Annotated in this window: 88 protein-coding genes, 1 tRNA gene and 2 rRNA genes (1 of these 91 running past the window's edge); 25 read left to right on the top strand and 66 right to left on the bottom strand. The window is 69.5% G+C overall.

Annotated elements, in window-relative coordinates; genetic code table 11:
* The 3 genes in view from AAF430_00455 to AAF430_00445 are tightly spaced (at most 56 nt apart) and all read left to right on the top strand, a layout consistent with a single transcriptional unit that may run on beyond the window.
* Positions 1-590, top strand: partial view of a Bax inhibitor-1 family protein gene (locus tag AAF430_00455; protein ID MEM7408687.1) — the 3' portion only. 118 nt of this gene lie to the left of the window's left edge; only the last 590 of its 708 coding nucleotides appear in the window; its start codon lies off the left edge, out of view; the stop codon is at positions 588-590.
* A gap of 56 nt (positions 591-646) precedes the next feature.
* A complete protein-coding gene (locus tag AAF430_00450) occupies positions 647-2,590 on the top strand; it encodes an acetoacetate--CoA ligase (protein MEM7408686.1) in 1,944 nt (647 codons plus the stop codon).
* Between the two features lie 6 nt (positions 2,591-2,596).
* Entirely contained in the window at positions 2,597-3,097 is a 501-nt protein-coding gene (locus AAF430_00445; GenBank protein MEM7408685.1) for a GNAT family N-acetyltransferase, read from the top strand.
* A gap of 36 nt (positions 3,098-3,133) precedes the next feature.
* On the opposite strand, the gene AAF430_00440 is transcribed toward AAF430_00445, so the two are convergent.
* The 8 genes from AAF430_00440 to AAF430_00405 form a co-directional block, all read right to left on the bottom strand.
* A complete protein-coding gene (locus AAF430_00440; GenBank protein ID MEM7408684.1) occupies positions 3,134-4,303 on the bottom strand; it encodes a hypothetical protein in 1,170 nt (389 codons plus the stop codon).
* A gap of 265 nt (positions 4,304-4,568) precedes the next feature.
* The gene (locus tag AAF430_00435; GenBank protein MEM7408683.1) at positions 4,569-5,042 is read right to left on the bottom strand and encodes a MaoC family dehydratase; all 474 of its coding nucleotides are present in this window, start codon (positions 5,040-5,042) and stop codon (positions 4,569-4,571) included.
* Positions 5,035-5,889 carry a CoA ester lyase gene (locus tag AAF430_00430; protein ID MEM7408682.1) on the bottom strand — a complete coding sequence of 285 codons (855 nt, stop codon included), beginning with the start codon at positions 5,887-5,889 and terminating at the stop codon, positions 5,035-5,037. Before AAF430_00430 ends, AAF430_00435 begins: the two co-directional genes overlap by 8 nt.
* 5 nt (positions 5,890-5,894) lie before the next feature.
* Positions 5,895-7,049, bottom strand: coding sequence for an acyl-CoA dehydrogenase family protein (locus AAF430_00425; protein MEM7408681.1), 1,155 nt, complete (start codon positions 7,047-7,049; stop codon positions 5,895-5,897).
* Between the two features lie 29 nt (positions 7,050-7,078).
* Entirely contained in the window at positions 7,079-8,980 is a 1,902-nt protein-coding gene (locus AAF430_00420; GenBank protein ID MEM7408680.1) for a biotin carboxylase N-terminal domain-containing protein, read from the bottom strand.
* 2 nt (positions 8,981-8,982) lie between these two features.
* Complete coding sequence (locus AAF430_00415) at positions 8,983-10,605, bottom strand: carboxyl transferase domain-containing protein (protein MEM7408679.1); 1,623 nt, start codon at positions 10,603-10,605, stop codon at positions 8,983-8,985.
* Positions 10,602-11,231: a TetR/AcrR family transcriptional regulator gene (locus tag AAF430_00410; GenBank protein MEM7408678.1), complete on the bottom strand. Its 630-nt coding sequence runs from the start codon at positions 11,229-11,231 to the stop codon at positions 10,602-10,604. The genes AAF430_00415 and AAF430_00410 overlap by 4 nt, the downstream gene beginning before the upstream one ends.
* 79 nt (positions 11,232-11,310) lie before the next feature.
* The gene (locus tag AAF430_00405; protein ID MEM7408677.1) at positions 11,311-12,825 is read right to left on the bottom strand and encodes an AMP-binding protein; all 1,515 of its coding nucleotides are present in this window, start codon (positions 12,823-12,825) and stop codon (positions 11,311-11,313) included.
* 72 nt (positions 12,826-12,897) lie between these two features.
* On the opposite strand from AAF430_00405, the gene AAF430_00400 reads away from it, so the two are divergent.
* Positions 12,898-13,113 (top strand): oxidoreductase-like domain-containing protein, encoded by a 216-nt coding sequence (locus AAF430_00400; GenBank protein MEM7408676.1) that lies wholly within the window; start codon positions 12,898-12,900, stop codon positions 13,111-13,113.
* 29 nt (positions 13,114-13,142) lie between these two features.
* Entirely contained in the window at positions 13,143-13,910 is a 768-nt protein-coding gene (locus AAF430_00395) for a ThuA domain-containing protein (GenBank protein ID MEM7408675.1), read from the top strand.
* A gap of 12 nt (positions 13,911-13,922) precedes the next feature.
* Here the strand turns inward: AAF430_00395 and AAF430_00390 are convergent, their stop codons facing one another.
* From AAF430_00390 to AAF430_00375, 4 genes are read right to left on the bottom strand one after another with little or no spacing between them, the layout of a single operon-like run.
* Complete coding sequence (locus AAF430_00390; protein MEM7408674.1) at positions 13,923-15,290, bottom strand: aromatic ring-hydroxylating dioxygenase subunit alpha; 1,368 nt, start codon at positions 15,288-15,290, stop codon at positions 13,923-13,925.
* A gap of 7 nt (positions 15,291-15,297) precedes the next feature.
* A complete protein-coding gene (locus AAF430_00385) occupies positions 15,298-16,329 on the bottom strand; it encodes an SDR family oxidoreductase (GenBank protein MEM7408673.1) in 1,032 nt (343 codons plus the stop codon).
* On the bottom strand, positions 16,326-17,000 hold the full coding sequence (locus AAF430_00380) for a helix-turn-helix domain-containing protein (GenBank protein ID MEM7408672.1): 675 nt from the start codon (positions 16,998-17,000) through the stop codon (positions 16,326-16,328). Before AAF430_00380 ends, AAF430_00385 begins: the two co-directional genes overlap by 4 nt.
* Before the next feature lie 60 nt (positions 17,001-17,060).
* Positions 17,061-18,026 (bottom strand): helix-turn-helix domain-containing protein, encoded by a 966-nt coding sequence (locus AAF430_00375; GenBank protein MEM7408671.1) that lies wholly within the window; start codon positions 18,024-18,026, stop codon positions 17,061-17,063.
* A gap of 95 nt (positions 18,027-18,121) precedes the next feature.
* On the opposite strand from AAF430_00375, the gene AAF430_00370 reads away from it, so the two are divergent.
* Positions 18,122-18,940, top strand: coding sequence for a dienelactone hydrolase family protein (locus tag AAF430_00370; protein MEM7408670.1), 819 nt, complete (start codon positions 18,122-18,124; stop codon positions 18,938-18,940).
* A 19-nt stretch (positions 18,941-18,959) separates the two neighbouring features.
* Here the strand turns inward: AAF430_00370 and AAF430_00365 are convergent, their stop codons facing one another.
* Complete coding sequence (locus AAF430_00365) at positions 18,960-20,000, bottom strand: TIGR03032 family protein (protein ID MEM7408669.1); 1,041 nt, start codon at positions 19,998-20,000, stop codon at positions 18,960-18,962.
* A 113-nt stretch (positions 20,001-20,113) separates the two neighbouring features.
* Between AAF430_00365 and AAF430_00360 the strand changes: the two genes are divergently transcribed.
* The 3 genes from AAF430_00360 (at position 20,114) to AAF430_00350 (ending at position 27,466) form a co-directional block, all read left to right on the top strand.
* Positions 20,114-23,026 (top strand): VCBS repeat-containing protein, encoded by a 2,913-nt coding sequence (locus tag AAF430_00360; protein ID MEM7408668.1) that lies wholly within the window; start codon positions 20,114-20,116, stop codon positions 23,024-23,026.
* A gap of 80 nt (positions 23,027-23,106) precedes the next feature.
* The gene (locus AAF430_00355; GenBank protein MEM7408667.1) at positions 23,107-24,597 is read left to right on the top strand and encodes a choice-of-anchor tandem repeat NxxGxxAF-containing protein; all 1,491 of its coding nucleotides are present in this window, start codon (positions 23,107-23,109) and stop codon (positions 24,595-24,597) included.
* Positions 24,598-24,772: 175 nt separating this feature from the next.
* A complete protein-coding gene (locus tag AAF430_00350; protein MEM7408666.1) occupies positions 24,773-27,466 on the top strand; it encodes a VCBS repeat-containing protein in 2,694 nt (897 codons plus the stop codon).
* Here AAF430_00350 and AAF430_00345 read toward each other — a convergent pair.
* The 6 genes from AAF430_00345 to AAF430_00320 all read right to left on the bottom strand — a co-directional run bounded on the left by AAF430_00345 (position 27,463) and on the right by AAF430_00320 (position 35,337).
* Complete coding sequence (locus tag AAF430_00345) at positions 27,463-29,112, bottom strand: ABC transporter ATP-binding protein (GenBank protein MEM7408665.1); 1,650 nt, start codon at positions 29,110-29,112, stop codon at positions 27,463-27,465. The genes AAF430_00350 and AAF430_00345 overlap by 4 nt on opposite strands.
* A 29-nt stretch (positions 29,113-29,141) precedes the next feature.
* Entirely contained in the window at positions 29,142-30,380 is a 1,239-nt protein-coding gene (locus AAF430_00340) for a porin (GenBank protein MEM7408664.1), read from the bottom strand.
* Positions 30,380-31,183, bottom strand: a complete 804-nt coding sequence (locus AAF430_00335; protein MEM7408663.1) for an alpha/beta hydrolase — start codon at positions 31,181-31,183, stop codon at positions 30,380-30,382. Before AAF430_00335 ends, AAF430_00340 begins: the two co-directional genes overlap by 1 nt.
* Positions 31,180-32,277 (bottom strand): DUF1611 domain-containing protein, encoded by a 1,098-nt coding sequence (locus AAF430_00330; protein MEM7408662.1) that lies wholly within the window; start codon positions 32,275-32,277, stop codon positions 31,180-31,182. Before AAF430_00330 ends, AAF430_00335 begins: the two co-directional genes overlap by 4 nt.
* A 273-nt stretch (positions 32,278-32,550) precedes the next feature.
* Positions 32,551-34,110, bottom strand: a complete 1,560-nt coding sequence (locus tag AAF430_00325) for a sodium:solute symporter family protein (GenBank protein ID MEM7408661.1) — start codon at positions 34,108-34,110, stop codon at positions 32,551-32,553.
* 66 nt (positions 34,111-34,176) lie between these two features.
* Positions 34,177-35,337 carry an amidohydrolase family protein gene (locus tag AAF430_00320; protein ID MEM7408660.1) on the bottom strand — a complete coding sequence of 387 codons (1,161 nt, stop codon included), beginning with the start codon at positions 35,335-35,337 and terminating at the stop codon, positions 34,177-34,179.
* A 360-nt stretch (positions 35,338-35,697) separates the two neighbouring features.
* On the opposite strand from AAF430_00320, the gene AAF430_00315 reads away from it, so the two are divergent.
* On the top strand, positions 35,698-35,943 hold the full coding sequence (locus AAF430_00315; GenBank protein MEM7408659.1) for a PEP-CTERM sorting domain-containing protein: 246 nt from the start codon (positions 35,698-35,700) through the stop codon (positions 35,941-35,943).
* 74 nt (positions 35,944-36,017) lie between these two features.
* On the opposite strand, the gene AAF430_00310 is transcribed toward AAF430_00315, so the two are convergent.
* The 5 genes from AAF430_00310 to AAF430_00290 all read right to left on the bottom strand — a co-directional run bounded on the left by AAF430_00310 (position 36,018) and on the right by AAF430_00290 (position 41,305).
* The gene (locus AAF430_00310) at positions 36,018-38,279 is read right to left on the bottom strand and encodes a VCBS repeat-containing protein (protein ID MEM7408658.1); all 2,262 of its coding nucleotides are present in this window, start codon (positions 38,277-38,279) and stop codon (positions 36,018-36,020) included.
* Positions 38,280-38,439: 160 nt separating this feature from the next.
* A tRNA-Gly gene (locus AAF430_00305) sits at positions 38,440-38,515 on the bottom strand.
* Between the two features lie 129 nt (positions 38,516-38,644).
* Positions 38,645-39,955, bottom strand: coding sequence for a nucleotide sugar dehydrogenase (locus AAF430_00300; protein MEM7408657.1), 1,311 nt, complete (start codon positions 39,953-39,955; stop codon positions 38,645-38,647).
* Positions 39,952-40,734 carry a CDP-diacylglycerol--glycerol-3-phosphate 3-phosphatidyltransferase gene (gene pgsA, locus AAF430_00295; GenBank protein MEM7408656.1) on the bottom strand — a complete coding sequence of 261 codons (783 nt, stop codon included), beginning with the start codon at positions 40,732-40,734 and terminating at the stop codon, positions 39,952-39,954. Before pgsA ends, AAF430_00300 begins: the two co-directional genes overlap by 4 nt.
* Complete coding sequence (locus AAF430_00290) at positions 40,715-41,305, bottom strand: lytic transglycosylase domain-containing protein (protein ID MEM7408655.1); 591 nt, start codon at positions 41,303-41,305, stop codon at positions 40,715-40,717. The genes pgsA and AAF430_00290 overlap by 20 nt, the downstream gene beginning before the upstream one ends.
* Before the next feature lie 125 nt (positions 41,306-41,430).
* Here AAF430_00290 and nadB point away from each other — a divergent pair, with 125 nt between their 5' ends.
* The gene (nadB, locus tag AAF430_00285) at positions 41,431-43,053 is read left to right on the top strand and encodes an L-aspartate oxidase (GenBank protein ID MEM7408654.1); all 1,623 of its coding nucleotides are present in this window, start codon (positions 41,431-41,433) and stop codon (positions 43,051-43,053) included.
* A gap of 10 nt (positions 43,054-43,063) precedes the next feature.
* Here nadB and AAF430_00280 read toward each other — a convergent pair whose 3' ends face one another.
* From AAF430_00280 to AAF430_00250, 7 genes are all read right to left on the bottom strand, one after another.
* Positions 43,064-43,852: a glucose 1-dehydrogenase gene (locus tag AAF430_00280; GenBank protein MEM7408653.1), complete on the bottom strand. Its 789-nt coding sequence runs from the start codon at positions 43,850-43,852 to the stop codon at positions 43,064-43,066.
* A 36-nt stretch (positions 43,853-43,888) separates the two neighbouring features.
* Positions 43,889-44,980: a DUF4388 domain-containing protein gene (locus tag AAF430_00275; protein ID MEM7408652.1), complete on the bottom strand. Its 1,092-nt coding sequence runs from the start codon at positions 44,978-44,980 to the stop codon at positions 43,889-43,891.
* Between the two features lie 263 nt (positions 44,981-45,243).
* Positions 45,244-46,626, bottom strand: a complete 1,383-nt coding sequence (locus tag AAF430_00270) for a glutamine synthetase family protein (GenBank protein ID MEM7408651.1) — start codon at positions 46,624-46,626, stop codon at positions 45,244-45,246.
* Positions 46,619-48,082 carry an amidophosphoribosyltransferase gene (purF, locus tag AAF430_00265; GenBank protein ID MEM7408650.1) on the bottom strand — a complete coding sequence of 488 codons (1,464 nt, stop codon included), beginning with the start codon at positions 48,080-48,082 and terminating at the stop codon, positions 46,619-46,621. The genes AAF430_00270 and purF overlap by 8 nt, the downstream gene beginning before the upstream one ends.
* A 46-nt stretch (positions 48,083-48,128) precedes the next feature.
* Complete coding sequence (purL, locus tag AAF430_00260; protein MEM7408649.1) at positions 48,129-50,399, bottom strand: phosphoribosylformylglycinamidine synthase subunit PurL; 2,271 nt, start codon at positions 50,397-50,399, stop codon at positions 48,129-48,131.
* Entirely contained in the window at positions 50,396-51,094 is a 699-nt protein-coding gene (gene purQ, locus AAF430_00255) for a phosphoribosylformylglycinamidine synthase subunit PurQ (protein ID MEM7408648.1), read from the bottom strand. Before purQ ends, purL begins: the two co-directional genes overlap by 4 nt.
* A 142-nt stretch (positions 51,095-51,236) precedes the next feature.
* The gene (locus AAF430_00250) at positions 51,237-52,883 is read right to left on the bottom strand and encodes a hypothetical protein (GenBank protein ID MEM7408647.1); all 1,647 of its coding nucleotides are present in this window, start codon (positions 52,881-52,883) and stop codon (positions 51,237-51,239) included.
* A gap of 178 nt (positions 52,884-53,061) precedes the next feature.
* Between AAF430_00250 and AAF430_00245 the strand changes: the two genes are divergently transcribed.
* On the top strand, positions 53,062-54,027 hold the full coding sequence (locus AAF430_00245; GenBank protein ID MEM7408646.1) for a phosphoribosylaminoimidazolesuccinocarboxamide synthase: 966 nt from the start codon (positions 53,062-53,064) through the stop codon (positions 54,025-54,027).
* On the opposite strand, the gene AAF430_00240 is transcribed toward AAF430_00245, so the two are convergent.
* The 18 genes from AAF430_00240 to AAF430_00155 form a co-directional block, all read right to left on the bottom strand.
* Complete coding sequence (locus tag AAF430_00240; protein MEM7408645.1) at positions 54,024-54,719, bottom strand: PEP-CTERM sorting domain-containing protein; 696 nt, start codon at positions 54,717-54,719, stop codon at positions 54,024-54,026. The two genes, AAF430_00245 and AAF430_00240, sit on opposite strands and share 4 nt — an antisense overlap.
* A gap of 309 nt (positions 54,720-55,028) precedes the next feature.
* Positions 55,029-55,469 (bottom strand): abscisic acid-deficient protein Aba4 family protein, encoded by a 441-nt coding sequence (locus AAF430_00235; GenBank protein MEM7408644.1) that lies wholly within the window; start codon positions 55,467-55,469, stop codon positions 55,029-55,031.
* 8 nt (positions 55,470-55,477) lie between these two features.
* The gene (gene purS, locus AAF430_00230; protein MEM7408643.1) at positions 55,478-55,723 is read right to left on the bottom strand and encodes a phosphoribosylformylglycinamidine synthase subunit PurS; all 246 of its coding nucleotides are present in this window, start codon (positions 55,721-55,723) and stop codon (positions 55,478-55,480) included.
* Positions 55,720-57,042: an adenylosuccinate lyase gene (purB, locus tag AAF430_00225; GenBank protein ID MEM7408642.1), complete on the bottom strand. Its 1,323-nt coding sequence runs from the start codon at positions 57,040-57,042 to the stop codon at positions 55,720-55,722. Before purB ends, purS begins: the two co-directional genes overlap by 4 nt.
* Before the next feature lie 4 nt (positions 57,043-57,046).
* The gene (locus AAF430_00220; GenBank protein MEM7408641.1) at positions 57,047-58,021 is read right to left on the bottom strand and encodes a CDP-archaeol synthase; all 975 of its coding nucleotides are present in this window, start codon (positions 58,019-58,021) and stop codon (positions 57,047-57,049) included.
* A complete protein-coding gene (gene dut / locus AAF430_00215) occupies positions 58,018-58,500 on the bottom strand; it encodes a dUTP diphosphatase (protein ID MEM7408640.1) in 483 nt (160 codons plus the stop codon). Before dut ends, AAF430_00220 begins: the two co-directional genes overlap by 4 nt.
* Before the next feature lie 144 nt (positions 58,501-58,644).
* Positions 58,645-60,837: a polyribonucleotide nucleotidyltransferase gene (gene pnp, locus AAF430_00210; GenBank protein ID MEM7408639.1), complete on the bottom strand. Its 2,193-nt coding sequence runs from the start codon at positions 60,835-60,837 to the stop codon at positions 58,645-58,647.
* Between the two features lie 323 nt (positions 60,838-61,160).
* A complete protein-coding gene (rpsO, locus tag AAF430_00205) occupies positions 61,161-61,427 on the bottom strand; it encodes a 30S ribosomal protein S15 (GenBank protein ID MEM7408638.1) in 267 nt (88 codons plus the stop codon).
* A gap of 199 nt (positions 61,428-61,626) precedes the next feature.
* Positions 61,627-62,565 carry a tRNA pseudouridine(55) synthase TruB gene (truB, locus tag AAF430_00200; protein MEM7408637.1) on the bottom strand — a complete coding sequence of 313 codons (939 nt, stop codon included), beginning with the start codon at positions 62,563-62,565 and terminating at the stop codon, positions 61,627-61,629.
* Positions 62,549-63,052, bottom strand: a complete 504-nt coding sequence (rbfA, locus tag AAF430_00195; GenBank protein MEM7408636.1) for a 30S ribosome-binding factor RbfA — start codon at positions 63,050-63,052, stop codon at positions 62,549-62,551. The genes truB and rbfA overlap by 17 nt, the downstream gene beginning before the upstream one ends.
* Positions 63,053-63,400: a DUF503 domain-containing protein gene (locus AAF430_00190; protein ID MEM7408635.1), complete on the bottom strand. Its 348-nt coding sequence runs from the start codon at positions 63,398-63,400 to the stop codon at positions 63,053-63,055.
* Positions 63,397-65,886 carry a translation initiation factor IF-2 gene (infB, locus tag AAF430_00185; GenBank protein ID MEM7408634.1) on the bottom strand — a complete coding sequence of 830 codons (2,490 nt, stop codon included), beginning with the start codon at positions 65,884-65,886 and terminating at the stop codon, positions 63,397-63,399. The genes AAF430_00190 and infB overlap by 4 nt, the downstream gene beginning before the upstream one ends.
* A gap of 38 nt (positions 65,887-65,924) precedes the next feature.
* A complete protein-coding gene (gene nusA / locus AAF430_00180) occupies positions 65,925-67,247 on the bottom strand; it encodes a transcription termination factor NusA (GenBank protein ID MEM7408633.1) in 1,323 nt (440 codons plus the stop codon).
* A 31-nt stretch (positions 67,248-67,278) separates the two neighbouring features.
* Complete coding sequence (locus tag AAF430_00175; GenBank protein ID MEM7408632.1) at positions 67,279-67,818, bottom strand: ribosome maturation factor RimP; 540 nt, start codon at positions 67,816-67,818, stop codon at positions 67,279-67,281.
* Between the two features lie 339 nt (positions 67,819-68,157).
* Positions 68,158-69,081, bottom strand: a complete 924-nt coding sequence (locus AAF430_00170; protein ID MEM7408631.1) for a dihydroorotate dehydrogenase — start codon at positions 69,079-69,081, stop codon at positions 68,158-68,160.
* Complete coding sequence (locus AAF430_00165; GenBank protein MEM7408630.1) at positions 69,078-69,890, bottom strand: dihydroorotate dehydrogenase electron transfer subunit; 813 nt, start codon at positions 69,888-69,890, stop codon at positions 69,078-69,080. The genes AAF430_00170 and AAF430_00165 overlap by 4 nt, the downstream gene beginning before the upstream one ends.
* Positions 69,883-71,235 carry a sigma-54 dependent transcriptional regulator gene (locus AAF430_00160; GenBank protein ID MEM7408629.1) on the bottom strand — a complete coding sequence of 451 codons (1,353 nt, stop codon included), beginning with the start codon at positions 71,233-71,235 and terminating at the stop codon, positions 69,883-69,885. The genes AAF430_00165 and AAF430_00160 overlap by 8 nt, the downstream gene beginning before the upstream one ends.
* Positions 71,232-73,550 (bottom strand): ATP-binding protein, encoded by a 2,319-nt coding sequence (locus AAF430_00155; protein ID MEM7408628.1) that lies wholly within the window; start codon positions 73,548-73,550, stop codon positions 71,232-71,234. The genes AAF430_00160 and AAF430_00155 overlap by 4 nt, the downstream gene beginning before the upstream one ends.
* A 181-nt stretch (positions 73,551-73,731) precedes the next feature.
* Between AAF430_00155 and AAF430_00150 the strand changes: the two genes are divergently transcribed.
* Together AAF430_00150 and AAF430_00145 are read left to right on the top strand one after the other, a co-directional pair.
* On the top strand, positions 73,732-80,913 hold the full coding sequence (locus AAF430_00150) for a tetratricopeptide repeat protein (GenBank protein ID MEM7408627.1): 7,182 nt from the start codon (positions 73,732-73,734) through the stop codon (positions 80,911-80,913).
* Positions 80,910-81,296 carry a PilZ domain-containing protein gene (locus AAF430_00145; GenBank protein ID MEM7408626.1) on the top strand — a complete coding sequence of 129 codons (387 nt, stop codon included), beginning with the start codon at positions 80,910-80,912 and terminating at the stop codon, positions 81,294-81,296. The genes AAF430_00150 and AAF430_00145 overlap by 4 nt, the downstream gene beginning before the upstream one ends.
* Here AAF430_00145 and lpxC read toward each other — a convergent pair.
* The 5 genes from lpxC to ruvC all read right to left on the bottom strand — a co-directional run bounded on the left by lpxC (position 81,276) and on the right by ruvC (position 87,289).
* Positions 81,276-82,184 (bottom strand): UDP-3-O-acyl-N-acetylglucosamine deacetylase, encoded by a 909-nt coding sequence (gene lpxC / locus AAF430_00140; GenBank protein ID MEM7408625.1) that lies wholly within the window; start codon positions 82,182-82,184, stop codon positions 81,276-81,278. The two genes, AAF430_00145 and lpxC, sit on opposite strands and share 21 nt — an antisense overlap.
* A gap of 237 nt (positions 82,185-82,421) precedes the next feature.
* The gene (locus AAF430_00135; protein ID MEM7408624.1) at positions 82,422-84,977 is read right to left on the bottom strand and encodes a protein kinase; all 2,556 of its coding nucleotides are present in this window, start codon (positions 84,975-84,977) and stop codon (positions 82,422-82,424) included.
* A gap of 112 nt (positions 84,978-85,089) precedes the next feature.
* Positions 85,090-86,142, bottom strand: coding sequence for a Holliday junction branch migration DNA helicase RuvB (ruvB, locus tag AAF430_00130; GenBank protein ID MEM7408623.1), 1,053 nt, complete (start codon positions 86,140-86,142; stop codon positions 85,090-85,092).
* A complete protein-coding gene (ruvA, locus tag AAF430_00125; protein ID MEM7408622.1) occupies positions 86,139-86,750 on the bottom strand; it encodes a Holliday junction branch migration protein RuvA in 612 nt (203 codons plus the stop codon). Before ruvA ends, ruvB begins: the two co-directional genes overlap by 4 nt.
* Complete coding sequence (ruvC, locus tag AAF430_00120; GenBank protein ID MEM7408621.1) at positions 86,747-87,289, bottom strand: crossover junction endodeoxyribonuclease RuvC; 543 nt, start codon at positions 87,287-87,289, stop codon at positions 86,747-86,749. Before ruvC ends, ruvA begins: the two co-directional genes overlap by 4 nt.
* Positions 87,290-87,568: 279 nt before the next feature.
* On the opposite strand from ruvC, the gene AAF430_00115 reads away from it, so the two are divergent.
* Both AAF430_00115 and AAF430_00110 read left to right on the top strand, forming a co-directional pair.
* Complete coding sequence (locus AAF430_00115; GenBank protein MEM7408620.1) at positions 87,569-87,838, top strand: hypothetical protein; 270 nt, start codon at positions 87,569-87,571, stop codon at positions 87,836-87,838.
* 51 nt (positions 87,839-87,889) lie between these two features.
* Positions 87,890-88,228: a PEP-CTERM sorting domain-containing protein gene (locus AAF430_00110; GenBank protein ID MEM7408619.1), complete on the top strand. Its 339-nt coding sequence runs from the start codon at positions 87,890-87,892 to the stop codon at positions 88,226-88,228.
* Positions 88,229-88,465: 237 nt separating this feature from the next.
* Here the strand turns inward: AAF430_00110 and AAF430_00105 are convergent, their stop codons facing one another.
* Positions 88,466-89,215 carry a YebC/PmpR family DNA-binding transcriptional regulator gene (locus tag AAF430_00105; GenBank protein MEM7408618.1) on the bottom strand — a complete coding sequence of 250 codons (750 nt, stop codon included), beginning with the start codon at positions 89,213-89,215 and terminating at the stop codon, positions 88,466-88,468.
* A 164-nt stretch (positions 89,216-89,379) separates the two neighbouring features.
* Here AAF430_00105 and AAF430_00100 point away from each other — a divergent pair, with 164 nt between their 5' ends.
* The 5 genes from AAF430_00100 to AAF430_00080 all read left to right on the top strand — a co-directional run bounded on the left by AAF430_00100 (position 89,380) and on the right by AAF430_00080 (position 96,127).
* Positions 89,380-91,698, top strand: a complete 2,319-nt coding sequence (locus AAF430_00100; GenBank protein ID MEM7408617.1) for an Hsp70 family protein — start codon at positions 89,380-89,382, stop codon at positions 91,696-91,698.
* 6 nt (positions 91,699-91,704) lie between these two features.
* Positions 91,705-92,214: a DnaJ domain-containing protein gene (locus AAF430_00095; protein MEM7408616.1), complete on the top strand. Its 510-nt coding sequence runs from the start codon at positions 91,705-91,707 to the stop codon at positions 92,212-92,214.
* A gap of 71 nt (positions 92,215-92,285) precedes the next feature.
* Complete coding sequence (locus tag AAF430_00090; protein ID MEM7408615.1) at positions 92,286-94,409, top strand: multiheme c-type cytochrome; 2,124 nt, start codon at positions 92,286-92,288, stop codon at positions 94,407-94,409.
* Entirely contained in the window at positions 94,409-95,248 is an 840-nt protein-coding gene (locus AAF430_00085; protein MEM7408614.1) for a uracil-DNA glycosylase family protein, read from the top strand. Before AAF430_00090 ends, AAF430_00085 begins: the two co-directional genes overlap by 1 nt.
* A gap of 33 nt (positions 95,249-95,281) precedes the next feature.
* Positions 95,282-96,127 carry a shikimate dehydrogenase gene (locus AAF430_00080; GenBank protein ID MEM7408613.1) on the top strand — a complete coding sequence of 282 codons (846 nt, stop codon included), beginning with the start codon at positions 95,282-95,284 and terminating at the stop codon, positions 96,125-96,127.
* A gap of 24 nt (positions 96,128-96,151) precedes the next feature.
* Here the strand turns inward: AAF430_00080 and AAF430_00075 are convergent, their stop codons facing one another.
* From AAF430_00075 to rplX, 3 genes are all read right to left on the bottom strand, one after another.
* Entirely contained in the window at positions 96,152-96,484 is a 333-nt protein-coding gene (locus AAF430_00075; protein ID MEM7408612.1) for a 4Fe-4S binding protein, read from the bottom strand.
* Between the two features lie 154 nt (positions 96,485-96,638).
* Entirely contained in the window at positions 96,639-96,809 is a 171-nt protein-coding gene (rpmG, locus tag AAF430_00070; GenBank protein MEM7408611.1) for a 50S ribosomal protein L33, read from the bottom strand.
* 14 nt (positions 96,810-96,823) lie between these two features.
* Complete coding sequence (rplX, locus tag AAF430_00065) at positions 96,824-97,150, bottom strand: 50S ribosomal protein L24 (protein MEM7408610.1); 327 nt, start codon at positions 97,148-97,150, stop codon at positions 96,824-96,826.
* Between the two features lie 224 nt (positions 97,151-97,374).
* Here rplX and AAF430_00060 point away from each other — a divergent pair, with 224 nt between their 5' ends.
* The gene (locus AAF430_00060; GenBank protein ID MEM7408609.1) at positions 97,375-98,865 is read left to right on the top strand and encodes a PQQ-dependent sugar dehydrogenase; all 1,491 of its coding nucleotides are present in this window, start codon (positions 97,375-97,377) and stop codon (positions 98,863-98,865) included.
* Between the two features lie 360 nt (positions 98,866-99,225).
* The gene (locus tag AAF430_00055) at positions 99,226-105,396 is read left to right on the top strand and encodes a C25 family cysteine peptidase (GenBank protein MEM7408608.1); all 6,171 of its coding nucleotides are present in this window, start codon (positions 99,226-99,228) and stop codon (positions 105,394-105,396) included.
* 28 nt (positions 105,397-105,424) lie between these two features.
* On the opposite strand, the gene AAF430_00050 is transcribed toward AAF430_00055, so the two are convergent.
* From AAF430_00050 to AAF430_00035, 4 genes are all read right to left on the bottom strand, one after another.
* Complete coding sequence (locus tag AAF430_00050) at positions 105,425-106,102, bottom strand: phosphoribosylanthranilate isomerase (protein ID MEM7408607.1); 678 nt, start codon at positions 106,100-106,102, stop codon at positions 105,425-105,427.
* Positions 106,103-106,114: 12 nt separating this feature from the next.
* Entirely contained in the window at positions 106,115-106,486 is a 372-nt protein-coding gene (locus AAF430_00045) for a nuclear transport factor 2 family protein (GenBank protein MEM7408606.1), read from the bottom strand.
* A gap of 314 nt (positions 106,487-106,800) precedes the next feature.
* Entirely contained in the window at positions 106,801-107,826 is a 1,026-nt protein-coding gene (locus tag AAF430_00040) for an AraC family transcriptional regulator (protein MEM7408605.1), read from the bottom strand.
* A 117-nt stretch (positions 107,827-107,943) separates the two neighbouring features.
* Positions 107,944-109,782 carry a hypothetical protein gene (locus tag AAF430_00035; protein MEM7408604.1) on the bottom strand — a complete coding sequence of 613 codons (1,839 nt, stop codon included), beginning with the start codon at positions 109,780-109,782 and terminating at the stop codon, positions 107,944-107,946.
* Positions 109,783-110,031: 249 nt separating this feature from the next.
* Between AAF430_00035 and AAF430_00030 the strand changes: the two genes are divergently transcribed.
* Positions 110,032-111,048 (top strand): hypothetical protein, encoded by a 1,017-nt coding sequence (locus tag AAF430_00030; GenBank protein MEM7408603.1) that lies wholly within the window; start codon positions 110,032-110,034, stop codon positions 111,046-111,048.
* Here AAF430_00030 and AAF430_00025 read toward each other — a convergent pair.
* A complete protein-coding gene (locus AAF430_00025) occupies positions 111,045-112,493 on the bottom strand; it encodes an MFS transporter (protein ID MEM7408602.1) in 1,449 nt (482 codons plus the stop codon). The genes AAF430_00030 and AAF430_00025 overlap by 4 nt on opposite strands.
* Positions 112,490-113,806: a DUF1214 domain-containing protein gene (locus AAF430_00020; protein MEM7408601.1), complete on the bottom strand. Its 1,317-nt coding sequence runs from the start codon at positions 113,804-113,806 to the stop codon at positions 112,490-112,492. Before AAF430_00020 ends, AAF430_00025 begins: the two co-directional genes overlap by 4 nt.
* A gap of 132 nt (positions 113,807-113,938) precedes the next feature.
* Here AAF430_00020 and AAF430_00015 point away from each other — a divergent pair, with 132 nt between their 5' ends.
* A complete protein-coding gene (locus AAF430_00015) occupies positions 113,939-114,676 on the top strand; it encodes a glycosyltransferase (GenBank protein ID MEM7408600.1) in 738 nt (245 codons plus the stop codon).
* Between the two features lie 60 nt (positions 114,677-114,736).
* Here the strand turns inward: AAF430_00015 and rrf are convergent.
* Together rrf and AAF430_00005 are read right to left on the bottom strand one after the other, a co-directional pair.
* Positions 114,737-114,852 (bottom strand): 5S ribosomal RNA (rrf, locus tag AAF430_00010).
* Between the two features lie 128 nt (positions 114,853-114,980).
* Positions 114,981-115,343 (bottom strand): 23S ribosomal RNA (locus tag AAF430_00005); the annotation flags it as partial.

Here is a 115,343-nt window from a genome sequence, read left to right as displayed (position 1 = left end):
TCGGCCTCGAGGCGGCACTCTTCGCGTCGGGTCTGGGCGAACCCCTGGCCCAGGTGATGCTCCAGGGGAGCTGGCTCATCGTCCTCGGCGCCTTCATCGTCGTCGGCTGGATCGCCTCGCGCGTCGCCCACACGGTCGAGTCGCTGTCGATGCAGTACGTGGCCCTGGCCGGCTACGTCGTCGCCGAGGTGTTGATCTTCGTCCCGATGATCTACCTCGCCGAGACGATGGCGCCCGGCGCCCTCGAGGCGGCGGGAATCGCCACGATCGTCGGCTTCTCGGCGCTCACCGCCATCGCCTTCGTCACCCGCAAGGACTTCTCCTTCATGAAAGGGTTCCTGATGTGGGCCGGCGTTGGCGCCCTCGCGCTGATCGTCGTGAACGTCGCTTTCGGCATGGCACTCGGCCCGCTCTTCGCGGTGGGCATGGTGCTTCTCGCCGGCGCGTCGATCCTCTACGACACCTCGAACGTGATCCATCACTACGAAGAAGACCGCTACGTCGCGGCCTCGCTCGAGCTCTTCGCCTCGGTGGCGCTGATGTTCTGGTACGTGCTGCGGATCGCGATCGTGCTGATGGCCGAGGACTGATCCGGACACAGGTCGCGCAGGCCGGGGAAACCCGGCCCGCGTGATAGAGTCGCGCCATGGCCGAACCGCTGTGGCAACCGAGCGCCGAGCGCCAAGAGGCCTCGGCGCTCGCGCGTTTCCGACACGCCGTCGCCCACCACGGTCCTTTCGCCGATACGGCCGCGCTGTGGCGCTGGTCGGTCGATCACCGCGAGACCTTCTGGCGCGAACTCTGGGACTTCGCCGGCGTCATCGGAGACGCGGGTGACCGCGTCCTCGTCGATGGCGATCGCATGCCCGGCGCCCGCTGGTTTCCCGAGGCCCGGCTGAACTTCGCCGAGAACCTCCTGCGGCGGCGCGACGACACGCCGGCGCTGCTCTTCCGCGGCGAGGACGGCACTCGCCGGGAGTGGAGCTGGAAGCGTCTCTGGCGCGAGACCGCTCGCTGGCAGGCGGCCCTGGCCGCGTACGAGATCGGCCCAGGGGATCGCGTCGCTGCGTGGCTGCCGAACCTGCCCGAGGCGATCGCGGTGATGCTCGCGACGACCAGCCGCGGAGCGACTTTCACCTCCTGCTCCCCCGACTTCGGCGCCCGCGGCGTCCTCGACCGCTTCGGCCAGGTCGAACCGCGCCTGCTCGTGACGGTCGATGCCTATTTCTACGGCGGCAAGCGGCACGACGTCCTCGCCAAGCTGGAGACGGTGGCGGCGGGATTGCCGAGCCTCGAGGCGATCGTGCTCCTGCCCTACGCCTCCGACTTCGAGGAACACCTGGCGCCCGCCGGCAGCCTCGATGTCGACGCCTTCCTCCCGCCCGAAGGCCCGGCCGAACTCGACTTCCCGCGCTTTCCCTTCGATCACCCGCTCTACGTGCTCTACTCCTCGGGCACCACCGGTCCGCCGAAGTGCATCGTGCACGGCGCCGGCGGCACCCTGCTCCAACACCTGAAGGAGCAGCGCCTGCACACCGACGTGCGCCCCGGCGACCGGCTCTTCTACTTCACGACCCTGGGCTGGATGATGTGGAACTGGCTGGCCTCGGGCCTGGCGTCCGAGGCGACGCTCCAGCTCTACGACGGATCCCCCTTCCACCCCGAGCCAACGGCCCTCTTCGACTACGCCGCCGAGGAGCGCACCCAGATCTTCGGCACCTCGGCGAAATTCCTCGACGCGGCGGCGAAGGCCGGCGTCTCGCCGCGCACCAGCCACGATCTCTCGGCCCTGCGCAGCGTGCTGTCGACGGGCTCACCGCTGGTGCCCGAGAGCTTCGACTGGGTGTATCGCGAGCTGAAGTCCGACGTGCACCTCGCGTCGATCTCGGGCGGCACGGACATCGTGTCGTGCTTCGTGCTCGGTGACCCGACGAGCCCCGTGTACCGCGGCGAGCTGCAGATGGCGGGCCTCGGGATGGACGTCGACGTCTTCGACGACGCGGGCCGGCCGCTCCGGGGCGAGACCGGTGAGCTCGTCTGCAAGCGGCCCTTCCCATCGATGCCCCTCGGCTTCTGGAACGACGACGACGGCGCGCGCTACCACGCCGCCTACTTCGAGCGTTTCCCGAATGTCTGGTGCCACGGCGATTTCGTGGCGCGCACCGAGCACGGCGGCTTTCTCGTCCAGGGCCGCTCGGACGCGGTGCTCAACCCGGGCGGCGTGCGCATCGGGACCGCCGAGATCTATCGCCAGGTCGAGAGCCTGCCCAGCGTCGAGGAAGCCATCGCGGTCGGGCAGGATTGGGAGGGCGACGTCCGGGTGGTCCTGTTCGTCAAGCTGCGCGCCGCGGCCGCGCTCGACGAAGCGCTGCGCGCCGAGATCCGCCAGCGCATCCGCCAGCACGCCTCGCCGCGCCACGTCCCGGCCCACATCCTCGACGTGCCCGACATCCCGCGCACCCGCAGCGGCAAGATCGTCGAGCTGGCGGTTCGCGAGGTGATCCATGGCCGCCCGGTCAAGAACGCCGAGGCGCTCGCCAACCCCGAGGCCCTCGAACACTTCCGCGACCGCGCCGAGCTGTCCGGCTAGGCCCGCGTGCGAACCCAGCGCCTCGAGATCCGACCGCCCCGCGAGAGCGATCGCGCGCGCTTCGTCGCGCTCTTCACGAACGACACCTTCATGGAGTTCTCCGACGGGGTGATGACCGCCGAAGCTGCCTCGGAGCGCTTCGACCGCATGCTCCACGTGGCGAACGAAGTCGCCTTCGGCAAGCAACCGATCATCGAGCGATCCAGCGGAACCCTGGTCGGCTACTGCGGCGTCGACGGGTTCGACTTCGAGGGCAGGCGGCGGCTCGAGTGGGGCTACCGCCTCGTCGCCGAGGCGCGGGGCCAGGGCTATGCCACCGAAGCCAGCGCAGCGCTCCTCGATCTCGCCGAACCGGCCGTCCGCGCAGAGATCCTCGCGATCATCCACCCGCCGAACGCGGCCTCGATCCGCACGATCACCAAGCTCGGCTTCGAGTTCTGGAAGGAAGCCCCGGTGAGCGGAGAGACCCGCAACCTCTACCGCTACACGGTTCCGGATTCAGGGTGACGGAGATGGCACGCCGGTATCAATGCAGGGGGGGACTCACCCTGCGCTACCCACCTCTGCCTTTGATCTTTCGGAGCCCTCCGTGGACTCAGCATCGGGATGAGAAGTCGAGTGAACGCTGAAAAGGCGAGACAAAGGAGACCCCTCGATAGTGTTCTTGACTTCGAATCCCTGGGACCAAAGGCGCCGGTAGATCTCTTCGGCTTCGGACCGATCGATGCGCCGAACAGAGCGCTCCCACCCCCCGCCAGCTACACGCGTACAGACGTCGTCCAGCCAAGTTCGATCCCAGCGATGACCCACCGGGCCGTCTCCTGCTGGCGTCGGCAGTCGCTCCCAGAGCTGACGAAACGAACGGGGGTCCGGGACCCCGAAGACATCCACGACCGTGTGTTCATCGCCCTTGACTCTACGCGGCTTCCCGAGGGTCGAGATAACGACGCTGCTAGCGGAGAGATCCCTTTCGCTGCAGCCCAAGAATCGCGTGCGGACCTTCCGTGGACCGGGCTTCCGGGTTTTCCCGGTAGCGCCCTCCGGAGTGGTCTGCGCAGCGGGCTCAGGAGTTGTCTGCGCGACGGGCTCAAGAACCGATTGTGCGGCGATCTCACGAGGCGTGTGCTCAGCGGCCTCAGGAGGCGTCCGCGAGTCGCCGCGGTTTCTGGCGAACTTTCCCAGGCACAATCGCCACCGCATCCAGTTCTCCACCGCATCGAGACGATAGGGAACAATCGCGTCGGTGCGGTTCTCATGACGTAGCAGGGCCTCGTAAGCGTCGCAGTGCTCTCGCATCTCTCTCGCGATGGGCATGAACCAGGAGAGTCGGTCCTGGAACATCCTCCGCGCCCCCCAAGACAAGAGGCCCCGATCGTCGAACTCCTTCGCCTCCAGGACGAAGGCGAAGACTTGCGACAGACTCACGACCGTATCCTGATCCGCCGGAACCGGTGACACCCAGCTGGGTCCGTTGTGGTTGAGGTAGGGCACTAGGGCGTAGCGATCACCGCAGGACCAGAGCGTGGCCTCCTGATAGGCCCGTCGTCGGGCCGAGTACATCTCCGGGGAGTTGAAATGCCGCAGGAGGGCCGGACCGGTCTGGGCCACCGCGATCCGCATTCCCGCGTAGAGGACGGCCGCGATCGACCAGAAGGTGGCGACCGCCCTGAGGTCAACAGATCCACGCCGGCCATTGCCTTGCGCATCGTACATCCAAAGGCAGGTAAAGCTGATCGCGACCCCCAGGCCGAGGTAAATCGCCCAGTGGCGACGGGCCAACGCGGGAAATCGGCAGAGAAACCGCGCCGCTCGCTTCAGCGAATACCAAGAGCTCCTCCGCCACCGGTGCGGCAGCGCGTGCGTCTCATCGAGGAGCCGAGCAGGGTCAGCACACTTCAACCAGGAACACACACCCGTCTCCCGTCGTTTTCACTCGGGCGGCGCGCCCCAGCAACCGCCGTATCCTACGGGAATTCTCTCAAGGTCGGGTGTGCATCAGCGCGTCGCGCACCGCGCGGCAGACGAGGGTGTCGTCCTGGTTGAAGGCGCGGTGCTCGAAGCGGACGATGCCCTGGTTCGGGCGCGACTTCGAGAGCCGCGCCGACGCCACTTCCGTCTCCACTCGCAGCGTGTCGCCGTGGAAGAGCGGCGCCGGAAACGTGACCTCCTGGAATCCCAGGTTCGCCACGGTGGTGCCCAGCGTGGTCTCGTGCACGCTGATCCCGATCACCGTCGCGAGGGTCAGCATCGAGTTCACGAGCGGCTTCCCGAACTCGGTCTCGTTCTTCGCGTAGTCGAAGTCGAGGTGGAGCCAGGCGGGGTTCATGGTGATCGACGTGAAGAGCACGTTGTCGGCTTCGGTGATCGTGCGTCGGATCGCATGATGGACCACGCGGCCGCGTTCCAACTCCTCGAACCAGAGGCCCGTGTGGGGTCGCGGTGCGTCACTCATGGGTCTCCTCGGCGGCCGCCAGGGTCTGCCTCGCCCGGGCGGCCAGGGGTTCGTCGACCATCTGTCCTTCGAAATCGATCGCGGCCAGACCGCGGGCCGACGCGGCGTCGTAGGCTGCGAGCAGACGCCGCGCGAAATCGACTTCCTCCGCGCTGGGCACGAAGCCCTCGTTCGCGAGTACCACCTGGGTGGGGTGGATGCAGAGCTTCCCGCGGTAGCCGATGGCACGCGCTTCCTCGACTTCGCGCCGGAACAGCGCGTCGTTGCGGAAGTCGGTCACCACCTGGTCGAGGGTCAGCACACCGGCGAGCCGCCCGGCCAGCGCCACCCGGGAACGCGCGTAGAGCACCTCCTGGCTCGACTCGGTGCGCACCCCACCCATGTCAGCGATGAAGTCCTCGGCGCCGAAGTAGGCCGCGAAGACACTCGGATGTGCGAGCAGCTCGCGCGCGTCGGCGACACCGAGTGCGGTCTCGAGGCCGGCCAGGATCGGCAGCTCGAGCCGGTGGGCCGCCAGCAGCGCCGTCGCCTCCCGCAGCTGTTCGGTGCGATCGAGCTTCGGGACGATGATCCCGGCGAGCTCCGGGCAGAGCGCCTCACGCACGTCGGCCTCGAACCATTCGGAGGCGACCGCATTCACCCGCACGAAGACCGACGCCCCCGCGGCGGCCAGCTCGGGCGCGAGGGCGCGGGCATTCTCGCGCGCCTCGGCCTTGGCGTTCGGCGGCGTCGCGTCCTCGCAGTCGATCACGACGCCATCGGCGCCGCGTTCGGGCAGGCGCCGCAGGAAGTCGGGCCGGACCGCGGGCGCGAAGAGCAGGGAACGCAGGCGCGCGACGGGAGCCAAGCCGGTTAGCCCCGCCGGATCGAGCGCTTCGCCACTTCCTCGAGCATCACCTCGGTGGCGCCGCCCCCGATCGTCAGCACCCGGGCGTCGCGGTACATGCGCTCGATCGCCGATTCGCGCATGAAGCCCATGCCGCCGTGGAACTGGGTGCAGTCGTACATCACCTGGTTCACCACCTCGCAGCCGAAGGCCTTCACGCCCGACATCTCCTTCACGTTGTCGGCGCCCTGCTCGCCCAGCCAGGCCGCGTGGTACATGGCGGCGCGCGCCGCGTCGACCTTCGCCTGATGCATCGCCATGCGCTGGCGGATGGCGCCGAGATCGAAGAGGTGCCCGCCGAAGGCCGGCCGCTCCTGGGTGTACTCGAGGGTGAGGTCGATCGCCTTCTGGGCCGCGCCGACGCCCATCCCCACCAGCACCATGCGCTCGTTCTGGAAGTTCTTCATGGTCTCGTAAAAGCCTCGATGCGGCGTCCCGAGCACCTGCTCGTCGGGGATGTAGACGTCGTCGAGCATCAGCTCCGCCGTGTCCGAGCAGCGCCAGCCGTGCTTGTCGAGCTTCTTGGACACCTGGAAGCCCTCGGTGTCCCTCGGGATCAAGAACATGGTGATCCCGTACTTGTTCGACGGATCCGTGCGGGCCGCCAGGATCGTAAGATCGCCGTAGACCGCGTTCGTGATGAAGGTCTTCTGCCCAGTGAGCCGCCAGCCGTTGCCGTCGCGCTTTGCCTGGGTACGCATGCCCGCCACGTCGGAGCCGGCGCCGGGCTCGGACACGCCGATCGAGAGGATCGTCTCGCCCGAGAGGATGGTCGGCATCCAGCGCTCGAGCTGCTCGGGCGAGCCCGAGTTCACCAGATGCGGACCCGCCATGTCGGTGTGGACGAGCACGGTGACGTCGAAGCCCGCGAAGGTCGAGACGCCCAGCGCCTCGGAGAAGGCGGCGGAGGCGACCGGGCCGAGGCCGAGGCCGCCCAACGCTTCCGGTACGCGCAGTCCGAGCATGCCCAGGCCACCCATCTTGCGCAGCACCTCGCGCGGCACCTTCCCTTCCTCTTCCCACTGGAGTCCCTCGGGCACGACCTCGCGTTCCACGAAGTCGCGCGTCTGGGCGACGATCGCCTCGAGCTCGTCCGTCATGTAGGCGTTGCGATGGACCATGGGGGCCTCCTCCGGTTCGATCGAACCGATCAAGCGTCCGCGTCGGACGCATCCTCTTCTTGCACGAAGCTCACGAGCACCTGCTCGGACTCGACGGAGTCTCCGACTCCGACGTGGATCTGTGCGACGACGCCGCCGGCGCGGCTCTCCAGGGAGTGGAGCATCTTCATCGCCTCCACCACCACCACCACGTCGCCCGGCGCCACCGTCGCACCCGCGGCGACCGGTGTCTCGGCCACGACCGCCGGGAACGGCGCGCGCACGGCGTCCGCGGCCCCGTGGCTCTCGGCGTCGTTCGGCGCCCAGCGCTCGCGGCGCGGCGGCAAGCGAAAGGCGTAGCTGTGGCCTGCGCGGTTCACCCAGACGCGTCGGCCCGGAGCGTCGACGACGACGGCGTCGCGCGAGGAGAAGTCGGTCGCATCGGTGTCTGCCACCTCGTGCCATTCCCCGGTTTCGTCGAGCAGGGCCGTGGGCAGGCTCGGGCGATGCGGCGTCACGCGCAGGGACGGCAGCGACCACGGACCGGGCTCGGCCTGGGCCCGGCGCGCGCGCTCCCAGCCGTGGGCCGCGGACACGACCGCCGCCGCGGCCTGGGACGGCGCGGGCACCTCGGTCTCGTCGAGGAAGCGCGTCGTGACACGCCCTTCGACCACCGGCTGCTGCTCGGCGAGCCAGCGCTGAAAGCCCGTGTTCGTCACCAGGCCGCCGATGATCAGCGCATCGAGCGCGGCGACCAGACGCCGCCGCGCCGCCTCCCGGTCCACGCCGTCGATCACCAGCTTCGCGACGAGCGCGTCGTAGTGGGGCGTGATCGCGCTCCCTTCTTCGACACCACTCTCCCAGCGAACGCCTTCCGGCACGACGAGCGCTGCCACCTGCCCCGTCTCGGGAGCGAAGTCGGCCGCCGCGTTCTCCGCGTTGATGCGGGCTTCGAAGGCGTGGCCGCGGAAGGCGATCGCCTCTTGCGGGAGGGGCAGCGCCCTCCCCTCGGCGACGGCCAGTTGCCACTCCACGAGGTCCAGGCCGGTGATCGCCTCGGTGACCGGGTGCTCGACCTGGAGCCGCGTGTTCATCTCCAGGAAGAAGAACTCGCCGGTCGCGTCGTCGACCACGTACTCGACGGTGCCCGTCGAGTCGTAGTCGATTGCCTTCGCCAACGCGAGCGCCGAGCTGCACAGGCCCTGGACCGTCGCATCGGTCAGGTTCGGCGCCGGCGCCTCTTCCAGGAGTTTCTGATAGCGACGCTGGACCGAGCACTCGCGCGTCCCCAGGTGCACGACGTTGCCGTGGTGGTCGCCGACGATCTGGACTTCGATGTGTCGCGCGCGCTCGATGTAACGTTCGACGATCATCGCGTCGTCGCCGAAGCTGCGGCGGGCTTCCTCGGTGGCCTCGCCGAGCGCCGCCTCGAACTCGCCAGCCGCGCGAACGATTCGGATGCCCTTGCCGCCGCCGCCGGCCGCGGCCTTCACCAGCACCGGAAAACCGATCTGGTCGGCAGCGCGCGCCAGGGCCTCGGGCGCCTGATCGCGATCGAAGCCCGGGATCGTCGGGACGCCCGCGGCTTCGGCGAGGCGTCGCGCCTCGATCTTCGAGCCCATCCGCTCGATCGCCTCGGGTCGGGGGCCGACCCAGACGAGCCCCGCGTCCTGGACAGCGCGCGCGAAGTCGGCGTTCTCGGACAGGAATCCGTAGCCCGGGTGGACGGCGGTGGCGCCGGTGTCGCGCGCCGCGGTGAGCAGGCGCTCCACGTTCAAGTAGGAGTCGGCGAGGGCCGCGCCGCCGAGGTGAAATGCCGCGTCGGCCTCGCGCACGAAGGGCGCCTCGCGGTCCGGGTCGGCGTAGACGGCGACCGTCGACACGCCCAGGCGACGTGCCGTGCGCTGCACTCGGCGGGCGATCTCTCCGCGGTTGGCGATCAGCAGTCGCATCGTCACATCCGGTACACGATGCCGGGACCGGGCTCCGGGGCATCCTGGCGCGCGGCGAGGGCCAGACACAGCCCGAGCACGTCACGGGTCTGCAGCGGGTCGAGGATTCCGTCGTCCCAGAGACGCGAGGTCGCGTAGTAGGGGTCGGACTGGGTCTCGAACTGGTCGGCGATCTCGGCGCGCATCGCCTCGACCTCGGCTTCGCTCGTGTCCTGCCCCTTCATGCCCGCCAGTCGAATGTCGACGAGCACCGTCTGCGCGGTCTTCGCGGCCATCGTCGCGATGCGCGAGTTCGGCCACGAGAACAGGAAACGAGGCCGGAACCCGCGGCCACACATGCCGTAGTTGCCCGCGCCGTAGGAGCCGCCGATCAGCACCGTGTACTTCGGCACGGTCGCGTTGGCGACGGCCGAGACCATCTTGGCGCCGTCCTTCGCAATACCCCGCGCCTCCGAATCCTTGCCCACCATGTAGCCCGAGGTGTTCTGCAGGAAGAGGAGCGGCACGCGGCGCTGCTCGCAGAGCTCGATGAAGTGGGTGGTCTTCAGCGCTTCTTCGTTGAAGATGATGCCCTGGTTCGCGATCACGCCGACGAGGTGCCCCCAGATGCGAGCGAAGCCGCACACCATCGAGGTGCCCCACTCGGGCTTGAAGGGCGAGAAGCGGGAGCCATCGACGAGCCGCGCCAGGATCTCGGCAGCGTCGAAGGGAATCCGGTCGTCGGCGGAAAGGATTCCGTAGATCTCGGCCGGGTCGTAGTGCGGCGGTTCGGTCGGCGCGACGTCGAGCCAGCCCGGCCCCCCGCCCATGCGGCGCTGGTGGGTCGCAGCGCACAGCTCGCGCAGCTTCCCGTAGGCCTCGCGCTCGCTGCGCGCGAGGTGGTCGCTGACACCCGAGGTTCGCGTGTGAAGTACCGCGCCCCCGAGATCATCGGGTGCGACCTGCTCCCCCAGTGCCGCCTTCACGATCGGCGGACCGCCAAGGAAGATACGACCGATGCCCTCGACCATGATCACTTCGTCGGAGAGCGCCGGGACGTAGGCGCCCCCCGCGGTACAGCCGCCGAGCACCACCGACAGCTGGGGCAGCCCCTGGGCCGAGAGGCGGGCCTGGCGGTAGAAGGAGCCGCCGAAGTGATCCGTGTCGGGAAAGATCTCGTCCTGCATCGGCAGGAAGGCGCCGCCCGAGTCGACCAGGTAGATCACCCCCAGCCCGTTCTCGGCGGCGACGTCCTGGGCCCGCACGTGCTTCTTGATCGAGACGGGCAGCAGCGACCCACCCTTCACCGTCGCGTCGTTTGCGATGAAGACGTAGGGCACGCCGTGCACGAGCCCGATGCCGGTGACGATCCCCGCGCCCGGCGCCGCGTCGTCGTATTGGCCGTAGCCGGACAGGGTCGAGAGTTCGAGGAACGGACTGCCTGCATCGATCACGCAATCGATGCGATCGCGCACCATCAGCTTGCCGCGCGCCAGATGGCGCTCGATCGAGCGCGCGCGCCCGGGCCCGCCGTCGAGGACGGTCTGCTGCCGCTCGCGCAGCTCGGACACCAGGGCTTCGGTCGCGTTCGTGTTGTCGGCGAACGCGGACGACCGCACGTCGGTGCGGGACACGAAGCGGTTCATGCGTCGCCCTCCCCCGTCCAGCCGGACCAGAATTGCCGGGTCACGGCGGCTGCGAAGTCGTCGAGGCTCCCGCGCTCGCGATCGAACCACTCGACCGAGGCGTTCATCGCCCCGAAGAGCAGGAGCCTGGCCAGACCGACCGTCGTGTCGGAGCGGATCGCGCCGTCGCGAACGAAGGAGGCCAGCAGTTCGCTCCACATCGCCTCGTAGGCATCGCGCTGGGGAACGATCGCGGCCATCACCGGGGTGGGCGCGGTACGGAACGTGGTGACGTGGGCCGCGGTATAGGGGCCGTGCTCGAAGAGCGCTCCGAGGTGTGCGCGCACATGGGCGGCGAAACGCTCGCGCGCGGGCGCGTCACGGTGGTCGGCGGCCGCCGCCGAGAACGCCACCACCATCACGTCGATCCCGTGGCGCAGGATCGCCTCGAGGAGCGCCTCCTTCGAAGCGAAGTGGTAGTAGAGCGAGCCCGGCTTCATGCCCACCGCGGCCGCGATCTCGCGCAGGGACGTGCCCGCGTAGCCGCGTTCGAGGAACAGCCCCGCCGAGACGTCGAGAATGCGCCGGCGTCCCTCGGGACCGGAATCGGCCGCGAGGACGGGGGGTTCGGGGGCCGGTGTCGCCATGCGAGCCAGACTACCTAACGACCGTTAGGCTCGCCATTCCCCGAAACGAACGCCAGCCCGGAGGGCTCCCCGACCCCGCTCAGTGGATGCCGCGCTCCTTCCCTTCCCAATAGGGGTCGCGCAGCTGCCGCTTCAGGAACTTCCCCGGCCCGCTCTTGGGGAGGAGCTCGGCGTGGAAGTCGATGCCCTTCGGCACCTTGTAGCCGCCGAGGCTCTCGCGACAGAAGGCGATGAGCGTCTCGGCGTCGGTCGTCTCGTCGGCGCGGAGATGCACCGCGGCCCAGACGGCTTCGCCCCAGGTGGCATCCGGCACGCCGAAGACGGCGGCCTCGAGCACGGCGGGATGCCGATACAGCACTTCCTCGACCTCGGTGGAGTACACGTTCTCTCCACCCGACACGATCATGTCCTTCGAGCGGTCCACCAGGGTGAGGAAGCCGTCGGCGTCGAGGCGTCCGAGGTCTCCCGTCCAGTAGCGTCCGTCCCGCAGCACGGCGTCGGTCTGCTCCGGCTTGTTCCAGTAGCCCAGCATCACCGTGGGCGCGCGCACGGTCACCTCGCCGACCTCCCCCGTCGTCACCGGCTGACCCTCGGGTGAGAGGATTCGCACGTCGACGCCGGGCAACGGCTGGCCGCAGGAGCGAATCCGATCGGTGTCGAGCGCCGTCTCTTCGTATCGCAGCACGGTCGCCAGCGGCGAGAGCTCGGTCGCACCGTAGACCTCGACCAGCTCGGCCGACGGCATCGCCTGGTGAACCCGCCGCACGACCTCGCTGGCGATCGGAGAGCCGCCATGGGCCACCCAGCGCAGCGTCTCGGTCTTGCGCGGGCGCGCCAGTTGCTCCTCCGCGATCGCCGCCAGCATCGTCGGGACGCCGAGAGTCGCGGTGCAGCCCTCGGCCGCGATCCAGTCCAGCGCCTCGCCCGGGTCGAACCTCGGAAGCGCCACCTGGCGCCCACCGGTCCACAGGTTCGCGAGGACCCCGTTCGAGCCCGCAGCATGGAAGAGTGGTGCCATCACGAGCATCACGTCCGACGCGGCGTGGGGCATGCAGGTCATCCAGTGATAGGCGTTCGACACCAGGTTGCGATGGCTGAGCATCACCCCCTTCGAGGCGCCGGTCGTCCCCCCCGTATAGAAGAGCCCGGCCAGATCCGACTCGGCGATTCCCTCGCCCAACCCCGCGACCTCGCGGCCGCCGCCCACGAAGGTCTCGTACGCGTCGGGAATCCGGATGACCCGCTCGACGACTCCATCGAGCGCACTCGGTGGGCGATCGGTCAGGAGCAGTCGCGTGCCCGAGTCTTCGAGGGCGTAGCGCAGCTCGGGCTCGGCGTGGCGGGTGTTGAGGGGCACGACCACCCGCCCAGTGGCGGGAACGCCCGCGTACACCTCGAGGTAGACGTCGCTGTTGTCGGCCAGGATCGCGACGCGATCTCCGCGCGCGATGCCCGCCGCTTCGAGTGCACCCCCCAGCTGGCGACAACGCCCGGCAAACTCGGCGAAGCTGCGTCGTACCGGGCCAGAGACGATTCCCACCCGGTCGGGCCAGAGCCGGGCAGCGTGTTCGATCGGGTCCGCCATGGTCAGCATCGCCGCAGCATGCCACGAGCCGAACACCCACCGGGAGCTTTTGAGTCGCGCTAGCGTGACCGCGAGAACCGGATGCGCACTCCGCTCAACCGACATCGAGAGCTGGCCGCGTGGGCCGATCGGGAGGGACGCCGGGCACCCCCGCGCCGCCCGGTGCCCGGCGAATGCTGCGACCGCGGCTGCGACCCGTGCGTGTGGGACTACTACGAACGCGCGCTGGCCCAGTGGCAGGACACCCACGCTCCCGATGCACCCGAGCCCGAGGCGTCGCCCGCGACCGACGCGTAGTCCGCCTGCGCAGCAGGCCAAGGAGATCCATGTCGAAGCCCCGTCGCTCCCAGCCGCCCATCCAGGCCCAGCTCGTCGCAGGGGGGCGCTACCACGACATCGACTTCGCAAGGCGCGAGCTGCTGACGCTCCTGGGAGACGAGCCCCGGATCCGGACCCGCGTGGCCGAGGACTACCGCGATACGCAAGCACTCGCCGACGCGGATTGTCTGATCACCTACACCTGCGACGTCGCCGGCACGCCCGCCGAGCAGCAGGCGCTCGCCGACTTCGTCGCCAGCGGAAAGCGCTGGTTCGCGCTGCACGGCACCAACTCGGTGCTCGAGATGCTCCAGGAACACGTGCGCACCCCGCGCGACCACCCGGTGCTGATGCAGACCCTCGGCAGCCAGTTCCTGGCCCACCCCCCCATCGGGCCCTATGACGTCACGGTCTCCGACACCGACGACCCGCTCGTGTCCGGCATCGAGCCCTTCGAGGTGACCGATGAGCTCTATCTCTGCGAGTACCACGGACCGCTCGAACCCTTGCTCGAGACCCGGTTCAGCGGAAAGACGCCGGGCTTCGAAGTGAACGAGTTCGCCGACGATGCGCCGCGGCTCGTCATGTACAAGAAGCGCGTCGGCGAGGGCTGCGTGCTCTACCTCACCCTCGGACACTGCCGCGGCCACTACGACATGCGCCCGCTGATGGACTTCTATCCCCAGATCGAACGGGGGGCCTGGGAGTCACCGACCTTCTACGAGCTCTTGCGCCGTGGCATCCGCTGGGCGGCCGGCCTCGACGAGCGCGCCTGACCCGGCCCCCGCCTATTCCGCCAGGCGCTGTTCGAGCAGCGCGTGGAAGTGGCGGATCTTCGTTTCCTGATAGTTCGCGAACGTGACATGGGTATGGGCGGCGCTCTCCAGGCCGCGCTGCACGCGCGGCAGGTTCCAGGAATCCTGCTCGAAGACCTTCGCGAGGGGCCCGAGCTCGGACCAGGCCTCGGTCCAGGGCTCGTCGAAGTCGAGCCAACGGGTGGCCGCGGCTTCGGGACGACGCCCGCGGAACGGCGCGAGCATGAACACGTCCATGATCGCTTCGCCCACGGCGTTTCCGTTGGGCCGGAAGCGGTAGACGATGCGGTTGTACGCGCCCCAGGGATGGAAGTTCGGGAACAGCGTGTAGTAGAAGGAGTCGGTGAGCTCGGCGTCGGTGAGCCGCTGCACCGAGGGCACCGCGCTCTGCAACTGCATCCGCGACAGCTGCCCGAAGATCTGGCGCGCCGTCATGCCCTCGGGCACTCGAATCGCCGGCGGTCCGTCCAGGTCCGGCGAGAGCGTGACGTCGAGCTGCTCCTGCTCGCTGGGTTCCCAGCGCAGGTGCGGGCTCGGCGTCTGGTTCGCAGTGATGGCGCGGGAGAAGGTGTCCCACGCATCGTACTGACTGTTCGCGTCGCCGATCCCCGCCAGGATCTGCGGGTGGGTCGCGACGACGTGGTAGGCCTCCATGAAGGCTTCCTGACAGACCTTCCAGTTGCAGCGCAGGCGCTTCGCGACGTGGGCCTGGGTGTAGCGGTCTTCGAGGGGCCAGCGCTCGAAGTGCTGGGGGAGATCTCCGAGATGTGACGCGAAGGGCGCCGCGTTCGGGTCGAGGTTCACGAACACGAACCCGCCCCAGGTACCGACGCCCAGGGGACGTAGCGCGTACTCCTCGCGCGAGACGTCGGGGAAGTCCCAACGACACGGGACTTCCGCGAGGCTGCCGTCGAGGTTCCAGGTCCAGCCGTGGAAAGGACACCGCAACACGTCGGAGCGCCCCGCGTGGTCCTTGAGCGCGCGTCCGCGGTGGAGGCAGGTGTTGGGGAAGGCGCGGATCCGACGATCCTGGCCGCGCACCACCAGCACCTCGAGATCGGCGATGGTGTAGACGTGATGGTCGCCGGGCTCGGGAATCTGCTCTTCCCGGCAGGCGAACTGCCAGACCCGCTTCCAGAGCTTCTCGACTTCGAGCGCCTGGAACGCCTCGGACGTGTACCGCTCGATCGGCACCTTGACGACGGGCAGCTCCCGCGCCGAGCGCCAGCGCAGCACGTCGGGGACGGGCCGCGTCTCCTGGTCCAGGAGATCCTGGTACGAGAGGCCGGGCGAACGCGCCCCGACATCGGGGGACATCTCGACGAGGGGTTCGAAGGCCATGGTCGCCTCAGAAGGGCATGCGCTTGGTGAAGCCGCCGTCGCACACGAGGTTCGCCCCGGTGATCAGGCTGGCTGCGGGGCTCCCCAGGAACGCGACCGCGCGCGCCACTTCCTCGGGCGCGCCCATCCGGCCGATCGCGCATTGGGCGAGTGCGCCTTTGTACATCTGGGGCATCGACTGCTCGATCATCTGCCAGTTTCCGCCCTCGAAGTAGATGGGGCCGGGCGATACCACGTTCACGCGGATGCCCTCGCGACCGAGGGTCTGCGAAAGATCGCCGGCGTGGGTGATCAGGGCCGCCTTCATCGCGTTGTAGCCCTGGGTGACGCCGAGGTGCTCGAGGGCCGCCGTCGACGAGATGAAGACGACGCTCGCCGCGCCACTCTCGCGAAGACTGGGCAGGGCCGCCTCGACCCCGCGCACGGCGCTCATCACGTCGACGTCGAAGCCCGCCTGCCAGGCGCGCTTGCCGGGACCGGCCCCGCCCGAGGCGTTGCTCACGAACACGTCGAGGCCCCCGAGGTCCGCGGCAGCGTCGGTGACGAAGGCTTCGAGGCCGTCTCCGTCGGCGACATCGAGGGCGCGAGTGAACACGCGCACGCCCCGACCCTCGAGATCCTTGCGGGCGACCTCCAGGCCTTCCTCGCCGCGTGCGCAGATCGCCACGTCGCAGCCCAGGTCGGCGAACTGCTGGGCGATCGCCAGGCCGATGCCCTGGGTCGCCGCGGTCACCACCACCTTGCGTCCTTCGAGTCCGAGGTCCATCTGTCCTCTCCTTCGCTTTCCAGTCGGATCCTGGGTGAATGCAGGCACGTCCACGCCCGTCGCGCGCGGTCGCGATGCGGTTTCTGCGGGCGCGGGATCGCTCTGGGCGCCCGCGAGCCAGCCGAGCAGGTGGGGGTCAGCGTCGCGCAACGCGCCGCGCACCCAGCGCCCACTGGCCTGGAAGACACCGGTCTTCCCCTCGAGCACGACCTCGACGTCGCCGTCGTCGCGCAGCGTGTACATCGCGCCGCTCTGGGCGTGTCGCACCCTCATGCGCGCGCACCCTGCGCCAGCCGCGCCGCCGCTCGCGGCGCCGGGGCCGGGGCCGACTGATTCGCGCGGGCGACGTCCTTGAAGCGACTCCGTGCACGCCCGCGAGCCGCGCCGGCGAGCAAGAGTGCGACGCCGAAGCGCTGTCGTGCGGGAAACGCGGCGCTGCGCAGTCGCCCCCGCGCCCACTGGTCGCTCGCCTGCCAGACGACGGCGAGCAGCTCCTCGCTGAGCGCACCGACCTCGACCCAGGCTTCCAGCTGCTTCTCTGCCGCGAGCGCCTCGACGGCACCGCGCAGCTGACCCTGCAGGGCGGCCGTCACCATGCGCCGGGCCTCTCCGGCCTCTTCCGAGTCGGCGAGCAGGCGCAGGAGCGCGCGGTAGTAGCGGGGCGCACGCAGGAGCTCGCGGGCGCTGGCATCGACGATCCCGAGAACGTCGTCCGGCGCCGCGCCGATGCTCCGCACGAAGCGTTCGGTCTGATCGGCGACGGCCGCGACCAGCACCGCATCCTTGTTGCCCACCAGGTTGTAGATGGTGGGAACCGTCACCTGGGCTTCGCGCGCCAGGGCGCGCAGGGTGAGCCCGTCGTAGCCGACGTCGGCGATCCCGCGTCGCGCCGCTTCGAGGATGCGAGCGCGGCGCTCGGCCATCGGGGGAGTGAGGCGCGGCACGCCGGAAATTTTAACACGTTAAAGCCGGGCCGGTCTCCACCTTTTCGTGCGTCGCGCCCGTCATCCCGCCTCGCGGCGCAGCTGGCTGGGATTCACGCCGAGTTCTCGCTTCAACAGCCGACGCAGGGTGTTCGGGTCCCGATACCCGACGCGCCCCGCGACCTCGTCGAGGGCCAGCCGCGACGTCTGGAGGAGGTGGGCCGCGTGTTCGAGCCGGATGCGCTGGGCCAGCTTCTTGGCGCCGTGGCCCGTGGCCTCCCGCACCCGGCGATCGACCGTGCGCGGGCTCATGCCGACTGCGCGGGCGAGCTCGGCGAGCGAGAAGGGACGGTGGCGCTGGCGCCGCATCCAGCGCTCGATGCGCACGACGTCGTCGCTCTGACCGGACATCGACGCCCGCATCATGTAGCGGGCCTGGGTGGGACGTTCCTCGATCGCCAGGCTTCGGGCGACGGCGCGCACCAGCCCAGGCGTCCCCAGGCGCGCCAACAGGTGGAGCATCAAGTCGATCTGGGCGAGCGCCGCCCCGGCGCACACGACCCCGCGGTCCTCCACGACCATCTGGGTCTCGTCGAGGTCGACGTCGGGGTAGCGCTCCCGGAAGACGGAACCGAGCCACCAGGTCGTCGTCGCGCGCCGCCCGCGCAGCAGGCCCGCCTCAGCCAACAGGAAGACGGCCGAACAACCGGCCGCCACCCGGGGAACACGAGGACCGTGGCGGTGCAGCCACGCGACGAGCGACGCGCGCTGGGGATCGTCGAAGAAGGTTCCAATCTCGTCCCGCGTCGAGAGTCCCAACCCGGGAATCACCAGCGCGTCGAAGCGCCCGGGAGCAACGCGGCCCGCGACGTCGAAGCGCGCACCCTGGCGGGTGCGGATCTCGGAAACGCCTGGACAGAAGAGCGTCGCGCGGAAGTCGGGACCTTCGGCGCCCGAGAGCTGATGGGCCGCGGAGAGCGTGTCGAGGGTCAGCGCCAGCGCCGAGTCCATCACCCCATCGGGGGCCATTACCAGGACGTTCCGCATCTGGCGATTCTAGCCGGCTTATTGGCGTTTTCGCCTCTGGGTGGAATCTCGGATCGATCTAGCCTCAGGCCGAGTCGAGCAACCAGGAGGAACGCATGACCGACGCCAACGCCCGAGGAGACGACGACCTGCACGACTTCGAGCCCCGTGAAGTCGAAGCGCTCGGCGCGACCCGGCGGGTCTACGTGACCGGGAGGGGCCCCGCCGTGCTGGTGATGAGCGAGATGCCGGGGATCAGCCCGGAAGTCGCGCGGTTCGCTCGCTGGGTGCGGGACGCCGGCTTCTCCGTCTATATGCCTTCCCTGTTTGGGAGCGACGGCGCCGTGCCGGGCGCCGAGGAAGGCGCCGCCGTCTTCCGCGCGACCTGCATCCGCGCCGAGTTTCACGCCTTCGGGTCGGGGAAGTCGAGCCCGGTCACCGACTGGCTGCGCGCCCTCGCCCGCCGTGCCCACGCGGAATGCGGTGGGCCGGGCGTCGGCGCCATCGGGATGTGCTTCACCGGAAACTTCGCCCTCACGCTGATGCTCGAACCGGCGGTGATCGCGCCGGTGCTCTGCCAGCCCTCGCTCCCCCTCGACGAGCCCGCGGGGCTCGAGATCGACGACGCCTCGCTGCGCACGATCCGCGCGCGATTGGAGCGCGACGAGCTCAAGGTGCGCGCGTACCGGTTCGCGGGCGATCGGTTCTGCACCGCGGAGCGTTTCTCCGCGTATGCCGACGCCCTCGGGCCGCGCTTCGAAACCCGCGTCCTCCCCGACGCAGCCGCGAACCCGGACGTTGCGCCGTTCTTCTCCGAGCACGTCGGCTGCGCCCACAGTGTGGTCACCCAACACCTGATCGACGCGGAGGGAGAACCCACCGCTGCCGCACGCGACGAGATCCTGGCGTTCTTCGCGGCGCGACTGCAGGTCTAGCCGAACGCGGCGCGAACGATCAGCGGCTCCAGAACGTGGCGTCGGGCGTCGCCAACGCCTGGCGGTGGGTGTCGTCCCCGATCCCCAGGATGCCCGGACGGCGCGCGGGAAGCACAGCCACGTCGTAGATCTGGTCGCAGCTGCGCAGGAACTCGAGCTCGGCGACGCGTGCGCCCGTCGCCGCGTGCAGGACGCTGATCCCGCAGCGGTTCTCCGCGTCGGACCGCTGGATCGCGCCTCCGGCGCGCAGCCGGGAGGTGCCAACGAACCAGTAGTCGCCGTGGCGCGCGAGACCGCGCGCGAACCCGGGAACGCGGTTCACGACCTCAAAGGAACCGCGATCGGTGTCGACCGCCAGGAGCGCTCCCGTCGCTGAGGCGAGCACGAAGAGTTGGCCCTCGACCAGGCGTGGCGAGTGGGGCATGGCCAGGTCGCCGACCACGATGCCACCGCTCGCCACGTCGAGGACCACACCCGACGCTGGCGACGCGTCTCGCCAGGCGTTCGCCCCTCCGGTCGCGGCGAAGGCGGTGGCGTAGCGCGGTCCTTTCGTGTCGACCGCCAGTCCGTTCAAGTGGCACGCGTCCTCCGGCACCGCCGCCTCGACGAACGCGGGCCGCCAGATCGGTCGAAAGCTGAAGCGCGCGTCGAGCTCGAAGAGGCAGGAGAAGAGCGTGTTCACTCCGACCAGCCGCTCGCCTACCCAGGCCAGGTCGTGGACCGCGACCTCGCCGCAGAAGTGGATCGAGCGCGGGAGGTAGAGCGCGTCATAGGTGTCCGGCTGGCGCGGGTACGCACCGGCGAGTCGCGGTTCGTTGGCGAGCAGCACGATCTGGTCGCGCGTCGCCACGGCCAGTCGTTCGCCTTCCAGAGCGATCCCCATCGGCGCATCGAAGGAGCGGGGCAACACCACGATGCGATCCCCGTCCGCCGCGATCGCGATCACCTTCCCGGCGTGCTGGGTGGTGGCGGCGAGAGACACGCCCAATTCGGCCAACAACTCCGGGAAAACCGGCGAGTGGCGGCAGCCGAAGGGCGTAGTCGGGGGCGCGGCGGACATGGGGCCAGTCTCGCACACACGCCCCTTGGGAACGCAGGTGACGGCGGCGAGTCGCTCGTGCGACCATCGAGCCGCCGTCGAGAGCGACCCTTCTCTCCCGACCCCGCCCCACGATGATGACGACGCGACGACGCAGCCGGCGCCGAGAACGGCTTCACGCCTGTGAGGCGAGCCTCTTCCAAGCGATCCGCCCGATCTGGCGCGGCACGCGGAGCGACCTGCGACGCCGCATCCGCGCACGCGTCCGAGCCCACCGCCGCAACCCGACGTGGCTCCGCGACGCGCGACGGCGCGCGCTCTGCGGCCCCGCGGCCGCGATCGCGATCCTCGGATTCGCGGCAGAGGCGGCTCACGCGCGCGCGCCTGTCTTCGACCCCGACCCGCCCAACCCGCTGGCCACGGTCGACGTCGGTTTCTTCGCGACGCCGACCCTCGGTGACCTCGATGGGGACGGAGACGTCGACCTGCTGGTCGGCGAGCTCTTCGGGAGCTTCGGGTACTTCGAGAACGTGGGAACCGCGCTCGCGCCATCGTTCACGGCACAGGGAGGCGCCGCCAACCCCCTGGACGGTGAACTCCCGGGGTTGGCCCCGGCCGCCGCGCTGGCGGACTTCGACGCGGATGGCGACCTCGACCTGCTCGTGGGCCTCGAGTCTGGAGCGTTCGCCTACTTCGAGAACACGGGAGGCCCCAGCGCGCCGACGTTCAGCCAGCGTTTCGGGGCCGCGAACCCCCTCGACGGAATCGACATCGGCGATCGCGCGCAGCCGAGCGTCGGCGACCTCGACGCCGACGGGGACCTGGATGTGCTCGTGGGAGAGGGCAGCGGCGCCCTTCAATACTTCGAGAACGTCGGCAGCGCGGGCGCGGCGAGCTTCGTCGAGCGCACGGGAAGCGCCAACCCGCTCGACGGTACGCAGCCGGGCCCGAATGCCGCGCCCGAGCTCGTGGATGCGGATCGCGACGGGGATCTCGACCTGCTGGTCGGCTCCAGCGCGCTGAGCGCGACCACCGGTGCACTCAACTATTTCGAGAATCGCGGCACGGCCGCCTCCGCGAGCTTCGTCGCGCTGGCGGACGACGCAAACCCGGCGTCCTGGCTCGACCCGGATGGGCTGCCCGTACCGGCCACCGCGGATCTGGACGCCGACGGAGACGCCGATCTCCTGATCGGGGGAACCTCCGGAACGATCGGCTATGCGACGAACGCGCGGGGGTTCGCCGTCGACACGCCGCCGGCACAAGATCCGACGGCGCCGCTGAGCTTCGGTTCACGCCGGTCCCCCGCCTTCGGCGACCTCGACGCCGACGGTGACGTCGACCTCGTCTACGAAGACTCGACGGGTAGCTTTCGCTACTTCGAGAACGTGGGGGAGCCGAACGCTCCCAGCTACCTCGAACGCACGGGAGCCTCGAACCCCTTCGACATGCTCGGGTTCTTCGTGACACTGGCGGCGATCACGCTCGCCGACGTCGATGGGGACGCTGACCTGGACTTCTTCGACGTCGGCGGACAACGCTACTTCGAGAACGTGGGCAACCCGTCCTCCCCGAGCTATCTCGAGAACAGCGCGCCCGGGAATCCGCTGGAAGACCTCGCGGGCGTCGCCCCGATCTCCTTCGGCGATCTCGATGGGGACGGGGATCTCGATGCGGTCTCCGGCTTCATCTCCGTTCGCTACTTCGAGAACGTCGGGAGCGCGACTGGCGGAGACTGGGTCGAGCGCACCGGCGCCGCGAACCCCTTCGATGCGTTCGGAGAGATCATCTACGCGGCCCCCACGCTCGCGGATCTCGATGGCGATGGAGACCTCGACGCCGCCGTGGTCGAAGGCCTGGGGCAGCCGGTCCGATACTTCGAGAACGTGGGCGACGCCTCCTCACCGGTCTTCGTGAGACGCTTCGGTGCGCAGAACCCGCTTCGCGCGACCGAAACGGTATTCGGGACCGTCGCGATCGCTGACTTGGATGGGGACGGCGACGGCGAGCTGATGATGGGATCGCTCATCCGAAGCGGATTCGACCCGGGGTTTTTCGAGAACCCGGGCTTCTTCACGCAGCCTCCCGCCATCGAGCTGACCGGTGCGCTCGATCCACTGGCGGGCGCGTCCCTCCCGAGTGGCGACCCCGTGCTCGCCGACTTCGACGCCGACGGTGATCGCGACGCGGTCATCGGCCGGAGCGACGGCACGCTCGCCTACTTCGAGAACACCCGCGACGTCCTGGCCCCGCTCTTCACCGAGCGCACGGGCCCCGCCAACCCCTTCGACGGCATCGACGTCGGCAGCGACGCAGCGCCCGCCGTGCTCGATCTCGAGGGCGACGGCGATCCGGACCTCGTCGTCGGAGCAGCCGACGGGACGCTCTCCACGCTCGAGAACACGGGCAGCGCTGGCGCACCGGCCTTCGCGCTGTTGACCGGCACCAACCCCCTCGCCGCCTTCGACGTCGGCGATGCGGCGCGCGTCGCGATCGGCGATCTCGATGCCGATGGCGACCCCGACGTCGTCTCCGGCGAGAGCGGCGGCAGTCTCCGCTACTTCGAGAACACGGGCTCGCGCACGAGCCCGAGCTTCACCGAGAACTCCGGTGCGTCGAATCCGTTCGACGCCATCAGCGCTGCCGCCAGCAGCGCTCCCGCTCTCGCTGACCTCGAAGGCGACCGTGATCTCGACCTCACCCTGGGCGGCGCCGACGGCACCCTCGCCGTCTTCCACAACGACGGCACCGCCACCGCCCCGAGCTTCGTCGAGCAGGTCGGGATTCGCAGCCTGTTTGACGGCATCGACGTCGGCGACGACGCCCAGCCCGGGCTCGGCGACTTCGACGGCGACGGCGACCCCGACGTCCTAGTGGGCGAGGCCACGGGCGACGTCCGCGTCTTCCGCCTCCCCGAGCCCGGACGCGTCGGAGCGCTCGCCAGCGGACTCGCCCTCCTCCTCGGACTCGTGAAGCGCCGGCGCCACCGACCCCCCGAGCGTCGCGTGTGCGATGATGCGCGGACCGCAGCGGGGCCCCGACCATGACACCGCACGGCCGACGCCGTCTCCCCTCTCGCCCGACCCGTCGCGCCCGGGCGATCGGTCTGGGCCTCGTGTCGATGTGGGTGATTTCGCTATCCGCTGGCCTCGCGCAAGGCCAATCCTTCATCCGCGACACTTTCGTCGCGACGGGAGACGCGCGCCCCGGCGGCGGCACCTTCGGGCACCTGGCGATCGACGGGCAAGGCGCCGCCAGGCGCGAGTTCGCCGGGGGGCATCTGGCCTTCGTGGACCGGGCTGGCGAGGACGCGCTGTATCGGCGCAGCCACTTCGGAGCGACGGAACTCGTCGCGCAAGTCGGCGCCGCGGCGGCCGACACCACGGGCGGCGAAACCTATGTCGGCGTCTTCGACTGGTCCCTCGATGACGATGCCCGCATCGGCTTCCGTGCCGCCTTCGATGGCGCTACGCCCTCAGACGACCAGGCGTTTTACGGAGAAGATGCGGGCGGCGTCCTTCGCGTCTTCGCCCGCGAGGGCGACGTGCCGCCGCAGTCGGGCACGGCGAACGCGCTCGAGCGCTTCGAGGAAGCGCGCGTATTCCACTACGGCGGCGAGATCTCGATCCTCGCTTTGCGACGCGTGCCCACCAGTCCAGGCTCGATCACCTACCGACACACCCCGAACTTCGGCATCGAATGGGTGTACCGCGAAGGCACGCTCATCTCGGGGGGGATCGGGGTCCAGAGCGTATTCGAAGACCCGGTCGAAGCCAGCTGGCCCACCATCAACACCTTCGGAATGGTCTTCCTCTCGACGATCCTCACCCGCGACGCCGGATCCGCGATCATCGAGTGGGTCCCCGGCGCCATCCCCGCCCACCTCTACGTTCAGCTGGAGGGCTGGGCCGTCCCCGGCCTCGCGGGCGTCACCTACTCCCGCTTCGAGCGAACGCCGCGCGTCAACAAGTTCTCCCAGCTCGCCTTCGACGCGCGCTTCGGGGGTGCGACCGTCACCGACGCGAATGACGAGGGCGCTCTGGCTCCGGACGGCTCGGGCGATGCGCGGCTGGTGATCCGCGAGGGCGACGCCGTCCCCGGGGTCGCAGGCGCGGTGTTCGGCGCGCCCACCACCGAGTTCCTCAACGAATCCGGGGCGAGCATCCATACGGCCCCTCTCGACACGTCTGGAAGCGTGACTTCCTCGGTATGGGAGGCGAGCCCGCCAGGTACGACCACCCTGCGGGTCCGGGAAGGCGATGCCGTTCCGTTCCTGGCCGGGGCGGTCTACGGCCCCGTCGCGGCACGCGGGTACAGCAATGCAGGCAGCCTGCTGATCGAAGCCCAGCTCGAGGGAGGCGGTGTCGTCGACAGCGACAACCGCGTGCTGGTGGTGATCGACGCGAGCGGTGTGCACTGGCCGGTTCTGCGCGAGGGCGAGTCTCTCGTCGTGCGCACCGGCGTCGTCCGTACCGTGCCCGACCGGCTCGAGGAGGTCCGCATGGACCAGGACGGAACCATCGTGGTGGCGCTCGCCTTCGCGCTGGGCGATACGGCGATCCTGCGGATCGGCTTCGACACCGATGGCGACGGGATCCCCGACTATGCGGAGCTCTGACGCCTTGCCGGGTGCACTGTTGCCTGCGGATCGAGGAAGGGACCATGTCCGCGCTTGCGAGCGCGCGCTCTTCCACGCGATCCGCCCCCGCTGGCGCGGATCGCGAGCGGCGTTGCGCCAGCGGATCCGCCGGCAAGTCCGGCCCCATCGTCGCGACGGCGCCTGGCTGCGACGTATGGCCCGCCTCGCTGTCCTGACACCCGTGGTTGCAGCCGCGTGGCTCGGTGTCGCCCCCGCCCGTGCCAGCCCGCCCGTCTTCGACGGACGCGTGGAGAACCCCTTCGTGACGATCGACGTCGGGCTCGGCGCGAGCCCGGCCGCGGCGGACCTCGACGGCGACGGCGACGTCGACCTTCTCGTGGGAGATCACTCGGGAGGCCTTCGCTACTTCGAGAACACGGGCACCGCCCTCGCCGCCACGTTCACCGAGGCCACCGGGAGCGGCAACCCGCTCGCCGGTCAGAGCGGAGGCGCCGTTCCGCGTCCGGCCTTCGCCGATGTCGACGCCGACGGCGACCTCGACCTGATCGTCGGTCGAGACCCCGGCACCCTCGCCTACTTCGAGAATACGGGCGATGCAGTGACGCCTGTCTTCGCCGAGCGCACCGGCGCGTCGAACCCCTTCGACGGCTTCGATGTCGGAAACGGCTCCAGCCCCGCTCCGGGCGACCTCGACCGCGATGGCGATCTCGACGTGGGAATCGCGGAACGCACGGGCGGTTTCGCCTTCCTCGAGAACACCGGCCCGGCGTCCGCGCCGAGTTTCGTCGAGCGCACGGGGGCCGCGAATCCCTTCCACGGCATCCAGGCCGGCCCGAATGGCGCCGCCGCGCTCCTCGATGCCGATCAAGACGGCGACCTCGACCTCGCGGTCGGCGCGAGCGCGCTCGGGTCAGCGTCGGGCAGCATTGACTACTTCGAGAATCAAGGGGACGGGGCGTCACCGCAGTTCGTGCTCCTGCCCGATGAGGCCAACCCGTTCTCCTGGCTCCGGCCTGGGGGGCTGCCGACGCCCACACCCGCCGATCTCGATTCCGACGGGGACCCGGATCTTCTTTGGGGTTCGCTGGCCGGCACCCTCGCCACGGCCCAGAACCGGCGCGGTCAGTTCACCGAACTCCCCGCCACCAACGACCCTACCGTCACCCTGGGATGGCGGTTCGGGGGGGCGCACACCCTTGGCGATTTCGACACCGACGGTGACATCGACCTCGTCTCGGAGCGCCCGACCCAGTCTCTGTCCAGTCGCTACTTCGAGAACGTCGGTACACCGACCGCGCCCGAGTATCGCGAGCGCACCGGCGCCGCGAACCCCGTCGACGGAATCACGTCGTCCGCCTTCTCGACATCGTCCGCCGCGGATGTCGACGGAGACGGCGACCTCGACCTCGTGCAGGCCGCCCAAGCCGACGTCCGCTACTTCGAGAACATCGGTACCGTCGCGGCTCCGAGTTACGTCGAACGCACGGGTACGGAGAACCCCTTCGTGGTGCTACTCGGAGGCCATCCCGCGACCTTCGGAGATTTGGATGGGGACGGAGACCTCGACGTCCTCACCGGCTGGGGCTCCCCGACCCTGAAGTACTTCGAAAACACGGGAACGGTCGCATCGGGCAGCTGGGTCGAACGCACGGGCGCCGCAAATCCGTTCGACGAAATCGGTGTCGTGTTCTACGCCGCGCCGGCCTTCGGCGATCTCGATGGCGATGGAGATCTCGACGTCGCATCCGCGCAGAAGAGCTTCGGGCCAGCGCTCTACCTGGAGAACGTCGGAACGACCGCGTCGCCGCGTTTCGTCGAACGGGTGGGGGACGAAAACCCTCTCGATGACACGAGGATGAGCTTCTCGACCGTCACCCTGGGCGACCTCGACGGCGATGGTGACCTCGATTTCCTGGAGGGGAGTCAGGCCGGTACGAGCTTCGTGGACTTCTTCGAGAACCCGGGCGTCCGCGCCCAGCAACCCGCGATCGAGCTGACCGGAGCGCTCGACCCGCTCGGGGGCGTGTCACTCCCGGGCGGCGACCCCGTGCTCGCCGACTTCGACGCCGATGGCGACCGCGACGCCGTGATCGGCCAGAGCGACGGCACCCTCGCCTACTTCGAGAACACCCGCGACGCGTTGGCCCCGCTCTTCACCGAGCGCACCGGCCCCGCCAACCCCTTCGACGGCATCGACGTCGGCAGCGACGCCGCGCCAGCCCTCCTCGATCTCGAAGGCGACGGCGACCCGGACGTCGTGGTCGGCGCTGCGGACGGGACGCTCGCGACGCTCGAAAACAACGGCAGCGCCGGCGCCCCGGCCTTCACGCTCCTGACCGGCACGAACCCCCTCGCCGCCTTCGATGTCGGCGACGCCGCGCGGGTCTCGATCGGCGATCTCGATGCCGATGGAGACCCCGACGTCGTCGCGGGCAACAGCACCGGCAGCCTGCGCTACTTCGAGAACACGGGCTCGCGCATCGCCCCGAGTTTCACCGAAAACACGGGTGCCGCGAACCCCTTCGACACGATCGGCACGGCATCGGCGAGTGCGCCCGCCCTCGCCGACCTCGAGGGCGACGGTGATCTCGACCTCACACTGGGCGCGGCCGACGGGACCCTCGCCGTCTACCGCAACGACGGCACCGCCATCGCCCCGAGCTTCGTCGAGCAGGTCGGGAATCGCAGTCTCTTCGACGGCATCGACGTCGGCGACGACGCCCAGCCGGGCCTCGGCGACTTCGACGGCGACGGCGACCCCGACGTCCTGGTGGGCGAGGCCACGGGCGACGTCCGCGTCTTCCGCCTCCCCGAGCCCGGCCGCAGGGGCCTCCTCGCCAGCGGGCTCGCACTCCTGCTCGGACTCGCGAAGCTCCGACGACGCTAGACCACGTGACGGCGCGCTGGCTCGTCGAGATGCCGGCGCTCCTCGGCCAGGGTCGCTCCTGGCGAGTTGGCCGTGCGTGGCGCCAGGCGCCAGATCCGGTCCGGCGGGATCGGTGGATGCGCCTCGTCGCCGACGATGATCGTCGTGGCCTCGAGGCGCGCAGTCACGAGGCCGAGCGCCGAACGCGCGCGCGCATCGAGAGAGAAGGCGGGGTCGTCCACGAGCAGCAGACGCGGACGCGGCCACGCCGCCCGCGCCAGGGAAATCCGCGCCCTCGTACTCTGGGGAACGTTGCGCCCCTGCTCCTCGATCACCGTGTCGAGCCCGTCGAGTAGACCCAGGACGTCCCGACCGAGGCCGCAGGCGGCCACCAACGCGACCAACCACGGGTCGTCGCGGTCGGCGGTCGTGGCGTCGAGGTTCTCGAGCACGCTCCCGCGCAAGAGCGGCAGATCGGGCGAGACGAGCCCCACACTCTCACGGACCGAATCGAAGCGAAGGCGCCGGAGGGGCGCCTCATCGAGCCAGAGCACGCCGTCCTCGACGGGATGCTGTCCGGCCAGCACCTGGAGCAGCCGCGACTTCCCCGAGCCGCTCGGCCCGCTGACCAGCACGGTTTCGCCCGCGCGCGCGCGGAACGAGAGGGCCGGCCCGCCCGCCGGTGGCGCCCAAGACTCCACCTCGACTGCGAGCGGACCGACCCCGGGAAGGGCGATGGCATCCCGCGACTCCCTCAAGTGCGGGGCCAAGAGCGCATCCCCAATGCGTTCGCGCCCTTCCTCGAACGCGAGCCGGTAATCCCACGCGCGGGTCAGCTCCCCGAGCGCCGCCGCGACCATGCCGCCGAGCCAGACCGCCACGACGAGGTCCGGAGCAGAGGCTCCATCCACGGCGGCGACGGCAAGCGCGACGGCGATCGCCATGGGCAAGAGTGCGGCGGGAAGGGCGCGCAACGCATGGGCAGTACGCGCCCGCGCGACGGCCGCGTCGCGCAGGCGCTCACTCTGGCGGCGCACGCGGCGAAGCTCGCGACGGGTGCGCCCGAGCCCGCGCAGGGTCGCGGCCGCCAGGAGCTTCTCGCCGAGATTGCTCGCCAAGCGACCGCGACGCCGTCGCGTCTCGCGCACCCGTTGGCGCAGCGGCCGGCTTACCCACGCGGCGGCCATCCCGGTCAGAGGCACGAGGCTCGCGAGTGCGCCCCCGAGATGCGGGTCGATCACGAGCAAAGCCCCGACGAGTCCCACCAACGTGAGCCCGGCGACGGCCGCGCGTGCGATCCCGAGACTCACCCAGTTCCGCAGCGAGTTGAGGTCGCCGATCATCCGCGTCATCGAGAGCCCGTAGCGCCCTGCGGCTTGGACGGGTCGGGCCGTCAGGCGGTCGAAGAGACGCAGGCGTACGCGCGTCACGTAGTCCTGACCCAGGCGCTCGGCGTCCCCCGCTTCCACGACGCGAAGCCCCCAGAGCGCTGCGCTCGCGAGAACGAGCCCGGCGAGCGCGAACACCGGGGGACGCGGCGTCTCGACCGATCCGACGGCCACTCGAAGCAATCCCGCGATCGCCACGCCCAGGAGCGCCTGGCCCATCCCGTTCGCGATCAGACGCCAGAGCTGAGCCCGTCGTCCCGCGGCATAGATGCGCGGCAACCGTGCTCGAGAGCTGCTTCGCGCCACGGCTAGAGGAACACCGCGAAGCGGAACAGGAACAGGTGGGGATCGTCGCTCCGTCGGGTCCGACGCTGCTTCGATTCGACGTTCACGTAGTTGAACATCAGGCGCACGTTCTCGCGCAGGTACCAGTTCGCGCCGAGGGTGATATCGGTCGCGCTGCCACCGCGCACGGTCTCGTCGTTCAGATCCAGAGCGCTCACGCGCACGGCCAGCTCGACGGCGCCCCAGCGCGCCTTTGGCCGCACCCCACCGAAGACGCCGCGGGAGCGGCTGTAGCGCTTGCTCTCTCCGGTCACGACCCAGCTGCCCTGGACGTACCAGCCGTGAAAGGTGGGGTCCGGGCGGGAGCGCGACCGCGAAGGCCGCGACAGCCAGCTCTGGAGGTATTCCCCCTGCAGCGAGAACGGGCCGTAGATGCCCCCCGCCTCGGCCCCGAAGGTGGTGACTTCGTCGACTTCCCGGAGTCGGCCCGTGCTGAGCAGGGGCTCCGCCAGGAACGATTCGGGGCGCGTGCGCACCCGATAGCGACTGCGGTGGTCGTTGTCCCGATACTCGACCGCCGCGCCGAGGTGCAGCACCCGGCGATTCTCCGCCCAGGGTGCGTAGGTCAAGCGCGACGCGAAGGACACGTGCTCGCTGCGCTTCGTGTCGTTCTCCTCGACACCGAAGGGCTCGATGCCACCGAAGACTGCGAAGGTCCAGTGATGACGCCGGCGCGTGTCGCCCAACCGCCCACGCGCCGCCAGCATCGCTCCGGTCTGAAAACCGGGAGCCAGCACGCTCGGGAGCGCCCGCTCGAGGAAGGAAATCGTATTCGAAGAGCCCAGGCTCTCGAGCCCCAGGGGCGCAATGAAGTTGCCGACCTGGAGCTGCACCTTCCGGAGCGGTGTCCAGCGCAGCCAGACGTTCCGCCACCCGCGACTGTCGCTGCCACTCTCGTCGGCGAACTCGCGATCCACCCGCAGGCGCCAGTCATCGCCGTACCGCACGCGCAGCTGCAGTCGGCCGCGGCGCACGTCGAGGTCGTTCTTCAGCCGGGTGCGATCGTCGTCGAAGATCGCTGCGTCCAGGTGGAAGCGTCCCCCCAACCGCACGCGCAGGTCACGCCACTCCCACGCGAGGCCCTGTCGCGTGGAAGCCGACAGCTCGCCGCCCTCTCCGGATGCCAACAGGAATCGCTCGTCGGCGCTCGCAATGCTCGCGAGCACGACGGCCCCGAGCAGCGCTGCCTTCGAGGCGCGCATCAGCGCGCCCCCGTGGTCGGCGCGTCCGTCGACAGAAACTCGAAGACCCGCTCCGCGAGCCCGGCCTTGACCGCTTCGGGGAAGGAGTGGCCCACCCCGGGGAGGGTCGAGAAATGCACCCGCGGCTCGAGCGCACGCTCGATCGCCGCGTCGCGCATTGCGCTGACCCAACGGCGAGCGCGTTCGACGCGGTCCCAGCCCTGGCGTCGATCGATGCCCGGGCCGCTGCGCAACGCATCGTCGCGCTCGGTGTCCCGGTCTCCCACCAGCGCCAACATCGGCACGCGCAGGAACGCCCCGGGTCGCAGGGTGGCGGCAGCGAGCTCCGCGCCGAGACGCAGCCCGTAGGGGTAGGCGCGGGCGCGATCCGGGAACGTGTACCAACCCGCCGACGCCAGCACCGCGCCCCGGACGTCCTCGGGGTGAGCCATCGCGTACCGATGCGCGAACTGAGCCCCGCCCGAGTAGCCGAAGAGCCAGACGGTCGTGCCGTGCCAGAGCCCACCGCGGATCTCCTCGAGCAGATTGCGGAGGGCGAGATCCGCGCGCGCGCCGCGCCCCCGACGGCCGAGTCGCTGGTAGTCTTCGAAGCGCACCTCGTCGAAGAGGGGCGTCACGAGGGCGCAGCCGAGCCGCTCGGCCACCGGGACGAAGACGTCGAAGTGCTCGTCGACGTTTCGCGAGATGCCGTGAATCGCGACCAGGACCGGGCCGCGGTTCACCCCGGATGGAACGTAGAGGCGGTAGGGAAGTCCGTCGGCCGCGACGCCTTCGCGAGACGCATATCGGAAGACGTCGGTCACCCCGCCGCCCCCCCCTCCTGGTGGGCACCGCACGCCGCCCGGAGTTTCTGGATCGTCGCCGGCTCGCCGAGCTCCAGATGTCCGAGCACCGGCACCCCGGTTGCCGTCGTGGCCTCGCGCACTTGCAAGGGCGCCGCGTCGAGGCTGCCCGTCAGGGCCAACGGCCGCCGACCCAGCTCGCGCAGCTGCAGGACGCCACACACGGCGCCCATCGCATCCGGGGCTGCGAGCACGACGTCATCACAGAGGTGCCGGAAGCTCGCGCTCTGCAGCAACCGGGCGGTCTCGGGCTGGAGCAGACCGTCGGCGATCTCGAGCAGGATCCAATCGACCGCGTGCTGTTGGAGCGCCCCGACGAGCTCGGTGAACACGCGCTGAACCGCGTCGGGCGACAAGCGGTAGGTCGAGGCATACCCGACATCGGTGAAGTCCAGCACCGGGTCCGCGCCCGCATCGACGAGCAGGAAGGGGTCCCCCGCAGCGCCGGTGCCCGTGACCTTCGCGTACCCCACGCGCAGCCCCGCGCGTCGCGCACCTCGCGCGAGGTGGGCCGCGGTCGTGGTCTTGCCCGAATCCATCGACGTTCCCACGACGGCGAGGGTGGGCACGCGACCCGGCACGGGCGCCGGCCCCGGAGGCAAAGCGGCGCTCGCGACGTTGAGCGGCGGACCCCCGGGCTCTTCGGTCACGAGCCCGATCGGTCGCAAGCGCGTCGGGCCACGCCACAGGCGGCTGTGGCGCTCGACGACCTGGGCGGCCACGCCACCGCCGGCGACGAGGTGGCAGGGACCCAGCGAGCGGGGCACCGACGCCTCGAACTGATTGGGCGCGTAGCGGTGGGCGTAGACCACGACGATCTCGTCGCCGATGAAGAGCTGACGCCGGCGCCCGTTGGCGAGATGGAGCTTGCGGTGGTGCCCCAGGCCCTCGACCCGGGCGAGCACGAGATCGCCGGGACGCGGACGTCCGTTCGGGTCGAGGGCGCGGAGGACCGCGCGGGGCACGCGCCGTGCCGTGTACGCCATGGGCGCCTTGGACAGGCGGGGATCGGCGGGGATGGGCAGAGCGAACGGAGCGGCTTCGCTGGGGTTCATGCGTGATTCCGGGCGAACCGGGTGGGGACCGGCCCTCGCCTTCGCGGCGGATCCTCGCCCCCTCCCAGTACGCGAGCGGGCCGTCCGGGGCGGGATCCAGGTCTTCATTTTTGGGAAAATTATCCCAAATTTGACAATGCGCAACGCGCCCGCACAGCGCCCCTGGGAAGCGCACCCACGGCGACCGAGGTCGCGTGCAGGGCGACTCGGGCCACCCACGCGGGTCTGCCCGGCGGACGCGACTGGCTCGCGGCGCCACGGGGCGCCCGGGATTCAGCGTGGGCCGAAGATCCGCTCGAGATGCGCCCGGGACGGCGGCTCGGTGAATCGCGAGACCAGGACGGTCGCTGCGACCGAGGCGAACTCACCGAGGGTCGCGCAGGCGTAGGGACTCACCGCCTGGGCCTCGAACCAGACCGCGGCCTCCGCGAGCGGTGTCCCGGCGAACCACGCCGCGGGGATCAGCGCAGCCTTTGCGACGATGAAGGTGCCCGCGCCCGCCGCGAAGCCCGCGAGGGCTCCCGCGCGGGTCACGCCCTGCCACAGCACGCCGAGCACCAGGGGCCCGGCCAGCGCCGCCATCATCCCGCCGACCCCGATCCACACGAGCAGCGCCACGTTCATGTCGAGCAGCGCCCACGCCATGGCGGAGGCGGCGGCCAGGGTCAGGGCCGTCGCAATCCGACTGATGCGCAGCACGATCACATCGATCTCGGCCTCGCTCTTGTCGGCATGCCAACGCGGCGCAATCGAGCAGCGGTAGAGATCGTTCGCGAACACCTGGGAGGTCGACACCACCAGGCCATCGGCCGTCGACATCACCGCCGACAGGATTCCCACCCCCAGCAACGCCGCCAGCCAGACGGGCAGGAGTTCAATGAAGAGCGCGGGCACGGCCGCGTTCCCGCCTCCTGAGACGAGGAGCGCGTCCCCGAGCACCGCCCGCGCGAGCAGGCCGCCGAAGGTCATCAGCGGCAGGGCGAAGCCCAGCGCAAAGCAGGCCACGATGAAGACGCGACGGTCCGTGCCGGCGCGCAGCGCCCAGAGCTTGTTGCCGATGTGGGGGAGCAAGCCGAGGGGCACGTGACACAGGAAGACGGCAACCACGTCCCACCACGAGTCGAAGATCGGCGCGGTCGGGTGGATGAACGCGAGGTTGCCCGCGTCGAGTTCCTCGAGCCGGTCGAAGACGGCGCCGGCGCCCTCCCCCACCCCGAAACCCACCACGAACATGGCGACCACCGCGAGCGAGAGCATCACCATCAGGCCACCCTGGGTGCCATCGGTGAGGATGTCGGCGTGGGCCCCGCCGATCACGACGTAGGCGCCGAGCACCGCCGCCGTGATTCCGAGCGCCCAGCCCGGGGAGAGCCCGAGCAGCTGCTCGAACATCACCAGGCCCGCCACCAGCTGCCCCGCCAGATAGAAGAGCAGCATCAGCGAGAAGAGCGCGAAGCAGACGCGCAACAGCTCCGACTGGTAGCGGTCGCCAAGAAACTCGGGAATCGTGCGGTTGCCGAAGGACGCGCCGGCGCGCGACACCGCGCGCAGACAGATGAGCACGCCCAGGTACACCCCCGCCGGGTAGAAGAAGGTGTGCTGGAAGGCCGATACGCCGTTGGTGTAGGCGAAGCCGGGAAGACCGAGGAAGGTGGCGCCGCTGGCGGTCGTCGCGGCAAAGGCGAGCGCGAGGAAGAGCGGACCGTAGGCACTACGGGCCGTCGCGAAGTCGTCACCCCCGCGCACGCGGCGCATGCCGGCGATGCCGAAGCCGACCATCGCCGCCACGTAAACGACGAGGAACCCCCAGGACCAGAGCTGGAGTTCGGTCATCCGCGGGTCCGAGCCCCGTTGCGGAGCCCACCCCAGCACGCGACGTACTCGCGCGGCGGCATGCGGCTACAGCACGCCCTCGAGCGCCGGTCCCATCAGGTCCTCGAAGTTGTGGCGGTAGAAGCGTTCTTGCACATCCGCCGGTAGGTGCCCGGTGCTGCGCTCGAAGCGCCCGAGCGGATGACGACCGCCTTCGACGTGGGGGTAGTCGGACGAGAAGAGGCAGACCTCGGGTCCCGCCTGCTCGATGATCCAACCCGCGTCCTCGGCCGGAAACGGCGTCACCCGCACCTGCCGCTGGACGTACTCGGAGGGTTTCAGCGACAGCGCTCTCAGCCGGTCCTCCATGCGGGAGAACGCGTCGACCGCGGAATCGAGCTGCCGCATGAACCCGGGCAGCCAGCTCGCTCCGAGTTCGATCACACCCACCCGCAGCTTGGGGAAGCGCTCGAGGACGCCGTCGAGGATCAGCATCGAGAGGGCGAGGCTCGGCTGGGCCGGGATCGCCATGTACGACACCGAGGTGAAGTTCTCACTGCCGCCGTGGAAGTCCGGAACCGGCGGCGCGCCGTTGTTCTTGTGCGCGTCGCTCAACAACTCGTCCGGGTTGCCGACGTGGAACAGGATCGGCAGCCCCGCCTCCTGGGCGCGCGCCCACAGCGGATCGAGCGCCGCGTGGCTGGTGGCGTGGTGGCGCGGACAGCGCGAGGGAACGAGGAGTGCGCGACAGCCGGCCTCGATGGCCTGCTCCGCTGCGCTCGGCACGCGTTCGAGGTCGGCGAGGGGCACGTAGCCCACGGCGAGCAGACGCGAATCGCCCGCGCAGAACGCGCTCATCGCCCGATTGCTCGCTTCGGCGGTCCCGTAGAGCAGGCCCATGTCGTCGCGATGTTCGAGAGCCGCGAGGTGGCCCACGCTCACGGTGGGGAAGATGAGCTGGCTGGCGAACCCGAGCAGGTCCAGCGCCTGCGGCCGGTCTTCGGCCAGGAACGACCCGGTGGCCTGCCAGTTCTTGCGGAGCATCAGTTCTTCCGGGTCGCGCGCGCGGTACGCGGCATCGGCGTGCAGCGACCGGCAGCGATCCACTTCGCTCCCGCAGTAGGGCGCGAGCATCTCTCGCAAGCGGCCCACCACCCGCGCTTCCGCGAAGCCCTCGAACCAATCGGGCGTTTCGAGGATGTGGGCATCCGCGTCGTGCACGACGCGCCCCGTCTCGACGTAGGGCATGGCGGCCTCCCGTAGGCGGCCACGCGCGGGTGGTCCACGGCGCCGCAGCGACACCCCAGACTGACACGTCCCGACGGAACCTGCTCGGCGCGAGGCGACCGCGGGCGACCTCAGCCGGCGCTACCCGTCGAGCCGAGGCCGACGAGAGCCACGACAGGGCTCAGCCCATTTCTGACATACTGGGGCCACCCATCCTGGGCAGGGGTCGGGTGCATCGCCACTCGTGAGCTGGCGGAGACCCCATGAAGCCCTTCCCCCTCGTCCTCGGCGTTTGCGCGGGGCTCGTCGCGACGCCGGGCTCTGCGGTTCCGGTCGCGCTGGCGGGCGACCTGAGAGTCCTCTCCCTCAGGGACTCCAGTGTTGCCGGGACCGGTGTGGGTATGGGCGATCTCGTGGAGCGCGGACTTCCCCGCGTTCCTCGACTTCGAGAGCGATGGGTTCAGCGTGTTCTGGACCGACGTCGACGGGGGTCAGATCGACTTTCTTGGGAGCATCGAGAGCCTGACACCCGTCCCCGAACCCCACTCGGGCGTGCTCTTGTTGCTCGGGCTCGCAGCGATGAACCGGGCACGACCTTCGCGGGCCGCTCGCTCGGACCCGGGATGACACCGACCGTTCGGCGCCTTCGCAGATCGACGGGCGCCGTGTTCCAACGTGCTCCCGATGGGGGACGAAAGCGCTCAGCAAACACGTCTGCGGCGCGCACGCGTCGCACCCCTACTCGCCAAGAGCACGGAGAGCAACGCACCCCCCACGACCCCGAGCCCCGGCACCGGGGGTCGGTCGCAGAGGTTGAGCAGCACGCTGAGGTCGTCGCTCGCCTCGTTCGTCGTCACCAAGTCGGGAACGAGATCTCCGTCGAAGTCGGCGACCGCCACTGTTCTCGGCGCATCTCCGACCTCGAAGTGCAGAGGCGGGCCAAAGCTGCCGTCGCCGTTCCCCGGGAGCACGCTCACGTCGTCGCTCCGCCAGTTCGCGGTAATCACGTCTGGCTTCCCATCGAGAGTCACGTCTGCGAGGGCCAGCCCGAGCGGGGTATCCCCAGTCGGGTACACCACGTCCTGCTGGAACGTCCCGTTCCCGATGCCAAGGAGCACGCTCACATCGTCGCTGACGTTGTTGGCGACGATCAAGTCGGGAATCAAGTCCCCGTCGAGATCCTCGATCAGTGCGGCTTCCGGTATCTGCCCCACCGAGACGGGATCCGGCGCCTGAAAGCTGCCGTCCCCGTTTCCCAGAAGGACGCTCACTTCGTTCGCGTTGCTGCCGTTGACGGCGACGACGTCCGGGACAGAATCGGCGTCGAGATCGGCCACCGCGAAGGACTTCGGCGACTCTCCAGTCGAGAACGCGACGGGAGCCTGGAAGGTCCCGTCGCCGTTGCCGAGCAGCGCGCGCCCTTCGTCGAGCCCCGCGTTCGCCACGAGGAGGTCCGAAATCGAGTCGCCATCGAGGTCGGCCACGACGAGCGACGAGGGCAACTCACCGGCGGGAAACGAAGCCGCCGGCTGGAGCGTGCCATCCCCGTTCCCGAGCAAGACGACGACGCTGTTGTCGTTTCGGCTCGTTGCGGCGAGATCGACGATGCCGTCGCCGTCGAAGTCGGACGATTGGACGAAGCCGGGGTTGTCCCCGGCTGGAACGCTGATGGCCGCCGAGAAGGTACCGTCTCCGTTTCCTAGCAAGATGCTCAACGTGTCGGTAGGTCCGTTCGACGCGACCAGGTCGGGAACCTGGTCGCCGTTCAGATCGACGGGGAGTGCCGCGCCAGGAGAGTCCCCGGCTTCGTAGGTCTCGGCAGCCAGGAAACTCCCGTCGCCGAGACCTTTCAGGATGCTCAGGTCACTGCTCTGCGAATTCTCCGTCGCGATATCGAGGAGGCCGTCCCCGTCGATGTCCGCGACGTCCACCGCCCCGACGCCGCGGCCCGCGCCGTACTTGACTCCGGGCTGGAAGCTGCCGCCGGCGTTGCCCAGGAGCACCGACACGCCGTTGCCCCCTTGGGCGAAGCCCACGATGTCCGTGACGCCGTCCCCATCGACATCCACGACCTCGAGGATGCCCGTCGCCTCTCCGGCCGACGAGACCTGTGGCGTCTGAAAGGTCCCGTCTCCGTTGCCGGGCAGGATGAGCAGCTCGCTGGTCGTAAAATCGATCGCGAGCAGATCCAGGACCGTGTCGCCATCGACGTCGATGAACGCAGTCCGCCCCGGGGAAACTCCGATCGTGAGGTCGTTCGCAGCCTGGAAGGTGCCGTCCCCGTTTCCGAGGAGGACATGGACGTTCGAACTCACCGAGTTCGTCGCCACGATGTCGGGCGCGCTGTCGCCGTTCAGATCGGCGATCCGCGCGCCGAACGGGAAGGTGGACCCGGGGGTGCCCACCGGGTACGCCACCGGCAGCTGGAAGGTCCCGTCGCCGTTCCCCAGCACCACGTTGACGCCGGTGAACTGATCCGTCGTGACGAGGTCGGGAACGCTGTCCCCATCGAGATCACCGACGGCGAAGCTGCTCGTAAAGAGGGCCAATGTCGACGGGGAGTTGATCGACGCCTGAAAGGTGCCGTCGCCGTTGCCGAGCAGCGCACGCACCTGATTGCTCCGCACCGAGAGCACGTCCAGGATCGTATCGCCGTCGACGTCGACCGCGGCCAGGCCGATGGGGAGCGTACTCGGCCCGTACAGCACCGGCGGCGCGTAGGTGCCGTCCCCGTTCGCCAAGAGGACTGCCAAGGCGTGGCCATCGATTCCCGCCGTGAGCAGGTCGACCTCCCCGTCACCGTTTACGTCGACCGCCTGGACGCCATTGGGCCCGGGCTCGACATCGATGCGATCGATGAAGAGTCCGTCCGCGCTCACCTCGGTCGAGAGTGCGAGCACGACGAGGACGGCCGCCAGGTAGCGAGCCGGCGGTTTCCTGTCGTGCCTTCGCGCTAGACGCATGGAGCCCCCGCCGCGATCCCACGGCTTCACCCGGCGCGGTCGCGTCGGCCCATCTTCCCGTCGCGACGATCCGCGGGTCAAGCCGCGCGGGGGGCGGGGGCCCTCTGCGCCCACAAACGAGAACGCCCCCGGCCGGGTGGCCGGGGGCGCTTCGTTTTTCTGGAGCACGAGACCGGGCTCGAACCGGCGACCCCCACGTTGGCAACGTGGCGCTCTACCAACTGAGCTACTCGTGCTCGGAAAGCGTTGGACGGGAGAGTATCCGGGCCCCCCGCGGGCGCGTCAAGGGCGCAGCCGCTTCGGCCCCAGCGGCTCGATTCCGGGGAGGAGACGCCCTCCCCGCTCGGCCCCGTCCAGTGTTGCGCCTAGAGCCTCCGCACCTTCTCGCCACCGGCGATGCCCTTGGTGGCGTTGCGGGTGTCGAAGACGCGCTCGGCCTTCTCCACCACCCGCGCGGTGTCGACCGCGGCGTGGTCGGTCAGGATGATCACCAGGTCGTAGGCCGCCAGGGTGGCGTCCGAGAGATCGGTGCCCTTGAGCGTGTGGCCCTCGATATCGATCTCGCTGACATGGGGATCGTGGAAGGCGATCTCGGCGCCCTTCTCGCGCAGCCGCTGGATCACATCGAGGGCCGGCGACTCGCGGACGTCGGAGACGTTCGCCTTGTAGGCCACGCCCAGGATCAGGATCCGCGCGCCGTTCACCGCGAGGCGGTCGTCGTTCAGGATATCGGCCACGCGATCCGCCACGTGGGACGGCATCGCGTTGTTGATCTCGGTGGCCAACTCGATGAAGCGCGCGGGAAAGTTCAGCGTCTTCATCTTCCACGAGAGGTAGGTCGGGTCGACGGGAATGCAGTGCCCCCCGAGGCCGGGCCCCGGCAGGAATTTCATGTAGCCGTAGGGCTTGGTGGCCGCCGCTTCGATCACTTCCCAGACGTCGAGCCCCAGGCGCTCGCACATCAGCGCCACCTCGTTCACGAGGCCGATGTTGATGGCGCGGAAGGTGTTCTCGAGGAGCTTCACCATCTCGGCACTCTGGGTGGAAGACACCGGCACCACCGTGTCGAAGATGGTCTTGAAGAGCGCCGACGCGAGCTCGCAGCAGAGCGGCGTCTCGCCGCCCACGACCTTCGGCACCTCGTTCACGGCGAACTGCTGATTCGCCGGGTCGATGCGCTCGGGCCCGAAGGCGATCGCGAAGTCCTCGCCCACCTTCAGCCCCGTGCCCTCGAGGAGCGGCACGAAGAGCTCATGGGTGGTGCCCGGGTAGGTGGTGCTGCCCAGCACGATCAGCTGCCCGACACGCAGGCGCTTGCGAATCTCCTCCATGGCCTCGGCCATGTGCGAGACGTCGGGGTCCTTGCTGCGCGTGAGCGGGGTCGGCACGCAGACGTTGATCACGTCGCAGCGCGCGAGCTCCCCGAAATCCGTCGTGGCCACCAGGGCGCCGCTCTGGGTGACCTTCGCCACCTCGTCGGCCGGGACGTCTTCGATGTAGGAATCGCCGTCGTTCAGCGTTTCGATCTTCGAGCGATTGAGGTCGAAGCCCGTGACGTGGAAGCCCTGCTTCGCGAACTCGATCGCGAGGGGAAGCCCGACGTAGCCCAGGCCGACGACGCCGATCCGCGCGTCACGCGATTCGATGCGATGTCGCAGTTCCGTCAAACGGGTCATGAGTCACTCCCAGTTCCGGTCTCTGCATCATTCCCCTGCGGCGCGGCGGCCAGGCTCCGGAAGTACTGCGCGAAGTAGTGGTATCCCGACGCGATCGTGAGCGCCGTGGCGATGAAGAGGAAGACGAGGCCGACGGTCTGGGCGTTCAGCCCGATCGTCGTGAAGTGGAAGAGCAAGGCCCCCACCGCGATGTTCTGCGTGACGGTCTTCAGCTTGCCGAGGCTCGACGCCGCCACGACCTGTCCGCCCGCCGACGCGATGCCGCGCAGGCCGGTGACGGCGAGCTCGCGGCCGACGATCGTCACCACCATCCAGGTGGCCCAGAGCGGGATTCGCCCCATCGCGAGCAGGACGATCAGGGCCGTGGAAACGAGCAGCTTGTCGGCGAGCGGATCGAGCAGCTTGCCGATGTGGGTGACCTGCTGACCGCGGCGCGCCAGCCAGCCGTCGACGAGGTCGGAGACGGCGGCCACGATGAAGAACCAGGCCATCACCGCACTGGCGGACTCGCTCGGGAAGAGCGGGTGCAGCAGCAGGACCGGCACCACCGCCGCGCGCATCGCGGTGATGGTGTTGGGCAGATTCCAGAACCGTTCCGCCGGCGGGGCCTCGGGAGCGGTTGCGGAAACGGTGTTCGTTTCGTCGGGTGCGGGCACGGACCGTTCGCGCGTCTCGGCGGAGGTCTTTCCCTGCAGGGCGTGGCGGGAGAGCGGCGGCCGGCGCCCGGACGACGGCGCGGCGACCGACTCGATCGGCTCGCTATCGAGGGAAATCGCCATGATATCGACGATAGTAGGTCAGAACCCGCTCCACGTAAGCCTTGGTCTCCCGGTAGGGCGGAATGCCGCCGTAGCGATCCACGGCGGTCGGCCCGGCGTTGTACGCGGCCAGGGCGCGGCTCACATCGCCATAGCGATCCAGCATCTTCCGGAGGTAGGCGCTCCCGCCGTGGACGTTCTGGGCGGGCTCGAAGGCGTTGTTGACCCCGAGGCTGGCGGCCGTGGCCGGCATCAGCTGCATCAGCCCCTGGGCGCCGGCGTGGGAGACGGCCTGGGAATCGAAAGCCGACTCGGCGGCGATCACGGCCTTGATCAGGGCGGGCGGCAGCCCCTGGTGGTAGGCCGCACTGGTGATCAGAGGGTCGTACTTCCGGGACTTCGGGGCCCGGTGCTTCGGAACCCGCCGCGAGAGCTCGCGGCGGAGGGTCATCGGCTTGAAGCGATCGTCCCCACGGGGATCGTTGGTGAAATGGGTGACCCCGCGGTCGTCGACGTACATGTAGACGCCGCCCGCTGCAGCGGGCCCTGCGAGGGCACAGGCCAGCAGCGCGGCTCCAATGGCAACCCGCACGATCCCCCCACGGGGGATTGCCCCGTCCGGGGCGGCACGCATAGAATGGGAGCGTTCCATCGCTCGGCCGTTATCGGTGCTTCCTCCGGCGCCCCTTAGCCTCCGGCGCCCTACGAGTCCTCCCTTTGCCGAACCCCCAACGCTTCGACGTCCTCGTCCTCGGGAGTGGGATCGCAGGCCTCTTCTACGCGCTGCGCGCCGCGGAGCTGGGGCGCGTCGCGATCGTCACCAAGAAGCGCGCTGCCGACTCGGCCACGAACTGGGCGCAGGGCGGAATCGCCGCCGTCCAGGACGAGGACGACAGCTTCGACGCCCACGTCCAGGACACCCTGGTCGCCGGCGACGGCCTGTGTCGACGCCCGGTCGTCGAGCACGTGATCGAACGCGGCCCGGCGATGATCGACGCACTGCTGCGGCTCGGCGCCGAGTTCGACGTCTCGGAGACGCCGCCCGAACCGGGGAAGTCGGCCTTCGACCTCACCCGCGAAGGCGGACACACCCACCGCCGCATCCTCCACCACCGCGACGCGACGGGCCGGGAGATCGAACGCGTCCTGCTCTCGAAGGCGCGCTCCCACCCGAACATCTCGCTCTACGAGGATCACTGCGGCATCGATCTCATCACGTCGCAGAAGCTCGGCTGGCCCGGTCCCAACCGCGCCGTCGGCGCCTACGTCCTCGACTCGGGTAACGGCGAGATCGACACCTTCCAGGCGCGCGTCACGATGCTCGCGACCGGTGGCGCGGGGAAGGTCTATCTCTACACGAGCAACCCGGACATCGCGTCGGGGGACGGCATGGCGATGGCCTATCGCGCAGGCGCGACCCTCGCGAACATGGAGTTCGTCCAGTTCCACCCGACCTGTCTGTATCACCCGCAGGCGAAGTCGTTCCTGATCAGCGAAGCCGTGCGCGGAGAAGGCGGCATCCTCAAGACCCAGTCGGGTGAGCCCTTCATGCAAGGGCTGCACGACCTCGCCGACCTCGCGCCCCGCGACATCGTCGCCCGCGCGATCGACGAAGCCCTGAAGCGCACGGGCGACGAATCGGTCCTCCTCGACATCACCCACAAGGACGCCGACTACCTCCGCGACCGCTTCCCCAACATCTATCGGCGCTGCCTCGAGTTCGGTGTCGATCTCACCCGCGAGCCGATCCCGGTGGTACCGGCGGCCCACTACTGCTGCGGCGGCGTCCTCACCAACCTCGACGGCGAAACCGACCTGCCGAACCTCTTCGCCGCGGGCGAGGTCACCTGCACGGGGCTCCACGGGGCCAACCGGCTGGCGTCGAACTCGCTGCTCGAAGCGCTGGTCTTCTCCGACGCCGCCGCGCGCTCCACCGAAGCGCGGCTACGCGAGGTGCCCCCGGACGAACACGAGGCCCCGGCCTGGGAGACGGGCGACGCCACCGAGAGCCCCGAAGCCGTCGTCATCACCCAGAACTGGGACGAGATCCGACGCTTCATGTGGAACTACGTCGGCATCGTGCGCAGCGATCGCCGCCTGCGCCGTGCCCAGGCACGCATCGACCTGCTCCAGCAGGAGATCACCGACTACTACTGGAACTGGCGCGTCACCCCGCCCCTCGTCGAGCTGCGCAACCTCGCCACCGTCGCCGAGCTGGTGATTCGCTGTGCGCGGGCCCGCAAGGAAAGCCGCGGCCTGCACTTCAACGTCGACTACCCCGACCACGACGACACGAACTTCAGCGACGACACCCGGGTGCGCCGCAAGGACCTCGTCTAGCCGGCCCGCGCTACTCGGGCGTGACGTAGGCGCCGGTGATCGCGCCGTCGACGAGGAACTGGGTGCCGTTCACGTAGGACGACTCTTCCGAGGCCAGGAAGAGCGCCGCGCGGGCGATCTCCTCGGCTTTCGCGAGGCGTCCCATCGGGACGTGCACCAGACGCCGGGCGCGCGCGTCGGGGTCGCGGAGCAGCTCCTGCAGGAGCGGCGTGTCGACGGGCCCCGGGCACAGGGCATTCGCGCGGAGGCCCTGCTTCGCGTAGGCGACGGCGATCTCACGCGTCATCGCGAGCACACCGCCCTTGCTGGCGGTGTAGGCGATCTGGGCCGTCGCGGCGCCGACCACGGCCACGAAGGAGGCGGTGTTGATGATCGACCCGCCGCCTGCGCGTTGCAGCGCCGGAATCCCGTACTTGCAGCCCAGGAACACGCCCTTGAGGTTCACGTCGATCACGGTTTCCCAGACCGACTCGGGCGTGTCGACGGGGAGACCGTCTTCGTCGGGGAAGATCCCCGCATTGTTGAAGAGCACGTGGAGCGCGCCGAAGGTGCGCTCTGCCTCGCCGACGGCCGCCTCCACCGCCGTGGCGCGGCGCACGTCGAGGGCGACGGCATGGGCCTGGCCGCCCGCATCGGCAATCGCCGCGACCGTTTCACTCGCCCGCGACTCGTCGATGTCGGCAGCGACGACGTTCGCGCCCTCGCGAGCGAAGAGCAGCGCGGTCTCGCGACCAATGCCGCTCCCGGCACCGGTGATCATCGCAGTGCGGCCGGCCAGTCTTCCTTCGCGCGCGGACATGCGCGGCGCAGGGTAGCCGTCCGCAGGAGGCGACGCTCAGCGCAGCTCGAGCAGCTCGGCGTCGATCAGCTGGCGCAGAGCGGTGAAGATCTCGGGGTCGGGCTCCGGGATCACCTCGAGCGCGCGTTGGAGCGAGAAGCCGGCCGCGGCCAGGTCGAGCAACGCCTGCTCGAGCTTCGAGAGATCCCCGGCGGCGCCCAGGTCGGCCCCGGGTGCCGCGGTCAGACGCGCCTGCAGCGGGAAGCTACCCGGCTCGGCGCGTTCGCCTTCGTCGAGCTGGCGAACCGCATCGAAGATCGCAGCCTCGAGCGGGAACGGGGCTGCGCCCTCCCCCCGATCCTCGACGCCCGTATGGAACTCGAAGGTGCCTTCGCGCCAGGAGAGCATGCGCACCAGCGCCTTCATGCCCGACGTGCCCCCCGTATCCGCGGAGACCATCAGGCCGCCCTCGAAGCACACGACGCCCTCGTCCTCGCCGCTGCGCAGCAGGATCGTTCCCTGGGGCGCGGTGTTCGCGAACATCTGCACGAGGGCCTGGGGGCCGAGCTCGGCGATCGGCCCGGTGATGCCGCCGAGGCGCCGCGTGTGCTCGACGCTCTGGACGCTCTCGATGAATCCCTCGATTTCGTCCCGGTTCGGCGCGTCCGTGTCGAAGTGCACGGCCACCGCGTTCACCCGGCCGCCGTGTTCGACCGCGCGTACGACGACGCCGGCAATCTCGAGGCGTTCCCTGGTTGCCGGGTGTTCCATCCCGACTGTCACCGCCGACTGGAGCGCGACCGCGCCGGCTTCGAAGCCGATCAGCACGCCGTTGCGCGAGAGGTTGCGGGTGCGCCCGTCGACGCGGCCGTCGGGTCCGTCGATCGTGGCGTTGACGCGAACGAGCTTGCGGGGTGCGATGCGCTCTTCGTTCTCGGGCGGCGGCAGCGTCGGCTCGGCCGGCGCTGCGCAGTAGGGCTCGAGTTGGGCGCGAATCTCGGCGGGCGCTCCGTCGAACTGGACGGCCACCCCGGCGCGCCCGCCCATGTCGGCCATTTCCGGGGGCACGACATGGACGGCCTCGCCTTCGAGATCGATCTGGTGCTCGCACCAACGCAAGTGCAAGCGAACGCAGACGCGCGCGCGCAATTCCGGAACGTCTTCGGTGGAAACGAAGACGCCTCCGTTGGCGAGATTTGCCTGAAAATCTTCGCCAAACGCGCGCGCGTCGCTGTATTCGACCTCGAGAAGGGGTCCCGGGGTGGCCACGTCCGTTCAACCGTCCGATGGATGTGGGGCAAAATCGCCTCACCAACAGATCGGCGGACCGGTGCCCGAGCTGTCGCGAAAAAAGCCATGCGCGCCTGACGTTGCGCAGCCGTTGCCGGCGCGCTGCGTACGCGGAAGGGACGTTAGATGCGTTCGAGGTAGCGGCGCCGCTCGACGTCGCTCACCCGCGATTCGATCTCGCGCTGCTCGGTGCGCGCAAAGTGCAGCAAGTGAGCGGCAACGTCGTCGCCGAAGGCCGCGCGCACGAAGGCGCTCTCTTCGAAGACCCGCGCGGCCTCGGTGAGCGAGTTCGGCATCTGGGGCAGCCCTTCGGCCGCGTAGACGTCGCCCTCGAAGGCAGCCCCCGGATCGAGCTCGCGCTCGATGCCGTCGAGTCCGGCCGCCAGCATCCCGGCGTAGACGAGATAGGGGTTCGCATCCGCACCCGGGATTCGACACTCGACGCGCAGCGACGGCCCGTGGCCGACCACCCGGAACCCCGCGGTGCGGTTGTCGTAGCTCCAGGCGATCGCCGTGGGCGCAAAGGTGCCCGGGCGGTAGCGCTTGTAGGAGTTGGGGTTGGGCGCGAAGAGCATCGTCAGCGCCGGCGCATGGGACAGGAGTCCGCCGAGGAAGAAACGGAAGGTGTCCGAGGAGGTCGTGGGCGCCCCGGGCAGCTCCGCCGTGCCCGCGAAGGCGGCCGCCTCCCCCTCCCACAGCGACGCATGGACATGCAGGCTGCTGCCCGCGAGTTCCTCGTCGTACTTCGCCATGAAGGTGAGCCCGTGGCCGTGTCGCGCAGCGATCTCCTTCGCCGCGAGCTTGTAGAGGACGTGCCGGTCCGCCATCTCCATCGCTTCCGCGTAGCGGAGATTGATCTCGTGCTGGCCCGGGCCCCACTCGCCCTTGCTGAACTCCACCGGGATCGCCGAGGCATCGACCTCCCGGCGGATCGCCCCGATCACGTTCTCGACATAGCTGCCCGACAGGACGTGGTAGTCCTCGATGTAGCGCTGGGTCGGCGCGAGGTTGCGGTAGCCCTTCTCGTGGGCGGCCGCGTAGTCGTCGCCGAGCAGAAAGAACTCGAGCTCGCTGCCCATCTTCGCCGTCCAGCCCCGCTCCGCGAGACGCTGCAGCTGACGCTGGAGGATGCGCCGCGGCGAGACTTCGATCGGCTGGCCGGCTGCGTCGAGGGCGTCGCAGAGCACGACGGCCGTCCCCTCGTGCCACGCCGCCACGCGCAGGGTGCCCGGATCGGGAACCGCGTGCAGGTCTCCGTAGCCGGTCTCCCAACTGGTGAAGGCGTAGCCCGGCGTCGGGTCCATCTCCATGTCGCTCGCCAGCAGGTAGTCACACACGTGCATGCCGTGGGGCACGACTTCTTCCAGGAAGAAGGACGCGGTGATGCGCTTGCCGACGAGCCGACCGAAGAGATCGGGCAACGCGGTGATCACGGTGTGGATGCGGCCATCGCTCACGGCCCGCTGCAGGGCCGCGAGGTCGAGTCGGCCGCCCGGCTCAGACATCTTCGGGATCGACCGACCGGAAGAGGGAGAGCTGGGGTACCGGCCCTTGCTCGCCGAGCTCGACGGGGTACTCGTCGCTGAAGCAGGCGTCGCAGAAGCCGTGCTTGATGCGCGTGCCGCACTTCCGCAAGCCTTCGAGCGACAGATAGCCGAGCGAGTCGGCGCCCATGATCGCGCGAATCTCGTCGACGCTGTGCTGGCTCGCGATCAGCTCACTGCGGGTCGGCGTATCGATGCCGTAGTGGCAGGGCCCGATCGTGGGCGGTGAGGAGATCCGCAGGTGGACACTGCTGGCGCCGGCGTTGCGCAGCATGTTCACGATCTTCGTGAGCGTGGTACCGCGCACGATCGAGTCGTCGACCAGGATCACGCGCTTGCCGGCGAGCGCCCCCTTCACCGCGTTGTGCTTCACCTTCACCCCGAAGTGGCGAATCGACTGGGCCGGTTCGATGAAGGTGCGCTGGACGTAGTGATTGCGGATCAGGGCCTGGTCGTAGGGGATTCCCGATTCCTCGGCGTAGCCGAGTGCGGCCGTGTTCCCCGAGTCGAGCACGGGCACCACCACGTCCGCTGCCACCGGGTGCTCCCGGGCGAGGGTGCGCCCGAGCTCCTTGCGGAACTCGTAGACGTTGTGTCCGATCAGGTTCGAGTCGGGCCGCGCGAAGTAGATGTGCTCGAAGATGCAGAAGCTCTCGGGCTCGGCGCGGAAGGGGTGCAGACTGCGCAGGCGACCACGCCGGATCACCACCATCTCGCCCGGCGCGAGGTCGCGCTCGTGAGTGGCCCCGATCAGGTCGAAGGCGCAGGTCTCGCTGGCCAGCACCCAGGCGCCGTCGAGGCGGCCGAGCGACAGGGGCCGGAACCCACGCGGGTCGCGCGCCGCGACCAGCGCATCGTGGGTCATCATCACCAGACTGAAGGCGCCCTTCACCCGGGAGAGGGCATCGATTAGTCGCTCTTCCGGCGTGCGCTCGCGCGAGCGCGCCAGCAGCTGGACGATCACCTCGCTGTCGGCGGTGGTGCTGAAGATCGCGCCCCGCCCCTCGAGCTCGCGGCGGATCGGCAGCGCATTGACCAGGTTGCCGTTGTGGGCGATCGCGGTCGGACCCGCGTCCGTCGTCGCACAGAAGGGTTGGGCGTTCACGAGCGCGCTATCGCCCGCCGTCGAGTAGCGCACGTGACCGATGGCCATGCGCCCGTCGAGGCGCTCGAGGATCCGCTCGTTGAAGACGTCCGCCACCAGGCCCATCCCGCGGTGGACGTCGAGGGGGCGTCCGCCGCCCGGGCAGCTGACGATGCCGGCGCTCTCCTGCCCCCGGTGTTGCAGCGCGTAGAGACCGAGATAAGCGATCTTCGCGGCTTCCGGATGCCCCTGAACCGCCACGACGCCGCATTCGTCGTGGAAGCGATCGTCGAGATGCGCCTCGACCAGTTCCGCCAGTTCTTCTCGGGACATCGTCATTGCGGGCTCGTCCTTCTTTCGGCGCGCACGGGCCGCACCTTCAGCTTTCCGCAGATCCGGTTTCCGCTTCGCCCAGACGCCGCGGGATCGCCCGCTCCCAGCGCTGCTGGAGCGCGCTGACCTCGGCCTCGATCCAGGCCGCGCGGTCGGGCGCGCCCACCACTAGGCGGCTCCCGCCCGTGCGGCCGATCTTTCGGGCCGGCACGCCGTGCCGCTCGGCGACGGCGAGCAGTGCCGCGGCATCCCGCGTGGTCACGACGACGCGACCGGGAGTCTCCCCGAACAGCAGCGCATCCGGGCGGATCGCATCGTCGAGCGCGACGTGGGCACCGACGAGCGCGGGCCCGGTGAAGCAGCATTCCGCCAGGGCCACGGCGAGGCCGCCGTCGGAGGTGTCATGGGCGCTGGTGATTTCGCCGGAAGCGACGCCTTCGACCAGCAGATCCGTCAGCCGGCGCTCGTGGGCCAGGTCGACGGTCGGGGGGGTGCCGGCCTCGATGTCGCGACGCAGGGCGAGCCAGCTGCTGCCACCGAGTTCTTCCCGGGTGTCCCCGAGCAGCACGATGTCGTGGTCGGGCCCCGGGAACGCCGCCTTCGCGTGATGCGCCCAGTCTTCGAGAGCGCCGACCACCCCGATCGTCGGCGTGGGGAAGATCGCGCGACCGGAGGTCTCGTTGTAGAAGGAGACGTTCCCCGACACGACCGGGGTGCCGAGGGCGCGGGACGCGTCGCCCATGCCGCGCGTCGCCTCGGCGAACTCCCACATGATCTCGGGCTTCTCCGGGTTGCCGAAGTTGAGACAGTTGGTGAGGGCCAGCGGGCGGGCGCCGGTGCAGGCGACGTTGCGCGCGGCTTCGGCGACGGCGGCGATCGCTCCCTGGTAGGGATCGAGCCAGCACCAGCGCGGGTTGCAGTCGACGGCGAGGGCCACCGCTTTCGTGGTCGTCGTGCCGTCTTCGCGCTTGATGCGCACCAGGGCGGCGTCGCCCCCCGGACCGATCAGGGTGTTCCCCTGGACGAGCTGGTCGTACTGGCGGTACAGCCACTGCTTCGACGCGAGGTTCGGATCGTCGAGGAGCGCGTGGAGGGCTCCGGTGAGGTCGTCCTCGGGCGCGACCGACGCGAGGTCGAGCTTCTGGCGCTCGAGCCGGTCGGCGGGCTCGCGCACCGGGCGGTCCAGCTCCGGGCTCTCGTGGGCCACGGGCGCGACCGGGATGTCGACCACCGGGTGACCCTGCCACTGGATGCGCATGCGGCCGTCGTCGGTGACGCGCCCGACCACGCAAGCGTCGAGGTCCCAGCGCTCGAAGATCGCGCAGACTTCGTCCTCACGACCGGCCTTCGCGACCATCAGCATGCGTTCCTGGCTCTCGGACAGGAGCAGCTCGTAGGGCGTCATGCCCTTCTCGCGCTGGGGCACGCGGTCGAGGTCGAGTTCGATGCCGGTGCCCGAGTTGCTGGCCATCTCGAAGGAAGAGCAGGTCAGGCCGGCGGCGCCCATGTCCTGGATCCCGACGATCGCGTCGGTCTGCATCAGCTCCAGGCAAGCTTCGATCAGGCACTTCTCGGTGAACGGGTCACCCACCTGCACCGTCGGGCGCTTCGCCTCGCTCTCTTCGTCGAACTCGGCCGAGGCGAGCAGGCTCGCCCCGTGGATCCCATCGCGGCCGGTCTTGCTGCCCGCGTAGATCACCGGGTTGCCGACCCCCGCCGCCTTCGCGAGGAAGATCTTGTCCACCTCGACCAGTCCGAGGTTGAAGGCGTTCACCAGGATGTTGCCGCGGTAGCACTCGTGGAAGGTGGTCTCCCCTCCGACGGTGGCGACGCCCACCGGGTTGCCGTAGCCGCCCACGCCCGACACGACGCCGCGCAGCAGGTACTGATGCAGCGGGTCGTCGAGGGGACCGAAGCGCAGCGAGTCGAGGGACGCAATCGGACGTGCACCCATCGTGAACACGTCGCGCAGGATGCCGCCGACGCCGGTCGCGGCGCCCTGCTTCGGCTCGATGAACGAGGGATGGTTGTGGCTTTCGATCTTGAAGACGACCGCGAGGCCGTCCCCGATCGACACGACACCCGCGTTCTCGCCGGGGCCCTGCAACACCTGCGGCCCTTCGGTGGGCAGCTGCTTCAGATACTTCTTGCTGGACTTGTAGGAGCAGTGCTCCGCCCACATCACCGAGAAGATGCCGAGCTCGGAGAAGCTGGGGACCCGGCCGAGTAGCTCCTGGATGCGGGCGTACTCGGCGTCGGTCAGACCGTGCTCGCGGGCCAGTGCGAGATCGACGGTGGGTTCGCGCAGCTCGGTCAATGGGAGCCCGCCAGCGCATCGACGAGCGAGCCGAGCACGACGCGACCGTCCTCCCCCCCGAGCCCCGCCTCGACGGCATGCTCCGGGTGGGGCATCAGACCGAGCACGTTGCCGCGCTCGCTCGTCACGCCCGCGATGTTCGCGACGCTGCCGTTCGGGTTCGCCGCCGGCGTCGCCTCACCGGCCGCGTCCACGTAGCGCAGCCGCACCTGGCCGTTCGCCTCGATCCGCTCGAGCAGCTCGGGCGAAGCGTGGTAGGCCCCCTCGCCGTGCTTGATCGGGATCCGGAGGGTCTGTCCCTGGCGCGCGCGCGAGGTGAACGGCGCCCTGGCGTGCTCGACGCGCAGGATGACCTCCTCGCAGACGAAGTGGAGATGGTGGTTGCGCACCAACGCGCCGGGCAGGAGCCCGGACTCGCAGAGGATCTGGAAGCCGTTGCAGATGCCGAGGACCGGGCCGCCGTTGTCGGCGAAGCGCTTCACGTCGGCGAGGATCGGAGCGAAGCGCGCCATCGCGCCGGCGCGCAGGTAGTCGCCATAGGAGAAGCCACCGGGGATCAGCACCCCGGCGGTGTCGGCGGGCAGCGCCGCATCCTTGTGCCACACCAGCTTCGCCGGTGCGCCCAGGACGGACTTCATCGCGAAATGCAGATCGCGATCGTCGTTCGAACCCGGCAATTGGATGACCGAGAACATCGGGGGATCCCTCGAACGTGGGTCACGACGGCAGGGGGGCGCCCACGGAAGGCCAGTGGAACTGGGACTTGGACTGGGGATGGAGCGGGAACGCGAGCAGTCTAACCACCCACCCCGGGCCCAACAAGCGCCCTGCCCCGTCTCAGGGTTCTTGCCGCACGTAGATACGCAGAGGCCCGAAACCGGCGTCTGGCGGGGGGGAGACGAAGCGGTGTACCAGCTTCGCCTGGTTGCGCTCGGACAGCGACGGAACGTTGTTCGCCTTGAGGTTGGCGACCGGCAGCTCGTGGGCCTCGAAGGACGCCCGGCGGGCCTGGTCGATCAGCGCTTTCTGGTTCTTCGCCCAGGGCCGGGGAATGATCACGTCGGGCAGCACGGCGCGGTCACCGACACGATCCGGCGCGTAGAAGCCCAATACCGCCTTCGCGCCCAGGTAGAACATGAAGCTGTGGTCCTCGTAGTTCGTCGAGACCACGAGCGGCCGTTCTTGCGGAGGCAGGTCGGCAACGAACCGCACGGCGACATCGAGCGGCCCGCGGTAGCGCTCGCCCATCCCGCTCCAACGGCCCGCCAGGTCGGGCGTGCGGGCGTGGAGTGAGAAGAGGCAGAGCACGGCGAGGACGCCGCCGGCCACACGGGCCGAGGCTGCCGAGCGCTGCTGCCACAAGAGCCCCGCCGCGAGCACGCCGACGCAGGCCAGGAGCGGCGAGAGCGCCACGTAGTAGCGCTCGTAGAAGAACGGGGTGCGCGCGACCAGGGCCCACCACACCGCGACCACGAGCAGAACGGAGCCGCAGCCGGCCAGCACGGGTCGCGTGGCCGCGTCCGGCCCACCACGTCGGAGGTGCCCCCAGGCCGCCCATCCCACGCCGACGATCGCAACCGCCCACCATTCGTAGCGGAGCAGGTAGGCCCCCCCGTCGAGAAAGCGAGGCCACCAGGCGTGGCCTTCGCCGCGGAAGGCGGTGAGAAAGGCCTGGCTCTGCTGGGGGATCTGGTAGAAGAGCGCCATCGGCAGGACCGCGAGTCCGGCGACCAGGTAGGGGCCGGCTTCCGCGCCGAAGCGGCGCAGGCGGGCGACCCACCCCGGTTCGGGAAGCGCGCGCAGCGCGTAGATGGCTCCGGCCGCCAGCGTGACGGCCGCGTAGGCGGGATAGAACAGGTTGAAGAGGAGCCACAGAACGCCCGCCAACACGAGCGTCGCGGGTCGCGGGGCCCCCTGGGAAGGCGATGCGTGCCGACGCAGCTCGAGGGCGGCGACCAGACCCAGGGCCAGGACGACGAGCGGGTAGTAGCGAACCTCGCGCAGATGGAGCTGGAGGGAGACGTTCGCCATCAGCGCGACGCCGTAACCGCACCAGAACAGCGGGACCGAGGCTCCGAGCCGACGCCAGCCCGCGGCCCCGACGACGCCGAGCAACAACACGCCGCACCAGCCAGCGAGCACGAAGGGCACCCGCATGCGCCAGGTCCGCGCGGCGAAGCCGTCGGCTCCGTCGGACCACGCCACCGCGGGTGCGGCGAAGTAGTACTGGCCCCAGGGCGAGCCCACGTAGGCATCGAGCCCGGCGACGCTGCCCACCTCGAGCGGATGCTGCACGCCGTAGGTGGTGTTCACCGGCCCGTGCACCTTCGGGTAGCCGTAGTCGAGGATGCGGCGACCGAACATCGCCGTGTCGGCTTCGTCGTGCCAAAGCAGAGGGGCCTCGAGGCCGCTGAAGAGCAGCCACGCGAACAGCGTTTGCAGGACGATGGCGAGTCCCGTCGCGATGGTGCGTCCGGCCCCCATCCGTGCGCTCCTCCCCCCGATTTCTGGACCGGAACGACGGAGCTTTGTAGCATGCTGGCCTCCCCCCAGGCGCCACCGGGCCTCTCCTCGCCAGGCACGAGCCGCCGGTTCGCAGTCCGCCGAGGCCCCGCCGCCCCCCACCCGCATCGCCCTCGCGAGCGGACCCACGAGAGAACGCATGGGAACCGACCCCCGACTCCTGCGTGACCAGTGCGATCAGACCCTGGCCGAGACCCGCTTCGAGGGCCTCGGGCACCGCGTCGAGGGGAAGGTCCGCGACAGTTACGTCGCCGCAGACCGACGCACGATCGTCGTCACAGACCGGGTGAGCTGCTTCGACGTGGTCGTGGGCACCCTCCCCTTCAAGGGACAGGTCCTGAACCAGCTCGCCGCGTTCTGGTTCGAGAAGACCCGTGATCTGGCCGAGAACCATCTGCTCTCGGTTCCCGACCCGGCCGTCTCCGTCGTTCGCGAGCTCAAGCCGCTCCCGGTGGAGTTCGTGATGCGCGGTTACCTCACCGGGTCGACGAACACCTCGATCTGGACCGCCTATGCAAGGGGCGAGCGCGAGTACTGCGGCCATCGGCTGCCCGAAGGCATGGGCGCCCACGAGAAGCTGCCCGAGCCCCTGCTCACGCCCACCACCAAGGCGCCGAAGGGCGGACACGACGAGCTGACCTCACGCGCGGAGATCATCGCCAGCGGCACGCTGACCGAGGCGACCTACGACGCCGCCGCAAAGCTCTCGCACGCGCTCTTCGCCGAGGGACAGCGGTGGGCCGAGAGCCGCGGGCTCATCCTCGTGGATACGAAGTACGAGATCGCCCAGCAGGACGACGGCAGCCTGGTCGTCGTCGACGAGATCCACACGCCCGACTCTTCCCGCTACTGGTATCGCGACCGCTACGAGCGAGCGCTCTCCGATGGACGGGCGCCCGACGCGCTCGACAAGGAGTACGTGCGGCGCTGGCTCGGTGAGCGGGGCTATCGCGGGGACGGCACGCCGCCGGAGCTGCCGGTCGACGTGCGCTGCGAAGCGTCACGCCGCTACATCGAAGCCTTCGAGCAGATCACCGGCAGCGATTTCGAGCCGGACACCGAGGCACCCGAGATCCGCATCCGGCGGAACCTGGGACTCGCCTAGCGGCGTCGGCGCCGTCCGACGCCCAGCGCGACGAGACCGAGCGCGACCAGCATGGCCGTGCCGGGCTCGGGCGCGACGACCGCGTCCATGCTCAGCTCGGTCAGCACGAAGTTGCCGTTCGCGGCGTAGCCCGGGCCACCGAGCGGCAGCGCCGGGTGCTGCACCAGCTCGATCCGGATGCCCGTCACGCCCGTGATGCCGAGGTTGTACCCGACCACGTAGTCGCCCGTGTTCGCGGGGTTGCCGGTGATGATCGTGTCGTCGCCCAGCACGGAGAAGGTCATGCCCGCCGGTACCGTCACGCTGGTCGGGGAGAGCACGATCCAGTTGGCCGTGACATCACCGCCGTTCGCCAGGCCGTCCGCGAACATGGAGCGATCGTCCGTAGTCACCGAGATCCGGAAGCGGCCGATCATGTGACCGAAGCCGAAGGCCTGGTTCAGCGTGACGTTGAACGCGCCCATGCCGACGTCCGTCGCCGTCTCCCAGACGGCCGTCCCCGGACCGCCGGAGGACCAACCGCCGGCGCCAGTCGTCGTGCCGTCGCTCGCCTGACCGACGTCGAGACCCGTCAGAGAGGTCGTGGCCGCCCCGTTCTGCAGCAGGATCGGAGCGGCCTGCGCCGAGGCGCCGATCCAGAGGAACGTCATCGCGGCCAGGCAGACACCTCGGACGGTTGCGATTCGGATCATCGAAGAACTCCTTCGCACGCGTTTCCACTCCGCATCGCGGATGGCCACGCGGAAACCATGTTGCCGAGAGCCCTATCGACACGAACGCGCAGAGCTTGATTCGCTCGGTAGTTCCGCGTACGCCGCGCGCGAATTGCGAAACCATCGGTAGAGCGCCGGAGACGCGCGACATCGGGCGTTTCGCGAAACGACTCGCGAGCGCGACACGCGACCAAACGCGACCGGGTTGCACTTCGGCTTGCGCCGCGCGCGGCGGTACGCGCTTCCTACACCGACGACTCCGGCTTTCACCGGGAACCGCCTACGGTGTCAGGCGAGATCGACCTCGCCCAGTTGACCGAGACTGCGCAAATAGAGCGCGCGACGTAGCAGGAAGCCCGCGAGCCCGATCGGCGCGAGCATCATGGCGAAGAAGAGGAACAGTCGCGGCTCGAGGCTCAGCCGGTTCGACTCACGGACGATCCACGCCCCGCAGAACAGATCGAGCGCCAGGAAGTGAGTCCAGCCCGTCAAGAACCCCAGCGGGCTTCCCAGGGTCGCGCGCACGCTCTCGAAGCCGAAGCCCTGGAGCGGTTCGGTGACCAGGGCGGCCGCGAGCAGCGACGTGTACACGACACCGAGACCGATGAAGACGGCCGCGTGCCCGGCGAACAGACGCGCCAGGGCCGAGCGCGGGGCTACCAGCCAGATGCCCCACCAGGGGAGCACCGACAGGTTCAAGAGGGCAAAGACGAGATCGGCCGACTCCATCGGGGTCGTCAGTCTTCGAGCCGAATGATCTCGTAGTCTTCGATCACCGGGTTGGCCAGGAGCTTGTCGGCCAGCTCGTCGAGCAGCCTCCGCGCCTCGTCGGCCCCCGACGCGTCGAGCTCGATCTCGAAGAGCTTCCCCTGGCGCACGCCCGTGATCGCGTCGTAGCCGAGCTGAGCACTCGCGTTGCGGATGGCCTTCCCCTGCGGGTCCAGCACGTCGGGCTTGAGGGTCACGTGGATCGTGGCTTTCACGCGGAGGTCTCCGGGTTGTCTTCGGCCAGGGCCAGGGTGCGTTCGAAGATCGCGTCGACGTGTCGCAACGCCTCGTCGAGACTGAAGGCGCGATCGATCTCTTCCTTCGACAGGACGCTCGTGATCTTCGGGTCGCCGAGGATCCGCTCGCGGTATTCGCCGCCGTGGTCCCAGGTATCCATCGCGTGCTTCTGGACCAGGGCGTAGGCGTCTTCGCGGGTCAGGTCCTTCGCGGCGAGCTCGAGCAGCAAGGTGCCGCTGAAGGCCAGGCCGCGGGTCATCTCGAGGTTCTCGCGCATCCGGTCGGGGAACACGACCAGCGTGTCCACCAGACCGGTGAGCCGATGCAACATGAAGTCGACCGTGACGCAGGCGTCGGGGAAGATCATCCGCTCGACCGACGAGTTGCTGATGTCCCGCTCGTGCCACAGCGCCTGGTTCTCGAGCGCCGCGCCGGCGTAGCCACGGACGACGCGCGCCAGGCCCGTCACGTTCTCGAGCCGCCACGGGTTGCGCTTGTGAGGCATCGCCGAGGAGCCCTTCTGGCCCTTCCCGAACTCTTCCTGCACCTCGCGCACCTCGGTGCGCGCCAGGTGACGCAACTCGACGGCGATCTTCTCGCAGCTCGACGCGACGAGCGCGAGGGCGCCAATGAAGGCGGCGTGGCGGTCGCGCTGCACGACCTGGGTGGCCGCAGGCTCGAAGCCGATCCCGAGGCGCGCGCACACGGCCTCTTCGACCTCGGGCGGCAGGTGGGCGAAAGTGCCGACGGCGCCCGAGATCTTCCCGACCGCGGCTTCGGCGAGGGCGCGCTCGAGGCGCACGCGCTGGCGCCGGATCTCCTCGGCGTACACCAGCAGCTTCAGGCCGAAGGTGGTCGGCTCGGCGTGCACGCCGTGGGTGCGCCCGATGCAGGGCGTGCGTTGGAACTCCTGCGCACGCCTCACCAACACCTGGCGCAACGCCTCGACGCCCTCGACGAGGAGCGCCCCCGCATCGCGAATCTGCAGCGCCAACGCCGTATCGAGCACGTCGCTCGACGTCATCCCGTAGTGCACGAAGCGGGAATCGGGCCCGACGTTCTCCGCCACGTTCGTCAGGAACGCGATCACGTCGTGGCGCACCTCGGCTTCGATCTCGTTCACGCGCGCCGGGTCCACGGCGGCACGGGTACGGATCGTCTCGAGGGCCTCGGCGGGAATCAGCCCGCGCTCGGCGTGCACCTCACAGACGGCGATCTCCACCTCGAGCCACCGCGCATACTTCCCCTCCTCGGAGAAGATCTGCGCCATCGCCGGGCGGGAGTAGCGCTCGATCAAACCTTTACCCCACTCGTAGGAAGATGCTGAAGAGCATCATGTAGTACATCACCGGGATCGCGAGCAGCGGTGCGTCGATCCGATCGAGCACCCCGCCCATGCCCGGCAGGACGGCTCCGGCGTCCTTCACCTGGGCATCCCGCTTCAAGAGCGATTCGACGAGATCTCCGATGATCGCGACCACTGCGAGGATCACGCCGAACAGGGCGGCCTCCCACCAACCCAGGATCTGGGACAACTCGGGCCACCAGAGGTCGAAGATGCCCTTGAACGCGAGGGCGCACAACGTCCCGCCGACGACCCCGCCGACCGCCCCCTCGACGGTCTTCCCCGGGCTGATCCGCGGCGCCAGCTTGGTCTTGCCGTAGGCCCTCCCCGCGAAATAGGCGCCCGCGTCGCTCCAGACGACCGCGGCCAGGGTGAAGCTGAGGAGGAAGGCGCCGCAGTCCTCGAGGCTCCCCAGCCGCGCGGCGGTATCGGCGCCGTAGCGACCGACGAGCACCCCGTGGAACTCGCGCAGCACCACCGCGTGGGAGAGCAACCAGCCCACGTAGAAGATCCCGAAGAAGGTGCCCGAGATGTTCGCCATCGCCTCGGTGGCCTGCTGGCGCCCCAGCTGGGCGATCATCACGACGAGCAGCGACACCGTCATGAGCAGGGTCGCGTGGTATTCGTTGCCGATGTAGGCAACCAGCGGCAGCGCACTTCCCGCAGCGAGCCCCCAGCCGGCGAAGGGTTGGGCTCCCTTGTCCGCCACGAGACCGTAGAGCTCGCGCTGGGCGACCCAGGTCAGGAGCATCACCGTTCCAACCACCCAGAGGCCGCCCTGGGCGATGGCCCAGAGCACCCAGGGGACCAGGATCGACGCGGTCAACAGCCGCGCCTGCAGATCGGTGAGTCCGGCCTTCTTCGGCGCGGATTCCGGGGTCGGCGGCAGCGGGTGGACGGGCTCGCGGGCTCCGGGCACGGGATTCGTCACGCGTTCGCTCCCTTCGGCGCAGTACCGGTGTGTCCAAACCCGCCGGCGCCACGCGACGTGTCGTCGAGGCGCTCGACCTCGACGAACTGGGCCGGCGGCACCGGCGCGATCACGAGCTGGGCGATCCGGTCACCGTGCGCGAGGCGCACGACGTCCTCTCCCGCGTTCCACAGGATGACCTGCAGCTCGCCGCGATAGTCCGAATCGATCGTGCCCGGCGCATTGGGCAACACGAGTCCGTGTCGAAGGGCCAGACCGCTGCGCGGGCGCACCTGCGCCTCGTAGCCGGGCGGGACCGCGATCGCGAAGCCGGTCGGAACCAGCTGCCGCTCACCGGGCGCGAGCTCACAGGGTTCGGGCAGGGCCGCGTGCAAGTCGAAGCCCGCGGCTCCCGGCGTCGCCCGGGTGGGCAGCGGCAAATCCGCCCCCCCAGCGAGACGCGTGATCTCGACACGAACGGGTGCGGGGGGCTGGGTCATGCGCCCCAGAGAGTGCCGGGTGTTGCGCGGGCTGCAAGAGCCGCGCGGGTCCTGCGGGGGCCGACGTCGGAAACTTCGCGGGGCCGGAGGCGCGACGGGATGCGACGCGCCTCCGACAACCCGCGTTTGTTTCCAGAGCCCGGGCTAGGAGCCGTTGGCGGCGGCGTCCAGCAGGGCTTCCTTCCGCGACAGGCGGATGCGGCCCGAGGGGTCGATCTCGATGCACTTCGCGAGCACCTCGTCCCCTTCGCTGACGACGTCGGTCACCTTGTCGACACGGCCCTCGGCCAGGTGGCTGATGTGGATCAGCCCGTCGGTGCCCGGGAAGATCTCGACGAAGGCGCCGAAGTCGGTGATGCGCTTCACCTTCCCCAGGTACACCCGGTCGAGCTCCGCTTCCTGGGTCAGCTCGGTGACCATGCCCTCGGCGAGCTCCAGAGCCGCCGTGTCGGGCGAGAAGATCGTGACGATGCCCGCATCGTCGATGTCGATCTTCGTGTTCGTCGCTTCCTGGATGCCGCGGATCACCTTGCCACCAGGCCCGATGATGTCGCGGATGCGGTCGGGCTTGATGGTGATCATCTTCACCCGCGGCGCGTATCGCGAGAGCTCGGTGCGCGGCTGGAAGTCCACCAGCTCGCCAGCCGTCTCCTTCTCCATGCAATCGAGGATGTGCAGCCGACCCGCCCGGGCCTGATCGAGGGCTCGCTCGAGCACGGTCCAGTCGACGCTTCGGATCTTGATGTCCATCTGCAGGGCGGTGATGCCCTCGCGCGTGCCGGTGACCTTGAAGTCCATGTCACCGAGATGGTCCTCGTCACCGAGGATGTCCGAGAGGATCGCGACCTCGTCGCCTTCTTCGATCAGCCCCATCGCGATGCCGGCCACGGGCGCCTTGAGCGGCACACCCGCGTCCATCATCGAGAGAACCCCGCCGCAGACGGTGGCCATCGACGAGGAGCCGTTGCTCTCGAGCGTCTCGGACACGATGCGAATCGTGTACGGGAAGGCCTCCATGTCCGGAAGCACCGGCATGATGGCGCGCTCGGCGAGGTTGCCGTGGCCCACCTCGCGTCGCCCCGGTCCCCGCATCATCCGCGCTTCGCCGACCGAGAAGGGCGGGAAGTTGTAGTGGAGGTAGAAGGGCTTGTCCTTGCGCTCGGTGAGCGAGTCGATCGTCTGAGCGTCCGACTTGCCGCCGAGGGTCGTAAAGACCATCGCCTGGGTCTCGCCGCGCGTGAACACCGCGACACCGTGGGGTCGCGGCAGAGCGCGCACCTCGCAGGCGATCTGCCGGATCTCGTCGCTCTTGCGCCCGTCGATCCGAACGCCGTCCTGGATGATCCGCTTGCGCATGAGATCGGAGCGCAAGTCGTGGAGGATGTTCTTCACGTCCCCTTGGAGCTCGCGCAAGCCGTTCTGTCGATCTTCCACCGCCGCCAGAGAGTCGAGCTTCGCGGGTTCGTCGCGATAGGCGGTGACGAAGCCGTCGATCACTTCCTTCTCGACGGCGGAGATCGCGTCGTAGCGCTCGTGCTTCGCGACGATGCGCACGGCCTCGGAGAGCTGAGCCTCCGCCTGAGCGCGCACCTTCGCCTCGAGGTCGCTCTTGTCGACGGCCTCGGGGACGACGATCTTCGTCTTCCCGACCTTCTTCGCGAGTCCGTCGATCTCGTCGATCGCGTTCACGATCTCACCGTGGGCGCGCTTGAGTCCCGCCAGGATCTCGGGCTCGGGCACCTGATCCGCGCCGCCCTCGACCATCACGAGTGCACCGCGGCTCCCGCAGACCACGAGGTCGAGGTCGCTCTCGGCACTCTCTTCCGGCGTGGGATTGATCAGCCAGCGATCCTGGTCGGCACGTCCCATGCGGACGGCAGCGATCGGCCCGAGGAAGGGCATCTCCGAGATCGACAGCGCCGCGGAGGCACCGATGAACGCCGGAATGTCCGGCGTGTTCTCACCGTCCGCCGACATCACCGTGGCGATGATCTGGGTCTCGTCGTTGTAGCCGTCGGCGAAGAGCGGACGGATCGAGCGGTCGATGAAGCGCGACACCAGGACCTCGCGGTCCGACAGTCGCCCTTCCCGCTTGAAGAAGCCGCCCGGGATCTTCCCGGCAGCAGAGGTCTTCTCGACGTAGTCGACGACGAGCGGGAAGAAGTCGATCCCGGGGCGGGGCTTCGAATGCGTCGCCGTCACGAGCACGACGGTGTCACCGTAAGTGACGAGTGCGGCACCGTGGGCCTGCTTTGCCAAGCGCCCGGTTTCGATCGTCATCGGGCGACCACCGAAATCGAAGGTGATCGTTTCCGGTTGGAACCAATAGTTCGGCATTTCCTTGCATCTCCTGCCCGGGTGCACGTGGGCACTTCGGGCGTGTCGTGGGCAACGCTGGGGAGATGGTTTCGGAGACGCGCGAGGAATGCGGAATCGGTGATGCGCGAAACCGGGCGCCGGATGGCTACCGGCTTCGCGTATGACGGACTTCCGCATTCCGCGACGACGCACTCCACGTCGCCCGGATGGGTGGAGGCGACTTCGCCTCCGGTTCTTTGGTGCGATCCACGCTGGGATCGCTCGAACTCGCTCCGCTTCTCTTGAATCCCTACTGACTCTCCCTCGTGGAGAGCCCCGGATGGAGCGAGTGGCTGCGCTCGCTAGCGGCGCAGACCCAGTTTCTGAATCAGGGTCTTGTATCGGTCGGGTGAAGTCCTCCGCAGGTAGGTGAGGAGCCGACGGCGCTGGCTCACCAGCTTGAGCAGACCGCGCCGCGAATGGTGATCCTTGGCGTGGCCCTTGAAGTGTTCCGAGAGACCGTTGATGCGCTCGGTCAGTAGTGCGACCTGCACCTCGGGAGAACCCGTGTCCTTGTCGTGGACGCGGTGGGAATCGATGGTGGTCTTCTTGTGGGCGCTCGAGATCAACGCTGAACCCTCGGTCGAAATATCGGTGATCGGTGGGGGAAGTGGAGTCGCGGGGAGGTGTGAAGACCTGTCCCGGACCTTCGACCGCTCGCTCGGTGTGCACCCGAAGGTGTCGGAGCTTCTGTTCCGAGCGCTCGTGAGCGCGGGGTCGGAACGTGAGCGGGCGCGAAACCCTAGAGAATGCGGGAGTCTTGCAGAGCTACCGGCGCCCCGCAAACGGCTCTAGCACCCGCACCGGCCGTAGCCGCCGTCCGGGCCGGAGCTCGAGGACCGCAACCACCTGTCCCTCGCCGTCGTGTCCGACGCAGCGGGAGCCGGGCGCGCCGCCGCCAGGCTCGGCCGCGATCTCCGAGCCCTGGGTGATGGCCTGGATTTCGTGGGGATCCAGCCTCATGGCCGGCAGGCCCAGCGCCTCGAGGGGCGAGACCAGCCGCTTCTCGAGTCCGCCGCTCTCCGCCTCTTCCTTGAGCGTCTCCGGCGGGGTGGCCTGATCCAGGGTGAAGGGTCCGCTGCGGGTCCGCCGCAGGTCGGCCAGGTGAGCCCCGCAACCCAGGCGATCACCCAGGTCGGCCGCCAGCACGCGGACATAGGTGCCCCCCGAGCAGTCCACCTCGATGTCGAGGCGGGGCGGGTCGTATTTGCAGAGCTCGAAGCGACGAATCGAGATCGTCTTCGGCTCGCGCTCCACCTCTCGCCCCTCGCGGGCGAGCTTGTGGAGCGGGACCCCATCCTTCTTCACGGCGCTGAACATCGGCGGAACCTGCTCGATGTCGCCGAGAAAGCCCCGCATCGCCTCGCGAATCTCGGACTCGTCGGGCCAGGGTCCCTCCCGCTCCTCCAACACCTTCCCCTCGGCATCGAGGGTGTCGGTGATCACGCCCAGGCGAATCGCGCCGGCGTACCCCTTCTCGCGATCCTGGACGTAGGGCACGAGCTTCGTGGCCGCGCGCACCGCCAGAGGCAGCACGCCGGTCGCGAGCGGATCGAGGGTGCCGAGGTGTCCCACGCGTCGGGTGCCCAACCAACCGCGCGCCGCATCGACGACGTCGTGGGAAGTCCAGCCGGCGGGCTTGTCGACCACCAGGAAACCCGAGGGCCCGGGCGCCTCGCGGCTGCGATTTCTATTCCTCCGTGCCATCGGCACGCTCCTCTTGGATTCCTGGCGCGCCTTCGCGCGGCGCGGCGCGATCCTCTCCGGCCAGACTTCCCTCGGATTCCGCGGGAAGTTCGGGGGAGTCGGTTCGCGCATCCTCTTGCGCCGCGCCGTCGGGCGCGTCGGGGTCGGACACGTCTCGCAGCACCGAGAGTGTCTGGGTCCCCAGAACGAGCGACGGATCGTAGCGGAAGTGCAGAGCGGGCATGCGTCGCAGGGGCAACACCCGTGCCGCCCGGTGACGCAGGAACGACGCCGCGCTCTCGAGGCCCTCCTGGCAGCCCTCGAGGTCGGCGTCGCCGGCGTTCGCGTCGAGCGCACTCCAGAAGATCGTGGCGTTCGCGAGGTCCGGCGAAACGTCGGCGCGCGTCAGCGTCACCAGCCCCACGCGGGGGTCGGTCACTTCCTGTCGCACCAGCTGCGCGAGCTCGGAAAGCAGCTGGGATTCGATGCGGGCCGTACGACGCGACACTCAATCCTCGCTCTCGGAAAAGACGTCCATACTCTCCGGGTCCCACGGGCGCTCATCGTGGGGAAGGTCGACGATCTCGATGTCGGTCGAGAGCACCTGGGCCAGGTGCAGGTCTTCGACGAAGACCCCGGCCCGCTCCAGGACCTGGCGCGCCTGGGCTTCATCGGCCGCCGTCGCCGCCATGCCGATCACCGCGTACTGCCAGGTGTCCTGGCCCCCGATCTCGGAGACGGCGAGGTTGAATCGGTTGCGCAGGCGCCGGACGATCGAGCGGACGACGCCGCGTTTCTCCTTGAGGGATTGGCACCCTTCGATGTGGAGTTCGACGACGCTGGCGCCGACGATCATTCGAGGGTCGCCGGCTTCTCCTCGATGACGTAGGTCTCGATGACGTCGCCGATCTTCACGTCGTTGTAGCCCTCGATCCCGATACCGCACTCGAAGCCGGCGTTGACCTCACGCGCGTCGTCCTTGAAGCGCTTGAGCGAACCGACCTTGCCCTCGTAGATCTGCACACCGTCGCGGAGCAGGCGACACAGGCTGTTGCGCCGGACGGTGCCTTCCGAGACGTAGGAGCCCGCGATCGTGCCGACCTTCGGCACGGTGAAGGTGTCCCGCACCTCGACGCGGCCCTCGAACTTTTCGCTGATGGTGGGCGGCAGAAGGCCCGCCATCGCGAGTTTGATCTCGTCGACCACCTCGTAGATGATCTTGTAGGTCCGGATCTCGACGCCCTGCCCTTCCGCCGACTTCCGCGCCGCCGGGTCCGGGCGCACGTGAAAGCCCACGATGATGCCCTCGCTGGCCTTGGCCAGCATGACGTCGGTCTCGGTGACGGCGCCGACGCCAGCCAACAGCACGTCCACCTTCACGGCGTCCGTCGATAGCTTGAGGAGAGCGTCCCGCAGCGCCTCGACCGAACCCTGGGTGTCGGCCTTCACGACGATCGGCAGCTCCTTCACGCCGCCGCCCTCCGCCTGGGCGAAGAACTCGTCGAGGGACACACGCCGCGGGGTGGTCTTCGGCCGATCGCGCTGCTCCGACTCGCGGTGGGAGATGATCTCCTTCGCGACGCGCTCGCTCTCGACCACGTGGAAGGGGTCACCCGCGTTCGGCACCCCGGTGAGGCCGGTGAGCTGGACCGGCACCGACGGGCCCGCTTCCTTCGCACGCTTCGCGTGCTCGTCTTCCATCGCACGCACGCGGCCCCAGGTCTGGCCGACGACGACGATGTCGCCGCGCTTCAGCGTCCCCGACTGCACCAACACCGTCGCGACCGGGCCGCGGCCCTTGTCGAGACGCGCCTCGAGCACGACGCCCGAAGCGCGCTTCGCCGGGTCCGACTTGAGTTCGAGGAGCTCGGACTGGAGCTGCACCATCTCGAGCAGCTTCTCGAGACCGGTGCCCTGGGTCGCCGAGACCTCGACGGTGATGATGTCCCCGCCGAACTCTTCCGCGACCAGGTTGTGCTCCATCAGGCGCTGGCGCGTCTGCTGCGGATCGGCACCCGGGAGGTCGCACTTGTTGATCGCGACCACGATCGGTACTTCCGCGGCCTGGGAGTGTTCGATGGCCTCGATCGTCTGAGGCATGATGCCTTCGGTCGCCGCCACCACCAGGATCACGAGGTCGGTCACCTTCGCGCCGCGCGCGCGCATCTCGGTGAAGGCCGCGTGGCCGGGCGTGTCGATGAAGGTCAGGGTGTCGCCGCTCACCTGCGCCTGATAGGCGCCGATGTGCTGGGTGATGCCGCCGGCCTCGCCCGCCACGACGTTGGCGTTGCGAATCGCATCCAGCAGCGACGTCTTGCCGTGGTCGACGTGGCCCATCACCGTCACGACCGGCGGACGCGGCTGCTGGTTCTCGTCGTCGCTCGACTCGGGCGCCTCGAAGAACTCCTGCTCCTTGAAGCCCGTGTCCTGGACCTCGAAGCCGAAGTCATCGGCGAGCTTCGTCGCCGTCTCGACGTCGATCATCTGATTGATCGAGACCATCGTGCCGAGGGCCATCAGCTTGCGCTGGATCTCCGGCGCCTTCGAACCGAGCTGTCGGGCGAGTTCGCCGACCGAGATGGTGCCCTCGATCCGCAGGATGCGCTTCTGCGCCGTCGCCGCCTTCGCTGCAGCGGGCTTGTTGAGCGCGTCACGTCGCTTGCGACGCGGCGACACGGCCGTGCGCGGATCGACGGTGACCTGGCGACGCAGCGGCGCGGCGCGGCTGGTCGCCTGGCGCGCGAGTGTCTCTTGCTCGCGCAGGTTCACCACCTCGCGGACGAGCTTCCGCTGACGGCCCGAGCGATCCGGCGCGCCGGTCCCGGTGCGCTCGCCACCTCCGCCGGGACGTCCGCCGGCGGGTCCACCACTCGAGGTCCCGGTCGCGGGACGCTCCTGGGTCTCTTCCTTCTTCGCCGCGATCGGCGCAGGCGTCTCCTCGACACCCGGTGCCGGGGTGGGGGCGGACTCCGGCTCGACCTCGGATTCGGGCTCGACCGTGGGCTCGGTTTCGGGCGTCTCGGCCGGCGTGTCTTCCGCGGGCTCGGACGCAGGCGCCTCTTCGGCCACCGGCTCCGGTGCGGGCTCCGGCTCGGGCTCCTTCACCTTCTTGCGTCGGCGAATGACGGCAGCCCCACCCGACGCCGTCACGCGGCGTTCGGTGACCACCTTCCCCGAGTCGCTCGGCTTGCCGAGTTTCTCGCGCAACAGAGCGGCGGTCTCCTCATCGACGGCCGCCATCGCGTTCTTCAGCTCGACGCCCGCGGCGCCGGCGCGATCCACGATGTCGGCCCGGTCGATGCCGAGTTCTTCCGCCAGCTTGTACGCTCTGATGTTCGCCATTCCGCCCTTTCGCGTTCGAATCGTTCGATCGCCCGCGTTCAGCTTGCGTCGCTCTCCGCGCCGCTCGACGCCGCGGCGGCAGCCGCCTCTTCCGCCGCACGACGCGCTTCTTCTTCTTCCTGCTGCCGCTTCTGCTCGGCCAGCTCGACTGCCCGCGCCTTGATCGACGCGGCGCCACCCTCGTCGATCCCCGGAAGCTGCAGCAGCAACTCATCTGAGCAGCTGGCCAGATCCTCGAGAGACGCGATGCCCTGCTGGAGCAGCACCTCGGCGTCGGCCTCACCGCAACCCTCGACCACCGACACCGCTTCGGCGAGCCACTGCGCCACTTCGCGCATCTTCGACTCGCTCTTGATGTCGATCTTCCAGCCGGTGAGCTGCACGGCCAGACGCACGTTCTGGCCCTTGCGCCCGATCGCGAGGGAGAGCTGATCGTCCGGCACGATCACGTCCATGGACTGGGCACCGTCGTCGATGATCACCTTGGACACGGCGGCAGGAGACAGCGCCGAGCACACGTAGCGGGCCGGGTCCTCGCTCCACGGCACGATGTCGATGCGCTCGCCGCGCAACTCCTGGACGACCGCCTGCACCCGGCTGCCCTTCATGCCGACGCAGGCGCCGACCGGGTCGACGTCGTTGTCGCGGGAGGAAACCGCGATCTTCGAGCGGCCGCCGGGCTCTCGGGCCGCCGCCTCGATCTTCACGATGCCCTCGTAGATCTCGGGCACTTCCTGCTCGAAGAGCTTCGTCAGCATCTCGATCGCAGTGCGCGACAGGACGATCTGCGAACCCTTCGTGTTCTTGTTGACCTCGGCCACGTAGGCGCGGACCCGGTCGTTCGGCCGGTAGTTCTCGCGCGGGACCTGCTCCTTCGGAGGAATCACGGCTTCCGCGCGTCCGAGGTCGACGATGATCGCGCCCTTCTCGAAGCGCCGAACGATGCCGTTCACGATCTCGTTGGCGCGATCCTTGTACTCCTCGAAGACCGTGTCGCGCGCGGCCTCGCGGATGCGCTGAATGATCACCTGCTTCGCCGTCTGCGCGAGGATGCGACCGAAGCTCGAAGTGTCGACCTTCACGCCAATCTCGTCGCCGACCTCGGCATCCGGGTCGAAGCTGCGCGCGTCGACGAGGCTGATGTGGGCATCGTTGTCGGTGACTTCGTCCACCACTTCGCGGAACTCGAAGAGCTCGATCTCACCGAGGTCTTCGTTGAAGCGCGCGTCGATCTCGGTGTCGACGCCGCGCTCGCGCTTGGCGGCCTGCTTCATCGCCTCCTCGAGGGCGGCGATGATCTCCCTGGCGTTGATGCCCTTGTCCTTCGCGACCTGATCGATTTCGCGTTTCAGACCGATCATCGTGTGCTCCCCTCACCCGCCGTCTGCAGGATCACGTCTTCGCGCCGCGGCGCTTGCCAGCGCGCGGCGGGCCCTCGCCCGTCGTCGGTGCGAAATCCGCGGCGGTGACGTCGTAGATCTGCTGCGCGCGCGCCACTTCCTCGAAGGGCACGGCGAAGGTCTCGCCATCCACTTCGATGCTGGCCCGCGCTCCGTCGAAGTCCAACAAGCGACCCCGAAAGCGGCGCCGGCCGTCCAGCGGTCGCCGCGTTTCCAGTGAGACCTCCGCCCCCTTGGCAGCGGCGAAGTCCTTCTCGCGGGCCAACACCCGGTCGAGCCCCGGTGAGGACAGCTCCAAGCGATAGCTGCGCTCGATCGCGTCCTCGGCGTCCAGGTGTGTCTCCACCTCGCGCGACACCTCGGCACAGCGGTCCACCGGTACGCGCCCATCGCCACTCGGTGTGTCGATGATGATGCGCAGCAACCACGGCGGCCGGCCGCGCCGCAGCGTCACGTCCACGAGTTCGAAGCCGTTCGACTCGACGATCGGCTCGATCAGCGCACGCAGCTCCGGCGGGATGTCGCGATACACGGTTTTGCAAGGTCTGTCTGCCCGGTTCGGGCCCCAAAAAAAGAAAAGCGGACGGAGCGCCCACTTCCTGGTGAGGCCCGCTCCCTCCGCAACGCCCGCTCTCGATCGATGGATCGCGCGACGCGTCAGCGGGAGTCGTCTCCCCCTCGAGCACCCGCGCCTCGGCTCCCTGCGCCCATCTCGGCACCCGACCGACACCAGGAAGATGTCGACGGGCCCGCGACGCGCCTCGGGAAACCCCGGCCACGGATGCGACTCCGTTTTGTAAGCCCGCGAAATTTATCAAAGACCCCTGCCGACGCAATCAAGCGCCCGGGTCCGGGACGGAGCGCGGGGTTCCTACTTCCCCTCGGGGAGCTCCAGTGCGCCGGTAAGGTCCGCGAGGCGCGCGAAACCATGGCGCTCGGCGTAGACCACCAGGCCATCGGCAATCTCACCGGCCAACGATGGCTCCAGGTAGTTCAGGGTCCCGACCTGGACGGCCGTGGCCCCACACAGGAGGAACTTCACTGCGTCCTCCGCGGAGGCGATCCCCCCCATGCCACAGATGGGGATCGAGACGGCCCGGCTCGCCTGATAGACCATCCGCAAGGCGATCGGTCGGATCGCCGGCCCGGAGAGCCCGCCGAGCACGTTCGAGAGCAGGGGTCGCCGGGTCTCGGGGTCGACCTCGAGGGCCTGGACCGAGTTGATCAGGGACAGGCCGTCGGCCCCCTCGCCCTCACAGACCCGCGCCATCTCTGCGATGCTGGTGACGTTCGGTGAGAGCTTCACCAGCAGGGGCAGATCCGTCGCCTGCCGCACGGCCGCCACCAGCTCCCGCAGGACCGCCGGGTTCTGACCGAACTCGATGCCCCCACTCTTCACGTGCGGGCAGGACGCGTTCACCTCGAGCCCCACCACCTTGGGTGCGCCGGTCAGGCGCTTCGCCACCTCGGCGTAGCGATCGATCTCGGTCTCGAAGAGACTCGCGACGACCGCGACCCCTTCGGGCAAGGCGGGCAGCTTCTCCTGGATGAACGCATCGACGCCGACGTTCTCCAGTGAGATCGCGTTGAGCATGCCTGCCGGGGCTTCGGCGATCCGCACCGGTGGGTTCCCGAAGCGCGGTTCGAGGGTCAGACTCTTCGCCACGAAGCCGCCGAGCCGCGTCAGATCGAGGAACGGCGCGAACTCGGTGCCGTAGCCGAAGGTACCCGACGCGGTCAGCACCGGGTTGCGCAGCTGCATGCCGCCCAGGTCGACGCGGGTGTCCACGCTCACGGCAGACCCGCCCAGGCGACGTCGGCGCCGCGAAACACCGGGCCGTCGCGGCAGACCAGCGCGAACCCGCCTTCGCGCAGCGGCGCCGCGCAGCCGAGACACACGCCGAAACCGCAGGCCATCGGGTTCTCGAGGGACACCCAGCAATCGCGCCCGGCTTCGGCCGCGAGCGTATGCGCGGCCGCCATCATCGGGGTCGGTCCGCAGGCATAGACGCACACCGTGGGATCCTCGAGCTCGGGCGCCAGCAACTCGGTCACGCGACCGCGGTGGCCGCGCGAGCCGTCCTCGGTGGCGATCGCGACCGGGACTCCCAGCGCCTCGAAGTCGGCGTCGCCCATCAGGTCGTCGGCACTGCGCGCGCCGAGGCAGACCCGCACGCCGATGCCCCGGTCGCGCAGCCGCTGGGCGAGCGTGTACACCGAGGCGATGCCGGTGCCGCCGGCCACGAGGACGGCACGCTGGCCCGGCGCCGGATCGGCGAAGCCCCGACCGAGCGGCCCAACGATCCGCACCTGGGCCTTCGGCCGCAGCTCGGCGAGGAGCGCGGTTCCTCGGCCGTGCACCTTGAAGAGGATCTCCACCTCGCTGCCCGCCTCCCGGTAGACCGCCATCGGGCGGGGCAGCAGCGGGTCGCGTCGCAAGGTGCCGCCCACCTCACCCGGGGAGAGCATCGCGAACTGTCCGGGCTCGGAACCGGGCCAGCCCGGGACGTCGAGACGCAGCCGATGGTTCGTCCCGCCCTCGTGCTCCAGGGCGGTCACGGTCGCGAGCGCGCGCAGCGGCGTCGGACGCGTCGGCTCAGCCACGCTCCACCTCGATCCCGAACGACTTGATCTTCCGCGAGAGGCTCTCGCGCGCGAGCCCGATCGCCTCGGCCGTGCGCGAGATGTTCCAGCCGTGCTCGGCGAGCCGGGCCATCAGGAACTCGCGCTCGAAGCTGCGCTTCGCCTCGTCGAGGGTCGCGAGTGCGGCGCCGTCCTCCGACGGTCCGAGGCGCACCGCTTCCGGGAGATCGTCGGCGTCGATGCTGGCCTTCGGGGTCATGATCACGAGACGCTCCATCATGTTGCGCAGCTCGCGGACGTTGCCCGGCCAGCCATAGGCCTGCAAGAGCTTCATCGCCTTCGCCGTCACCTTCTTCGTCTTGAGCCCGGCCTCCGCGCTGAACTCCTTCGCGAACTCGCGGGCCAGGATCGGGATGTCGCCGCTGCGCTCGCGCAGGGCCGGGACGCGGAAGGGGATCACGTTCAGGCGGTAGTAGAGGTCCTCTCGAAACCGGTCCTTCTCGATCTCTGCGACGAGGTCCTTGTTCGTCGCGGCGATCACCCGCACGTCGACGTCGTGCGTCTCGGTGCCACCGACGCGCGAGAAGTTCTGTTCCTGCAGGATGCGGAGCACCTTCGCCTGCGTCATCAGGCTCATGTCGGCGATCTCGTCGAGGAAGATCGTGCCGCCGTGGGCGAGCTCGAACTTGCCGATCTTCTGGCCGACCGCGCCGGTGAACGCGCCCTTTTCGTGGCCGAAGAGTTCGGACTCGATCAGCTCCTCGGGGATCGCCGCGCAGTTCACCTCGACGAAGGGCGCCTCTGCACGCTTGCTGCGCGCGTGGATCTGTCGCGCGACGAGCTCCTTCCCTGTGCCGTTCTCACCGGTGATCAGCACCCAGCCGTTGCTGGGCGCCGCCACCTCGATCTGCGCCACGAGCGCCGCCACCTCGGGCGAGTTGCCGAGGATCTCGTGGGCGCGCAGAGTCTCGGCGCGCAGCTCCCGGTTCTCGCGTTCGAGCCGCGAGTGTTCGAGCGCGTGCTCGACCGTGAGCAGCACCTTCTCGAGGGAGAGGGGCTTCTCGATGAAGTCATAGGCGCCGTGCTTCGTGGTGCGCACCGCGGTCTCGACGGTGCCGTGGCCGCTCATCATCACCACCGGCAGCGCGGGCCAGCGGTCGCGAAGCTCTACGAGGATCTCCACGCCGTCGCGACCCGGCATCGCAATGTCGAGCAGGACGAGATCCGGGATCCCGTCGCTCGCCATCGACGCGATCGCCTCTTCACCGTCGCACACGGCGGTGGTGGCGAACCCCTCGTCCGAGAGGATCCCTGCCAGCGACTGCCGAATGCCTTCTTCGTCGTCGACGATCAGGATCCGGCTCAACGCGCCCCCCCTGCGCGCTGCCGGTCGATCTCGACACGCGGAACCGGCAGTTCGATCACGAAGCGCGCCCCCGTCGGTTCATTCGGTTGGACCCGAATGTAGCCGTGATGATCGGCGATGATGCGCGACACGATCGCGAGCCCGAGACCGGTGCCGCGATCCTTCGTGGAGTAGTAGGGCTCGAAGACCCGGCGACGATCCTGCTGGGGGATCCCGATGCCGTCGTCGGCCACCTCGATCCGCACGCTCTGGAGCTGGGGATCGAAGGCACTCTTCACTCGGACGTGGCCGGCCGGCGCGTCGCCCTCGACGGCGATGCGCCGTCGCACCGCGGCCACCGCGTTGTCGATCAGGTTCGTCAGCGCGCGGCGCATCTGTTCGCGGTCGATCTCGAGGGCGGGCAGCCCCGCCTCGAGCTCGGTCTCGAAGAGCACGTCGTCGGTGCCCGCGTAGCTGGCGATGGCCTCGGAGACGATCCGGTTCAGGTCGTCGGGCTGGAGCTGCGCCGCCGGGAGCCGCGCAAAGTTCTGGAACTCGTCGACGAGCACCTTCAGCGTGTCCACCTGAGTGGTGATCGCCTCCACGCACTCGTCGAACACCTTCTCGTCTTCGGTGCGCTCGGCGAACCGATCGTGGAAGCGGCGCCGCAAGCGTTGGGCCGAGAGCTGGATCGGCGTCAGCGGGTTCTTGATCTCGTGCGCGATGCGGCGGGCGACCTCGCGCCAGGCGGCCATCCGCTGGACCTTCACGAGCTGGGTGTAGTCGTCGAAGACCACCACGGTTCCCAACCGGTCGCCAACCTCGTCCTGCATCACGGTCAACGTGACGAAGAGCGTCGCCACGTCGTCGTCGAGGGGCACCTGCACCTGGCGGCGAATGCTCTCGCGCACGCCCGGGCGCAGCACGCCGGTCAACTCTTCGATGACTTCGATCAACTCGGGTCGGTTTGCGACCTCCGAGAGCTTCTGGCCCAGGAGACCGGTGCCGGCTGGAATGCCGAGGAAGCGCTGGGCCGACGGGTTGATGGTGCTGACCCGCCCCTCGGCGTCCACCGAGACCACGCCGGCACCGACGGTGCCCAGCACGATCTCCATGTAACGGCGCCGGCGCTCGAGCTCGGTGGCCGAACGCTCGAGACCGCTGCGAGCCGATCGGAGGTCACCGATCATCTGGTTGAAGGAGCGCACCAGGAAGCCGATCTCGTCATCGCTCGACGCCTGCACCGACACGTCGAGGTTGCCCTTCGCCACCTCGGCCGTGCCCTCGGCGAGAGCGCGGATCGGTCCGGTCACGCCCTTCGCGAGCCGGAACCCCATCCACAGTGCGAGCATCAAGACGACGCTGAACGCCAACAGCAGCTCGAGGAGGTAGGCGCCGCGGATATGGCCGGCCGTCGGCTGCAGGCGTCGATACTCGTCGAGGGTGGAGCGGATGCTCGCCACCTTGCGCGCCTGGGAGAACGGGATGAGCACGTTCACCACGACCGCGCCGACGGCCTCGCCCTCGCGGAACGACGACGGAATCGGAACGGCGCCTCGCACGACGTCGCCGCTGCCGACCTCGTCGACACGCCAGTTGGCGCCGCCGTCGATGGCGGCCTGCACCAGGTCGCTGTCGGGACGCGAGAACGCCGCCGCCGGAATGTCCGGATTGATGCCCGACACGAGTTCTTCGCCGGTGGCACTGAACACCTCGACGACGCCGAGGTTGTACTCGCGCTGCTTCACCTTCACGAGGGCTTCGAGATCCGAGAGCCCTTCTTCGCGCATCAAGCGCTCGGTCGTGATGTGCTCGGCGATGCGTGCGCCGTAGAAGAGCGCGTTCTGCGCGGTCGACTCGTAGAAACTCTCCGCGACCTCACCGCTCTCCTCGAGGGCGCGATCGACCTGCACACTGAACCAACGATCGATCGATTGGGTGATGAAGAACGCGGAGACGGCGAAGAGCCCCGAGGTCGTGACCAACGCGATGAGCACGAAGGCCGCCACGAACTTGAGGTTGAGGTGGCTGCCGAGAATCCCCCGGCGACGCTCGCCGACCAGCTTCCAGAAGTTGCGGGTGACCAGGAACCCGAAGATCAGGATCAGGATGACCGTGATCGCGTTGAGGAAGAGGAACAGACCGCTGTCGCCGACGCCCTGTGTGACACCGGTGATCGGAGGCAAGAGCAACAGGGCAACCACCGCCGCGATCAGGATCAGCGCGATCCAGAACTCGCGGACGCGACGCCGTCGTTCGGCCACGGGCAAGCGCGGCCGTCCGCCGGACGGAACCGGGGCGCTCGAACTCGGATCGCGCGGCGCGTCTTCGGACAAGGCGGTTTCTCGCGATGCGGGCGCCGGCCCGCGGGACAGATCGGCAGGGCGCCCGGAGGTGCCGCTGTAAGTTACCGAAACGGATCATGAATTGCCGTTCCCACCAGCGTCGATCCACGTCAAGCCGAGGGCCCTGCAAGCCGATGCGTACGGCAACGCTTTTCGGTTTGGAGGCGGGCACTTGGCGCTCTCGACGGACGATCGGAACGAAACGGCTCGGGAAAAGCGGGAGAGCATCTCCCAGGAACCCTTCGCCACCTCGGACGCGGCCCAGCAGGCCGAGGAGTGGGCGCGCACCGCCGCGGCCTCGACCGGCAAGGAGTCGGCCAAAGCCCTCGTCAAACAAGCGGATTTGCTCGAGAACCAACTCGGGCAGCCGGAGCGGGCGACGGCCTTGCGGCGTCGCGCGCTGGTCAACGACCCCTACCAGCCCGACGCCCTGACCTCGCTGGCGGCCCAGGCGGTCGCCTCCGACGACTGGGTGCTGCTGTCGCTGCTGCGCGCGCGGCACTTCGAGATCGCCGAGCCCGGGGCGCCCCGGGTGGAGATCGCGCTCGAGCTGGCACGCCTCGAGGGCGAGCGCCTCAGCAATCCGGCCAGCGCCCGCGGCTGGATCCTGCGTGGCCTCGAAGAGGCCCCGGGCGACGTCCGTCTCCACCGTGCGCTCGTCGACCTCGAGCGTCACCAGGAAGACCCGAACCGCCTGCTCGACCGCCTCGAAGAGGCGATTCGCGTCGCACCGGAGACCGCCGACGTCGACCTCCTGATGGAAGCCGCATCGTTGCAGATGGAGCAGGGGAACACCCAGGCCGCCCTGCCCCACCTCGAGCGCGCGGCGCGGCGCGACCCGGAGAACGAGAACGTCCTCGACGCGCTGCTCGACCTGCTCGGGCAGCTCGGTCGCCACCCGGAGCTCGCCGACGCCCTCGAGCGACGCGCCGCACTCGCCACCCACGACAACGAGATTCGCGCGCAGATCCTCACCGAGCTGGGCGCGCTGCACGAGAACCGACTCTTCGATCGCGATGCCGCCCTCGACGCCTACGAGCGCGCCCACTCGATCGACCCGAACACGCCCGGACTCACCGAGACCCTGGCGCGACTCCACGCGAAGGGCAGCGACAGCAGCGGCGGCGACGCCACGGATGCGGGCGGTCTCGAAGCCGCCCTCGCCGCCTACGAGCGCGAAGCGCAGGTGACCCCCGACCGTGAGCGCCTGGGTTCGCTGGTGCGCGAGATCGAACGCCTGCAGCGCGAACGCGGCACCCCGGAGGCTGCGATCCCCTGGGTCCAGCGTTGGCGCCGCGCGGCTCCCGAAGCCGCCGCGCCGCTGCGCTTGCTGGCGGAGCTCCAGGAAGCGTCGGGCCACGAAGACGATCAGATCGCGACGCTCGAAGCCCTCGATGCCCTGTTGCCGCCGGAAGACCAGATCGAGAACCGGCGTGCGCTCGCTTCGCGCTACGAGGCCCAGTCGCGCACGGCCGACGCCGAGCGCACCTTCGCCCGGGTCCTCGCGTTGGCACCGACCGACCTCGCGAGCCTCGAGGGGCGGGTCCGCGCCCTGCGCAGTCTGGATCGCACCGAGGCCCTCACCGACGCCCTGACCCAGCTCTGCGATCAGCAGGAAGGAACCGCCCGGGTCGAGACGCTCTCGGAGCTCGCCCAGGTCCACCGGGAGCGCGGCGACGCATCGCGTGCGATCCACGTCCTGCAGCGCGCCGAGCGCGAGGACGCGACCCACGAGCCGGTGCGCGACCAGCTGGATGCCCTGCTCGAAGACCAGCAGCGCTACGAAGAAGTCGTCGAGCGGTTCGCCGCGCGCGCCCGCGCGCTGCCCGCCGACGCCAGCATCGCGCTCGACCTGCGTCGTGCCGAGCTGCTGAGCGAGCGACTGCAGCGCTTCGACGAAGCGGCCGCCCTGTATCGCCAGGTACTGGAGCGCGAGCCCGGTTCCGACGCAGCCTGTCAGGGGCTCGAGGCGGCGCTGCGCGCGGCCGACCAGCCCGAGGCGCTGGCGAACTTCCTCGCGGAACAGGCAGAGCGCATCGGCTCCGACGACGAACGCGACCGTTTGCTCTTCGAACGCGCCGTCCTGCTCGAGGAGCGCCTCGAGGCTCCGCGGGACGCGCTGCCGATCTTCGACCGGCTGGTGCGCGAGACCGACGTCGCCTCCCTGCGCGCGCCGGCCAGCGAGCGTGCCGAGGCCCTGCTCGAGCGCTTCGAGGAGTGGTCGGACCTGCGATCCCTGCTCCAGCGACGGCTCGGTCGGGACGCGAGCGAGGACATCGGGCTCCACGAACGCTTGGCCCGCCTGTGCGCCGATCGACTCGCCGACCGCTCGGGCGAAGTCGCCCACTGGGAGCGGGTCGTCGCCCTCGACGCGAACCGCGCCGACGTCTGGCAGATCCTGTCCGGACGCTACGAGCAGGAAGGACGCGTCGAAGACTGGGCACGCGCACTCGAAGCCGAGCTCGCCACCGGTGTCGACACCGAGCGCGAACTCGGACTGCGCGGGCGACTCGCCGAGGTCTACCTGCAGCGACTCGATCGCGCCGAAGACGCTCACGAGCAGTACCGCCAGATCCTCGAACTCGAACCCGGACACAGCGTCGCGGGTCAGTACCTGCTCGACCTCTACGAGGAGGAGTCGCGCTACGAGGAGATGGTGCGCCTGCTCGAGGGTCGGCTCGCCGCCCTCGGCACCGACCTCGAGGATCCCCAGGCGATCCACCGTCGAACGGCACTGCAGCTCCAGATCGCGCACGTGCGCGACTCGCGCCTCGACGACCTCGAAGGCGCCATTTCTGCTCTGGAAGTCGCGCTGGCCGAGGTGGGTCACGACCCGGTCGTGACCGAGCCGCTCGCCGCGGCCTACCTGCGCGCGGAGTACACCCAGGATCTCGTCGAGCTCTGCCGCGACGCCGCCGATGCGAGCGAACAGCCGCTCGAGCGCGCCAACTGGCTGGTGCGCCTCGGCGACGCGCACCTCGCCCGCGAAGAGCGCTCGGCCGCGGCCGACGCCTACCGCCGCGCGCTGACCGAGCGCCCCGGCGATCGCGCGGTCGAGGCCTCGCTGCGCGCCCTGCATCGCGCGCTCGGTCGCACCGAACCGCTCACCGAGCTGCTCGAGTCAGAGCTGCGGCATCTGGCCGGCACTGCCGAGGTTCCCGTGCGACTCGAACTGATCGAGTTGCTGCGCGAGTCGCGTCCCGCCGACGCCCTGGTGCACGCGCGCCGCATCCTCGAGCTCGCCCCGCGCCACGCCGACGCCTACGCGGCCGCGCGCGGCCTCGCCTCTTCGCTCGGGCGCCCGGCCGAGCAGCTGGCCCTGATCGAGGAATGGGTGGCCCGCGCCCGCACACCCCAGGAGCGCGCGGAAGCAGAGGTGCAGAGCGCGCGACTGCTGGCCGGCCCGCTCGAGCGCGCCGACGAAGGCATCGAGCGCTACCGCGCCGCGCTGTCGGCCGACCCCGGCCAGACCGCCGTGCGCGGCGAACTCTGCGCACTGCTGGAACGCGAAGCGCGCTGGGAAGAATGGCTCGATTGCTGGGCGATCCAGATCCGAGCAGCAGCTCCCGAGGAGCGCGCGACGAAGGTCGAACAGGCCGCGAACATCGCCTGGGACCGCATCTCGCCTGCGGCTGCGCTGCCGTGGCTCGAGCGCCTGCGTCTCGAACGACCGCAGGACCCGGACGTCGTGTCGCGGATCTCGCTCGCACACCGCGAGAGCGGCGATCGCGAAGCGCTGATCCGTGCCCTCGAAGCCGAAGCCGCGCTGGTGAACGACGAAGGTCGCGCGCGACGCCTGCACCTCGAACGTGCGCGCCTGCTCCGCGAGACGGGCGCGGCGGGACGCGCACTCGCCGCACTGGGCGAAGCCGGGCGTGACGCCGAGGCGCTGCGGATCCGCGAGTCGCTCGAAGCCGAGCTCGGCCTTCATGCCGAACGGGCACGGACGCTCGAAACCCTCGCCGGCCTCGGCACGCCCGACACCGAACTCCACTGCGAGCTCGCGAAACTCTACGCCGAGTCCCTGGGCGACCAGGATGCCGCGACCCGCCACTGGCAGCGCGCTCTCGAGCAGGTGCCGGCGGGCGGCGCCCAGCGCATCGAGATCCTGCGCGCGCTCGCCGACGCCGAGCAGCGCGTGGGCCGCGTCGCCAACTGGGCGCGATACGCGGAGCAGGAGCTCGCGGCGCTCGGTGACGAACCGGTGTTCGACGATCGCCGCCGCGAGATCCGGCGCGCGCTCGCGATCGCGTACGACAAGCAGCTCGGGCGAGCCGACGCCGCCATGCTGCACCTGCGGGCACTGCTCGACGCCGGCGACGAGAGCCTGCTCGGCACCGAAGCCCGCGACCAGCTCGAGCGCGCCTATCTGGGCCTGTTGCGCCAGGGTGGCGACGACGTGGAACTCGAGCGCTGCCTGGTCCGACGTCTGGAGCGGGTGGGTGGCGACGCCGCGGATTGGCTCGAGCTCGCCGAGCTGCGCGAGGAGACCCTGCGTCGAACCGGCGCGGCCCTCGAAGCCTACCGCCAGGTGTTGTCGATCGATGCCCATCAGCTGGACGCCCTGCGCGGCATGCGCCGCACGGCGGAGCGCCTCGGCCGTTGGGACGACGTCGCGTCGGCGTTGGAGCGCGAGATCAACGCCGACGAAACCGAGGGGGGCGATCGCGGTCGCCTGTATCACGCACTCGGCGACCTCTACTGGCACCGGCTGCAGGCCACGACGAAGGCGAGCCGCTGCTACGCCGCCGCGCTGGAGGCCGACGCTTCGGACTTCGCGGCGCTACGCGCCCTCGAGCGCCTGCTCGAAGCCATGGAAGACTGGCGCGGCGCCCTCGATCTCTACGAGAGCGAAGTGGAAGTGCTCGGCGACGCCAACCCGCATCGGCGTCGCGAGATCTGGCTCCACACCGCCGAGCTCGCGCGCGATCGCTGCGACGACCCGGAGCGCGCGCGCACCGCGCTGCGCCGCGCGGCCGAGATCGAACCGCTCGAGGCCCCGCGTCTCCTCGATCTCGCCACGCTCCACGAGCAGGTCGGCGACGTCGAGGCCTTCGTCGACAGCTTCGAGCGCTGGTGCGACCACCCGGAAGCCCGTGCGACCGGCGCCGACCACCTGCGACTCGCCCTCGCCCTCGAAGAGCTGGGATCCCAGGAGCGCGCGCTCGCGCGCATCGAGCAGTCCGTGGGCGCAGACCCGAGTCTCCCGAAGGCCTGGGACGCAGCAGCGCGCCTCCGGGCGGGCCATGGTGATGCCGCCGGCAGCGCCGACGCCCTGTGCCGCGCCGCAGACCATCTGCCCGACGGCGACGCGGCCGAGCGTCTGCTCGAAGCCGCCGAGCACCTGTCGGGCGAAGACGCGCCGGCCGGTCTGCGACTCGTTCGGGAAGCGACGCGACGCAGCCCGGACCACGCGCTGGCCCAGGCAGCACGCGCTTGCCTGGCCGGCGAACTCGGGCACGACGAAGAAGCCGAGCGCGCCGCCGAGGACGCCCTCGGCAGCCCGACCGCAGACAGCCTGTGCACCGAGGAGCGCGCGATCGTCGCGCGCGCGGGCGCGGAAGCCGCGATGCGGCAGGGCCGCGCGTCGGCCGCGGCAGCGCTGTACACGAAGGCACTCGAGTTCGATCCCGAGGATCTGGCCACGGTGGGCGCTTACGGAGAAGCCCTCTCGGCACTCGGCGATCACCTCGGTGCGCGCGACATGCTCACCCGCCGACTCGAGGCGCCCGAGCCCTATCCCCAGCGCGCCCGACACCACCAGCTGCTCGGGCGCTCGCTCGAAGTGGCCGGCGAGCCCGACGCGGCACTCGGCCAGTACGAAGCGGCGCTCCGCGAGAACGCCAACCAGCCCGACGCGCTGGAGGGCAGCGTCCGTGTCCTCGAAGCCCTGGATCGGGTCGACGAGGGCATCGCCGCCATCGAACGCTGGGCCGGAGCCGCGGATCAACCCGCAGACAAGGCCCAGCGCCTGCTGCGCGCCGCCGAGTGGGAACTCCGCCAGCCCGGTCGCGAAGACAGCGCCGAGCGACGACTGCGTTCGGTGGTCCAGGCCGACGCGAGCCTCGCGATCGCCTGGCGATCGCTGGCCCAGCTCCAGCTCGACGCGGGTCGCCTCGCGGAAGCCGTGGAGTCTTCCGATCGCGCCGCTTCCGAGGTCTCCGATCCCGCCGACTTCGGGGCCCTCGCCTGGATCCAGGGACGCGCGCTCGAAGAGCAGGGCGCGCGGCGCGAAGCCGCCGAGGCCTACGGGGTTGCCGCGGAGAACGATCCGCACTGCACGGAAGCCATCCTCGCCCAGGCCCGCCTGCTGCGTGGCTTCGGGGAGTGGCGCGAAGCCGCCGCGGCGCTCGCCGCCTTCGCCGAACGCCACCCGGGCGACGACAGCGCCGCGCTGGCGGATGTCTACGAACAGCTCGGTCGCCTGCGGGCCGGCCCGCTCGAAGACCTGGCCGGCGCCGTGCTGAGCTACCGCCGCGCCATCGAGCTCGCGCCGGACCGGCTCGAAGCCCGCGCCGCACTGGCCGAGTTGCTGAGCCATCGGCCCGGCGACTGGGAGGAGGCCCTCGAGCACCACCGTCGCGTGCTCTCGGTGGAGCCTACGCACGCCGGCTGTCTGCGCGTCGCGCTACGCATCGCACGCGGTCGCAGCGACCCGTCGCTGGTCGCCACCGGTGTCGGCATCCAGCGCGCGCTCGGTGTTGCCTCGGCCTACGAGGGAGAGGAAGCCGCGCAGGGAGCGGCGCCCTTCGTGTCACGCGAACCGCGTCTGCGCGATCGGCGCTTCGAGATCCTGCGTCAGCTCGCCGTCGAAGCGGCTCCCGAGATCTCGACCGCGCTCGGCGCCGCGCGCCCGGCGGCGCCCTCGAGCCCGGGCGATCCGGCGGCGGCCTTCCGCAACCGAATGCTCGAGGTCCAGGGAGAACTCTCGGCCCCGGCGCTACTCACCCGCTCGAGCCAGGAAGTCGGCGAGGCGATGCGCCTGGTCGTCGCGCTGGCCCTCGAGCCCGAGCACGTGCGGGGCGACGGTCAGCTGGTGAACGCGTTGTCCGGGGCGCTCGGCAAGCGCCGGCGCCGCAAGCTCCGCCGACTGCTCGGCGAGAACGCATCGCCGCAGGACTTCGCCGGGGTCGATTTCGCGGAGTGGCACATCGAGCTGCGAGCACTCGCCGCGGCCGAGGCGCTGCGCCGCGAGACCACGACCCTGCGCACGGCGATCGTGGCCCTCGCCGCCGAGGAATACGACACGGCCGACCTCGAAGGCGAGACGCACCTGGCGCCGCGGGTCGAGGACGACGCCGTCGCGCGCGCCTTCGTCCGGCGGGTCGTCGACGATTGGCTGGGTCGCCTGTGAGCTTCCGTCGCAACCCGAGACCGCGGGTCCGGCGCCGCTATCCGCGCCTGACGGTGCGGGTGGACGTCCGACTCGAGATGCCGGGCGAGGTGATCGAAGCGGTCGCCACCACGCTGGGTGCGGGCGGACTCTTCGTCGCGACCGACCGGCGATTGCCGCGCGGCACGCTGATGGGCGTGCGGTTCCGGATGCCCGGGGACGACCGCCTGCTCGAACTCGACGCGCGGGTCGCCTGGGGTTCGAGCCCGTCGACTCAGGACGCCTCGGCCGGGATCGGCATCGAGTTCGTGGACAAGGTCGCGCGCACGGAGCTCGCCACCCTGCTCGAAGAATGGGCGCAACAGCGACGCGAGTCGCTGGTATCAGGAGCGCGCCAGGCCTGACCAGCGGGTGAGGTCGAAGCCCTTCCGGCGCGAACCGGCCTCCACCACCGTCCAGGCATCCGGCGTCTCGAGGATCGCCGTCACCAGACGCTGGTGCATCATGTGGCCACCGCGCTCGGCGCGGACGTGACCGCGCACGCCGAGACCGAGCAGCGAGAGATCGCCGCAGAGGTCGAGCACCTTGTGGCGCACGAACTCGTCGTCCCAACGCGTGCCTTCCGGGTTCACCACCTTCTCGTCGTCGAGGACGATGGTGTTGTCGAGCGAGCCACCGCGGGCCAGACCCGCGTCCCACATCGCCTGCACTTCGCGCAGGAAGCCGAAGGTGCGTGCGGCCGAAATCTCGCGCTCGAAGCGCTCGGGCGTGAGCGGCCCCAGCTCGAGGTGCTGGGTGCGGATCGCCGGATGATCGAAGTCGACCATGTACGACACGCGGAAGTCCCGAGCCGGCTCGATGCTGATGCGGCGATCGCCGTCCACGACCTCGATCTTGCGGCGCACCTTGAGCATGCGGCGCGGCACGCGCTGATCGAAGATGCCGGCGGAGCGAATCAGGTAGACGAAGGGAGCCGAGCTGCCGTCCATGACGGGGATCTCGGGCCCATCGATCTCGATGCGAACGTTGTCGACGCGCAGGCCACAGAGTGCCGCGAGCAGGTGCTCGACCGTCGCGATCGTGGCGCCGTCGCGTCCGAGGGTCGTGGCCAGAGCCGTGGAGACCACCTCGCTCGAGCGGGCCGGAATCTCGACCGGCTCCCCGAGGTCCGTCCGCACGAACACCACGCCGGTGTTCGCCCGCGCCGGATGCAGGGTCAGCTGGGTGGGCGCACCGCTGTGCAGGCCCACGCCCGTGCAGGACACCTTCTCTGCGATCGTCCGCTGAAACAAGCCGTCTCCCCCTCTGCCGGCTGCGTCTCCAGGGGTGGGAGCGCTGCCGGCGGGAGTCCTTGAAGCAATCCCCGTGCCGGATCTCTTCCAGATCGCCACGAGGCGATTTCCCTCGATTTACCGGGCGCTTGGCCCTCTCTCGAAGGACATTCCCCACGATTCACCCCCGGGGGCGAACCGATCGTTTCGTGACGGGCGTGTCACGCGCGTGACGAATTCGTCACACGCGGCACCCGATCACCCCGCGGAGCCCTCCGAGAGCTGCCGCAGGTCGGTCAGGATCTCGCGGGCCGATTGATAGCGCTCTGCGGGGTCTTTGCGCAGGCACTTCTCGACCACCTTGGCGATCCCGTCCGGGACCTCGGCGTCGATCTCCCGTACCGAGGGCGCGGGCGTGTGGACGTGGTGATACGGAAGGTTGCCCTCGGTGAAGGGCAGCTCGCCGGTGGCCATCTCGAAGACCGAGACGCCCAGCGAGTACAGGTCCGAGCGGTGATCGACGTTCTTCCCGAGCGTCTGTTCCGGGCTCATGTAGTAGGGAGTGCCCGAGATCACCGTCGTGTGGTTGCGGACCTCCTCGATCACCTTCGCCAGACCGAAGTCCATGATCTTCGCCTTGCGGTCCTTCGTCCACATCGTGTTCGCGGTCTTCACGTCGCGGTGGACGATCTTCTTCTCGTGGGCGTAGGCCAGGGCCTCGGCCATCTGGGACACCACGTGGACGATCCCGCGCGGCGCGATCTTGCCGCGGTGCTTGATGATGTCCTTCAGCGTGTTGCCGTCCACGTACTCCATGGCGATGTAGTAGACGCCGTCCTGTTCGCCCGCGTCGTACACCGTGACGATGTTCGGGTGGTTCAGCTGGGCCGCGTGCTTCGCTTCGCGCAGGAAGTTCTTGAGCGCTTGCGGGTTCTCCTTCAGCGACTCGGGCAGCACCTTGAAGGCGACGACGCGGTCGAGGACCGTGTCCTCCGCCTTGTAGACGATACCCATGCCGCCGCGTCCGAGCGTGCCGCGGATGATGTAGCGACCGGAGGTGCCGGTCGGACCGCCGCCTCCGCTCACCGGACCCTGGGTCTCGGACTGGAGCGTCAGCTTCGCGCGCGTGGCTTCGAGACGCGCCGCGGTGTCCTCGTAGTGGTAGTCGAAGGCGAGGATCTTCTCGTAGAGCTCGTGGGCCTCGTTCCAGTTCTCGCTCGCCTCGTGCACCGTGGCGAGACAGAAGAACGCGTCGAGGCTCTCGCGATCGATCTCGCGCCCGGCCACAGCGTCGGTCAGCTTCGCGATGGCGAGCGAGTACTGTTCGCGCTCGCGGAAGATCTTCCCCAGCAGCGCGGCCGCCGCGGAGAAGTTCTGTTCCTCGGCCGTGACCTTCTGCAGGGCGCCGATCGCTTCCTCGATGCGCCCGGCCTCCAGGTGGATCTGGCCCGCTTTCAGGCAGTCCCCAGCCTGCTCCAGGAGTTCGGCTTCGCGCTCGGCGTCCCCGGCCAGGGCGTAGAGCTCGGCGGCCTCCGAGTAGTGCCCGGCCTTCTCGTAGTTGGCCGCCGCGCGCTGGCGGTCGCCCGCCAGCGAGAACATCTCGGCGGCCTGGGCTCCGTCGCCGAAGCGCTCGTAGCAGGCCCCCGCTTCGCTGAACTTCTCGATCGACCGGTAGAGATCGCCCGCCTCGAGCAGCTCGCCCGCCTTCTCGAACTGGAGCGCGGCTTCTTCGCTCTCGCCGCGATCGCGGTAGTACTCGGCGAGGATGCGCGCGGCGCGGTCCGCCTCGCCGGCCTTCTCGAAGGCCGCGGCCGCCCGCTCGGCGTCCTTTCCTTCGAGATAGAGCTCGCCGGCGCGCTCCCAGTCTTCGCCCTTCTCGGCCAGCTCGGCAGCGGGAATGCTGGCGCCGCCCTTGGCGAGCACGGCCTGCGCCCGATCGAACTGGCCGGCGCGCTCGTAGAGGTTGCCGGTCATGCGAACGAGCTTCGCGTACTCGGCCGCCTTCTTCGGGTCGTTCACATGGCCCGTGCCTTCCTCGGCCATCACCTGTTCCAGGCAGCGCGCCGCGGCGAGCCAGTCTTCGCAGCGGATGTACGCCTTCGCCGCGTGGCGCGGGAAGTCGCACTTTTCGAAGCACTCGGCGGCCTTCCGGTCGGCGCCGGCCTTCTCGTACATCTCGGCCGCGACACTCAGGTTCTCGGCGGCGGTGTACGCCTCGGCCGCCTTCTCCCAGGCTTCCTGCTGAGCGTAGATCGCACCGGCGGATTCGTGCTGACCCGCCTTCGAATAGAGCTCGGCAGAATCGAGGAAGCGGTTCTGATCGTGGCGGATCTCGGCGGCGCGTTGGAGATCGCCCGCCTGCTCGAAGAACACGGCCGCGTCGTCCATCAGACCGACCGCGAAGCAGAGCTCGCCCGCCTCTTCGGGCATACCGCGCTTCGCGATCTTCTTCGCTTCCTTGCGCGCCTTCTTCAGTGCCCGCTTGTCCGGCTGCTGGGAACCCTCTTCCTCGTCGAATTCGACGACCTTCTTCTTGCCTGGAAGCATCGCGCCGATCAACAACACGAGGCCCAGCGGCCCCACGACGTAACGCAGCGGCACTGCGACGAGCGCGTCCATGACTTCGCTGGCCGACCAGCCGAGCGAGAGCGCAGCGAGCATCGGCCCGAGCAATCCCGTGAAGACGTCGGTCGCGGCGTCCAGGCCCGGCGTGTCCGGGGCGTAGGCGACAGCCAACCCCAGCCCGCCCGCCAACAGCAGCGCCAGCCCGACCAGGGCGAAACAGAACTTGAATACGGCCTTGACGGCGCCCACGCGCACCCCTCGCTGGAAGTCCCCTGTTCTATCGGCGTTCCGGGGCCGCGAACTGAGGGGGCGGGGGCCGCGAAACGAAGGCTTCTGGGGCGAGCGGAGGGGGCCTCGGGCCCTAGAAGAGCTTCGGCTGACCCACCGCGGCGGGTCGGTCCGGGACGGCCAGGCCGAGGTGGCCGTAGCAACGCGGCGTCGCCACCCGGCCGCGCGGGGTCCGGGCCAGGAATCCCTGGTGGATCAGGTAGGGCTCGACCACGTCCTCGAGGGTGCCCTTGTCCTCACCGACCGCCGCCGAGAGGGTCTCGAGGCCGACCGGACCGCCGTCGAACTTTTCGACCAGGGTGTGCATCACCAACCGGTCGAGGCGGTCGAAGCCGGCTCGGTCGACGTCGAGGCGCTCCAGCGCGAACCGTGCGAGCTCGCCGGTCACGGGCTCCCCGCGGCCGAGTTCGACCTCGGCGAAGTCACGCACGCGGCGCAGCAGCCGGTTCGCCACGCGCGGCGTTCCCCGCGAACGATGGGCCAGCTCGCGGGACGCCTCGGGCGCCAGCTCGACGCCCAACACCCGCCCCGAGCGCGCGAGGATCCGCTCGAGATCGCCGGGCGGGTAGTACTCGAGGCGTGCGGTCCAGCCGAAGCGGTCGCGCAGGGGCGAGGTCAGGAGACCGGCCCGCGTGGTGGCGCCCACCAGGGTGAAGCGGGGCAGATCGAGACGCATGCTGCGCGCGCCGGGCCCCTGCCCGATCAGGAGATCGAGCTGGAAGTCCTCCATCGCGGGATACAGGATTTCTTCCACCGCAGCGGAAAGCCGGTGGATCTCGTCGATGAACAGCACCTCGCCGCCCTCGAGGTTCGAGAGCAGCGCGGCGAGGTCGCCCGGGCGCTCGATCGCGGGTCCACTGGTCGTACGCAGGGGCGCGCCGAGCTCGCCGGCGACGACGCCCGCGAGCGAGGTCTTGCCGAGTCCGGGCGGCCCGTGGAAGAGGACGTGGTCGAGGCACTCGCCGCGGTCGAGGGCGGCGCGAACGAAGACGCCGAGGTTCTCGCGCAGTCGATCCTGGCCGATCATCTCGTCGAGCTTCCGCGGACGGAGCTGCTCCTCGAGCGGCTCCTCGCCCGGCAAGGCCTGGAGCGACAGGTCGCCCCGCTCGGTCCCGGTGTCGATCATCGCGCCAACCTCTGCAACGCCCCGCGCACCCACTGCTCCACGTCGGCCTCGGCATCGAGTTCGGCCCCGAGCTCTTCGAGGGCGCGCTCGGCCTTCGGTTTCGGATAGCCGAGGTTGACGAGCGCCGACAGGGCCTGCTCGCGCGCAGCTTCCGGCGCGGGCGTCGCGCGGGGCTCGCCACCGCTGGCCCGCAGCACGGCCTCGAGTTCATCGGCGCGATCGCGCAGCTCCACGAGAATGCGGTCGGCCATCTTCGTCCCGACGCCGGGCACGGCGCGCAAGGGCGCCGCGTTCCCCGAGCGGATGGCTTCGAGCAGGTCGACGGGCTCGATGCCCGACAGCACGGTCTGGGCGAGCTTCGGACCAACGCGACTCGCGCGGAGCAACAACTCGAACGCAACCTGCTCGGCGACGGTCGCGAAGCCGAACAGTTGGATCGCGCCCTCGCGCGCATGGGTGTGGACGCGGAGCGCGACGGTCTTCCCCTCGTCGGGGAGCGCCCCGAACGTCGACAGCGGCACGAACACCTCGTAGCCCACGCCGCCGCAGTCGAGGATCACCCGCGTCGGGGTGCTCTCGAAGAGCACACCTTCGAGCCGCGCGATCACGGCGCGCGCCTCACCCGCACCCGACCCGCAAACGCGCCGGTGCGCGGCCGCCGACGCTTCACCCGGGGCAGGGCTTCGAGGCGTCCCGCCTGGGCGTGACAGATCGCCGCGGCGAGGGCGTCGGCCGCGTCGGTGGGCGGCGTGCGCTGCAGCGCGAGCAACCGCTTCACCATCCGCTGCACCTGGGCCTTCGGCGCCCGACCGCTGCCGGACACACTCTGTTTGATCTTCGCCGGGGCGTACTCGACGAGCGGCACGGCCGCCTGACCGAGCGCTACCAGCGCAGCGCCGCGGGCCTGACCGAGCACCAGCGCCGAGCGCGCACTCGCCGACACGAAGACGTTCTCGACGCAGGCCACGTCGGGTCGGTAGGTCTCGATCAGCCCCCCGAGCTCGGTCGCCAGGCTCCCGAGGCGCAACGACAGACTCACCGTCTTTCCCGGGCGCAAGACGCCGTGCGCGACCCAGCGCAGGTCGTCGCCGCCGAGCGCGTCGATCACGCCGTAGCCGGTCGCCTGCGAGCCGGGATCGACCCCCAGGATCCGCAGCTGCCGCCCGGATCCCCCGATGTCGCGTTCGCCGTCGATTGGACGTTCACCCCGCGAGCCCGCGCCGAAGCGGGAGAATCGGGCTCGCCAGCGATGCGCGCGGGAGGGTGACCGCGCCTCGGCAGAGTAGCCGAACTCCCGCCGGCCGTGCCGGGCCCGTCCGCGGCTCGCGGCGCCCCCAGCGGGCCACCGCCGACACGATCACGCGCGCGCAACCACTCCAGGGAGAGCCCCGGCGTCCCTCGCTTTCGGGGCCCGAAGGAGTGCGCGATGCGGCCTCTTTGGACGGCGATCGGAACGGTTGGACTCTTCTTGGCCCTCGCGGCGCAGGCCCAGGCCGCGTCGCCCGGCTTCCTGCTCAACAGCAGCACTCGGACCGTCTCGGCCACGACGATCGAGACGTGCTCCGGATGTGGGCCCAACGGTGAGGACACCGAGTTCGAGCGGAAGCGTTCGGCGGTCGCGCGACGCCAGCTTGGATTGTTCGAGCAATCCGTTGGCAACACCGACGCGTCCGCGGAACAGCGTTCCTTCATTTAGGAGCAGGGGTTTCGCGGCGAGGGGTCGCTCCATTTGCAGGAACGCGGCTTGGTGGCCGAGTCGTCGCTGAACATCTTCTTCCGGACCCGCGAGCCCACGCTGTGGCTCTTCGAAGGCGAGCTCTCCGGCGAGGTCTTCTGGACGGCACGGTTCCTCTTCGACCGACAGACGGTCTTGAACTTCGTCCATCTGGGTGGCGACTCACCGACGATCTTTCGTGAGGTCGTGGAGGTGGACTTCTCTGCCCTCAGTGAGATCGAGCTGGGTCGGAGAGCTTCGGGACTAGTCAGCGGCAGCTACCGCTTCAGCTTCACGCCCGTCCCCGAGCCCAGCACCGCCCTCCTCCTCACCGCCGGCCTCGCCGCCTTGGCGCTGCGCCGGCGCGCGTAGCGCGGCACCCACCCCTCCCTCCCAAAGACGCCGCGTAGCGGCGTCCGCCCCGCGCCGACAGGCGCGCGGGCGCTCTGGGGTTTCCGCAGCGAAACTCAGCGCAGCAGGAAACGCGACTCGTCGTCTCCGCGGTGCCCCAGCCGAGACGCACCGCCACGCCCCAGAGCCCCCCGCGAGCCATTTCGCGGAGGAAACCCCAGAGCGCCCGCGCCCCCCGCGAAAGAGGAGGGGCGACCGCTACCCGGCGATCCGCTGCATCTCCTCGTCGGAGATATCGAAGTTCGCATACACGTTCTGGACGTCGTCCAGATCGTCGAGCGCATCCGCCACCCGCAGCATCGTCTCGGCCTCGGACCCACTCAGATCCACCGTCGTGCTCGGGTGCATCGTGATCCCCGCATCGGCGGGCTCGAAGCCCGCGCCGCGCAGCGTCTCGCTGACCCCGCTGAAGTCGCTCGGTGCGGCGATCACCTCGATCAACTCGCCCGACTCGACGACGTCGTTCGCGCCGGCCTCGAGAGCCGCTTCCATCAGCGAGTCGAGATCCACGCCGTCCGCGTCGTAGGTCAGGACCCCGCGCTTCTCGAAGAGATAGGCGACGCAGCCCGATGCCCCGAGGTTGCCGCCGTGCTTCGTCAGCACGTGGCGCACCTCGCCGACCGTCCGGTTCTTGTTGTCGGTGAGGGTCTCCACGTAGATGGCGGTCCCCCCAGGGCCATAGCCCTCGTACACCACCTCTTCGTAGGCCTCGCCCTCGCCCTCGCCGGTGCCCTTCTTGATGGCCCGCTCGATGTTGTCCTTGGGCATGTTCGCGCCGCGGGCCTTGTCGATGGCCAGGCGCAGCCGCGGGTTGGAGTTGGGGTCTCCTCCCCCCATCCGGGCGGCCGTGGCGATCTCGCGGATCAGCTTCGTGAAGATCTTCCCGCGCTTCGCGTCCGCAGCGCCCTTCTTCCGCTTGATGGTGGACCATTTCGAATGGCCGGACATACGCAACTCCCTGAAAGCACTCGGGGTTTAGCACGAGCCCCCAGGTGCTCCAAGCACCCTCCGGCAGCCCGGGCCCCCCTCCGAAGCAGGGACGGGGCACTCCAGCCCAAGCTGCCTCTGGCCGATAGAACGTGCGGTAGCGAGTGCGGGGGCAAGAAGCAGCAATGGCGGAGATCGCGGTCGGAATCGACCTGGGGACCAGCAACTCCTGTGTGGCCGTAGCGCGCAAGCGCAAGGTCGAGGTCCTCCCCAACGCCTACGGCGAGAGCACCACCGCGAGCGTGGTGAACCTCGGCGCCGATGGGTCCATCACGGTGGGAAACGCCGCCAAGGCGAACGTCATCCATGACCCCACCAACACCATCTCGTCTTCGAAGCGCCTGATCGGCCGCTACTTCTTCTCGGAAGAAGTGAAGAAGGCAAAGGCGATCTGTTCCTACGACATCGTCGAGGGTGAGAACCACAGTGTCCGCATCAAGGTGCGCGAGGAGGTGTTCAGCCTCCCCGAGATCAGCGCCATGGTGCTTCGCGAACTGAAGTCGATCGGCGAGTCGCGCGTCGGCCAGCCGGTCAACAAGGCCGTCGTCACGGTCCCGGCCTACTTCAACGACAACCAGCGCCAGGCCACGAAGGACGCGGCGCGCATCGCGGGCCTCGAAGTCCTGCGCATCCTGAACGAGCCGACCGCGGCCGCCCTCGCCTACGGCTTCGGCAAGGGCCTGAACCAGAAGGTCGCGGTCTACGACCTCGGCGGCGGCACCTTCGACATCTCGGTCCTCGAGATCGGCGAGGACGTCTTCGAGGTGCTGTCCACGAGCGGCGACACCTTCCTGGGCGGCGACGACTTCGACGACCGCATCATCGACCTCCTGGCCGACGAGTTCAGCGCCAAGGAAGGCATCAACCTCCGCAACGATCCCTTCGCGCTCGAGAAGCTGAAGGTCGCGGCCGAGGACGCGAAGAAGGCCTTCTCGGTCGACGACGAGGTCGAGATCCGTATTCCCGACATCGTGACCACGCCCGACGGCGCGTCGCGATCGATCGAACGCACGGTCACCAAGCAGGAGTTCTGGAACCTGGTCTCCGACCTGGTGCAGCGGACCTTCAAGGTCTGCGACGAAGCGCTGCAGGAAGCCGGCGTGATCGCGCGCGACCTCGACGGTGTAATCCTCGTCGGCGGCCCGACCCGGCTCCCGACGATCCGTACGGCCGTCAAGGAGTACTTCCAGCAGGAGCCGAAGGACGACGTCGACCCGGACGAAGTGGTCGCGATGGGCGCCGCCATCCATGCTGCGTCCCTTCTCGATCAGGGCGGCGACGCCTATCTCCTCGACGTCACGCCGCTCTCCCTGCAGATGGGCGTGGCCGGCGATCTCTGCGAGCCGATCATCGAGCGCAACACGCCGGTCCCGATCGAGCAGACGCGGGTCTTCACGACCGCGCGCGACGATCAGGAATCGGTCTCGATCAAGGTCTACCAGGGCGAGGCCCGTGAGCTCGACGACAACGAGCTGCTGGGGCAGTTCGAGTTCTCGGGCTTCCAGCGCGGACGCCGCGGCGAAGTCCAGATCGACGTCACCTTCGAGATCAACACCGACGGCATCGTGAACGTCACGGCGAGCGACAAGACGACGGGCCAGCAGGCATCGACGCGCATCTCGCTGTCGTCCGGCCTCTCCGAGGGAGAGATCCGGGACATCGTCTCTCGCGGTGTCGCCGACCGGGTGCAAACCGCCGAGGCCGACGACGACGGCGCTCCCGGCGGAGAGATGCCCGCGCTCGAGGGTGCCGCCCCGGCCGCCGCCATCGACCCCGTGGCCGAGCTGTTCGGCGAGGACCCGGACGACGACCCGGGCGATCCGATCATGGCCGAGGCCACTCCCGAGCCGCTGGTGACCGAGCCCGTCATGGAGAGCGCGCCGGAAACCGCGATGCCCGAGCCGATCGTCGCGGAGCCCACGGCGGCCGCCGAAGAAGTGGAACTCGCGCCCGAGCCCGAAGCCGCCGCGGTGCCGAGCATCGTCGTGACGGACGACGCTCCGGACCTGGAGATCGACGACGACCTCGCAGGTGCGCCCGAACTCGAGATCGACGAGGACCTGCTGTCGCCCAGCGCCGAGAGCGCACCAGCGGTAGAGGTGGAAGCGTCGGAAGCCGTGACGTCGGCCGCGCTCGAGGAAGACGCCGAGCCGAGCGGTCCGGCACCCCTGCTCACTCCCGCGCCGAGCGAGACCCTCGATGTCGACCCCGACGCGGTGACCCAGCCCGACGAGCCGGACCTCCTCGAAGCGACGCCCGACGTGCAGACGCCGACCGACAGCCCGATGGCGGACGACGTCGTGATCGAGCCCGAAGAGATCGAACTCGACATCGAGGTGGACGCCTCGGAGCTCGATGCGCTCGTGGGTGACGCCGAGGAAGCGGGAACGCTCTTCGGCGACATCTCCGAGAACCTCGCTGGAAGTGACGAAGAAGCGAAATAGGCCCCCATGTCGCTCGCCCCTACCGAAATCGTGGCCCTCGCCCGGATCATCGAGGACCTCGACTACTACCAGCTCCTGCACCTGAAGCGTGACGCCCACGGCGGCGACGTGAAGAAGGCCTACCACGCGACGTCGCGGACCTTTCACCCCGATGCGAACCGCCATCTCGAAGGCGATTTGCAGGAAGCGGCGAAGGTGATCTCGAAGCGCGTGACCGAGGCGTACGTCGTGCTGCGCGATCCGCGCCGACGCCGCGCCTACGACGCCCACCTCCAATCGGGTGACAGCAACCGGCTGCAGCTCGCCGAGGCCCAGGCCCAGGCGGGTCGCCGCGACGTCGAGGAGCGCGGCGCGACCACGCCCCAGGGCCGCCAGTTCTTCACGCGGGCCCAGGCCGACATCGCGAAGCGCGACTGGGCTTCGGCCGCGCGAAACCTGCAGACCGCGCTGACGTTCGAGCCTGGCAACGCCGCCATCCAGCAGGCACTCACGCAGGTCAAGGCCGAACAGGGCTGAGACCGCCGCGTCCGGACGCTCGGATCGCTGCGCTACGCTCGCGCGCGGACGGACGCCGAGGGAGCGAGCGGGTGGATTCGCGTAGCGAAACGCGCAGCCAGCGCGGAGTCAGCCACGACCAGGGACAGCGACGCCCGAAGATCGGAGCCGTGCTGCTCGCGATCGTCATCGCGATCGGCTGCGGCAATACCGAGGAAGCGAGCGCTCCCACCACGACGGCGCCCGGTTCCGAAGCCGCGCCCGAGGCCGCTTCGGTCGAGCCCGCGAAGAGCGGCGGGAAGCAGCGCGTCCAGCGAAAGGAGCAGCCGCTCCCCGCAATCTCGGGCTTCGCGCTCGACGGGCAGCGCATCCAGATCGGCGACTTCCTGGGCAAGCGCGTCGCTCTCTACTTCTTCGATCCGGGCGCGCGCGACGCCGATGCCATCAGCACCGCGGTGTCGCGAGTCGCGGCGCTCGGCGCCGAGTACAACTTCGCGGTCGTCGGCATCGCCTTCGGCGCCGACCGCCCGACCGCCGAGGCCCACGTCGCGAAGAACAACCTCGACTTCCCGGTGATCGATGACGCTTCGGGCCGGATCTCACGGCGCTTCGGCCTGCGCGAGGCCGCGATGCTCGGCGTCGATGGGGATGGCTACGTCACCTGGGCGTCGCGGTTCTCGACGAACATGCCCAACCCGTCGGACCACATCGAAGGCCAGCTGCGCACCGCCCTGCGGATTCCGGAAGCCGCACCAGAGAGCTTCGGCTCCCGGCCGGAAGCCCCGACGTTCACCGCCAAACAGCTCGACGAGGAGGCCCCGTTCGATTTCGCGACGACCCGCGGCGAGGCGGTGGTCCTGATCTTCTTCCTCCACACCTGCCCCCACTGCCACGAGGCCCTCGAGTTCTTCAAGACCGCGCTCGCCGGCCTTCCCGAAGACCAGCGCCCCCTCCTTTACGGAGTCGAGACCAGCCGCAGCACCGCCGGGGCGATTCGCAATCGGCTGGACGCGGACGGGCTCGACTACTTCCCGGTGCTCCGCGACAAGGACCGGGTCGTACAGAGCGCGTACGGGGTCTTCGGTGGCGTCCCGGACATCTTCCTGATCGATCGGAAAGGCCGCATCGTGTCACGCAGCAGCGGCTGGAACGCCGCCGAGGGTCCGCTGCTGCGCATGCGCATGGCCCAGATGGCGGGGGCGCCGGTCCCGATGCTGCTCCACGCCACGGGCTACTCGGGAAGTGAAGTCTGCGGCGTCTGCCACCAGTCCGAACACCAGACCTGGCAACTGACCCAACACGCGACGGCCTTCGACACGCTCGTCACCCACGGCTCGGCCGCCGACCCCGAGTGCGTCGGCTGCCACGTCGTCGGGTTCGGCGAGGCGGGTGGGTTCGAGATCTCGCCGCCGAAGCCCACCCTCGAGGACGTCGGCTGCGAGTCGTGCCATGGCCGCGGGGGCCCGCACCTCTCTCCCAGCTTCATCACCGACGCCAACTACGATCCGGTCTGCGTGACCTGCCATGACACGAAGCACTCGCTCGGGTTCGAGTACGCGAGCTTCCTGCCCAAGGTGTCCCACGCCGCTAACGCGCACATCCTGACGCTGCCCGCCGCCGAGCGCGAGAAGATCCTCGCCGAGCGCGGCGGCCTGCGCGCCAACGTGCTGCCGACGAACGCCGAGTACGTCGGCTCCGAGGCCTGTCGTTCCTGTCACGAAGCCGAGTTCGCGACCTGGGCGGCCGGGCCGCACGCGGCGTCGCTGGCGTCCTTGGAAACGAAGGGCGAGAGCACCAATCCCGACTGCCTGCGCTGCCACACCACCGCCTTCGATCGCAAGGGCGGCTTCCCGGCCAGCGCCTCCGTCGGCGACCACCCGGACCTCGCCCGCGTCGGCTGCGAGTCGTGCCACGGTCCCGGCGGAAACCACGTCGCCGAGAGCTCGGTGAAGCTCGGCAGCATCGTCTCGCTCGGGGACAAATGCGACTCCTGCGTGATCCTCCAGATCTGCGGCGGCTGCCACGACGATGCGAACGATCCGGGCTTCGAGTTCGAAGTCCAGGCGAAGATCGACAAGATCCGCCACGCCACGATCGAAGCGGGCACGGGGAAGCCGCTTCAGGGGAAGTCGGCGCTGCGGGTCCCGACCATCGATACTCACGCATTGCTCGCGCGGGCCTTCGAGGCCCACGACCGCGCGACGGGCCGGCCCTAGTGGACGCGGAGCTGCGCGACGAGCTGCGGGCGGGCCTCGCCGCCGCACGCCGCTGGCTCGCGGAGTACGCCGAAGAGGGCATCGAGCTTCGACCGGTGGCACCTGCCACCCCAGCTCCGAACGAACCCGACCCGAACGCGGCCGAAACCACCCCGGCGGCCGACGATGCAGCGAAGGCAACACCGGAGCCCGTCGCGACGTCCAGCGAACCGGTCGCCCGCGCCCCGGAGCCGCTCACACTCCTCGAGGAACCGGCGCCCTTCCCTCCCGGTGCGAGCCTCGACGACGTGCGCGAGGCCCTGGGAGACTGTCAGCGCTGCCGACTCTCCGAGGGCCGGACGCAGATCGTGTTCGGCGACGGCAACCCGCAGGCCGACCTCATGTTCGTCGGCGAGGGACCGGGCGCCGAAGAAGATCGGCGCGGCCTGCCCTTCGTGGGGCGCGCCGGTGAACTACTGACCGCGATGATCGAAAAAGGCCTGGGCATCCCGCGCAGCGAGGTCTACATCGCCAACATCGTGAAGTGCCGGCCACCCAACAACCGCACGCCCCTCGCCGACGAAGCCCAGACCTGCAGCCCCTACCTTCACGGCCAGATCGCTGCGGTGCAACCGAAGGTGATCATCGCTCTCGGCAAGCCCGCGACGAGCCTGCTGCTGGGACGCGACGTCGCCATCACCCGCATCCGCGGACAATGGCACGAGTATCGCGGCATCCCGCTGATGCCGACGCTGCATCCCGCGTTCGTGCTCCGGCAGTACACCGAGGCAAACCGCCGGGCGGTCTGGGAAGATCTGAAGGCCGCTTCCGCGAAGGCGAGCGAGACTCCTTCGACCTGACCGGATCTCCGCCCGTCGAGAGAGGACCTTCGGTTGCCGAACGCTGAAACCGTCTTGTGCGGGATCGTCTTGCACCCGGCCGGGCACACCCGCTCCCCGGCCATGCACAACGCCGCCTACGCGGCCCTCGGTCTCGACGCCGCCTACCTCTCGTTCGACGTACCGCCAGCGCTGCTCGAAGAAGCGATCGAAGGCGTTCGGCGCCACCGCGTGCGCCAGCTCTCCGTCTCGATCCCTCACAAGACCGAGGTGCTCTCCTGGGTCGACGACGTCGATGAAACCGCCACGGCGATCGGCGCGGCGAACACCCTGGTGCTCGACGGCGAACACCTGCGGGCTTCGAACACGGATTGGCTCGGTGTGGTCCGGGCGCTGGAACCGGTGAGGACGCTCGAAGGGGCCCGAGCGGTCGTGCTCGGTGCGGGAGGTACGGCCCGCGCGGCCACCTACGGTCTGCGCGCACGGGGAGCGTCGGTGCGCCTGTTGAACCGCACCGTCGCGAAGGCCGAGGCACTCGCGCGCGAACTCGGTGCCGACGGGGCCGGCGCCCTCGACGAACTCGGCGACGCACCCTGCGACGTCGTCGTGAACACCACCTCGGTCGGTCTCGGAGAGGACCGCAGCCCGGTCCGCGTCGAGGCGATCCCGCGCGCGTGCGTGGTACTGGACGCGGTCTACGCGCCGGAGCGCACGCGGCTCCTGCAGGACGCCGCGACGCGCGGCGCGCAGACGGTCAGCGGACGCTGGATGCTCGTGCACCAGGCCGTGGCCCAGCTCGAAGCCTGGCACGGACCGGTGGACGCAGACCGCATCGCGAACGTGATGTCCGCGGCCTTCGGCCCCGAACCCGACGTCAGCGGCCACGCGGGCGCCGGCTAGGAAAGCCGCGCAGAACCGGAGAAGCTAGGCCGAGTAGCCCCACTTCTCCTTGTTCGCGTCGATCTGCTCCTGGGTCGGCTTCTCCTTCTCTTCCACGTCGGGAACGGAGAAGTCGTCCTTCGCGTCGAGGATCTTCGCGTTCTTGTCCACGTCTTCCTTGAAGACGTCGGGGACCTGCTCGTCCTCGAAGATCGCTTCCCACGGGCACTCGGGCTCGCAGACGCCGCAGTTGATGCACTCTTCGGGGTCGATGTAGAGCTGGTTCGGGTACGTCTCGGAATCGCTGCCGTCGTATCCGTAGATGCAGTCGACGGGGCACACCTCGACACACGCCTGGTCGACGCAGTCTTGGCACATTCTCGTGATCACCCAGGCCATACGATCCCTTCCAGTGCTTCCAGCCTCGCGTGGCGCTGGCCGCGACGAGATTGGGGTGGTCGCGGACGCGCCGCGCTGGAGCGCAGCATAGCCGCGCAGTCCGACGCTGCGCTAGCTCCTCGGCAGTCGAACGCTATTTGAGCTTCGTCTCTTTGTAGACGACGTGCTTGCGGACGACGGGATCGTACTTCTTGAGTTCGATCTTCCCGGGTGTGTTCTGCTTGTTCTTCGCGGTCGTGTAGAAGTGGCCGGTTCCTGCCGACGACTCCAACTTGATCTTCTCGCGCTTGCCCTTCTTCGCCATCGTTCTTCCCCGCCCTACGCCTCGGTGGGCTCGGGCACCGCATCGCCGGAGGTCGCAAACACACGACTGCGGCGACCCTTGTCGTCGGTCTGAACGCGGACTCGGCTGGGCTTGCCGTCGCCATCGACCGGCATGACGTTCGAGGCGTGGATGAACCCCTCGCGCTCGAGAATGCCGCCCGCGCGCGCCGCACTGCGACCCGGCTTCATGTGCACCTTCTGAATGCGGACCTTCTCGACCCGCACGCGGTCGCCATCGATCGCGAGCACCTTGCCCTGGCGTCCACGATCGGAGCCTGAAATCACCTGTACGTTGTCGCCGACACGAATCCTGCGGGCCATGCTCGCCTCCAAAGAGCGCATAGGTGTGCGCCAGTCCAGGCTTTCCGTCAAGGGGCTCCCCGAGGGGGGAGGAGAGGTGGGAGCGCCGCCCGCCCGCGCCGAAGCCCACCGCTGCCCCCACACCTCCCGCGCGCGCGGCGTGCCTGCACCCCCGGGGCGCCGTCGGCAAGGGAGCTCCGGTGTAGGGATGGCCGATCGCCGCGCGGGCGCTCATATTGCCCGGCGTGACGAAATCCCACGCGCTTGGCGGGGCGGGACTCTGTCTCGTCCTCTTTCTGTTCTCGGCCTGCTCCATCCTTCCCGAGGAGTACGCCGTCAATGCCCCGATGTTCCACCAGATGCTCGGCTGGGGCGGCGGTGAGGCCCCTCCCGACGAGAGCTTCGGGGCCCAGATCGTCCCGGCGGCGGGTTTCTCGATGGGCACCTTCGCCGAGGGGCTGAACAGCGTCCGCTTCCTGCGTCCGCTGTCGGGCGGGGCCCTCCTCGCCAGCCAACCCCGCGCGGGCACGGTCTGGCGCCTGGCACCCGACTCGAATGGAGACGGGCGCTCGGACGAGGTTCGTCCGCTGCTCGAAGACCTCGACCGGCCCCACGGCCTCGACGTCCACGACGGCTGGCTCTACGTCGCCGAAGGGGCCGCCATCGGTCGGATCCGGATCGACGCCGAGACCGGGGAGACCTCGGGCGCATACACGCGCATCGTCGAGGGGCTGCCCGACGGAGAGAACCACTGGACGAAGACGGCGCGCATCGGACCCGACGGCCTGCTGTACGTGACCGTCGGCTCCACCTGCAACGTTTGCATCGAAGAAGACGAACGCCGCGCCGCCATGCTGCGCTTCCAGCCCGACGGCAGCGAGCCCGAGATCTTCGCGCGCGGCCTGCGCAACAGCGTGGGCTTCGATTGGCAGCCCGGCACTGGCGCGCTCTACGCCACCGACAACGGTCGCGACCTGCTGGGCGACGACTTCCCGCCCTGCGAGCTCAACCGCGTCGAAGAAGGCCAGTTCTATGGTTGGCCCTTCGCCAACGGCGACAACGTCCCCGACCCGGACTTCGGCGCGGGACAGGACGAGAGGATCGCGACGTCCGTCCCTCCGGTGCACGGCTTCCCGGCCCACAACGCCCCGCTCGGGATCACCTTCCTACGTCACCCGTCCCTGCCCGACGCGTGGCAGGGAGCAGCCCTGGTGGCCCTCCATGGGTCGTGGAACCGCACTTCGAAAGACGGCTACAAGGTGGTGTCGTTGCACTGGGGCGCGGACGGAAGCATCGAGCAGCGCGACTTCATCGTCGGATTCGAACAGGACGAGAACGTGCTGGGCCGCCCGGTCGACGTGGCCGAGGGCGCGGACGGCACGGTCTACGTGTCCGACGACTACGCGGGCGCCATCTACTGGTTGAAGCACGACGGCAGTGCCGCGGGCGGTGTCGCACCTGCCGCGCGCGCCAGCTCGTCGACGACGCCTGCGAAGGCGGGCGACGCCACCGCGGGTGCGGCGCTCTGGGAACGCCACGCCTGCGCCAGCTGTCACGTCGGCGAAGCCGCCACCGCCGGTGTGGTCATCGTTCCCCTCCAGACGCTCGGCGATCGCTACACGCCGGCGACACTCGCCGACTTCCTCGCGGCGCCGACGCCGCCGATGCCCGCCTTCCCGCTCGACACGACCGAGCGCGCCGATCTGGCCGCCCACCTGCTGCGTCGTTTCCCCTAGGCGCGGACCCTCGTCGCAAGTCGCCGCTGACGCAGGAACGTGTCGCCTCTGGGGGCGGCAAGACAGCGGCAGCCGCGTCGCAGCCGACCGGCAGAAAGCGCCGGAACCGTCCGATCCAAATGGGCTTTCTGGCCCGGTCGGCAGAGGTACCGAAGCTCGGCGAATGGCCGTTGGGCGCCTCAATACTGGCGCCGGGACCGTCGATAGAGGGGCGTGGGACGCTCCGTTGCCGCTCGCCGAAGTACGTCTTTCCGCCGACTTGCCAGCGCCTGGACGGTCCGCGCCTGCCTGCCGGCACTGCTCCTGGTCGCACTCGCGGCACCAGCCCGAGCGGTGGTTCCTGAAGGCTTCTGGTGTGTCGTGGGAACGGGAACGATCGGAGTCGCCGACGGCTGGCTCGACATCGTCGACCCCGACACGGCCACCGTCACCCAGGTCACGCTGAGCGCCGCGCTCTTCGACCCCTTCGACTGTGCCGTCGATCCGACCACGGGCGATGTGTTGATCGTCGATCAAGGGGCCACGGGACCGGGAACGGGAAACAGCGATGGCGGCCTGTACCGCATCGACTACGACCCGAGCACGGGGAACGGCACCGTGATTCCCCAGGTCGCTCCAGGGACTCCGGCTCCGGATACCTGGGTAGGCGGGACGCGCATCGGCGCGAGCATGCCGCTCGAAAACCCGCGCGGGTTGGCGGTCGGTCCGGACGGAACCGTCTACGTCGCCGACATCGGCGACACGCTCGGCGGCAACAACAACAACGGCACGATCTACGCCGTGGGCTACGACGCCGGCGCCGTCGACACGATCTACGTCCGCGGCAACAGCAACCTGGTCGACAGTCCCACCGACGTCGACATCGACCCGCGTCCCTGGGACGAAGGGAACGCCTCCGACGGCATCAACCTCGTCTACACCGAGTGGCGCGGTCACCTGCGCCGCGTCCCCGCAGCTCTGGAAGGCAGCACCACTTCCCAGAGCATCGATGGCAACGATCCGGGCGCGGACTACGACTCGATCGAGGTCGGCGCCTACGGGAACTACTGGATCGGACAGAGCGCCGGCACGACCACGCGGCTCCAACGCTACGAGCGGCGCACGGACACCCGCAGCGATCTGGAGACCGCGGGCCCCTACCAGGCACTCACGATCGATCACCACAGCGGCGACATCGTGGTGATCGAAGCCGGAATCGTGCGCGAACTCCGGGCCAGCAGCCCCTCGACTGCGAAGCGCAACGTCTACACACCGGCTCGAACCGGCGCACGCGGCGTCAGCTTCGCCTCCCCGCGTCCCGACGGTCGGCCGAGCGCGAACCTCGCGTTCCCGACTCGCTTCGCACCCGCGCCGGCCGGCAGCGTCACGATCGAGGGTCCCACCCAGATCTCCGCGAACGGCGAGCCCGAAGCCGAGATCAACGTGTTCGTGGAGGTGACGAGCACGACCGACCCGCTGCGCATCCGGCTCTTCGACATCGAGTCGACGGGCGCCTACGACGTCCCGTTCAACGGCGGCTTCGACTCGGCGATCATCGTCACTCTCTTCGCCCCGGACAACACGACGGTCCTCGCTCAGGAGACGATCGCCGCGGGCGGTCGCACCGATCTCGACCAGCGCGTCGCGACCCTGACCTGCGCGGCGGCCGACCTCCCCTGCGGCACGATCGACCAGCCCCTGGCGGTGCGCGGCGCCGGCGTAGACATCGCCGGCAGCGGCATCGGGCTGTACCGCCTGCGCATCCAGCTCACCTCCAACGACGACGTCAACGGGCTCGGCATCGCCGTCGACGACTTCCACGCGTACAGCTACTACGTCCCGCTCGGACCGCTCTCGACGCTCTCGGGAACGCCGTCCCTGTGGCCACTCGACCAGTTCCGCGCCTACCCCCATTTCGATCGCGGCTGCGAGTACACCTTCCACGAGTTCGATGCGGACTCGAACATGTCCTTCGAGGTCCGCACCGGCCTGGGCCGGGTGCTGCCAATCGCCGCGAGCTCGGGGAACAACCTCCACGAGGACACCCTGGTCGATGTCGTCGATCCCGACGGCACGAGCTGGGACCTCAGTGGCACCAGCGAATGCTTCGGCACGAGCTGCGCCATCGACTACGGGATGCACACCGTCGGCGCGGCCCTGGTTCCCACGACCACGGTGAACAACGTTGTCGGGCTTCGCGCCGCCGACTACAACGGCTACGAGGATGCTTCCGGAGCCACCTATCCCGTGCCCGCACCGCGGGGCAGCACGATGCCTCCAGTAGCGCCGCGCCCGGACACCCCGGCGTTCCAGAGCGCGCCCGTCGCGTACAACCAGGAGAACTTCCCGAGCGGCAGCAACCCGTTCCTGCGCTTCTTCTTTCCCCTCTACGAAGAGCAGCCCAACCCCCTCGCAGCCTCGCCCTCGGACGCGACGGGCGCGGCCGTCCCGAGTGCCCCATTCCTGCGTCACTCGGCCACCCAGCTAACGCCACCCGGGCCCGGACCGACCCCGCCCCCCGGCCCGGCCCTCGGCGCGACGACCGCGTTCTTGATCAACGTCACCGTCGTCAACCCGGACCCGGTGAACGCGATGTCGAACGTCGCCGTCACGATCCCGATCCCGGACGGCCAGAGTGAGCTCGCCTACACGGCGGCCGCCGGCACCGGCGTGTCGTGTGACTTCGGCGTGGTCGGCTGCAACGTGCCGGCGGTGGGGCCCGGTCGTCTGTTGACCCCGCTGAACGGCGGTCCGGCCTCGGTCATCACGGCGACCTTCAGCCAGATTCCGCCCGCTTCCTCGGGAACGATCTCCTACGCCCTCGACGTCACGCCCGACGATGCGCTCGAGACCGTCTACCTCACCGAGGGCCCGCGCTACCGCAACACCGGCGCGCTGCCGACGCTGTCGAGCGGTACCACCTTCCTCTTCCCGAACAACCCGGCACCGCCGTTCGCACCTGCGGCGATCCAGGACATGGGCACCCGGGCGACCTACGACGCGGCGTGGGGAAGGCCCGAGAGTCTGGGCCCGCTCTGCGACGTCTTCGTCGAAGAGGGCACCGTCGTTCCCAACGCCGTCGAACTCGCTTCTTTCGAGGCGCTCTCGGGCGACCGCTACGTCCAGCTGAACTGGGTCACGGCCGCGGAGTACGAGAACGTCGGCTTCCACGTCTACCGGCGCCTGGCCGGCGAGGCCGAGTTCCGACGCCTGAACGACCACATCCTGCTGGGTCGCGGGACGACGGACCTCAGTGGCAGCTACGCCCTGCTCGACTGGACGGCTCCCGTCGATGTCGACGCCGAGTACCTGCTCGAAGACGTCGAGATCGACGGCACCACCACCCTGCACGGACCGGTCTACGCGCGGGTTACGGCGGACGGCCCGGAACTCGACATTCCCTGGCAGTCCTACGACACGTTCCGCTTCATCGGGGAGCGCGGCGAGTGGGGCGCGGACCTCCCCGGCACCTGGGTGGCCTTCGACGAGCCGACCCCGGGCGAGGAGAACACTGGCGAGGGAAGCGCCGGTGAGGAAAGTGGCGGCAGCGAGGCGCCTGGCCGACTCACGATCCTCGCGGAGGACGACAGCGGGATCCTCGCGGAGATCGTCTTCCCGGCGCCTTACTTCGAAACGATCGAGGTGGCGGGGTCGCCCGCCACCCGCGTCGCGCTCGTCGGCGCCTCCCCCAATCCGGGAGCGGGTGAGCCCGCTCTGCCCTTCCAGACCTTCTGGCTCGAAGGCCTCGACACCACCGGGGTCCGGGTCGAGTTGCTCGAAGACGACAGCGTCGTCACCACGCTGCCGGCACCCGTCGCGCGGGCGCCGGGTGCTGCAACCGGGGGCGCGCCCTGGCCCGCAGCACCGGCGGAGATCGCCGGGAGTGTCCCGCTCGGTGACGCGCGGCGCCTCCTCGCGCTCCGCGTCTGGCCCGTGCGACTCGAGGGGTCGGGCGAGGAAGTCCGGGTCTCGGATCGCCTGCGGGTACGGATCGCCTTCGAAGGGCCGCTCGCCAGCCCCGGCGGGGACCCGGCCGCTCGCTCGGCGAACATCGCCGAAGTCGCGGCACGACCCGGCCTCAAGATCGGGACCCAGGGCGGGGGCCCGGTGACCCTGCGCGGCGACGAGCTGATCGCGGCGGGCCTCGCTCCGGATGTCGACCCGGCGTTCCTCCACCTGTTCCGCGCGGGCACCGAGGTCGCCGTGTGGATCGAAGGGGGCCTCGATCGCCGCCTCGATCCCGAGGACGCCCTCCACTTCTACGCCGAGACCGTCGACGACCGCTACGGCGACGAAGCCGTCTACTTCCTGGTCGAGGGCGACACCCCGGGGCTGCGCATGCCCCTTCGAGACGCGGTGCCGCACGCAGGACTCGCCCTCCTCGACGACGTCGCCGGAACGCGGCGGGTCGAGCCCCAGGACACCTACCTCCCCACCATCTTGAACGAAGAGGGAGACAACTTCGTCGGCCCCTTCGTTTTCTCGGAGAGCGTCTTCCTCGAGGTTCCCACCCCCGGCGCCAATGGCGGCCCAGCGTCGCTGCTGGCGCGACTGCGGGGCGGCACGCGTTTCGACGCCGACGCCCCGGACCATCACTTCGAGGTGCGGGTCGCGGGCGAGACGGTGATCGATGCGCTCTTCGACGACACCGAGCTCTTCGAAGCGATCGGCTCCCTGGCTCCGGGTCGGGTGAATGGGGACGCCATCCAGGTCGAGGTCGCACCCCAGTTCGACACGCCGAACCCCAGCCTCGATCTGATCTACGTGGACGCCTTCGAACTCGTCTACCGCCGGACGCCGAACCTGGTGGCGGGTGACGGGGGACGACTCGCCTTCGTGTCCGAGACGACGGGGCAACTCGAAGCGCCGGCAGATGCGTGGCTCTGGGACGTTCAGGATCCGACGCAGCCGGTGCGGCTCACCGGCGCGACCACGGCCACGGGCCAGTCCTTCGCAGTCGAGGCCGGGCGTCGCTACCAGCTGACGCAGCAGGCCGGTGCGGCTCGCTGGCTTGTCTGGAACACGCCGTCGGAGTGGAGCACGCGCGACCATCGCGCCGACTGGATTGCGATCGCCCATCCGAGCCTGCTGGAGGGTGCGGAGCGACTCGCCGCCCTGCGCCGCGGTGAGGGGCTCGAGACCGCAGTCATCGACGTCGAAGACGTCTACGACGAAGCGGGCGGCGGCGACGCGACGCCCCTCGCGATCCGCAAGTTCCTCGCACGGCTCTCGGACCACTGGAATTCGGCGCCCCGCTACGTCGTGTTCATCGGGGACGCCACCTACGACTACCGCGGATTTCTGGGCGGTGCAGCGTCGAATCTCGTCCCGACGATGCTGGTCGACACGACCTTCGTAGAGGCTGCGTCCGACGTCTCACTCGTCAGTTTCGACGGCGACGCGGTGGCCGAGATCGCCTATGGCCGCCTGCCCGTGCGCACTCCCGAGGAGCTCGACACCGTCGTCGACAAGCTCGAGGCCTACGCGGCGGAGCCGGACACGGGCGCCGATTGGCATGCAAAGGTGCTGCTCGTCGCCGACGACGGCGCCGGTGACGGCAGCCCCGCCGAAGGCGCCGAGTTCGAGGGCACCGTCGACGACTTCTCGTCCCGGCTTCCCCTCGAGTTCGACCGGGAGGCACTCCGCCTCCGCGACTGGCCCGAAACCGCCGACCCGGGTGCCGCGGCGAATGCCGCGATCCTCGCCGCGCTGGACGACGGCGTGTCCCTCGCCTTTTACTCGGGCCACGGCGGCCCGCACGTCTGGGCGGATGAGCTGATCTTCGGCACGGACGACCTCCCGAACGCGGCGCAGTCGCCCTCCCTTCCGATCGTGGTCGCGCTGAACTGCCTGAACGGGTTCTTCACCGCCCCGAACACCACCTCGCTCTCGGAAGCGGCGCTCCTGGAACCGGTCGCCGGCGCGGTTGCGTATCTGTCGTCGACCACCGTCTCGGCCCTGCCCGGTCAGCGCGACTACGCGCGCGCCCTCGCCGAGCGCCTGGGCCGCTTCGATCTGCGACGTCTGGGCGACGCGGTGCAGGACGCCCAACGCGCCGTGGCGGGTGTCGAGGGCGCCGAGGACGTGCTGCGCGCCTCGGTGCTGATCGGTGACCCGGCCACCCGCGCCGCCCTCCCCGCGATCCCGATCGCCCTCGCCGGCCCCGACACGACGACGCCGCGGGGCCAGCTGCTCCACCTGGATGGGGGTGCGTCTGCCGGCCCGGCGGGCGTTCCCCTCGAATACGCGTGGGAGCTCGTCTCGGGTGCGGAGCTCGGCGTCGAGTTCGTCCGCACGGACACGCCGACGCCGTGGATCCTGATCGAGAACGCGGGCGAGGTGATCGTCCGCTTGCGCGTGCGCGCCGGCGGCGTCTCGAGTGCGCCGTCCGAGCTCGTCATCACGAGCGAGCCGGGCCCGTCGGGCCTCGCGTGCGGCGAGGTCGATCCGTCCGCCCAGCTCACCGGCTTCGACGCGCTCTACTTCCTGCTGCCCTGGCTCTGCCTGCGTGCCCGGCGCGGGAGAGACTCCGCGTCGCGCACGTCGGCGTAGCACCGGCCCGGCCGCTCATTCCGCCAGGTCAGTCAACCGACGAGCCGCCGCGCCCCGAAGCGGTCGCGACCGCCGCGAAGAACGCTTCGAGCTTGGTCTCGTCCAGCGCGCCGTCGGTCCGCACGCCCGTGCAGAGATCGACGCCGAAGGGCTCCACTTCGCGGATCGCGGCGGCGGCGTTCGACGCGCGCAACCCGCCAGCCAGGAACACGGGAACCGGCACCGCTCGAACGATGCGCGCACTGACCGACCAATCGTGGACGCGGCCCGTCCCGCCCAGCTCCTTCACCGGCAGGGAGGGGTCGCCCGAATCGAGGAGCAACGCGTCGACGTGCTCGGACACCCGCCTCGCCTCGTCGACGGCGTCGGCTCCCGTCACGTGGACGACTTGAACGATCGAAGTGCCAGCGCACGCACGCCGGAGCTCCCGATGCACGCTCTCCGAGACCCGGTCACAGAGCTGGATCGTGTTCACACCACAGCGCCGCTGCTGCGCAACGATCTCGCCCGCGTCGGTTCGGCTCGTCAGGAGAAACGTGGCGATGGACGGAGGGACTCGCGCCGCGATCTCCGCGATTCGCGATTCCGGGATGACCCCGGTACCGCTCGGCATCTCCGATACGAGACCCAGGGCCGACGCGCCCATCCGCACCGCGAGCCGGGCCTCTTCGACCGACCCGATGCAGCATACCTTGACCCGGGTCACGGCCTGCGGCAGCTAGCCGACCTGGTACAGGAATTCCTCCTGCACGATCTTGCCGTCTTTCACGGTGTAGAGCGCGACTTCCGCCATCTGCATCCGCTCGCCGCCCTTCGGAGTGATGTCCATGGTGTGGCGCACCGCGAACTGGTCTTCGCGGTGGCCGCAGTACGGCCCTTCGGCGGCCGTCTCGTGGACCTCGTGGTTGTCGTACCACCAGTCGTGCTTGCCACGGATCGCCGCGATGCCCTCCATGCGCGCCGGCATGTCGCCGTCTCCGCCGGCTTCGATGCTGACGATCTTCTCGTCGTAGAAGCGGTCGACCGCTTCGCGATCCCTGCCCTCGTTGCAGAGGGCGACGAGCTGGGTTCCGATTTCCTGAACCGTCATGGCAGACCTCCTTTCCGGATTGCGGCGCGCGAGGCCTAGCGTACACCCACGGGCGCAGGGCGGTGAGGTGCTTCGGCGAAGGGCCGGCGGGCCTCGCCTGGGCGCGCCCCGGCCGCGTGCCCGGGAGAGTCTCGAGCCACGATCGGGACGCGCCACCAGGAGGCGATTCAAGGGCCACGCTGCGGTGCCAGCGCAGGACGCGACGACCGCGAGCGTCGAGACCGCGCGAGGGGCCGAGGAGCCACGCCACCCGCGGATCTCTCGACCAATCTATCGGGGCGACCCCAGCGCCCGAGTGGCCGGCAGGGCCAGCATCATTGATCGTTGGGGCCGTTCGGGCGGGCGCCCTGACGCACCTCTTGGGGGGTTTTCCCCGTCCAGCGCTTGAACGCCCGATAGAACGCGGACGGCTCGGAGAAGCCGACTTCGGCCGACACCGCGGCGATCGGGAGATTCGTTTCCGTCAGGTACCGGCGGGCCTCGCGTTCCTGGAGCGCGCGTCGCAGCGCGGTGAAGGACGTGTCCTCCGCGTACAACCGCCGCCGCAACGTGCGCGCGCTGACGCGAAGCCGCTTCGAGACATGGGCCAGGGTGGCGCCCTCCTCGGCGAGGCACTCCAGGATCTCGCGTTCGACGTCGCGACGAAAACGACCGTCCGAACGGATCGTGTGCGCGAGCTCGTCTGCGCGGCGATCGATCGCTCCGGCGATCACCGGATCCATGGGCGCGAACGCGCGCCCGAACCCCTGCGGCGAGAACAGGATGGCGTTCTCCGCCTGACCGAAACGCACGTCGCAATCGAAGCCCGCGCGTATCGCGCTGGCGGCGGCCGGCTCGGAACGGTCGAGCCACACTTCGTTCGGCCGCGTTCCCGACCCCCGCATGAAGCGCGCCACGGCCATCCAACTCGCGAGGACATAGTCGATCACGAATGCCGAGTCCGACCGCGAATTCATGTGGAGCAGGACCAATGCTTCCCCGTCGCGCAGCTCGAGGTGCGGCGCCGGGAGATCGCCGATCAGATCGTAGTGACGGTTCACGCGCGAGATCGCATCGTGGCCATCGCGGCTCGTCCGCACGACCAGCTCGAAGATCCCGTACTGACCCGGCCGCAACGAGAGCCCCGCACGTGCCGGGAGTCCGACATCCCCGGTCGCCTCCACACCGTACGCGAGGAGCGAAGCCAGCGACGCCACCTCGATCCGGGACTGGGGATCCTCGAGCAGCGACGGATCGACGCCACTGGCACGGAGGGCCGGGCCCGGATCGCCGATCTGGTCGGAGAGATGCGCCACGATCGGATGGACGAACCCGATGGAGACGTGCGCACGCGCGTCCATCCGGCCAGGATATCCGACTGTCGGCCTCCGGGAGACACGCGGGTGCGTACGTTCCCGTTCCCGTCCTGGGGGAATCCTGGGGAAAACCTGGGGAAGGATGGTGCTCGGCGGCAGGGCTCAGCGACGCGGCGAGGCTGGGACCGGACTCACGAAGGCCGTCCCATCGACGACCTGCAGGGCCTTCTCACCGATCATCACCAGGTGGCGACCCGAGACGTCGAGCCGCTCACGAGCCGCTACGTCCACCGAATCGACGATCCGCTCGCCGCTGCGGTCCACCACCTGCAGGCCGCGCGGCCCGAGCAGGAAGAGTCGCTGGTTGAGCACCGCCGCGTCGAGCACGCGACCCGATTCGTTGCCGCCGATTCGCGACAAGAGGCGCGGGCGGCCCGGGCGCCGCAGGTCGACCCAGACCGCGTCGCGATCTCCCAAGACGACCGCGCTCTGGCCGAAGACGCGCACGCGCTTGGGGTGGAAGCCACGCCCGAGCCGCAGCTCGGACTCGACCCGACCCGACGCCAGCAGGTCCGAGGTCGCCACGAAGAGCGACGTGCCGTCGGTGAAGACCAGGCGGTCGCCGCTGCGCGCCAGGCCGAGGATCGGACGCGGCACGAGGTTCTGCACGGCCAGGGACTCGTTGCCGAGCTTGAGGAGACCGCGGTTCGTCGCGGCGATCCAGCCGTCGGCCACGGCCTCGACGCCCACGACGGAACCGACGTTGCCGCGCGGGAAAGAGGCTTCACGGCGGGTCTGGCCACCGTCGAGGCGTACGACTTCGACGCCGTCCGCTCCGTAGATGGCCACGCGGGCCCCGCGCGCCGTCACGCCTTCGAAGGAAGCGAGGTCGCGCTTGCGGCGGTGTTCGCCGAGCTTCACGGGACGCGCCGGGTCGCCGAGGTCGAAGAGCTGGAAGTCGCCGTCTCCGAACAGGACGAAGGCGCGGTTGCCCACCACCTCGACCGCGACAGCGGGCTTCGCGAACCCCTGAGGCTCGCGCGAGGTCACCTGGGTGCTCCAACGGGCGACGGGCACGAAGAACTGCCCGTCGAGCTCGGCCCAGTAGCTCGCCTGGGAACCGGGCCCGAAGAGGATCGACACGTCGTTGCGCTGGGCCGAGAGCGGCGCGCGATACTCGAACGCATCCGACCAGATCGGCGCGTCGTCTCCGGTCCGCTGCAGCGTCACCGTCGTCATCGCCACGATGCTCGGCTCGGTCACCTGTCCGCCCTTCAGCTGGGTGGCCTGCTGCTTCTCGGTGTGTTCGATGCGCAGCACCGCGTCCAGGCCGGCCCCCTTCGCAGCCGCTGCGTCGGGCAGCGTCGCGACACGCAGGCCAGCGCGAGCGTACGCAGCGACGGCGCGGTCCCGGAAGACTCGCGCGACCCGATCCCCGCCCGGGGTCGAAGGCGCCACCTCGATCACCAATCCGACGCGCCGAAACCCGCTGCGCTTGCGCTGGTTCACCGCGGCGACGCTGCGGCCCGCTTCGGCCGCGAAGTCGCTCTCGGGGAAACGCTCCGCGAAGTCCGCCAGCGCGTCGACCGCGCCGCGATAGCCGCGTTCGGAGAGGTAGGCCGCATTGCCCTCGGCACGGGCGGCGAAGCGTCCGGCCGGAAACTCGGTGAGAAACTCCTGGTACGCCTCGGCCGTCCCCAGCGCACGCGCGTACTCGAAGTACACCTCTTCGACATGGGGCCGCAGTTCGGCCTCGAGACCCGCGTTGGCGAACTTTTCGAGGAACTTCTCGAACGACTCGCGGCTCGGATTCTTGCGGACGCGCGCGAGTTCGAGACGCGCGCGCGCCTCTTCGCTGAAGCTGGTGTCCGGGTACTCGCGGAGGAAGCGGTGGTAGGCGCTGATCGTGTCCGCGTCGCGGGCCTCACGCCACGCGCTACTCGCGCAGCCGCCGAGGGCGGTGATCAGGGCCAGGACGAGAAGGACGATTCGAGTGCTCATTCGCTGGGTTTCCTCCACTCCCTGCATCGGAACCCAGCAGCCGCCCCTTGAGAATCGAGAGCCTTTTCGGCCCTTTGCACCCGATTCGCGCACCGCGCGAAGACTCCCGGGCCGCTCGAAAATGGGGCGCAGACGGACCGATCTCGGCCCTCCGCCGCGTTAGAATCGGCTTCCTGCCGGCCCCGCGGGTGACGTCCTCGAACCGATCGGGCCGATGCGACACGAAGAAAGGATGGAGGGGTCGCCACGATGTTCGTCGTGCTCTTCTCGGGCGCAGGGGCCGTCCCGGGCGCCGTGGGCCAGACCCTCTGGCCGAGCTCCGAGACGGCGAGCCCGGCGCCGAACCTGGACCCCTCCGGATGGCGCGGTGTCTTCGCCGCGTTGGGCGTTCGCTCGAACGATCAGATCCGGGAGTCCTGGCAGGTCATCGGACCGAGTTCCGACGCCGATGTCGCGACGTCCCTACCGATGGTGCGCGGACCGCTCTTCGAAGCCTGCGAACAGTCGCTCGGCAGCGCCCCCTGGCTGCTGCGCGACTGGTTCGGCTACCACGGCTGGAACCTCCTCGCGCTGGTGACGCGCGATGGCGAGCTCGCGTCGCGGGTTGCGGCCCAGGCCCGAGCGTCGGCACCCCAGGCCCATGCCGTGTGTTTCGAAGCCAGGCAGAACTTCGACGCGGTGTTCACGTCCATCTGCTTCGACGCCTATGGCCGCGAAGGCCAGGACGCGTGGGACCTGGCCGAGCAGGAGGGTGCGGCCCCCCTGGTCCTCTTCGACGAGAGTGAGATCGCGCCGGACCTTCTCGAAGACAACGACACTGAAGATGACGGCTACGGCGGCGGCTTCGACGAGGAGGACGACGACTGGAACAACGACGGCGAGCGTCGCGAGGATCTTCGCAGCTGTCTCGCCCTGCCCGAGCTCGCCCGCGACGGTGCCGTCAGTGTGCGACGGATCGAGGACCACGCGCTCTACGCGAAGCTCTGGTCCCTCTCGGATTCGGATTTCGGCCCGGCCTACGCCGCGGTGAGCGGACGCGTCGACGCCCCGACTCTGCTCGAACGCTATGCCGAGGCGCGCTACTTCGCGCTTCCGCCCCAGCGCGCCCGGGCGCTCTCGGGCGAAACCGAGGACTGGGTCTACCTGCTCGGCTACGGCGGTGGCTCCGACGAGTACCTCGGTTGGCTCCACATTCCGGCCGCCGAGCTCGCCGCGCGGGTGACCGCCGGACTCGAGGCCGACGACCGGCTGGTCGCGCTGGCCTAACCGCGCGCGTCGAGCGCCCTACGCACCTCGGCGTGTCGCGCGCGGGTGAGCGGAAGCCGCGCGGTGAGAAAGACGGCGAGGCCGACGCCGACCGCAACGCCTGCCCCGTAGAGCCAACCCAGACCGGTGACGACCTCGGGTGCCAGCGACCCCGGTGCGGCGTCGGCGGGAAACGCGATCGCGTCGAGGCCGATCCCCGCCAGCTGATGACCCAGGCCCGACGCGCTCTTGGTGACGACGCTGAGCGCGCCGAAGAACAGGCCCTCTTCGCGGGTCCCGTGCGCGAGTTCGTGCTCGTCGGTGACGTCGGCCATCATCGACGCCAAGGCGAGCTGGGCCCCCGTTCCCCCGACAGCGGCCAACAGCGCCATCACCGCGACCCAAGCGACCAGGTACGGGGCGTCGGCCGCGGGCCAGCCGGTTGCGATCCGGAGTGCGTGGGGTGCGAACACGGCGGCGCCGAGTCCGCACAACCCCGCGATCATCGCGCGCCGCTTGTCGATGACCTCGGCCAGCGCGCTCCAGAGCGGAAACCCGAGCAGCAGCCCCCCGAGCATCACGAAGTTCACGACGCCCACCGCGTCCGGCGGTAGCTCCCAGAAGTAGGTGAACACGTGCAGGCCGAGGGTCAAGCGCAGACCGACCGCGATCGACGCCGCCACGCCCGCCAGCACCAGACCGCGAAACGCGGCGTGGGCGAAGACGCGGCGGACTGCGCGAAACAGCTGGCGCGCGCCGAAGTGGGGACGGACCACGCGACCGAGCCGACGCCCCCAGGCGAGCGTGCCGCCCGCCGACACGAGTGCAGCGGCCGCGATCGCAATGGCGAAGCTGGTGGCGAAGGCGGGGTAGCGACCCGCGTCGAGGTGACCGATCGGGAACGCCTCGCTCGCCTGGAAGAACCAGAAGAAGCCACCGCCGGAGACCGCGATCCAGCCGATCGCACCGAATGCCAGGCGCAGTGCCACGATGCGCGTGCGCTCGGCGTAGTCCTCGCTGAGCTCGGCGCCCAGACTCATGTGGGGAACCGAAAACAGCGTCAGCGACAGCCGAACCCCGACGGCGAAGCACAAGAGCCACCCGAACAGCGCCGGGCCCGTGAGCTCAGCGGGCGGCACGAAGAGCGCCACGAAACAGAGCGGCAAAGGCACCACCGACGCGAACAGGAACGGGTGGCGGCGGCCCGAGCGTGACTCCGTGGCGTCCGAGAGGGCACCGATCCAGGGATCGGTGATCGCGTCGAAGACGAGGGCGATCAGGATGGCGAGCCCGGCGAGCGTGCCGGAGAGACCGAGCACCTGGGTGTAGTAGAAGAAGAGGAAGGTCTCGATCGCGCCGGTCGGAATCCCGTCGACCATCTGGCCGATGCCGTAGGCCAGCTTCGTTCCCCAACCCGGTCGGGAGACGGGGTCGGGGTTGGCGTTGGAGAGGGCCGACTCGCTCAACGGGGGGTGGCAGCGGACTGCAGAGGAGGCGCTCCGCGTGAAGCGAGGAAACCCGCGAGCTCGTCGCGGGGCAGCAGCGTCGTCTCGACCTCAGGAAGGGGTTGCTCCCCGAGACGTGCGAGACGCATCGACATCAAGCCGCGCCGGTGCCCCAGGGTGGCGATCCAGTTCGGGTGGCCGGGATCGACCTCGCTCACCACCAGCGTGACCATTCCGTCGGGATCGAGCTGGCTGTCGAACCCGTTGCGAGAGACCGGAGCCACACGCCAGTCGAGGCTCTCCATCCAGATGTTCATGGGCAGGAAACCCCAGTACGGGACGTCGGGCGGGCGGAAGCGCACGACCAGCACCTCACCGTCCGCGACGGACCAGGCGCCCTGGAGGTAGGTGAGGCCCGCGGGCGTCAGCAGGTCACCGTCGTCGGGAAGCGGATCGAGCCGGTTGGGACCGTGGCGCGCGAGCACGTCCGGGTACCAGCGGCCCCAGATCTTCGCGGTCTCGCGCAGGAACGCACCGCTCGCGATCAACCCCTTCGCGAGCTCGCGTTGGGTGAGCGGCTCTCGCGGCGGCACCCCGTCGATGCGCTCGATCGAGAGCGGCAACCGGTCGGCGGGCTGAGGCGAGGCGAAGTAGCGCCGAATGAGCAGCATCTCCGCGTCTTCCTCGAGGCGCAGCCAGTTGCCCTCTGCCGGGTCGACGCCCACCACGACCTCGAAGCTCCCGTCTTCCGCGATCTCGAGGTTCCGCTCGTCCATGTACGCGACCAGCCGGCGCTTCGCGGTGTCGTCGTCGAAGGAGAGGCCACCGCCGTACACGCTGAGTTCGATGAGCTCGGTGCGAACGCCCGGCGCCGACCATTGCCCGCGCACCCGGTACCGGAACTCCGACGCCACCGCGGCGACGTGGTAGAGCTGGTCCGGGTTGTCGCCAGCGAACTTCCGGTGCGCGGACTGGGCCCGGTAGAACTCGGGGATCGCCGGGTTCGCGTACTCGAGAAAGCGATCGAAACCCGAGAAGAGGCTGCGCGCGAGCCAGCGGTAGCCCTCGCGTCGCTCGAGGTCCGACGCCGCGAGGGCCTCGATTTGCCCGGCTGCGTCATCGAGGGCGTCGCCCAGGTAGTCCCAGCTTCCGGCGGGTGTGGCCGCCGCCGAGACCAGGGCGACACGCTCGGCTCCGGGTACGACGGCGCAGGCGACGCCTGCGAGCAGCAGGAACGCGCCAGCGACCCCCCGCACGAGCGCAACCGCAACCGAGTGGACCGAGATCGGCTGACGACACGTCGCTCGCCTGCGCAGGCGTTGCGGGTGGAGCATGGGTGGTTCCTCCGGTGAGCGCAGAGTATGCAGCAGCACGCGGGATGCGGGATGCGCGACGCCGCCTCGGTGCCGGGCTACGTTCCGCGAACCAAGCAGGGCCGTCGATTCGGCCCCGGGCACCGAGGGTCCGTGTCGAGCAGCGTCATCGTCGTTCCGTGTTTCAACGAGGCCACGCGCCTGCGGGGAAACGACTTCACGCGCTTCGCGACCCCCGAGACACGCGTGCTCTTCGTCGACGACGGCAGCAACGACGCGACACCGGAGAGGCTCGCGCAGCTCGTGCGCGAGGAGCCCGACCGCTTCGAGGTCCTCACCCTCGAATCGAATCGCGGCAAGGCGGAAGCGGTCCGGCGCGGCATGCTCGCCGCGTTGGCCAGCGAGGCCCACTTCGTCGGTTACTGGGATGCCGACCTGGCGACGCCTCTCGACGAGGTGGCCCGCTTCCGTGCCTACCTCGAGGGGCATCCGCGCTGCCAGGTCGTGCTCGGCTCGCGGGTGCAGCTGCTCGGGCGCTCGATCGAGCGCTCGGCACTGCGCCACTACGTGGGTCGCGTCTTTGCGACCTGCGCGTCGCTCGCCCTGGACCTGCCGGTCTACGATACCCAGTGCGGTGCGAAGCTGTTTCGCGCGGGCCCGGAAGCCACACAGCTCTTCGCCGAACCGTTCCGAGCAGGCTGGGCCTTCGATGTCGAGTGGATCGCGCGCTGGATCCGCGACCGGCGTGCCGACGGTGGCATCCCGGCCGAGGAAGCGATCGCCGAGGTGCCCCTCGAGGCGTGGCACGACATCGCAGGCTCGAAGGTGAAGCCCTGGGACCTCGTCCGCGCGCTCCTCGACGTGGCACGGGTGCGCGCGCACTACCTCTGAGCAAAGCGGAGCTCGAACGCAAAACGGCGTCGATCCGAAGATCGACGCCGTTCAAGGAGGTCCCACCGTCGCGCTACTCTCCCACCGGGAAACCCGGCAGTACCATCGCCGAAGCAGGGCTTAACTTCCGTGTTCGGAATGGGAACGGGTGTGGCCCCTGCTCTATGGACGGTGGGAAAAACTGCAGCCCACAGTCGTACCTGTGGGTGCGGTCATTGACCGCCAAATATCTTTCTGGGCCCGCGATCGACGCACTTCGCGTATCACGGCGGTGCGCACGCCGAACGATTACACGGCGTGCAGTGTGGTCAAGCCTCACGGGCGATTAGTACTGGTCAGCTTCACGCATTGCTGCGCTTCCACCCCCAGCCTATCAACGTCCTCGTCTCGAACGACCCTTCAGGGGACCGAAGTCCCAGGGAGATCTCATCTTGAGGTGGGCTTCCCACTTAGATGCTTTCAGCGGTTATCCCATCCGAACTTGGCTACCCGGCGATGCTCCTGGCGGAACAACCGGCACACCATAGGTTCGTCCATCCCGGTCCTCTCGTACTAGGGACAGATCCTCTCAAACTTCCTACACCCACGGCAGATAGGGACCGAACTGTCTCACGACGTTCTAAACCCAGCTCACGTACAGCTTTAAATGGCGAACAGCCATACCCTT

The sequence above is a fragment of the Myxococcota bacterium genome, assembly GCA_039030075.1.
GTDB lineage: Bacteria > Myxococcota_A > UBA9160 > UBA9160 > SMWR01 > JAHEJV01.
This window is presented reverse-complemented; position numbering and strand designations above follow the sequence as displayed.

Bases quoted from the DNA above. Each gene is read 5' to 3' on its own strand.
- AAF430_00100 (MEM7408617.1), top strand. From the start codon at position 89,380: ATGGCGGAGATCGCGGTCGGAATCGACCTGGGGACCAGCAACTCCTGT.
- pgsA (MEM7408656.1), bottom strand. From the start codon at position 40,734: ATGGCGATTTCCCTCGATAGCGAGCCGATCGAGTCGGTCGCCGCGCCG.
- AAF430_00320 (MEM7408660.1), bottom strand. From the start codon at position 35,337: ATGCCCTACGTCGAGACGGGGCGCGTCGTGCACGACGCGGATGCCCAC.
- AAF430_00410 (MEM7408678.1), bottom strand. From the start codon at position 11,231: ATGGCGACACCGGCCCCCGAACCCCCCGTCCTCGCGGCCGATTCCGGT.
- AAF430_00400 (MEM7408676.1), top strand. From the start codon at position 12,898: ATGCGCACTCCGCTCAACCGACATCGAGAGCTGGCCGCGTGGGCCGAT.
- AAF430_00385 (MEM7408673.1), bottom strand. From the start codon at position 16,329: ATGAGGGTGCGACACGCCCAGAGCGGCGCGATGTACACGCTGCGCGAC.
- AAF430_00245 (MEM7408646.1), top strand. From the start codon at position 53,062: ATGGGAACCGACCCCCGACTCCTGCGTGACCAGTGCGATCAGACCCTG.
- AAF430_00435 (MEM7408683.1), bottom strand. From the start codon at position 5,042: ATGAGTGACGCACCGCGACCCCACACGGGCCTCTGGTTCGAGGAGTTG.
- rpmG (MEM7408611.1), bottom strand. From the start codon at position 96,809: ATGGCGAAGAAGGGCAAGCGCGAGAAGATCAAGTTGGAGTCGTCGGCA.
- ruvB (MEM7408623.1), bottom strand. From the start codon at position 86,142: ATGATCGACACCGGGACCGAGCGGGGCGACCTGTCGCTCCAGGCCTTG.
- purF (MEM7408650.1), bottom strand. From the start codon at position 48,082: ATGTCCCGAGAAGAACTGGCGGAACTGGTCGAGGCGCATCTCGACGAT.
- AAF430_00045 (MEM7408606.1), bottom strand. From the start codon at position 106,486: ATGACGGTTCAGGAAATCGGAACCCAGCTCGTCGCCCTCTGCAACGAG.
- AAF430_00190 (MEM7408635.1), bottom strand. From the start codon at position 63,400: ATGATCGTCGGCGCCAGCGTCGTCGAACTCCACATCGAAGGGTGCCAA.
- AAF430_00095 (MEM7408616.1), top strand. From the start codon at position 91,705: ATGTCGCTCGCCCCTACCGAAATCGTGGCCCTCGCCCGGATCATCGAG.
- AAF430_00440 (MEM7408684.1), bottom strand. From the start codon at position 4,303: ATGTACGATGCGCAAGGCAATGGCCGGCGTGGATCTGTTGACCTCAGG.
- AAF430_00270 (MEM7408651.1), bottom strand. From the start codon at position 46,626: ATGTCTGAGCCGGGCGGCCGACTCGACCTCGCGGCCCTGCAGCGGGCC.
- AAF430_00300 (MEM7408657.1), bottom strand. From the start codon at position 39,955: ATGACCCGTTTGACGGAACTGCGACATCGCATCGAATCGCGTGACGCG.
- AAF430_00360 (MEM7408668.1), top strand. From the start codon at position 20,114: ATGATGACGACGCGACGACGCAGCCGGCGCCGAGAACGGCTTCACGCC.
- purQ (MEM7408648.1), bottom strand. From the start codon at position 51,094: ATGTTCTCGGTCATCCAATTGCCGGGTTCGAACGACGATCGCGATCTG.
- AAF430_00075 (MEM7408612.1), bottom strand. From the start codon at position 96,484: ATGTGCCAAGACTGCGTCGACCAGGCGTGTGTCGAGGTGTGCCCCGTC.
- AAF430_00420 (MEM7408680.1), bottom strand. From the start codon at position 8,980: ATGCGACTGCTGATCGCCAACCGCGGAGAGATCGCCCGCCGAGTGCAG.
- pnp (MEM7408639.1), bottom strand. From the start codon at position 60,837: ATGCCGAACTATTGGTTCCAACCGGAAACGATCACCTTCGATTTCGGT.
- AAF430_00330 (MEM7408662.1), bottom strand. From the start codon at position 32,277: ATGAACCCCAGCGAAGCCGCTCCGTTCGCTCTGCCCATCCCCGCCGAT.
- AAF430_00390 (MEM7408674.1), bottom strand. From the start codon at position 15,290: ATGGCCTTCGAACCCCTCGTCGAGATGTCCCCCGATGTCGGGGCGCGT.
- AAF430_00365 (MEM7408669.1), bottom strand. From the start codon at position 20,000: ATGTCCGCCGCGCCCCCGACTACGCCCTTCGGCTGCCGCCACTCGCCG.
- AAF430_00020 (MEM7408601.1), bottom strand. From the start codon at position 113,806: ATGCTCCACCCGCAACGCCTGCGCAGGCGAGCGACGTGTCGTCAGCCG.
- dut (MEM7408640.1), bottom strand. From the start codon at position 58,500: ATGACCCAGCCCCCCGCACCCGTTCGTGTCGAGATCACGCGTCTCGCT.
- AAF430_00280 (MEM7408653.1), bottom strand. From the start codon at position 43,852: ATGTCCGCGCGCGAAGGAAGACTGGCCGGCCGCACTGCGATGATCACC.
- nusA (MEM7408633.1), bottom strand. From the start codon at position 67,247: ATGATCGGTCTGAAACGCGAAATCGATCAGGTCGCGAAGGACAAGGGC.
- AAF430_00030 (MEM7408603.1), top strand. From the start codon at position 110,032: ATGTTCGTCGTGCTCTTCTCGGGCGCAGGGGCCGTCCCGGGCGCCGTG.
- AAF430_00405 (MEM7408677.1), bottom strand. From the start codon at position 12,825: ATGCTGACCATGGCGGACCCGATCGAACACGCTGCCCGGCTCTGGCCC.
- AAF430_00370 (MEM7408670.1), top strand. From the start codon at position 18,122: ATGACCGACGCCAACGCCCGAGGAGACGACGACCTGCACGACTTCGAG.
- infB (MEM7408634.1), bottom strand. From the start codon at position 65,886: ATGGCGAACATCAGAGCGTACAAGCTGGCGGAAGAACTCGGCATCGAC.
- AAF430_00425 (MEM7408681.1), bottom strand. From the start codon at position 7,049: ATGGTCCATCGCAACGCCTACATGACGGACGAGCTCGAGGCGATCGTC.
- AAF430_00040 (MEM7408605.1), bottom strand. From the start codon at position 107,826: ATGGACGCGCGTGCGCACGTCTCCATCGGGTTCGTCCATCCGATCGTG.
- rplX (MEM7408610.1), bottom strand. From the start codon at position 97,150: ATGGCCCGCAGGATTCGTGTCGGCGACAACGTACAGGTGATTTCAGGC.
- AAF430_00310 (MEM7408658.1), bottom strand. From the start codon at position 38,279: ATGCGTCTAGCGCGAAGGCACGACAGGAAACCGCCGGCTCGCTACCTG.
- AAF430_00250 (MEM7408647.1), bottom strand. From the start codon at position 52,883: ATGGGGGCCGGACGCACCATCGCGACGGGACTCGCCATCGTCCTGCAA.
- AAF430_00035 (MEM7408604.1), bottom strand. From the start codon at position 109,782: ATGAGCACTCGAATCGTCCTTCTCGTCCTGGCCCTGATCACCGCCCTC.
- AAF430_00375 (MEM7408671.1), bottom strand. From the start codon at position 18,026: ATGCGGAACGTCCTGGTAATGGCCCCCGATGGGGTGATGGACTCGGCG.
- AAF430_00115 (MEM7408620.1), top strand. From the start codon at position 87,569: ATGCGGCCTCTTTGGACGGCGATCGGAACGGTTGGACTCTTCTTGGCC.
- AAF430_00325 (MEM7408661.1), bottom strand. From the start codon at position 34,110: ATGACCGAACTCCAGCTCTGGTCCTGGGGGTTCCTCGTCGTTTACGTG.
- truB (MEM7408637.1), bottom strand. From the start codon at position 62,565: ATGGCACGGAGGAATAGAAATCGCAGCCGCGAGGCGCCCGGGCCCTCG.
- AAF430_00350 (MEM7408666.1), top strand. From the start codon at position 24,773: ATGGCCCGCCTCGCTGTCCTGACACCCGTGGTTGCAGCCGCGTGGCTC.
- AAF430_00415 (MEM7408679.1), bottom strand. From the start codon at position 10,605: ATGAACCGCTTCGTGTCCCGCACCGACGTGCGGTCGTCCGCGTTCGCC.
- AAF430_00105 (MEM7408618.1), bottom strand. From the start codon at position 89,215: ATGTCCGGCCATTCGAAATGGTCCACCATCAAGCGGAAGAAGGGCGCT.
- AAF430_00395 (MEM7408675.1), top strand. From the start codon at position 13,143: ATGTCGAAGCCCCGTCGCTCCCAGCCGCCCATCCAGGCCCAGCTCGTC.
- AAF430_00340 (MEM7408664.1), bottom strand. From the start codon at position 30,380: ATGCGCGCCTCGAAGGCAGCGCTGCTCGGGGCCGTCGTGCTCGCGAGC.
- AAF430_00235 (MEM7408644.1), bottom strand. From the start codon at position 55,469: ATGGAGTCGGCCGATCTCGTCTTTGCCCTCTTGAACCTGTCGGTGCTC.
- AAF430_00240 (MEM7408645.1), bottom strand. From the start codon at position 54,719: ATGATCCGAATCGCAACCGTCCGAGGTGTCTGCCTGGCCGCGATGACG.
- AAF430_00450 (MEM7408686.1), top strand. From the start codon at position 647: ATGGCCGAACCGCTGTGGCAACCGAGCGCCGAGCGCCAAGAGGCCTCG.